Genomic DNA, 115,343 nt, shown 5'->3' with positions numbered 1-115,343 from the left:
TCGAAACCGAAGGCGGCGCGCGTAACGCGATGCTGGTCGACGCCATTCTCGGCCAGCGTCAGGTCGTCATCAAAAGTCTTGAGGCAAACTACCAGCATGTTCCGGGCATCGCCGCCGCGACCATTCTCGGCGATGGCAGGGTCGCGCTGATCCTCGACGTCGACGCGGTCGTCGCCAGTTCGCGAGCGGACGCCGCCGCGCTGGATCATCTTCTCGCAACAGCAGGGTGAAGGCCATGACTGATTCCAAAACGAACGATGGTCGCCGCAGGGCCGACGCGGGGCGTCCGCGCGAACTCATAGCGTTCCGCATCGGCGCGCAGGAGTTTTGCGTCGACATCATGTCGGTGCGCGAGATTCGCGGCTGGACCCCCGCGACGGCCCTGCCGCAGGCGCCGAGTTTTGTGCGCGGCGTTGTAAACCTTCGCGGCGCGGTGCTGCCGATCGTCGATCTTGCGGCGCGGCTTGGCTTTGCTCCCGCCGAACCGACCGCTCGCCATGTCATCATTGTCGCGCAGATCGAACAACAGGTCGTGGGACTTCTGGTCGATGCGGTGTCCGATATTCTGACCGTCACAGACGACCTCTTGCAGCCGACGCCGGATGTCGCGTCCGACATGGCGAAAACATTCGTTCGCGGCGTGCTCGCCATTGATCGGCGCATGATCAGCCTGATTTCCCTCGATCATGTATTGCCGCCGGCGGAGCGGGAGGCCGCATGAGCGGGGCGCAATTTGCTTCCTCTCCGATAAGCAAAGGCGCGGGTCTCGGGCCAGGCGAATTCGTGCTCTCGCGGGAGGACTTCCGTCAGATCGCCGCCATGTTGCACGAGGACGCCGGCATCCACCTGCCGGAGTCAAAATCAGCGCTCGTCTATTCGCGCCTCGCCAAGCGGCTGCGCGCGCTGGGCCTTGCGAGCTTTCGCGAATATTGCGCTCTCGTCGCCGGCGCCGATGGTCTTGACGAGCGTCAGAAAATGCTCGCCGCGCTGACCACCAATGTCACGAAATTCTTTCGCGAGCCGCATCATTTTGCTCATCTCGAACAAGTCGTGCTGCCGCCGCTGCTCGACGCCGCGCGCCGGGGCGGACGCGTGCGTTTGTGGTCGGCCGCCTGCTCCAACGGGCAAGAGCCCTATTCCATGGCGATGGTCATTTTATCCTTGATGCCGGACGCGGCCCGTTACGACGTCAGGGTGCTCGCGAGCGATATCGACGTCAATATGCTCGCCGAAGGCAAACGCGGCGTCTACGCCGAGAGCTTCGCCGACGCCGTGCCGGCGAAGCTGCGCCAGCGCTGGTTGGTCCCCGCCAGCGAGGGCGCCCGCGGCGACAAGGCGCGATGCGTAAGCGTCGCCGACGAGGTGCGGGAACTTGTCGCTTTCCGCGAGCTCAATTTGTTCGGCGCGTGGCCGATGAAGGGGCTGTTCCAGGCGATCTTCTGCCGCAACGTCGCGATCTATTTCGAGGAGGATATGCAGATGCAGCTCTGGAGTCGCTTCACGCCCATGTTGTCGCCGGGCGGCCGGCTTTATATCGGCCATTCCGAACGTCTGATCGGGCCGGCTGCGGCCGCCTTCGAAAGCGAAGGCGTTACCGGCTATCGCCTGAAGCAGGGCGCTCGCGCATGAAGCCCGTCCGCGTTCTTATCGTCGATGATTCAGCAACCGTGCGCGGTCTGATCCGCGTCCTCATCAGCCGGGATCCGAATATCGAGGTTATCGGCGAAGCGGCGGACCCGCATGAGGCAAGATCCGCGATCAAGGAGATGAACCCCGACGTCATCACGCTCGACGTCGAGATGCCGAAAATGAACGGCCTTGAATTTCTAGACAAGCTCATGCGTTTGCGCCCGACGCCCGTCATCATGGTCTCAAGCCTCACCAGCAAGGGCGCCGATGCGGCGATCGCGGCGCTTGAGATGGGCGCCTTCGATTGCGTCGCCAAGCCCGGTTCGGGAGAGCAGGAGCAATTTGGCGAGACCTTGCTCGCCAAGATCAAGGCGGCCGCCGGATGGCGCATGCGCGGCGCGCCAAATCGCATCGGCGATCTGGCCCGCGCGCCGGTCCAGGCTCAGCGGCCCTACCGCAGCGATGGGCGGATCGTGGCGATCGGCGCATCGACCGGCGGCGTTGAAGCCCTCATCGCGGTTCTATCGCATTTCCCGGAGAATGGCCCGCCGACCGTCATCACCCAACACATGCCGGGCGCCTTCACCAAGACTTTTGCGGGGCGTCTCAATCGCCTTTGCAAGCCGGCGGTATCGGAAGCTTTCGACGGGGCGCCGCTGGAAGCCGGGCATGTCTATCTGGCGCCGGGAGGCGCCGCGCATCTGCGGGTCGAAGGCGTCTCTCCGCCGCGCTGCCGCCTCTGGAAAGGCGAGCCCGTCAATGGCCATCGACCCTCGGTCGATGTGCTGTTCCAGTCGGTCGCCAAAGCCGCCGGACCGCGCGCCCTTGGCGTCATTCTGACGGGCATGGGCCGCGACGGGGCCGAAGGCTTGTTGCTGATGCGCCAGGCTGGCGCCTCGACGCTTGGACAGAATGAATCATCCTGCCTCATCTATGGGATGCCAAAGGTCGCCTTTGAGATCGGCGCAACCCAGAAGCAGGCGCCGCTGAATATGATGGCTTCAGAAATTTTGCGCGCCACCTGCGCCGTGTAAGAAGGAGAATTCCTATGCCGTTCGCAGCAGCATTGCGAGTGTTAATCGTTGACGATCAGCTGACCAGCCGTTTGCTGATTCGCGGCGGCCTGCAGGAACTCGGCGTATCAGACATTGAAATGGCCGCCGATGGCGAGCAGGGGTTCAAGAGCATGATGGCGAAGCCAGCCCATCTCGTGATCTCGGATTTCAACATGCCGAAGATGGACGGGATCGCGTTCCTGCGCGCCGTGCGTTCCTATGAACCAACGCGCAGATCCGCCTTCATCCTGCTCACCGGGCGCGGAGACAAGGAGCTGATCGAGCGCGCTCAAAAATGCGGCGTCAACAACGTCATCGCCAAACCCTTCACCATTCCTGTTCTGAAAGCCCAGATCGAAGCCGTCGTGGGAAAGTTGAAATGACGATAAGCGCGGGCGATCGGTTTGGCGGCCAGAATGAAAGCGTCGAGCAGCGCGTTCATATCATTCAGGGGGAATATAACGTCAGCGACGATCCCTGTGTTGTGTTGACGACGCTGCTCGGCTCCTGCGTCGCCGCCTGTCTTCGCGATCCTGTCGCCGGAGTCGGCGGCATGAATCATTTTCTGTTGCCTGGCCAGGAAGCCGATGAGGGCGCACACCGTCGCGACGGGGAAACCTACGGCGTGCATCTGATGGAGCTTTTAGTCAATGGGCTGCTGCGTCGCGGCGCGCGGCGCGATCGTATCGAGGGAAAACTCTTTGGCGGCGCGCGGACGATGGACGGCCTCGCCGATATCGGCGCGCGCAATGCGAGCTTTGCCGAGCGTTTTCTGAAATATGAAGGCATTCGGCTCGCTGGCGGAAGTCTGCGCGGGGATCAGGGGCGGCGCATCCAGTTCTGGCCGGTGTCGGGCCGCGCGCGCCAGGTTTTTCTATCGGCGAGCCAGACCCCGCGGCTACAGACGATCGCCGCGCCAAAACCCGCGAACGCCGGTGGCGTCGAGTTCTTCTGAATACGCTTTTATTGCAAGCGCCGGGAGGCCTCGGCTTGATGGCGGCGGACCACTGATATGACAGCACATAGCAAACCGGACGCCGGATCGTTGCACGCGCCAATGGCAGGCGTGCTCGACAGAGTAGCCTGCGAGCTTTCGCAGCTTTCGGGGAGCCTCGGCCACGTCGAAACTCTCATCGGGCCGCTCATTCTCCAGGCGGCGCGCCGCGACGCCCAGCTTGTCCGTCAGATCCAGGATCTCGACCATATCCGTCAGAAAATGCAGGCTCTTGCCGACTTTCTGGCGGCTTTGGCGCTTGCCGCGCCGGATCACTGCCTCGTCGATGCGATCGCCGCCGCGCGGCTTATCAACCTCGCGGATCTTGCCGCGCGCTTGACTTTCTCCGATGCGGACAAAGCGGCGCGTCAGGGCGAATGGGGCGATTGCGAGCTTTTCTGATCCTCTCTATTATATGAACCACGTCATCCAGTTGCTGCGTTTTGTCGCATGGGTCGCGCTCGCGCCGCTTGAATTGTTCTCGGCACCTCGAGGGACCTTTCCCGCCGCTTCGATTCCGTGCGAAGCGCAACGCGGTTTAGTCCTCACGCGTTCGTGCGTGACTCAAGCCTACACGGCGGTTGCGAGAGCAACGAAGCTGGAGTTAAAGCATGACGCCTCAAAGGCGCATGTTTTTTTGGGCTAAATCCTCAGCCAAAAACATGATGAGCATGATCGATTCCCATGACTTGATCGTCATGGGCTTGACCATCATGTTCCAAAGCCGCCTCATGGGTCGGCGTTCCGCCGGCATTGCGAACAACCTCGACCGAAGAAGGCTATTTTGACACCGCGCCTCACTTTCATTCTGGCGGCGGCATGCGGACTGATCGTCGCGAATCTTTATTATGCGCAACCGGTGGCGGGAGTCATCGGCGCGGAACTCGCAATGACGCCCGCGGCCGTCGGCCTTCTCGTCACATTTTCGCAAGTCGGTTACGGCCTCGGACTGATCCTTGTGGTTCCGCTTGGCGATATTCTGGAAAACCGCCGGCTCATCGCTTCATGTCTTGCGGTTTCGGTCATCGCCTTGCTCGGGATGGTCATCGCGCCATCGGCCGGCGCCGTCCTCGCGGCGGCCCTGCTGATCGGCCTCACTTGCGTCGCGGCGCAAATCATCGTGCCTTTCGCCGCGCATCTTGCGTCGGACGATACGCGCGGCCGCGTCGTTGGCGACATCATGAGTGGCCTGCTGCTCGGCATCATGCTCGCCCGGCCGGCGTCGAGCTTTTTGACTCATTGGCTGGGATGGAGATCTGTATTTCTCGTCTCGGCCTGTCTGATGGCGGCGCTTTCGCTGGCTCTCCTGCGCACCTTGCCGCGCTGGCGCCCAAAAGCCGAATTGAACTACTTTGGCATATTGAGATCGCTTGCAACGCTGGTGCGCAAAACGCCGGTCCTGCGCCGCCGCATCTCGTACCACGCGCCTTTATTCGCGGCGTTCAGCCTGTTCTGGACGGCTGCCCCCTTGCTGCTGGCGGGTCCGAAATTCGGCCTTTCGCAGCAGGGCATCGCCTTGTTCGCACTGTTTGGCGCGGGCGGAGCGATCATTGCGCCGTTCGCCGGCCGCGCGGCCGACCGGGGCGACACTCAAATCATGACCGGCGTCGCCATCGCCTCCGTCGCGATCGCTTTCGGCATTGCCTGGATCGCGGGAGAGATGGCGTCGATCGCGCTTCTCGCGGCCGCCGCGATCGTGCTCGACATGGGCGTGTCCGCCCATCTCGTATTGAGCCAGCGCGCCATTTTTTCTCTTGGCGACGAGGCCCGAAGCCGTCTCAACGGGATTTTCATCGCCGCCTTTTTTATGGGCGGCGCAATCGGCTCGGCGGTCTCGAGCCTCGCCTTCGCCAAAGGCGGCTGGCCTCTGGCGAGTTTGACGGGAATCGCTTTCGCACTCGTGTCCTTCGCCTGTTACCTGACCGAGCCGCATTTGTTCCGGCGCCGCAAGATCAAGCACTAAGGCCGATCCGGCTCCGCTTCACGTCCGCCATTTTTCGGCGGCAAGATCATCTTCCGCCTTTGCTGCGACCCATCCGGCGCCGGCGCCGTCACGGGCCAGTATCTGCTTTTTCCAGAATGGAGCTTTCGCCTTCAGGAAATCCATCAGGAACGAGGCGGCGGCAAAAGCCTCGCCGCGGTGTTTAGCGGCGGTGACGACGAGAACGATCGGCTCGCCCGGCGCAATGCGGCCGTAACGATGCACGATGATCAGCCCTTCGAGCGGCCAGCGCGCGAGAGCTTCACGGGCGACGCGCCCGATCTCCTCCTCGGCCATGCCGGGATAATGTTCGATTTCAAGCGCGGCGAGAACGCCGCCCTCGTCTCGGCAGAGGCCGCTGAAGGTTACGACGGCGCCAATATCGGTTCGCCCCTGCGTCAGCCTTTCGCTTTCGCGCGCCGCGTCGAACGGCGCCGACTCGACCCGAACGATAGGCTGCGGCGGCGTCTTTGGCTCCATTCTAGCCCCCGGTCATGGGCGGGAAGAAAGCGATCTCGCGGGCGTTTCCGATCGGGGCGTCATGGCGCGCATGTGTGCGGTCCAGCGCCGTGCGGATCGCTTTCATATTCTCGAATGCGAGGTCGTAGCCCTCGCCCCGGTCGCGAAGCCAGATCATGAGGTCACTGATCGTCGAGACGCCGGGGGGTGGAGAAAGCTCCTCTTCGGCGACGCCGATGCGTTCGCGCACCCAGGCGAAATAGAGAGCTTTCATCAGAGGTTCCTTCGGCGCCCCGGTCAATCTTCGGTGATCTGCTTGATTCCGGCCCTGAGATAGTCCCATCCGGTATAAAGCGTCAGCAGCGCTGAAGCCCAGAACAAAGCGAGCCCCATTTCGGTCGTCTTTGGCAAAATCTGATCGCCGGCGGGGCCCGCGATCAGAAATCCCAGCGCCACGAGTTGGAGCGTGGTCTTCCATTTGGCGATCCGGCTGACCGGGATCGACACTTTCAGTTCGGCGAGAAACTCGCGCAATCCCGACACGAGGATTTCCCGGCACAAAATAACGATCGCCGCGGCGAGCGAATAGCTGGATATGGTGTGGTCCGCGACGAGCATCATCAGCACGGCGGAGACGAGAAGCTTGTCCGCGATGGGGTCGAGCATCCGGCCGAGCGCCGATTGCTGGGAGAGGATCCTCGCGAGATAGCCGTCGAGAAAATCGGTGATCGCGGCGGCGATGAATAATCCAAGCGCGACCCATCGCATCAACGCGATCTCGGACCAGAACAGACAGCCGACAACCACCGGCACCGCGGCAACCCGGCCGTACGTCAGCAGATTTGGCACACTCCAGGTCCGGCCCGAACCTCTCGAAATTGTCGTCATCGCCATGGTTTGAGGGAACATCCTCTGAAAGATCACGTCAATAGGCTGGTGATGCGCAAGCGGGCGCCGGCCTCCCCGTGAACGCGCTTCTTGCCCGATCTATCCGCCGCCGTCGTGAAAAAAATTATAAACGAGCCTGGCCGTCGCCGCATTAATCCCCGCGACTTTCTCAAGATCCGACAGCCCCGCCCTTGAAATCGCCTTCGCAGTGCCGAAGGCATGCAGCAAAGCGCGCTTTCGCGCGGGGCCAACGCCGGCGATCTCATCAAGAGGGCTTTTGGTGAACTCCTTCTTGCGCCGCGCGCGATGCGTTCCGATCGCAAAACGATGGGCTTCATCGCGCAGGCGCTGCACGAAATAGAGTGCGGGATCCCGCGGGGACAGCCTGAAAGGGGGCTTTCCGGCGACGAAGAAGGTTTCACGGCCGGCGTTGCGATCAACGCCTTTGGCGATCGCCGCTATAGCGACGCGCTCGACCGAGAGTTCAGCGAGGATGTCCCTTGCCGCGTCAAATTGCCCTTGGCCGCCGTCGATCAGAATAAGGTCGGGCTTTTGCGGAAACGTTTCTTCCTCCTCCTCGTCCTCGCCGGAATCCGCTCCGGGCCGCGCTTCATCAGGGACGTTCTCGCTGTGTTCGGCGGCCTGTTCCCTGGCGAGCCTCGTGAAGCGCCGCTTCAGCACCTCGCGCATCATGCCATAGTCATCGCCCGGCGTCAGATCCTCGCCCCGGATGTTGAATGTGCGATAGTGGGCTTTCATGAAACCGCCGGCGCCCGCGACCACCATTGCGCCGACGGCGTTGGTCCCCATGATATGGGAATTATCGTAAATCTCAACACGGCGCAGCTTGCAGGCAAGCCCAAAAGCTTCGGCGAGCGCCGCCAGCAGTTTCTCCTGCGATGTCGTTTCGGCCAGTTTGCGGCTCAGCGCCTCGCGCGCGTTCTGCTCCGCATGGTCGACGAGTTCTCTCTTTTCCCCGCGCTGTGGCCGGGCAATTTCGATGCGATGGCCCGCTTTCGCGGACAGCGCGTCGGCGAGGACGGCGCAGTCCTCGATCTCATGCGATATCAGAATCAGCCGCGGCGCGGGTCTGTCAGCGTAGAATTGCGCGAGGAACGCGTCGAGCACTTCCGCGGACGTCAGGCTCTTGTCTGCGCGTGGGAAATAGGCGCGATTGCCCCAATTCTGAAAGGTGCGGAAAAAAAAGGCCTCGATGCAGAATTGCCCAGCCTGCTCGACAATAGCGAAGACGTCCGCCTCCTCTACGGTCTTGGGGTTGACGCCCTGGGCGCCCTGAATTGTAGAGAGGGCGGCGATGCGATCGCGCAAGCGCGCGGCGCGCTCGAATTCCATCACGTCCGAAGCGTCCGCCATTTCCTTGGCGAGCAGATCACGCACGGCGCGACTTTTGCCGGAGAGAAAATCGCGCGCCTCCGAGACGAGGGCGCAATAGTCCTGATGGCTGATTTCGCCGGTGCAAGGGGCGGAGCAGCGCTTGATTTGATACAGAAGGCAAGGGCGCGTGCGATTTTCGTAGAAGCTGTCGGAGCAGGAGCGTAGCAAAAAGGCGCGCTCGAGCGCGTTCATCGTGCGGTTCACCGCCCATACGCTGGCGAACGGCCCGAAATAGTCGCCTTTCTGAAGGCGCGCGCCGCGATGCTTCGTAATCTGCGGCGCCGGATGATCGCCGGTCAGAAGAATGTAGGGGAATGATTTGTCGTCGCGCATCAGGACGTTGAAGCGCGGCTTCATCTGTTTGATATAATTGGTTTCGAGCAGCAGCGCTTCAGTCTCGGTTTCGGTCGAGACGAACACCATCGACGCGGTCAGCGCGATCATTCTGGCGATGCGGTTGTTGTGGCCGAAGGGCCGCACATAGCTTGCGATGCGCCTGCGCACGCTTTTTGCTTTGCCGACATAGAGAACTTCGCCATCGGCGGCGATCATGCGATAGACGCCAGGGCCGAGCGGCGCATGGCGCCAAAAACTGCGGATCACTGAAGCGCCTTGCCGCACAGAGGCGGGCGCCGCATCTGCGTCGGCGAGATCAAGATCGGGAAAATCCCCCATGATCGACGCGTCTTCAGCTTCCGGAAAATCAACGGGCTCGGCCGAAGCCGGGAGGTCGGCGCGCGTCGAAGAGGAAGCGGCGTGGAACTTCTTCTCAGTGGGAGTCATGACCGCAGATTTAAGCGATCGGCGCCGGCATGAAAAGGCTTGCCCGGCCAAGCAGGACGCGTTCCAGCGGGGCCTTTGCCGATTCTGCCTTTCGCTGCGTCGTGGTCAATTACAGTAATTGCAGTTGCTCTCCCTGTCTTGCCGGCCGCAAGAACAGATCGCTGCGCAGCGGCATGCGGCTTTTTGCGAGGCCGAGCCTTGCCGCCGCGGCCTCGAAGCGGCGCCCGACCATCCAGGCGTAGGGGCCGGCGCCGCTCATGCGTTTGCCGAATGTCGCATCGTATAATTTGCCGCCCCGAACCGAACGCACGAGAGACAGCACATGCCTCAGCTTGTCAGGATAATGCGCCATCAGCCATTCAGCGAAGAGATCGCGCACCTCAAGCGGCAAGCGAAGCATCACATAACCGGCCTCGCGCGCGCCCATCGCATGCGCCCTCGTAAGAATTGCTTCAATCTCGGCGTCGTTGATGGCCGGGATGATCGGCGCGACCATAACCACAGTTGGGACGCCGGCCTCCGACAATCGTCTCATGGCGTCGAGCCGGCGTTCGGGCGAACTGGCGCGCGGCTCCATCTTGCGGGCGAGACCCGGATCGAGAGTCGTAATGGATAGCGCGACTTTGACGAGACCCTTCGCCGCCATCGGGACGAGGAGATCAAGGTCTCGCAGCACCAGGGCGGATTTGGTTACGATGCCAACAGGATGATTCGCCCTGGACAGGACGCCAAGCACGTCGCGCATGATTTTCTCGGTGCGCTCGATCGGCTGATAGGGGTCCGTGTTGGACCCGATGGCGATCGTTTTTGGCTGATATCCCGGAGCAGACAACTCGCGTTCCAGAAGCGCCGCCGCGTTAACTTTTGAAACCAGCCTTGTCTCGAAATCCAGCCCCGGCGAAAGTCCGAGATAGGCGTGGGTCGGCCGCGCGAAACAATAGACACAGCCGTGTTCGCAGCCGCGATAGGGATTAATTGAACGGTCGAACGAAATATCAGGCGACTCATTACGTGTAATGATCGTCTTTGCGCGCTCGGGCGTCACTACCGTTCTTAACGGATTGACGTCTTCAGGCAGGTCCCAACCGTCATTTTCCGCGACCCGGACCTCGCTCTCAAATCGTCCGCTGGCATTGGTCAAAGAGCCGCGGCCCCGCCGCGCCGGATGGACCGGCATCGCCTCAGCGGCGGTGTCGAGGCTTTGCGAGGCCCTCGGCTTGGCGAGGGCGCCTCGGATGCGGTGCGTTGTCACTAAGGTCCCGGCTGGTGTCATCAAACTGGCGCCTTGCAACGGAAAAAGAACTTGTGTAGAACATAATAAGAACATTGCCGCGCGAGTCAATGGTTCCTGTGGATAAGTTCCGGCAACGGACCAATGGCGGGTGTGGCGGCTTTACTTGCTGCAGCGATTTGATGAAATGTTTAATGATAAAAGAGAATGATTATCAGCCATAAAATTTAAGCATAATGGGGAATCACGTCGGACTTGACTTGAATTTGACGCGAATTCGAATATGTTTCGAGTATGTATTGAGCATTAAGGCAGTGGAATGTTTGGCTGATAGAAAGCGAGACTTGTGCTGGTAATCCACCAGCAAATCGCGAGTGCAAGTTGTGGTTGTGTTTCTTATTCTCAGAGATGAGAAATATCCGTTTTAGACGTCGTATTGCGTGGAATAGTTGAGAAGGTAAATTGTTTTATTCCGGGGGGCGCAAAACGCGATCTAAGTCCGGCCGGGGTCAGCGCCATTTTGTGCTTTGACCGCCGGACTGTGGGCGCATCTAAACGATTTTTTCGGAAACTGGATGATTGCATAAATGAATTTTAATCAAATTCGAGAAAAGTTGCGCGGCCGGTTACTTGGATTCGCGCCAATTGAGTGAAGTCGCTCGGAGCAAGGTCCGCATCAGCGGCTTGTCTGCGCGCGCCTGATGATTTTTGGGACCTTTGAGTCTACGCGAATGCTTGGGCCAAGGTTTTGATCGTAGGCTGTCTGTTGAACTTGAGCCAATAAAACGTGAAGAAGAGATAAAGAGATGAATAAATTTAGAGCTTCGGTCCTGTGCGCCTTTGTCGGCTTCGCCTTACCTGCGGTTGCAGGCAACATTTCGTCTGACGCCGCGTCGCAAAACGATGTGACCGGCGCGATCGGGAACGACGCGCGCGCTTCGGGTGGCGCGCCGTCAATCGATTCGAGCCGTCCGAGCGAGACTTTCTCTTATACCAAGCCTTCGATGTCCTATGACGAGGCGTATCGGAACTGGCGCAATTGCGCCGCCGCGCATCAAGGCGTCGGAAATCCGCCGCCTCAATGTGAAGAACTGCGTGAGGCCCTGCGTCAGGCTATCGGCGCCCGGCCGCGAAGCGAAGCGAGAAGATAACGCTGAAGCGAGCGAAAACGGGACTGCGGCGCGAAGCGATGGCGCGCTGCAGCCGTTTGCGGCCTATTTGCCATTGTCGAGGATTTCCGCCGATTATTGGCGACGGCGTTCTGGCGACCAACCCATGCGAACAAGTTCAGCTTGGGGCGTCTGCAGCTTGAGGAGCGAGCTTTGCAGCATCCTCTTGAAGCCGGCGAATGGAAACGTCAATGACGCCTTGATCCGGCTGGCTGACGCCGATCCCGCGAAGTCGGGTTGGGCGTAAGAGGGCCACGTTCATGCGCCGCGCCCTATTGCTGCGGTGGATGTTGGGCCGAAACCTGTGGCCGAGCTGAACAAGCCCCGGGAGTTCATCGCGATTGCGACGGCGGAGAGTTGGGCCGCTTCCCACATTTTCACTGAGACGACGCTTGCGGCCGGTCCGCTTCGTCCAGGAGAGCTTCGAGATCCCGCCGCGATTGTTCGGCTAAGGTTGCGATGCCGCTAGCTGGCGAACACCACAAGTCTTTGGCTTGCCGTTGCGGTTCAGTCTTCGAGGTCGGCCTCCATTTTTGTTGAAGCGGCCAGCAACCCGTCGATATCGCCAGGCGATGAGCGATATCGCTCTTGGCGTGTCGGTCCACCCTGCCCTCATAAGTCGCTCTCGCAACTATGTCCGGCCCTCACCGCTGGCCGCGCACGAATGCGAAACGGCCGAGCGACGCTCCGCGCATTTGTTCCGAGCGAGCTGCGGCGGGACCGTTGAGCCTTGCCCCTTGCTCAGACTGTCCGGCGCTCCTCGGGGCGCCGGAGGCTGGCGTCTTTGACAGTCCATCGAGCCGGGCGGAGAGATTGCTGACGAGATTTCGTAACCGCATATTTTCGAGCTGGAGCTCTTTCATTTCATGGACCGCCGGCAGCGTCAGCCCGCCGTAGCGTTTGCGCCATCTGTAAAACGTGCGTCGCGTAATTCGCGCGGCGCTGCAAATTTCGGCAATCGACAGTCCGGCTCCGGCCTCCCGGAGGAGGTGCAGAATTTCACCTTCGGTATGCTGCGATTGCCGCATTGTCATAGTCCCCGGCGTCGGTTGGACCCTTTGTCAGCGGCCGTGATGGTAGCGCTGCTGGGCTTTCGCCGAAACTGAATTTTGACGCGCAAAGAGCGTCAAGAGCGCGCGCGACGGCTCTGAAATAGCTCCGGCGCACGGCGCGCCGAAATGTCAAAAGTGACATAATATATTGAAAAATCGAGCATTTGCTGCCCTTTTGAGCAGCGTTGAACACTATTTGAAGTTGCGTCGCTGTGACGCTCTGACGAAAACTACGCCCGCTTCTGCAATAAAGGGTGTGGTCCATGAGCGGGTTTTCACGGCGTTCGTTCCTTCAGGCGACCGGTCTTGCCACTGCGGCCCTCGCCACGCCGATAGGTATGCCCGCGATCATCCGCTCCGCGCGCGCGGCAAGCGGCCCCGTCAAACTCGGCTGTTTGTTCTCCTCCTCCGGCACCATGGCCAATATTGAGGGGCGGCTGAACTATGTCGTCCGCATGGCCGCCGACGAGATCAACGCCAAAGGCGGCGTGAACGGCCGAACGATCGAGGTCGCAGTATCCGATCCGGCTTCCGACTGGCCCCTCTACGCCCAGATCGGCAAGCAGATGCTGGAGCAGGAGAAGGTCGCGGCGCTCTTTGGTTGTTGGACGTCGGTGTCGCGCAAATCGGTGTTGCCGGTCGTCGAGCAGGCGGACGGCTTGCTGTTCTATCCGCTTCATTTCGAAGGCGAGGAGAATTCCAAGAACGTCGTCTACGTGAATTCGCCGCCGGCGAGTTCCGTCCTGCCTGCCGTCGATTATTTGATGGGCGACGACGGCGTGAGCGCCAAGCGCTTCTTCATGCTGGGTTCCGATTACGTTTGGCCCCGCACCATCAACAAGCTGCTCAAAGGTTACTGGAAGTCCAAGGGCATTCCAGAAATCGCCTTGAAGGAAGAGTATGTCCCGCTCGGATTTTCCAACTTCCAGACTCTTGTCAATCAAATCCGGGCCTTCGCGGACCAGGGCGGCGGCAAGCCGATTGTCGTCCTGACGGTGGTTGGCTCGTCCATCCCGGATTTTCTGCGTGAGTTCGCCAACCAGGGCATCAGGGCGACCGACATTCCGGTGCTGGGGCTCGATATGGTGGAAGCCGACCTCGAAGGACTCAACACGGAGCCGCTCGTCGGCCATCTCAACTGCTGGGCCTACCTTCAGAACGCCAAAGGCGCCGCCAACAAGGCCTTTCTCAAGCAATGGGCCGATTATGTGAAAGCCAAAGGCGTGCCCTTCAAAGGCAATGTGGCGATTGACCCGATGGTGTCCGCTTATGATTCCGTGCATTTGTGGGCGATGGCCGCCGCCAAGGCCGGCTCCTTCGACGTGCCTGAAGTGCGCAAGGCCTTCGCGGGGCTCAGCTTTGATTGTCCGTCCGGATATAAGATCGCGATGACGGCTGAGAATAATTACGTGTCGCGCGGCGTCTTCATCGGCTCAGTGAACGAGCAACAGGGGTTTGACGTGCTCTGGCAGTCTAAAAACACCCCCAAGCCTGTCCCGTTCGGCCTCCAGGGATAGCGATGCCGCGTTTGTTGGTTGTCTTATGCCTTGCTGCGACGATGGCGACGTCCCTGTCCCTTCACGCGGCGGATGCGGCGCGGCCCGCCCTGATCGCGGGACTTTGCGGGGAGGCCGCTACGCTTGGCGAGGCCGGGAACGCCCTCGTTCGGTTGGCGGCGGATGGCTCGGACGACGATCGGAACTGGGCGGCGCCGATAGCCCGCTCCGTCCTCGACCATAAATTCGCCTGCGACGCCACCGGAGCCATTGTGACCGTCGGCGGCGCATCGCTTGACGCCCTGACCCGCGCGCCGCGGGAGCCGGGCGAGGATGCGCATGCGCCCGTGCTCAACCTGAAGAACAGGGCCGTATTCGAGACTGCCGAGGCGGCCCTCGCCCTGCGCGTCACGCCCGACGCAACACGGCGGAGCGCGGCGCTGCAAAGGCTGGAGCGCAAGGCTGCGAGCTTGCCCGAAAGCCTTTTCGATGGAGCCGCGAAGGCCGAGACCGATCCTGCGCTGAAACAGCAGATTGTTGCGGTCGCGCAAGCGGCGGCTCTGAATTCGGTTGATCCGGCAAAGCGGATCGCGGCTCTCGCTCAGATCGCCGGAAACGCGAACGGCCGCGCCCTGACGCAGGTAGTGGCGCTGAAAAGCGATCCGGCCTACGCGGCGAATCCGGAGTTCAAACGCGCCGTCGACGCCGCGACCGCGAAAATCTCACGCGGCGTGGCGATCGGCAATGTGCTTGCAACCCTTTATAATGGCTTGAGCTTTGCCAGCATTCTGTTCATGGCGGCGATCGGCCTCGCCGTGATCTTCGGCCTGATGGGCGTGATCAATCTGGCTCAGGGCGAATTTATCATGATCGGCGCCTATGTGACCTGGCTGGTGCAGGAGGCATTACAGCGCCTCGCGCCCGGCCTCGTCGACTACTATCTCATCCTGGCCATTCCGGTTGCTTTTCTGGCGACCGCGGCAATTGGCGTTGCGATTGAGGCCGCGCTGCTTCGCCACCTCTACCGGCGCCCGCTCATGAGTCTTCTCGCCACCTGGGCCGTCAGCCTCTTCCTCGTCAATCTGGTCCGGGTCACCTTCGGCACGCAAAACCTGCAATTCGTGACCCCCTTCTATGTCACGGGCGGCGTCCCGGTTATCGGAGATTTCATCTTCACGTGGAACCGCATGTTCGCCATCGTCTTCGCGATTTTGACGCTGGCCTTGACCCTGGGGATCGTGCGCCTGACGCCGCTCGGGCTCAACATTCGCGCGGTCACGCAGAACCGGACCATGGCCGGTTGCATCGGCATTCCGGTGCGGCGGGTGGATATGCTGGCCTTTGGCCTCGGCTCGGGCCTGGCCGGCCTTGCGGGCCTCGCGCTGGCGCCGGTCTATAGCGTCAATCCTCTGATGGGACAGAATTTCATCATCGACAGCTTCATGGTGGTCGTGCTTGGCGGCGTCGGCGCCATCGCCGGCACGGTCGTGGCCGCGCTCGGGATCGGGCAGATCAATGTGCTGATCGAGCCGCTTTGGGGCGCCGTCGCCGCCAAGGTCATCGTGTTGTTGATGATCATCGGCTTCCTGCAATGGCGCCCTGAAGGTCTCTTCGCCATCAAGGGGCGCCGCAAATGAAACCCTGGACGTCGGATCGGCCGCTTCTCTTGCTGCTTGCGTTCATCGTGGCGGTTGCGATCCTGCTCGTCATCTCGGCTGTGAGCTCTGTCGGCGTTTCCGCCTACATGGCGAATGCGATCGGCCAGCTCGCATCCTTCGCGGTGCTTGCCCTCTCGCTTGACCTCATCTGGGGCTATCTCGGCATATTGTCGCTCGGGCAAGGCCTGTTCTTTGGCGTCGGCGGCTACGCGGTCGCTATGTATCTTCTGAAACATTCGTTCGAGGTCACCGGCAAGACGCCCGACTTTATGCAGTTCATGGGTTGGAAGGAATTGCCGTTCTACTGGGCGGGCTTCGGGTTCTTCCCTTACGCGCTGCTTGCGGCGGCGGTCGTGACGCTGCTGATCGCCGGCGCGTTCGGCTATATGTCCTTCCGGTCTCGCGTCGGCGGCGTCTATTTCGCCATCATTACGCAGGCGCTCGTCTATGTCGCGATGCTGCTGATGTTCCGCAACGATACGGGCTTTGGCGGCAACAATGGAATGACTGGCTTTTCGGTCATTTTCGGCTGGCCGATTGGCGCAAATGGCGTCGTTATCGCAATGTCGATCGTCTCCGTTCTGGCGCTCGGAATGACGCTGCTCGGCTGCCGCATGTTGCTTGGCAGCCGTTTCGGCGCGCTCATGCTGGCGGCGCGCGACGATGAAGTCCGGCTGCGCACCCTTGGCTACGACACGCTTCGTCTGAAGCTGGCGGTGTGGTGTCTCGCTGCGCTCATCGCCGCCCTGGCCGGCATTCTATACGTGCCGCAGGTCGGCATCATCAATCCGCGCCTCCTCGCGCCGGACCTCTCTCTTGAAATCGCCGTCTGGGTCGCGATAGGCGGGCGCGGGCATCTGATCGGCGCGGTGATCGGCGCGCTCCTCGTCAATGCCTTGAAATTCTGGCTTTCGACCGCGGCGCCGGAACTGTGGCCCTTCATCCTGTCGGCGCTCATCGTTCTGGTGGTGCTGGTCTTTCCGAACGGTCTCGTCGATCTTGCCAAGATGAGGCTCGTGCGCCCGATGGGACCGAAGCGGATGGCGGCCGGCGCGCGGGAACTGTTCTGATGTCCGGCGCCGCGCTTCTCATTGACGCCGTCACCGTGGAGTTCGGCAGCTTCCGCGCCATCGACGCGCTGTCGCTCGCCATCGATTACGGCGAGGTTCGCGCGATCATCGGACCGAACGGCGCCGGCAAGACGACCCTGCTCGACGTCATCTCCGGCATCACGCGGCCGAAGCAAGGCGCGGTGCTGTTCGACGATTCAACCGACATCACGCGCGCGAGCGAGTCGGAGATTGCGCGAGCCGGCGTCCGGCGAAAATTCCAGAAGCCAAGCGTCTTCGAGGGGCTTAGCGTTCGCCAGCATATCGCCATCGGCGCGGAGGCCGGCTATCGCCGCACGCTCTCCGAAAGCCTCCTCAACGAACGCATAACGGAGATTCTCGAAGCCATCGGCCTTGCAAATGTGGCCCAGCGTTCCGCGTCCGAGCTCGCGCATGGGCAAAAGCAATGGCTCGAAATCGGCATGGTGCTGGCCTCAAATCCGAAAGTGCTGATGCTCGACGAACCGGTGGCCGGCCTCACCGATGAGGAAACCGAGCGCACGGCCACTCTCGTGCGCAGCTTGCGGCGTCCGGACCGCGCCATCGTGGTGGTCGAGCACGACATGGATTTCGTCGAGCGCATCGCCGATCGCGTCACCGTTCTGCATGAGGGGAAAACTCTGTTCGAAGGCTCCATGGCTAATGTGCGGGCGGATGAGCGCGTCGTCGAAGTCTATCTGGGGCGTTGAGCGTGCGATTTCGCGTTGAAAACCTCGATCAGCACTATGGCAGCGCACAGGTTCTGCGGCGCGTCGGGTTCGAGATCGAGCCGGGCGAGTGCCTTGCGGTGCTTGGCCGCAACGGGGCCGGCAAGACGACGCTGCTCAAATGTCTGACGGGCGTGCTGCCGACGACCCAGGGCCGAATTCTGGTCGACGACGCCGATATCACGCATTGGTCCACCCATCGGCGTTCGGCTTGCGGGATCGCCTATGTGCCGCAGGGACGCGAAATCTTTTCCGAACTGACCGTCGGGGAAAATGTCGAGGCGGCCGCCCGCGCGCATGGGACGTTCGGGACAGGTCTTATGGATGAAACCCTCGCCCTGTTCCCCGCGCTGAGGCAGATGTGGCGGCGGCCTGGCGGCGCGCTCTCCGGCGGACAACAGCAACAGCTTGCGATCGCCCGCGCGCTCATGACCAGGCCGTCGCTGCTGATCCTGGACGAGCCGACCGAGGGCATTCAGCCCAACATTGTGACGGCGATCAAGGATGTGCTCGGCGCCCTCAAAGGCAGGATCTCCCTGTTGCTCGTGGAGCAATACCTCGATTTTGCGATCAGCCTTGCTGACAGCATCGTGGTCCTGTCCCGCGGGACCGTGATCGAGGCCGGCCGCGCGGAGGCGATCAGCCGCGAACAACTCACGCGGCACATTGCCGTCTGACATCGAAAAACCTGAGAGTAACGGAGCCTTTTATGTCTCGACGCCACGAAATTCCCGCAACGCCCGAAAACATGGTGTGGGGCTATTTGGACAGCGCCACGAAGCCGGTGTTGGAAATCGCCTCGGGCGATGTGGTGACGCTTCATTCCTTCCCGGCCGGCGGCAAGGAATGCCTGCCGGAGGATCGGAGCCTTGTGCCGCCCGAGTACCTCGATGCGCTCGATACGCTTGTGCAGGGGCCGGGTCCCCATTTCATCACCGGGCCGGTCTACGTCAAGGGCGCCGAGCACGGAGACGTGCTTCAGGTCGACATTCTCGACGTCAAAGTGCGCCAGGACTGGGGCTTCGTATCGATCCTGCCTCTGCTCGGAACTTTGCCCGACGAATTCACTGATTATGAGACGATCCACCCGGTCGTCGATCATGCTCGCAACCTATGCGTCATGCCGTGGGGCGCGGAAATCCCGCTTGAGCCGTTCTTCGGCATCATCGCCACGGCGCCGCCGGCGGCCTGGGGCCGCTGCGGCTCGCCTGTGCCGCGCAGTTTTGGCGGCAACATGGACAACAAGGAGCTGCGGCCTGGGACCACACTCTATCTTCCTGTCTTCAACGAGGGCGCGTTGTTTTTTGCTGGCGACGGGCATGGCGTGCAGGGCGACGGCGAGGTTTGCATCACCGCGCTCGAGACCGGCGTCACCGGCAGTTTTCGCCTCACCGTCCGCAAGGACATGAAGCTCGCATGGCCTTTCGCGGAAAGCGCCACCCATCTGATGTCGATCGGCCTTGACGAGGATCTGGACGACGCCGCCAAACAGGCGGTGCGCGAGATGGTCAGCCATATTTGCGCCCGCACGAATCTGACCCGCAATCAAGCTTATATGCTTTGCTCGCTGGCGGGCAATCTGCGCGTGACGCAGCTTGTTGATGGCAACAAGGGCATCCACATGATGTTCCCGAAAGCCTATCTCTGAAACGCGGACGACGAAGTTCCAGCAGAGCGTCCGTGCAGGCATAACGCCCGCTGGCGCTCGACCGCACAGAGCTTCGTTACTGCGCGGCGAGACGCCTTGACGCGTTCGCTCGGGACCAGAACATACGCATCCTTGCAGGAGATGATCTAATGAGCACCAGCGGATTGGGCGGTCTGAACAAGTCGCCTCACGGCATCGTCATTGGTCTCGTTCAGTTGCAGAATCCGAATGTGGCGACGACGAGCGAACTCGCTGCGCAGACGGCGAGGATCGTCGAGATGGTCGGCAAGGCGCGGCGCAATAACCCGGCGATGGATCTCGTCGTGTTCCCCGAATATTCGCTGCACGGCCTCTCAATGAGCATTGACGACGCCATCATGTGTGAGCTCGAAGGCCCCGAGGTCGCCGCTTTCAAATCGGCATGCGTCGAGCACCGGATCTGGGGCTGCTTCTCGATCATGGAGCGCAATCCGCGCGGCAATCCGTACAACAGCGGCCTCATCATCGACGACCATGGCGAGATCAAGCTCTACTATCGCAAACTTCACCCCTGGGTGCCGGTCGAGCCCTGGGAGCCTGGCGACATCGGCGTGCCGGTCTGCGTCGGTCCCAAGGGCGCCATGCTGTCGCTGATCATTTGTCACGACGGCATGTTTCCGGAAATGGCTCGCGAAGCGGCATACAAAGGCGCCGAAGTCATTATCCGTACGGCGGGCTACACCGCGCCGATCCGGCACGCGTGGAAAATCACCAATCAATCGAACGCGTTTCAAAATCTTGCGCAAACCGCGAGCGTCTGTCTGTGCGGCTCCGACGGCGCCTTCGACTCGATGGGCGAAGGCATGTTCTGCGACTTCGATGGCACAGTGATGGTCGAAGGCAGTCATCGCCCCGACGAGATCATCACCTGCGAAATGCGGCCAGACCTCGTTCGCGAGGCGCGCGTCAACTGGGGCGTCGAGAACAATATCTATCAATTGGGGCATCGCGGCTACGTCGCGGTGAAGGGCGGTGCGCAGGACTGCCCATACACATTCATGCATGATATGGTGCGCGGCGAATATCGCTTGCCATGGGAAAAAGAGGTGCGCGTGACCGACGGCGCCTCCTGCGGATTTCCCGCGCCTGAACGCGAATATGGGGCATAGGCGTCGCATCCGCCAGGAGCCGCTTCGGGCGCGCATTATCGTCCTCAAGCCTCTTCACAGCCGCTTGGCCGCGGCGGCGTCCATGACGCTGTGCTTGCGGCACAGATCGGCCACCGGAACACCGGCCTCGTGCTCCTTGCAATATGATGACGATCTGCTCTTCGCTGGATGCTTGCGCTTCACGCGTCAATGCCGCCCGAACGGTTATCGACGAAGGCCCGCGTCGAGTTTGGCGATGGTCGTCACTTAAAACACTCAGAGGTAATGGAGCCAGGCACGGAATGTGCTTGTGTTTCGAACGACGTCAAGCGCCCGCGATCGTTCTCGCGGCCCACGTAACCATATATGTCGAGGTCTATCTTGTCTGAGAAAAAGTCCGGGGCAAACAATGACCCGAAGTTCGCCCAGCGCCGTCAGATCCTGAAGGGCATGGCGGCTCTTCCAATGTTTGGCCTGATTGCGCCGAAAGCCTTTGGCGCCGCGGAAACCAGCGCCGTCAACACCACCGGTCTGGCGGTCACTGACGATAGCGTCACGATCGGCATTCTGCATTCCTTGACCGGGACGATGGCGATTTCGGAAACCGGCGCGGTCGAGGCTGAGAAGCTCGCCGTCGCCGAGATCAACGCCAAAGGCGGCGTTCTTGGACGCCAGATCAAGCTCATCGTGGAAGATGGAGCGAGCGACTGGCCGACCTTCGCCGAGAAGGGAAGGAAGCTGCTCCAAAACGACAAATGCGCGATGGTCTGCGGCTGCTTTACCTCGGCGTCGCGCAAGGCGGTGCTGCCGGTCTTCGAGCAATATGACGGCCTGCTCTATTATCCGACGTTTTATGAAGGGCTCGAGCAATCGAAGAACGTCATCTACACGGGGCAGGAGGCGACGCAGCAGGTTCTTTCCAGCTTGAACTGGCTGGACAAAACCAAGGGCGCGAAGAGCTATTATTTTATTGGCTCGGACTACATCTGGCCGCGCACCGTCAACAAGATCGCGCGTAAGCACATTGAGAACGTGCTGAAAAAGGAAATCGTCGGCGAGGATTATTTTCCACTCGGAAACACGCAGTTCAATTCGGTCATCAACAAAATCAAGCTGAAGAAGCCGGATGTGATCTATGTGACCGTGGTCGGCGGATCCAACGTCGCGCTGTTCAAGCAATTGAAGGCGGCCGGCGTCGACTTCAGCAAACAGACGCTGATGACGATCGCCGTGACGGAGGACGAAATCAAGGGCATCGGCGCCGAAAATATCACCGGCGCTTATTCGTGCATGAAATATTTCCAGTCGATCGATACGCCCGCCAACAAGGCATTCGTCGCGGCCTACAAGAAAATGTGGGGACCGGACGCCGTGATCGGCGATCCGCAGCAGGCCGCCTACCTGATGCCATATCTGTGGAAACTGGCCGTCGAAAAAGCCAACAGCTTCGACGTGGATAAGGTGGTGGCGGCCTCGCCAGGGCTCGAATTCCCGGACGCCCCCGAGGGGCTGGTCCGCATTCACCCGAACCATCATCTGTGGTCGAAGGCCCGCGTCGCCAGGGCGCTGCCGGATGGACAGTTCGAGATCATTTACACCACGGATTTGATCGAGCCGAACCCGTTCCCCAAGGGCTATCAATAGCAGCTTTCGCGCGGCGGCCGGGGCTCGAGTCCTGGCCGTCGCCGTCCGCTGCGCGCCGAGGTGAAATCATCCTTGTGAGGTAGGATCTGGGGCCGTCCCAAAGAGCGGCGGCGCCAGCGCGGAACGATCGCCCTGGTCGTCGGGAGGCGCAATGCCGCCCTGATCTCACCATGCCTCGACGAGCTAGCGATGCTGGCTGTCATTTAGCGCCGAAATTTGGACGTCTTTCTCACATTCATCAACTGATTGGAGTCGCCGTGACATCAGATGCCTCAGCCCTTAAGAATGAATCCGCGATCGATCCCGTAGAAATGACCGTCGCCGATGTTCAGGCGGCTTTTTCGGACGGCAGCCTCACCTCGGAGGCTTTGACGCAGGCCTATCTCGACCGCATCGCGCTCTACAATCCGCGCTACGTCGCATTGATCACGATGAACCCTGACGCATTGAGCGATGCGCGCGCCATCGACAGGCGCCGCGCGGCGGGCGAAAAGCTCGGGCCTCTCGCCGGCGTCCCCGTTGTGGTCAAGGATACGATGGACATGGCCGGCCTCCCGAGCACTGGCGGCTGGCGGCTGCTGAGCGAGCGGGCCGGTGGGATCGACCTCATCCCAGCGACGGACTCGCCGGTTGTGGCCCGGATGCGGGCGGCGGGCGCCATCATTCTTGGCAAGACCAACGTTCCGGTGTTGAGCGCGACCGGAAGCCACGCCAGCGACAGTTGGGCTGGCGTAACTCTCAACGCGGTTGATCCAGGCCGCCTGCCGGGCGGCAGCAGCGCCGGGACGGCGACCGCGGTGGCTGGCAGTCTCGCCGTCCTGGGCCTCGCCGAGGAAACAGGCGGCTCGATCCAAAATCCAGCCTCGGCTCAGGATCTCGTGGGGATCAAACCCACCTTCGCCCTCGTTCCGAATGCGGGCGTCATGCCGCTCGCCGGCAGCACGCGCGACGTCGTGGGGCCAATCGCCCGTTGCGTGCGCGACGCCGCCCTGACGCTCGACATTTTGGCTGGGTTCACCGCCGAAGACCCGAAGACGGTTGCCGGAATCGGGCAAAGGCCGAAGGGCGGCTATGCCGCTGGTCTCGATGCGAATTCATTGCAAGGCAAGCGCCTTGGGCTTTACGGCCCCGGCTGGCGCGATCGCCCGCTCTCGGCGGAAGCTGCTGCGCTCTATCAGCGGGCGATCGGCGAACTCGAACGTCGCGGCGCGACGCTGGTCTCGGACCCCTTCAAGGGAACCGGCTTCGCCGACATCGGCCGCCCCGCCAAAGGCACCGATCATTTCGATCCGACCGGCATGGAATCCATACCCTACGATATGGACCGGTACCTCAAACGCATGGGACCAGATGTGGCGATCCCATCGTTCGAGGCCTTCGTCAAGGCCGTCGCGAGCGAAGATCCATTCGCGCCAACAGGCGTGCTGTTCTATATGAAGGATCAGCGGCAGCTCGCCGCGGGCCTTGCCGATCCTCTGGCGCCGCCGGACCTTTCCGATTTCATCACAGCCAAGGAAGCGTATCTCTCCATCTTCAATGACGTCATGGCCCGTGAAAAGCTTGATGGCCTCGTGTTTCCGCAAATGCGCGACGAACTGCCGCCTCTCATTGGCCCTGAGACGCTGCACGAAACCTCGGTCTGCGAGATCAACATCGCCGGTCTGCCCGGCGTTACCGTTCCCGCCGGCTATTACGCCTCCGGGGCGCCCTTTGGTCTGATCTTTATCGGACCGATGTGGAGCGAGGCGAGGCTGTTGTCCTTCGCCTACGACTATGAAAGCGCCACGATGCATCGCAGGACGCCAACTCTCAGCCAATAGGGCAGGGGCGCGGCCTCTGGCCTAGAGGGGCCGCGGATCCGGCGCTCACGTTCTTCGGCGGGTCCAGGCGCTCCGCCTTGCTCCCGCGCAGGAGGATTTCAGTGCGTGGCCAATTGGCGCGGATCGCCTGCAGGAGGCGGCGCAGGAAAAAGCCCGCTACGGTCTCCAGGGCAGCGAACCCTCGACCGTTAGGAGGATAACGCGGCATGCCATTGCCACAAGCGGACGGACTCCGGTGGGCTGCAGTTCCGGTTGCGGCCTTCGCCGCCGGGTTCTATGTCGGCCGCTGGAGGCCGCCGGCCGCGACGAACAGGCCGGGAAGCGCCGACGCCGCGACTCTCACCCCGTAGAGATCGAAGATCGATTTTGGCGTCAGCGTTTCCGCCGGCCGGCCCTGCCGCAGAACGACGCCGTCCTTCAACAGGACGACGCGCGTCGCGGAGGCGAGCGCGTGGTCTGGGTGATGCGTCGTCATTAACACGCCATAGCCATCGGCGGCGAGCTGCTGCAGCTGCCGTAGCAGCTCGATCTGACGGCCAAAGTCGAGCGCTGCGGCCGGCTCGTCGAGCACGAGCATGGGCGCGCCCTGCGCAAGCGCGCGGGCGATCAGCACCATCTGCCGCTCGCCGCCTGAAAGCTCGGTGTAGCGCCGCCGCGCCAGATGGCCGACGCCGAGTCTCTCAAACGCCGCGGCGACGCAGGCGTGATCAGACGCGCCCGGCGCCCGGAACAGGCCGTTTTCGGCGAGGCGTCCGAGCATCACGACGTCGCGCGCCTCATAGGGAAATGGCGCAACGTGAGCCTGTGGCACATAGGCGAGACGGCGCGCGATCTCCCGCCGCGTCAGTCCAGAGATCGCGCGGCCGTCGAGAAAAATCTCGCCGCTAGCGGGCGAGAGCAGGCCGAGCGCCAGCCGCAGCAAAGTGCTCTTGCCGGCGCCGTTGCCGCCGAGCAATGCGACGATCTCCGAGCGGCCGACGTCCAGGCTGAGGCCCTTGAGGATAGCGTGCCCGCGATAGGAAAAGGCGACGCCGCGCAATTGCAGAAACGGCGGCGTCATTGCCTCGACGCTCAAAGCCAGCTCTTGCGGGCGCGCGAAAGCAAGAGCAGGAAGGCCGGAATGCCAAGAAGCTCGGTCAGGATGCCGATCGGAATCTCGATGCGTCCGACCGAGCGCGAAACAGCGTCGGCGGCGAGCAGGAAGATCGCGCCCAAAGCAGCGCTCGCCGGCATCAGGCGACCATTCGCCGGGCCGACGACGAGACGCGCCAGATGGGGGACGAGCAGGCCGATCCAGCCGATCATTCCAGCGGTCGAGACGGCGAGCGCGCAGATGAGCGTCGCCGCGGCGATGACGCCGTAGCGCAACAGACCGACTGGAACGCCCAGCGTCCTGGCTTCGTCATCCCCCATTGAGAGCGCGTCGAGACCTCGCCCGCAGGCGGTCAGCACGGCGAGGCCAAGCGCCATCGGCGGCGCGACGAGGGCGAGCTGCGCCAGATCGGCCGAGGCGAGGCTCCCCATCAGCCAGTAGATGATTACCGGCAGCTGATTATACGGGTCGGCCACAAATTTGACGATCGTCAGCAGCGCCGTGAACAGGGCGCCGCTGATCAATCCGCCGAGAACCAACATGATCGTTGACGCCGGGCCGGCCAGATTGGCGATGCCGACGCCGAGCGCGGCCGCCGCGAGGCCGCCGGCGAATCCGGCGATCTGGAGGGTCAGCCAGTCGCCGCCAAGCAACAGACCCGCCACCGCCCCGAACGCCGCCCCGCTCAAAACGCCCAGAATGTCGGGGGAGACGAGAGGGTTGCGAAACGCCGCCTGATAGGCGCCCCCGGATGCGGCGAGGGCCGCGCCGATCAGACAGGCGGCCAGGATGCGCGGCAGCCGGATCTGAACGATCACATTGTAGAGAAAATCATAGTCAGCCGCAGGCAGGTGAATGAGGCCCGCGGAGGCGAGAACAAGGCGGCCGACGTCCATCAGGCCGACAGGGGCGCGGCCGATGGCGAGGGCGCCCGAGGCCGCCAGCGCGACTGCGCCGATGAGAGTGGCGGCAAACAGGCTCCCCGACGCGAGCGACCACGCTTTTGCGAGCCTTATGCCTGCGGAAATGTCTGACACCTCGCTCCTTCCCGCGCCATGCGCATGGCAGGCTAATTCAACAACCGGTCGAGATCGGCGTCGTCAAGATCGACATTGAAAAAAAGCCTGTAGAATTTCTTCGTTTCATCACGGACGTCGAGCGGGAAGGCGTCGGGGTAAAAGCGGTGCGCCAGAAATTGCGCGCCGAGCGCCTGCATATAGCCCGGAGGCCGGTCGATCCAGTTGAACGGCAGGCGGGGAATGCGCACGATCCCGCCATCACCCGCCGCTTTCACGGCGCGCCAGCGCGGGTCGGCCGCCGCGCGTCCGGCGAACGCCTCTTCCGCCGTGACGATGACGTCCGGCGCCCAGGAGATGATCTCCTCCAGGCTGACATGTTCAAGCCCGACCAGTTCGGCCTGTTTGCAGTGGTAGACATTGTCGCCACCGGCACGCCTGATCGCCTCGGCATGGATCGACAAGTCGCAATCGGTCGCAAGACCGTCCGGCGATTCGGCGTAATAGACCTTGACCCGCGGCGGCTTCAGCGCTGCGACATGGGCGTCGAGCCGGGCGAGCGCCGCGCTCACATAACCCGCGAGCGCGCCGGCGCGCGTCGGCGCGCTCAGGATCTCGCCCATCAGGGCGAAGGCCTTCGGATAGTCGGCGAGTGTATCGATCTTCATGAGGACGAGCGGCACGCCCGCCTCGGCGAAGCGCTTTTCGAGCGGCGCGCCTTCAAGGAACGTGTTGGCCCAGGCGACGACGACGTCGGGCTTTAGCGCGAGCAGCGCCTCAAGGCCGGTCTGCTGGCCATGTCCCATCATATTGCCGAGCACTGGAAGGTCGCGCGCGTCCGGCGCTATGAATCGCGCTCTATCGCCCGGGCGCGGCAGATAGGGCGGAAAATTCCAGCCGAGCAGCGTCTTGGGATCGACCGCATAGACGACGAGCGCAACCGGCGGGGCGGTTGCATAGACGCGCTCGACCCGTTCCGGCAGGACGACGCGCCGGCCGGTCATGTCGACGATTTCGCGCGCCGTAGCCGGCGCTGCAAAAAACGCCGCCAGAAGCGCCGCTTCGAGCGCGAACCAGGCTTTGCGGGAGCCTCTGAAGATGGCCATCGTCTTATCGTTCCTTCGAGCCTGAAGCCGGCTTTAAGCCTGCAAAAGCAATGGGCCGCTTCAAGAGGAGCAGATCAAAAACTGCGACTATAATGCAACACTTACGCTTGAAGGGCGCGGGAGCGGTCAAATCGTTTTGCTCTCAGCGCGAGCCGTGCTGTATATTAATATATATAGCAATCCACGACGGGCAAGCTGAATCGCGGACGCATCGGAGCGGACCGCATGACGCTCGCCTTTTGTCCCGACGTCGAAGGTCGAAAAGATGGGCAGTTCGCAAAAATCTCGTAAAGCGCTTCTTATCCTCTCCTCTGCGGTTTCTTGCCTCGCGCTCGAGGCCCACGCGCAATCGGCCAATCCCGATCAGGCTGTCGTTTTATCGACCGTCAATGTCGAGGCCTTGAGCGCGCAAACGCCGGACACGGTGGCGGCGAAGAACACGCCGGCGACGGTTTATGAAGTCGGTCCGACCATCATCGACATCCTCAATCCGGGCGGGGCGGCCAACCCCTATCGCGCGGTTTCGATCCTGCCCTCGGTCGACGCGCCGGCTCTCGACCCTTATGGCCTTTCCAATATTCCGGGCGGCAACAAGGGGTTTCGGGTGCGCGGCGAACTGCCGCAACATGGCTCGAGCAACATCACTTTCGATGGCGTTCCGCTCGCCGGCGTCAACCCCGGGGCGGGAGCGCAATGGCTGTTCGCGACCGAAAACATCAAGGCGATCGAACTCTATCAGGGACCGGTCGCATCCGACGTCAATTCCTTCTTCACTAACGCCGGCGTCGTCAATTCGCTGCTGCGCTGGCCCGAAACAAAGCCCGGCGCGGAATTCTCGCAAGGCTTTGGCTCCTATAATTTCCTGCGCAGCTTCTCCCGCGTCGATACGGGTCTGTTGTTCAACGGCACGACCAACGCCTTTGTTTCAGGATCCTGGACGGACGCCGACAACTGGCGTAGCCCCGGCAAGGCGGCCGACAATAATTTCAATGTCGCGGCGGGCCTCCATACACAAATCGAGGCCTTCGACGCCAAGCTTTTCTTCTCCTACAACAGCATGCGTCAGAATACGCTGCCGGCGCTGACCTATGCTCAGGTCAAAAATCTCGGGGCCAACAATTATTTCGGCTATTCGACGAGCCCTTTTGCGCTCGCCAATTACTACAAGAACGTCCGCCAGAATTTCAACGACTGGGCGCTTCTCGGCGAATTCACCTATGCGCTCTCGGATTCCGCAAAGATTGTGCTGAAGCCGTTTTACACAAATGAACAGGGCAATTACTGGGACCCTCTCGCCAATGGCCGCATACGCAACTGGATCATCGATCACGACTGGTATGGGCTCACGGCCGAAATTCAGGGCCGCGTCGCAGATACCGAAATGAAGCTCGGATATTGGTGGACGTCGCTCGGCTTGCCGGGGCCGCCGACGGCGTGGCGGACCTATGCGCCGACGACGAGCGGCTCCCTTGTCGGCCCGATGTGGATGTTGCTTGCGCAGGAGACGAGCCGCAACCAGTTCCAGAGCGTCTACGCGACGATGGAGAAACGGCTCGGCGATCTGCGCCTTGAATTCGGCAGCCGCTATGTCTGGAACGACATGCCCGGCGTCAACGCCTACTCTGGCGCCGGAGTTGGCGGACTCTCCTATGACGCGGCGCTTGCGGCTTCGCCAGGAGTTATTGCCGCGAACAGCGTAACAAGCCACACCACAGGCGCTTTCCTGCCCTTCATGGCGGCGAGCTACGATCTGACCAGCGAGCTGCAATTGCGGGCGAGCGCCGGCGCCAATTATGGCGGACCCTCTTACGACGCTTTTCCCGTCTATCAGACGAACGCCGCCGCCTTTGCGGCGAAGGGGATCACCGCCAATCAGCTGTGGCAGCAGATCAAGCTCGAAACGTCGGCGGCGCTCGACGCAGGCCTGCGCTGGACCCATGAAGTTTCCGGCCTCGGCGTCTTCTCGATCGAGCCGACGGGCTATGTTTCGCGCAACTACAACAAAGGCGTCACCTACGATCCGGGCATCGGCATCCAATATGCCCAGAATGTCGGCCAGTCGCTCGCCTATGGCGCGCAATTGCTCGGTCGCTGGAAGCCGATCGAGACGCTCGATATTTTCGCCTCCATGTCCTATGACCGGAACGTCTTCGTCTCCAATCTGCCGGTGCTGGCCGGCGCATCGGCGGCGACTTACGCTGGCGCCAATGTCACGGGGACGCAGCTCCCGGACGTGCCGGAATGGACCGCGGCGCTTGGCGGCACATGGCGCTACGGGAATTTTGCCTTCGCGCCCGTCGCCAATTTCACGGGCTCGCGCTGGGGCGATACGACTCGCACGCAATATCTTTCGGGCTATGCGACGGTTGACCTCAACTTCGCCTATCAGTTCCAGCTTCCGGCCGCCACGCTCGAGGCGAGCCTCACAATCAGCAATCTCCTCAACGCGCAATACATCGGATTTATCAATAATTCCTACTTTCAGCAGTCGTCTCTGACCAACGCCTTCTACTATCCGGGGGCGCCGCGCGCGGCCCTAGGCAAGATCGCCATGAAGTTCTGACAGGCTCTGGCGCAAATGTTCCGAAGGCGCGGCGCCAGCTGTGCAGACTCGAATCAAATCAAGCAGGGGAATGGCATTCAAGATTTGGGGCGCGTCGACCTTGGCCCCTGAAATGCTCTCGGTTTGAATTGGACTCCGTCGAAAGGAGATGGAGATGAAGAACCAGTCCAGCGGGAACAGATCAACACGGCGCCGACAAAGCCAGTCGGGAATTGCGGTAGTGGAGGGCGCCGCAAGCATGGAATCCACGATAGGATGTTACGCAGATGGCCGTCCCGCTATGGCGGGATGGAAGCGTCGGACGTCCGCCCACTGAAAAGTCTCGAGGATGAAAACGCCCAGCTGAAAAAACTGCGCGCGGAACCAATGCCTTACGCGGCCGGAGGCTTTGGCCAGAAACTTCGGACGCCTCGACGGCGGAGAGCGTTCGTGACGAAGATTCGGCGACCGTCGAGTTCGCCGAGTCTTCGCCAAGAACGCGAACCGCCCCGATCGCCCAGTCATCGGCGTTCGGGTTTTTGGCTTGGTCGAGGATGGATTGAACTAGCCGAGGGCGGCGCGAAGCTCAGTTTTGCCGACGATAGGACGAAGGGCGAGCGGGACGACTGTTCGCGCCCAAAAGTTTCCGTTCCGCTCGACCAGATTTCTTGTTTTATCAGTCATTTCCGCGCCAACTTTGTAACATCAGAATGGACGGAAACGACTGATTTGCAAGATGTTTTAGAGATATCAAGGAGATAGAATGGTGCTGCGAGAGAGGATTGAACTCTCGACCTCTCCCTTACCAAGGGAGTGCTCTACCACTGAGCTACCGCAGCCGACGCCTCTCAGGGCGGGATGGGAGGCGTATGTGCCATAGGCGCGGCAGATAGGCAAGCCAGATCGGGCTATGCCAGCAGGAAGCTTGTCTCACCCGCCGCGCCGCTCTAAAAGCACTGGATGACGGCGGCTTGAGCCGGGCCGGGCCTTGAAACAAGGATGAGAAGATGGGAAGTTCCCGCTTCGACGCTTCCGCTTCACACGAGGGGCGAGATGCGCTTGCCGACCGCAAACAGGCCGAGCAGGAGCGCCTCGCGGCGGCGCTGCGGGCCAATTTGAGCCGGCGCAAGGCGCAGAGCCGGGATCGCCGAAAGAATCAAGCCGTGGGAGAAACGCTGGAAGGCGCGCCCGCCGGTGGAGCGCGAGACGTCGCTCAAGGCGGCAATCCAGCTGAAAAAGACTGATTCAGCGCGCGCAATGTTCCAACGGGGTTGGAAAATGGGGGATTGATGGATCGCATTCGCATCGTCGGCGGCCAAACGCTGAACGGCGTCATTCAAATTTCGGGCGCCAAGAACGCGGCCTTGCCGCTGATGATCGCTTCTCTGCTCACCGCGGAGACTTTGACTCTCGACAACGTTCCAAACCTCGCCGACGTCAGCATGCTGCTGCGCATTCTCGGCCATCACGGCGTCGATCATTCCATCGACGGCCGGCGATTCGGCGCCGCGCCAAATGCCAGCCGCCCGATTCATCTGACCGCCCGCGACATCGTGGATACGATGGCCCCTTACGAACTCGTCTCGAAAATGCGGGCGAGCTTCTGGGTCATCGCGCCATTGCTCGCCCGTATGGGAGAGGCCAAGGTTTCGCTGCCCGGCGGCTGCGCCATCGGCACGCGGCCGGTTGATCTCCTCATCATGGCGTTGGAAAAGCTTGGCGCGAGCTTAGAGATCGAAGCCGGCTACGTTCACGCCAAGGCGCCTAAGGGCCTCAAGGGCGCGACGATCGATTTTCCTAAAGTGACGGTCGGGGGCACGCATACGGCGCTGATGGCGGCCTCGCTCGCGCATGGCCACACTCTGCTCGTCAACGCGGCGCGCGAACCGGAGATCGTCGATCTGGCTGATTGTCTCATCAAGATGGGCGCGAAGATCAAAGGCGCCGGACAGTCGCTCGTCGAGATCGAGGGCGTCGGCAGCCTTAACGGCGCGAGCCATCGCGTCCTGCCCGATCGGATCGAAGCCGGAACCTACGCCATTGCCGCGGCCATGGCCGGCGGCGACGTCATGCTGGAAGGCGCCGAGGCCGGCCTTCTCCAGAGCGCGCTCGACGCCATCGAGCAGGCGGGCGCCAATGTCGCCGTGACGAATGAAGGAATAAGGGTCCGGCGCAATGGCGCGGGGATCATGCCGGTCGACATCACCACCGCGCCCTTTCCGGGTTTTCCGACCGATCTGCAGGCGCAGTTCATGGCCTTGATGACAAAGGCTAAGGGCAGCTCCAAAATCACCGAGACAATTTTTGAAAATCGCTTCATGCATGTGCAGGAGCTGGCGCGCCTTGGCGCCCATATCAAGCTCGACGGCGACGTCGCCCTGGTCGAGGGCGTCGAGCACCTTCAGGGCGCCCCTGTCATGGCGACCGATCTGCGCGCTTCAGTGTCGCTGGTCATAGCCGCGCTGGCGGCGGAAGGCGAGACCATGGTGAATCGCGTCTACCATCTTGATCGTGGCTTCGAGCATCTCGAGAACAAGCTCGGCGGCTGCGGCGCGATGATCGAGCGTCTGTCGAATCCGGCTTGACGCCGGACCGTTCGCAACCCAGATGCTTAGATAATACATCCACGGGATATTTCGATGAGCGAGACCGCGGCGCTTCAGCAGCTTCGCCTGGTCGCATTCGACCAGGAAGATCTCGAAGTCATATCGGCCAATCTGCAGGATGCTCTCGTGCAGGTCGGCGACATGGCGTTTCTCGCCGACTCTAAGCAGTTCGCTTTTCTTGCGGCGCGTTTCGATTGGGTGAAGGCTGCGACGGGCTGCTTGGAGCGTTGCCGCACAGGGCTCCATTTCGAGCGCGTTCTGAAGGTGTCGTGCGCGGGCTTCGCGCAGCGCGACAAAACGCGTATCCTGAACCTGCTCAGCATCGGCTTCAGGGAGACCGCCGCGCCGGGCGGCGAGATTGATCTCATCTTTTCAGGCGGCTGCGCGCTCCGGCTCCAGGTGGAATGCCTCGAAGCGCGTCTGCGCGACCGCGATGAGCGTTGGAAGGCGAAGGCGCTGCCTGGCCATCCCTGCAATCAGGAACCCCGTTCTGAGTGAACATTGCCGCCGGGGTTTCGAGCGCCAGCGGGTTGCGGCGCGGCGGACTTGCCCCTACTCTGGCCGCCATGTTCGAAAGTCTTTTTCAATCCTTTGAGGATCAGGCCGACGCCTCACAAACGTTGGCTCGGGTGGCGGCGCTGCGCGCCCAATTGCGGCGCCTCGGCCTCGACGGGTTTATCGTTCCGCGGGCTGATCGGCATCAGAACGAATATGTCGATTCATCAGAAGAGCGGCTCGCATGGCTGTCCGGCTTCACCGGCTCGGCGGGACTTGCCGTCGTTCTGCGCGATCGGGCCGCGGTTTTCGTCGATGGCCGCTATACGCTTGCGGTGATGGATCAGGTCGATCTCTCCGTTTTCGAGCCGGTCGCGTTGGCCAAGGCGACGCCGTCGGCATGGCTCGAAGAGAATCTGCGTCGCGGCTCCCGGATAGGCTACGACCCCTGGCTCCATACGCCGGGCCAGGTCGAGCGTTTCGCCAAGGCGGTTGAGGCGGCGGGCGGCGCCTTGATCCCAGTCGAACGCAATCCCATTGACGTCATCTGGGCGGACCGGCCCGCGCCGCCGCTCGGCAAGATCACTCTACATGCGCGCAAGCATGCCGGCGAGACGGCGGCGCGAAAACTTGCCCGCGTAGCGGCGGTTCTCGCAGGTAATGATCTCCTCGTCGTAAGCGATCCGCACTCCGTCGCCTGGGTTTTCAATATTCGCGGCCAGGACGTTTCGCACACGCCTTTGCCGCTTGCCCACGCGCTGATTTTCAAGACTGGCAAGCCGCGCCTCTACGTGGATGCGCGCAAGCTTGGCGAGAAGCTGCGCGGAACGCTCTCCCAACTCGCCGATCTGAAAGAGCCGCGGCATCTCGAACATGATCTCGAGGAGCTTGGCCGCAAAGGCAAGAAGGTGTTGTTCGACGCGGCGACGGCGTCGTCCAGGCTGGTCGGAATCGTCAAGGCCGCGGGTGGGGTCTGCGACATCGGCTCCGATCCCATCGCGCTGATGAAAGCCCGCAAGAACGCCGCCGAGATTGCCGGCGCGCGCGCGGCGCACATAAGGGATGGCGTAGCCTTTGTGCGCTTTCTGCATTGGTTTGCGCAAAATGCGCCCGCGGGGAAGCTTACGGAGATTGATGCGGCGCAAGCGCTTGAAACGTTCCGGCGCGAAACCGGCAAGCTGAAGGATGTGTCCTTTCCCTCCATCGCCGCCGCGGGCGCGAACGCCGCCATTCCGCATTATCGCGTTACGATCAAAACCAATGCGCGCATCCGTAATGGCATTTTCCTGATCGATTCAGGCGGCCAGTACGAAGACGGCACGACGGACATCACGCGCACGCTCGCGGTCGGGCGTCCCACCGCCAAGATGCGCGACCGCTTTACGCGCGTCCTCAAGGGTCATATCGCGATCGCGCGCGCGGTCTTCCCCAAAGGCACGTCGGGCGCGCAGATCGACGCTTTGGCGCGGCTGCCCCTGTGGCGCGCGGGCCTCGATTTTGACCATGGCACAGGGCATGGCGTCGGCTCCTATCTGTCCGTGCATGAGGGGCCGCAGCGCATCTCAAAGCTCGGTTCGACGCCCCTTGAGCCTGGGATGATTTTGTCGGACGAGCCCGGCTATTATTGCGCCGGGCATTGGGGCATCCGCATCGAGAATCTCGTCGTCGTCGAGCCGAGAAGCATCAATGGCGCCGAACTCGAAATGAACGGATTTGAAACCCTGACGCTGGCCCCGATCGACCTCGAGCTGATCGAACCGAACCTTCTCGACGCGGACGAGATTGCTTGGCTCAACGCCTATCATGCGCGCGTGCGGCATGAGCTTTCGCCGCTGCTCGAGCCGGGCGCGCGGCGCTGGCTGGCCAAAGCGACAAAGCGGATATGACGCCTTTCATTTCAAATTGACAGCAACGGCTTTTTCTTCATCTGTTCCAGATCCAAATGCGCCGCGCCCTTTCCGCTTGACGCTCCAGATATCCTTTTCATCGAGACGCTCCACATCATGTCCGACCTGAACGAACTCCAGACGACGATCCTTGCTGAAATCGCGGCCGCCCCTGACGAGGCGGCGCTTGATGCTGTGAGGGTGTCGGCTCTCGGCAAGAAGGGCTCGATTTCGGCGCTGCTTTCGGGACTTGGGAAGATGACGCCGGAGGCGCGCAAGAGCGAAGGGGCGGCGATCAACAGCCTCAAGGACAGCGTCAATGCGGCGCTGGCGGAGCGGCGCGCGGTGCTGAAAGAGGCGGCGCTCGAGGCGCGGCTCAAGACCGAGACGATCGACGTCACTTTGCCGGCGCCGGCGCAAGGCGTCGCGCTCGGCCGCATCCATCCGGTGACGCAGGTGATGGATGAGCTCGCCGAGATCTTCGCCGACATGGGATTTGCGATTGCCGAAGGGCCGGATATCGAGAGCGACGATTATAATTTCACAAAGTTGAACTTTCCGCCGGACCACCCCGCGCGGGACATGCACGACACGTTCTTCTTCAATCCCGACAAGGACGGCAATCGCAGGGTTTTGCGCACCCATACGAGCCCGGTCCAGGTGCGCACCATGCTGACGCAAAAGCCGCCGATCCGCGTCATTTGCCCCGGGCGCACATACCGCTGTGATTCCGACCAGACCCACACGCCGATGTTTCATCAGGTCGAGGGTCTCGTCATCGACCGCTCCGCCAATCTTGGCCATCTGAAATGGATTCTCGAAGAATTCCTCAAGGCGTTCTTTGAAGTGCCCGAGGTGAAGATGCGCTTCCGGCCGAGCTATTTCCCTTTCACCGAGCCTTCGATGGAGGCCGACGTCCAATGTTCGCGCAAGGGCGGAGAAGTGCGCTTTGGAGAGGGCGAGGATTGGCTCGAAATCCTCGGCTGCGGCATGGTGCACCCCAATGTCCTGCGCAATTGCGGCCTTGATCCCGACGTTTATCAGGGCTTTGCATGGGGCATCGGCATCGACCGCCTCGCCATGCTGAAATATGGCATGCCGGACCTGCGCGCCTTCTTTGAGGCGGACGTGCGATGGCTGAAGCATTACGGCTTCCGGCCGCTCGATCTTCCGACATTGGCTGGCGGTTTGAGCGGTTGAGGCGCCGTATTTCGCGCCAAGGTTTCAATAACGCCGGAGCGATCGCCTGAGACGCGGAGCCAAGCGCCATCGAAACGCACGCCTAAAAATCGCTCGCGATGCCCTTCACCTCCCAATCGCCGTAGCGGACCGGCTCGGGGCCGTCGCGGCCATTGATTTCCCTGGGCCGCTCCGCGCTTTCCCGCGCTTTGGCGCGGCGGCGTTCCTCCGCCTCGGCAAGGGCGCGGCGGGCGGCGGCGGGCAGATCGATCGCGGAAGCCGCTGCGCCGCCGTCGGTCTTCTCTTCAGTGCTCATCCATTTTTCCCCAGATTTTTGCATCAAAGGCGTGTTTACGCTTTTAGAAGCTTTTGGATTGGGACAAAAGCCCGCGCGAAATCTTGCCGGCCATGATATAAGAGCAGCGATTCAAGGCACATCTGGCAAAACCCTGATCCCAGTCATCAAAAAGCCCCCTGGCGGAGCATGAGTTTGAACGCACCTCCGCGCCGGCCCGATCGACAACGCAACCGCAAAGGCGCGCTCAATCGGCCGGGTCAAAGTGGGTACGCCGACGCTTCGAGACTCGAAGCCGAGCAGCATCCGGGCTTGCCGGCGCGCATCGCCGCGGCCGCCATTCTCAATGATATCGTCGGCAAATCCCATTCACTCGAAGAATGTTTTTCGCCGGGCGCGATTCCCGCTCGGCTCGGCGGCCTCGACGCGCGCGATGTGGCGCTTGCGCGTTCGATCGTCACCGTTGCGCTGCGCCGGCTCGGCACCATCCGGGCGGCGCTGGGCGAACTTTTGGACAAGGCCCTGCCGCGTCAGGTCTCCTATCTCGAGTGGACGCTGATCGCCGCTGCGGCGCAGATTCTCTTCCTCGATGTGCCCGATCACGCGGCGGTCGATCTCGCGGTGCGCGCGACGCGCCTTGAGACGAAAAGCGCCCCCTTCGCGGGGGTCGTCAATGGCGTCCTGCGTAATCTCGCGCGGGGCCGGGACCAGATTTTGGCGAAGAGCGATCCGCTCGAGGATGACACGCCGCCCTGGCTCGCCGCGCGCTGGCGCAAGATCTATGGCGAGGAGCTGGCGCGCGCCATCGCGAGCGCCAATCGCGACGAGCCGACCCTCGATGTCACCGTGAAATCCGATCCCGCGCTTTGGGCGGAACGGCTCGGCGGCGTGGTTCTGCCCACGGGCTCCGTTCGACTGACCACGCATGCCGCCATTACGGAACTACCCGGATATGCGGATGGCGAATGGTGGGTGCAGGATGCGGCCGCGGCATTGCCGGCGCGCCTGCTCGGCGCCAGCCCCGGCATGCGGATCGCCGATTTTTGCGCGGCGCCCGGCGGCAAAGCCGCGCAGCTCGCGGCGGCGGGCGCGACGGTCACGGCGATCGACCGCTCGGCGGAACGGCTGAAGCGTCTTGCCGCCAATTTTGCGCGGCTCAATCTCCATGCCGACATCATGGTCGCCGACATCGCCGGCCTCAAGGCGCCGCCCTTCGATGCGGTCCTGCTCGATGCGCCATGCCTTGCGACCGGAACGATCCGGCGTCATCCTGACATCGCCTGGATCAAGAAGGCGACCGACGTCGCGACGCTCGCCGCGGTGCAATCGCGTATGCTCGACAAGGCGGTGGAGCTCGTGAAACCGGGCGGCGTGATCGTCTATTGCACCTGTTCCCTCGAGCCCGAGGAAGGCGAGCTGCAGATCTCCGCGCTGCTTCGACGTAATCCCGATGTCCTCCGGTCGCCGATTTTGCCGGGCGAGGTCGGCGAGGTCGCCGGGGTCATCAACCAAAATGGTGAATTGCGGACCTTGCCCTCGCATCTTCCCGCCGATGATCCGAGACTGTCCGGCCTTGACGGGTTTTTCGCGGCCCGATTGATGCGGCGTGGTTAATAAAGCCGAGAGGATTTTCACGGATAAGTTAACCTTGTGAGGAGTTTTCCGGTTTCAGCGAATCGGCAAATTTCTCTAACTGTCTGTTTTATCGCATTTTCCTGGCGCAAGCGGCACCTGCTTCGCGTGAAAATGCTTCTGGCGCCGATCGTCGTCGTGAAAGCGAGCGCCGCGTGCGGGATCGTTACGGCTCGGGTAGCCAGGAAGTCGAGGAGTTAAGACCTGTGGCCGGCGCGATTTTAAAGGATCGGCTGCATGTCGCGGGTCTTCTTGCCGCGCGCGGCGCGAGCGCCCTCTGGCGTTTGTCGATGGCGCCCTGGCGTCTCATGACCGGATTGCGTCAGCGCCCGCCCGAACGTTTGCTGATCGCGCCGCAGGACATCCGAACCAGCGACCCGACCCTCGCGGCTGATATTTATGCGGGCTATTTCGCTTTTGGCGGCAAGATCGTCAACGCGCATGGGCGCTCCCCCTTCGAGCTCGAACCGCGATCGGAAGCCTGGGCGCGGGCGCTTTCGAGTTTTAGCTGGTTGCGCCATTTGCGCGCCGCCGATACGGCGATCGCCAAGGCCAATGCGCGCGCCCTCGTCGAGGATTTTCTCACCGCCTCAGGCAAGCCGGGTCACGGGCCGGCGTGGGAGCCGCGCACCGCCGCGCGCCGCCTCCTGTCGTGGCTATCGCAATCGCCGATCATTCTGCACGGCGCCGACCGCGTCTTCTACCGCCGCTTCATGAAAAACATCGGGCGCACCGAGCAGTTTCTCGAGCGCAAACTGGCCGAGGGCCTTGCCGGAGAGGATCGCCTCATCGTCGCCGTCGCCCTTGTCGAATTGGGCCTTTGCGCCGAAGGCGCCGGCAAGCTGCTGCAGCGGAGCACGAGGCTGCTTGCCGAAGAGTTGCAGCGCCAGATTCTTCCCGATGGTGGGCATGTCAGCCGCAATCCGCAGATTCTCATCGACCTTCTGCTCGATCTGTTGCCGTTGCGGCAGACCTATGCCGCACGCGGCGTGCAGCCGCCATCGCAGCTCCTCAACGCCATCGACCGCATGATGCCCATGCTAAGGCTTTTCCGGCATGGCGACGGCACGCTCGCCCTGTTCAACGGCATGGGCGTTACGCCGCCGGAACAGCTTGCGACGGTGCTTGCCTATGACGACGTCCGCGCCCGCGCTCTCACCAACGCGCCGCACTCGGGCTATCAGCGCCTTGAGATGCAGGACGCCATCGTCATCGTGGACGCCGGCCGGCCGCCGCCGCCGATTTTTTCGACGCGCGCTCATGCGGGCTGCGCGTCCTTCGAGTTTTCCGTCGGCGCGCAGCGTCTCGTCCTGAATTGCGGTTCGCCGGACGCCAACCGCGCCGCGGCGCAGGAAGCCGCGCGCATGACGGCCGCGCATTCGACCCTCGTCGTCGATGACACCTCCTCGTGCCGTTTCGCCTTTCACGTCGGCCTGCGCAAATGGCTCGGCGACGAGATCGTCTCAGGGCCGGATCCGGTGGACGTCGAGCGCCGCGACGAGGTGTCTGGCTCAACGCTCGTCATCCAGCATAATGGCTATGAGCCGCGCTTTGGGCTCGTCCATCAGCGCCGCCTCGCCTTGCACAGGGACGGCAAATGGCTCGACGGCGCGGATCGCATGCGCGCCGCTGGCCCGGCCGGCTCGATGGAGCGGCGTCCCTTCGCCTTGCGCTTTCATATCCATCCCAATGTACGGTTGAAACGCGTGCGCGAAGGTCACGCCGTCCTTTGCGTGCTGCCAAACGGCAGGCGCTGGCTGTTCGAGACCTTATGGATGGCCGAAATCGAGGAGAGCATTTTCTTCGCGGCGCCCGATGGTCCTCGCGCCTGCGCCCAGATCGTCATCGAGGGCGAGACGGAAGACGATCTTGAGATCGCCTGGAGCTTTCGCCAGCTCGAGAAGAAAAAGCGCGATGCGGCGCCGGAAGGCTGATGCGCCGCCGTTCGCGATCCTTTAATGCGCAAAGCGCCGCGTCGCCTTCACCCAATCCTTCGCTCGCTGCTCCGGATCGGTGTTGAGGGTGATGTCGGTCACCACCGCCGCGCTGTCGGCTCCTGCTTCTAGAACTCCGGCCGCGCGCTCGAGCGTCACGCCGCCAATGCCGACGAGGGGGATTGCGCCGATGCGCTTCTTCCATTCGCCAAGCCGGGCGAGGCCCTGCGGCGCGAAAGGCATCTTCTTCAAAATCGTCGGATAGACCGGCCCCAGCGCAATATAATCCGGCTCTGTTTCAAGCGCGCGAAAAAGCTCGGCCTCGTCATGCGTCGAAACGCCGATCCTTATCCCGGCGCGTCGAATGGCCGGCAGGTCGGCCGTGTCGAGGTCGCTTTGGCCGAGATGAATAAAGTCGCAGCCAGCGTCGATGGCATGACGCCAATAATCATTGACGACGAGCTGCGCGCCCGCTGTTTCGCACAGCGCCCTGGCTTTACGGATTTCCGCGCTCAAAATATCGTCGGGCGCGTCCTTGACGCGCAGTTGCACGAGCCGTACGCCGCAGGGCAGAAGCCTTGCGATCCAGTCCGAGCTGTCGACGATCATATAAAAGGGATCAAGCACGCGCGAGATCCGTGAAGGCGCGCCCGATCACAGGGGTCGAGGGCGCCGCCATATCGCGAGGCTGCATCGGATCGGCGCGATAGGCCATGCGTCCGGCCTCGACCGCGAGAGCGAAGGCCCGCGCAATAGTGGCGGGATCGCCGGCCTTGGCGATGGCGGTATTGAGCAAAATCGCGTCATAGCCAAGCTCCATCGCCGCCGCCGCATGGGATGGCGCGCCAATGCCGGCGTCGACGATCAGCGGAACTTGCGGAAAATGCGCCCTCAAGGCGCGCAGGCCATAAGGATTGTTGAGGCCGCGCCCGGTTCCGATCGGCGCGCCCCACGGCATCAGCACCTCGCAGCCGGCGCGGAGCAGCTTTTCGGCGACGACAAGATCCTCGGTCGTATAAGGAAACACCTGAAAGCCGTCGCGGCTCAAAATGGCCGCCGCCTCGACGAGGCCGAAAACATCAGGCTGCAGCGTGTCTTCTTCGCCGATGACCTCCAGTTTGATCCAGGGCGTGTTGAACACTTCGCGCGCCATCTCTGCCGTCGTCACAGCCTCTTTCACAGTGCGGCAGCCGGCGGTATTCGGCAGCACGCGCACGCCGAGCTGGCGGATCAGCGCCCAGAAATTTTCGCCCGCGCGGCTTGATCCCGATTCACGCCGCAGCGAGACGGTGACGATCTCGGTCTTCGCCTGCGCGATCGCGTCGCTGAGAATCGCGGGGGAAGGATATTGCGCTGTCCCGACGATGAGCCGAGAGGCAAACGAAACGCCGTAAAGGCTGAGCGCGTCGGCGTCCATATCAGCCTCCCTGCCGTGGGCTGACGATTTCGATTTTGTCGCCCTCTTTCAATCTGGTCTGCGAGCGGTCGGTCCTGCGCACAAAATTCTGGTTGAGCGCCGTTGCAACATGATGATCGTCATAATCAAGTTCGCGCAGCAGGGCGGCGAGCGTGTCGGCGGCGGCCTCAAGCCTCTTGCCGTTGACTTCTATTTGCATCCAACTCCTCCGCGAGGCTGGCGCCGTGGAGAGCGACATCAACGACCCGTCGCGCCAGCGCGGGCGCCAGCAAGAACCCGTGCCGATAGAGGCCATTGAGGGTGATCATATTGTCGTTGACGCCGATGCGCGGCAGATTGTCGGCGAAAGCGGGACGGACGCCGGCGCCGGTCTCGATGATTTCCGCTTCCGCGAAGGCCGGATGCACGGCATAGGCGGCGCCCAGAAGCTCCAGCATCGCGCGCGCGGTGATTCGGCCAGCCTCGTCGTTCTCGATCATCGTCGCGCCGATCATGAAGCGCCCGTCGCCGCGTGGCACGATATAGACGGGATTGCGCGGATGGATCAGCCGGATCGGCCGCGTGAGTTCAACCTCACGCGTGTAAAGGACCAGCATTTCGCCCTTGACGCCGCGCAGGGCAGGCAGCGTTTTCCGCGCGTCAAACCCCCGGCAATCGACGATCCAATCGGCGTCCTTTTCGCGCAGGTCAGCCTCGACGCCATATCGCAAAGTCACATTGTCCATTGCGTCAAGACGCGCGGCGAGCGCCGCCGTCGCCGCGCGTGGATCGAGATGAGCCTCACGCGGAAAATACAGCGCCTCGTCGAAACGGCCTTCAAGGTCCGGCTCGAGCGCCGCGATCGCCGCCGCGCCGATCCGCTCATATTCGCGCGTCCGGCGCGCAAAGCGCGTCAGCTCCGGCCGGTCGCGGCTGGGAGCGATGACAAGGGAGCCATGCGTCTCTGCGACCGGCACGGTCCCGGTCCAGTAGCGCAGCGATTCGACGCCGAGATCGACGACGAGCGGCTCGGCGCTTTCCGCCTCGCACCAGGGCGCGATCATGCCGCCCGCAAGATAGGAACAGCCGAGCCCTGGCCCCTCGCGCCGCTCAATAAGCTCGACGCGGCAGCCGGCGCGGGCAAATTCATAGGCGGCCGTCAGCCCGGCGACGCCCGCGCCAATGATTTTTACGCGCAAGCTCATGCGCGCCTCCAGAAGAGGAGGGCGGCCGAGCGGAGGACTCTATTGGGAGAGAATTTCAAAGGTTCACCATCCCTACGCCAGTGCGAGCTGGATCAGGTTCGAAGGGTCGCCGGGCCGCTCATTCAAGCGTTGCCAGCCTCTCAGCCCCCTGACGGGGATCCCCTAGGTTTGCGCGACCATAGGTAAGCGCGCGCGAGCCAGGCGTCAAGCGCTTGGGCTCGATCACGGCAGTTGCTCGGCGTGTGAGTTCCTGATATGTTCTCAACATCGCGTTGGGGATATTATACTTGCCGTAGTAACAGCGGGGCGCTAGCATGAGCGCCGCCGCCGGAGAGACTAGGGGACGCGACTGCAATTCAACCCGGCAGGCTTTGGAGCCTGTCGGAGATGCTAAAGCTAAATGGGCGACCCTTTATAGTAGCCGTGATGAGTTTAAAGGAATTGTCGTCGGCGCTTACGATGTATGTCGCCACTAGCCGCGACCCCATCAATGGCAAACACGAGATAATTTCGGAGCAAGAAAACAATGACGCCTTGAAACACTGTCGCGCTTTGCGAGAGTCATGCATCATTTTAGGGGCAAATATAACGCGAATAGCTGTAGATCGGATGATCGTTAGATTAGAGCCCGGACCCGTATCGATTCGCGATTTGAATAAGCTCATTGATGATATAACCGGACGTTTAGAAGACGAGTTTTTTTCAATAAATTTGTTGGTTCTAGAGCAAACCACCCAAACTTATTTCGGCTCGGACGGCGGCCTGTTTGGACCTGATGTAAGCGCCAACTTTCCTGCGCTGACTGAGGATATTGCAGAAGCTGGAAATTGTTTAGCTCTATCGCGTCACACTGCAGCTGTTTTCCACCTTATGAGAGTTATGGAGGTGGGCGTGCAACGATTGGGCGACCTATTACACATTAGCCTGCCGTCTACAAAAAATTGGCAAAATATACTGGATGAGGTGAACAAGGCGATAAAGGCTCTTCCTCCGAAAGAGAGGTTGACTAAGCAATACGCTGAAAGCGCTGCTCACCTCTATAACGTCAAGCTTGGATGGAGAAACGAGGTCATGCACCCAAAACAAACGTATACGGAGGAGGAGGCCGTCAACGTATTTAATGCGTGTCGCGCATTTATGCGCGACTTGGCGGGGCTGGTCTCCGAGACGGCCTCTTAGCGGGCACGATTTTTTCGAACGCGCGTTCGAATGTCTCGCCCGTATTCTCAACGTCAAGCTTCCGGGCGGTTTCTATAAACCGCTCGGATTGCTCTTGGTCGGCCAACTTAGGCTTTGGTTTCGCCTTTGGTTTTTCGACTTTTGCCATAGGGTCTTTCAGTCATGAGCCGTTTGATAAGCGAGCCTCTTTCCGACGATGCCCTTCAAGGCGTGGTCAGCAAGTGCAACATCATTGATACCAAGCTTAATACGGTTCAAATAACGAAAATCAAATTCGGCCAGATAGCGGTGCAAATGCCGCGCGCCGCAATGCTGATAGACGCCTTTCATGCGGCGTTTGAAGATGCTGTAGAAGCCTTCCACCGTGTTTGTGGTGACAACGCCGCGCCCGTATTCGCCAAGACGATGGTTGACGGTGTCGTGGCTGGCAAACGCCTTGCCAATCGACTTATAGCGGGTCGCCTCATCGGTCATGATCGCAGTTGCGCAAGCGATGTTAGCCTTCACGATCGGCTCTATGTCGGCGTCGACCACGCTGATTCCATCAACATGGAAGCTGCGCGAAGAACCACCACGCTCCACAAGGGGGAGCACAACATTGCGGAAGTTATAGCCTTTGAAAGAAGCGTCTTTCAGAGCGCGTTCCTGCTTGCCGATAACGGTTTCGTCGATCTCAACGGTCGCGCCTTCGCCGCCCATCGGCGCAAGGCCTCTGCCCTGCATCGCGAGACGAATGCGGTGCGACATAAACCAAGCGGTTTTCAGGGTCACGCCAAGGGTGCGGTGAAGCTGGTTAGAGCTAATCCCCTTTTTGCTCGCTGTCATGAGATGTATTGCTTGCAACCACAGGCGCAACGGAACGTGGCTAGACTCAAAAATGGTCCCAACCTTCACGGTAAACGGCTTGCGACATTCGTTGCATTGGCGGACGCCGATGCGAGTAGATTTGCCAGCCATCAATTTCATCCGCGACGCATCGGCGTTGCCGCAGTGAGCGCAAACCGGACCAGTCGGCCAAACGCGCGACTCAACGTAGGCGTAGGCGGCGCGCTCATCGTGGAAGTGTTTGTCAGAGAGAGAGGACGACATGACGGCTAACTCCTCAATGGAATCAACCTGCTCCGATCAATATACTACGTCAAGTATAATATCGCCCATCGCGTCGTACGGACAGAAGCTTTCTGCCGCTCTTGCGGCTGCGTTTAAGGCGGGATCCTGTGCAATCTGTGGATAGACCGGCCGATGCCATAGGCCGCCGATTCTGCACGCCTATGATAGCCGCCGCCCGCGCTACCATTCACGAAAGGCCCGCGTGAAAAAGAACGTCTTCACCATCGCGCCGAGCGCGCCCTTTCTGAAGACCTTCGCCAAGGCCTTCCTTGATGGCGAGGTCGTCGAAGGGTTTTCCAGAAAACTTGGGCCGTTGGCGCTCGCGGAAGCGACCATTTATGTGCCGACGCGCCGCGCCGCGCGCGCGCTGACGGACGAGTTTTCCCGCGCGGTCGGCGCCAGCGCGACCTTGCTGCCGAATATCCTGCCGCTCGGCGCGCTGGAGGAGACCGAGACGAGCCTCATCTTCGAGGAGGGCGCCGGCGACGAACTCGGCCAGCCGCTCGATCTGCCTCTGGCGATGGGCGACATCGCGCGGCGCATGCAGCTTTCAGAGCTGATCCTGTCCTGGGCGCGGGCCCTGCGCCACGCCATCGTGCGCGTCGATGCGCAAGGCGGTTATGTGGTCGACGCGCGGGAGTCTTTTCTCGTCGCGACCACCGCCGCCGACGCCTGGCATCTGTCCGGCGAACTGGCGGGGCTCATTGATGAACTGATCATTGAGGACATCAACTGGGAAAGGCTCGATCCCCTGGTGCTGCCGGAGTTCGATCCCTATTGGCGCATCACGCTCGATTTCCTGAATATCGCGATCAAGGGATGGCCGAAAATTCTGGATGAGCGCGGGCTCGTCGACAAGGCGAGGCGCCAGGTCGCGCTGATCGAAAAGCAAAGCATAAAATTGCGCGAGGGACGGTGGCAGGGACCGGTCGTTGCGATCGGCTCGACGGGATCCAATCGGGCGACGGCGCGTCTCCTCAAAGCCATCGCTGAATCGCCCAAAGGCGCGGTCGTGCTGCCGGGCCTTGATCTCGACCTCGATGACGCCGCCTTCGCGCTGATTGGCGGAGAGGGCGAGCATGAGGCCGCCTTCACCCATCCGCAGGCGGCGATGAGCCGGCTTTTGCGCACGCTGCAGCTCTCCCGCGCGGAGGTCGCGCCGCTTGGCGAGACATCGGTCGGTCAGCGCCTCAGGGAGCAATTCCTGTCGCAGGCTCTGCGCCCCGCCGAGGCCACGGATGAATGGATTGCCTATCGCGGCCGGATCGACCGCGTCATGCTCGACGAGGCGCTAGCGGGCGTCAGCCTGATCGAAGCCGCCGACGAACGCGAGGAGGCGCTGGGCCTCGCCATCGCCATGCGCGAGGTTTTGGAGGCGCCCGGGCAAACGGCGGCGCTGGTGACGCCGGACCGCGAATTGGCGCGCCGCGTCACGGCCGAATTGCTGCGCTGGGGCGTTGCGGTCGATGATTCCGGTGGCGATCCTTTGAGCGCGAGCCCTGCGGGCGTTCTGGCGCGGCTCGCCATCGCCTGCGCCGCCGAGGACATGAGCGCGGCGAGCCTTGCGGCGCTGCTGGCCCATCCCGGAGTGCGTCTTGGATTCTTGCGCGATGACATCGGGCGTCTGTCTTCCCTCTTCGAAATCGGCGTCTTGCGCTCCAGCGCGGCGGGCGAGCGAGACGCTCGCGTCGTCGCTGATCCGGCGCGCGCGATTGCTATGGCGCGGGCGGAGGCGAGGGATCGTTTCGCTCATCCGGCCAAACGGCGCATTTCCGCGCCCGAATGGGAGATTCTTGAGGATCTGCTGCGCCGCCTCGCCGCGGCCTTCGCACCGGCGCTCGCCCTTGAAGGTGAGCACGATCTCAAAAGCTGGATCAGCGCGCATCGGGCGGCGATCGCAGCGATCACGGCCGGGGAGGACGCGCGAACGAGCGGCGAGGATGTCGGAGCGCTCGACGCCCTCTTCGATGAACTGTCAGCAAACGCGACGGCCGGCATGCGCTTCGACGCCGAATCTTACGGCTTCTTCTTCGCGGCTGTGGCGCGCGACGTCAGGCTGCGCGGACCGCAAAAGGCGCATCCGCGATTGAAGATTCTCGGCCTTCTCGAAGCGCGCCTGATGGACGCTGATCTGATGCTGCTCGGCGGCCTCGACGAGACAGTCTGGCCGCCGCAGGCGCGCGCCGACGCCTTTCTCAACCGGCCGATGCGCGCGGCGCTGGGCCTGACGCCGCCCGAGCGCAAGCTCGGCCAGACGGCGCATGATTTTACGCAAGGTTTTGCGCGGGCAAGGGTGATCCTAAGCCGCGCGCAAAAGCGCGGCGGCGCGCCGACCGTCGCGTCGCGTTTCCTGCAGCGGCTTGCGGCGCTGGGCGATGAGAGCTGGCGCGGCTGCGTCTTGCGGGGACAGGTCTATGTCGATCTTGCGCGCGCGATCGACCGCCCCCTCGCGCCCGCGCCGCCGATCAGGCGGCCGGCGCCAAGACCGCCCCTCGAGCTGCGTCCTTCGAGCCTCAGCGTCACCAAGATCGAGACCTTGCGGCGCGACCCTTATGCGCTCTATGCCGAAAGAATCCTCGAACTTGCCGAATTGGCGCCGATCGGGCGCGCCGCCGGGCCGGCCGAGACCGGCAGCGCCATTCACGCCGCATTGGAGCTTTTTGTCAAAGCCCATGCCAGCGGAAAACTGCCCACGGGGGCGCGCGACGAGCTTCGCCAGCTCTTGCGCGACGGACTGAAGGATCAACTGGATGATCCAGATTTTCGTGGCTTCGCCTGGCCGCGTCTTGAAAAGATGATCGACTTTTATCTTCGCTTTGAGGCGGGGCGGCGGGACAGCGTTCAGCAAATCAGAAGCGAAATCCCGGGCAAGCTCGAACTGACGCTCGGCGATGGGTCGCCTTTCATCCTGACCGCGCGGGCGGATCGCATCGAGTTGGCCGAGGACGGCTCGATAACGCTCATTGATTATAAAACAGGGACGCCGCCGGGGACCAAAGAGATTCTGGTCGGCTTTGCGCCGCAGCTCACGCTGGAGGCGGCGATGGCCCGCCGCGGCGCATTTGATCTTCCGCCCGATCGAGACGCGATTTTTGGCCTCTACCTGAAACTCGGCGGCGCGGATGGCGGCGAGATCAAGCCGGTCGATTTCGCGCGGGAAAAGACAACCTTCATGGACGTGGCGGACGATCACTTTGCCGCGCTCATCGCTTTGCTGACCCAGTTCCGCGATCCGGCGACGCCCTATCCGGCGCGCCCGTTCCCCAAATTCGCCAAGAGCTATAACGCCTATGATCATCTGGCGCGGGTCAAGGAATGGTCGCTGAGCGGCGAGACGGAGAGCGGCGCATAATGGCTCTCGCCAACATCCCTCTGCACACGCTGGAAAAGCAGCGTCAGGCCTCAGATCCCGGCGCTTCCGTGTGGGTCTCCGCCAACGCCGGCTCCGGCAAGACGCATGTGCTCGCCCAGCGCGTCGTGCGGCTGCTGTTGCAAGGCGCGCCGCCCTCGAAAATACTCTGCCTGACCTTCACCAAGGCGGCGGCGGCGAATATGGCGACGCGCGTCTTCGATACTCTGGCGCTGTGGACGCGGCTCGACGACGCGGACCTGCGCAAATCAATCATCGCGACCGGCGCGCCAGACCCCGGCGCGCGGGAAAGAGTCGCGGCGCGAAAACTCTTTGCGCGTACGGTCGAGACGCCGGGCGGCCTGAAAATCCAGACCATTCACGCCTTCTGCGAAAGGCTGCTTCATCTCTTTCCGTTCGAGGCGAACGCGCCCGCGCGTTTCGAGGTCGCCGATGAGATGGGGCAGGCCGAACTGTTGCAGCGCGCCCGGCGCGAGGTGTTGGATCACGCATCCCGCGATGACGCGGCGCTCGCGGTCATGCTTTCGCGCGTGACGGAGGATTGCTCGGGGCAGGGATTCGAAACCCTCGTCAAGGAGGCGATGCGCCATCGCGCCATGTCCCGCGCGTCCTGGCCGCAGAATCATGAGTCCAGTCTTCGCAAGGCTTTGGGGCTGGCCGCGGGGCGGGACGTCGCCGCGATCAGGCGGCAGATGATCGAGGACGGCATCACTCCGGCGCGATGGCGCGAGATCGCCACATTTCTCGAAGCAGGCGGCGCAACAGACCGCAAGAGGGCGGCGTTGTTCCGGCAAGCGGCCGCGCATCGGGCGGATGGAGACGCCGAATCTTGCCTTGGCTCTTATCTTTCGATTTTCTTCAAGGACGATGACGAGCGATATGTCAGCCTCCTCACCAAGGCTTTGGCGAAACAGCGGCCGGACATCGAGGCCGGGTTTTATGCCGAGCAGGAGCGGCTCGAGGTTCTGCGCGCCGAACAGAAAGCCGCCGCCACCGTGGAGCGCTCAGTCGCGCTGGCTCTCCTCGTTGATGCGATCTTCCAGCGCTATGAGGCGATGAAGGCCGCGCGCGGCATCCTCGACTTCGATGATCTCGTGTCGAAGACGCTGGCGCTGCTCGAACGGTCCGAGGCGGCATGGGTGCTTTATAAGCTCGACGCCGGAATCGACCATATTCTCGTCGATGAGGCGCAGGACACGAGCGCCGCGCAGTGGCGGATTCTCGAGCGGCTGACGGGCGACTTCGCGGTCGGCGCGGGCAGCGCGACAAGCGCCCGGACTTTCTTCGCCGTCGGGGACGAAAAGCAGTCGATCTTTTCATTCCAGGGCGCGGCGCCGCATATGTTCGGCGAGATGCGGCAGAAATTCGAGCGTAAATTCACCGCCGGAGCGGAGACCTTCGCGCATGTGCGGTTGACGCAATCTTTTCGCTCGGCGCCCGGCGTGCTGGCGGCCGTCGACAAAGTGTTTGCTCCGCCCGCCCATCAAAATGGGCTTGTCGCTGATCTCGACGTCTGGATGCCGCATGAAGCCTTGAAGGAAAAGCTTCCGGGCCTCGTCGAGATCTGGCCGCCGGTTGGCGTCGAGGCGCGCGAGAGCGCGCGCGACTGGAGGCTGCCGCTCGACATTCTGGACGAGGTGGACCCGGCAAGCCTTATTGCGCAGCGCGTCGCGCAAAAGATCGCCGGTCTTATTGCCGAGGGGTCGGGAGAGTGTGTTTACGACAGCGCGGGCGGCGGCGCGCGTCCTGTCCGCGCGGGCGATATTCTCATTTTGGTGCGAACGCGCGGCGCCTTTTTCGACGCGGTGATTCGAGCGCTTAAGCAGAATGGCGTGCCTGTCGCCGGCGCCGACCGGCTTGAGCTTGCCGAACATATCGCTGTGCTTGACCTTGTCGCGGCGGGGCGCGCGGCGCTTCTGCCCGAGGACGACCTGAACCTTGCCGCGGTTTTGAAATCGCCGCTGATCGGCTTTGACGATGACGATCTTTTAGCGCTCGCCCCGCGCCGCCCGGCGAGTCTTTTCGAGGCGCTCAAAGCCTCGCGCAAGGAAAAATGCGAGGCGGCGGGGCAAAAGCTTGACCTTTGGCGCAGCCGCGCCGCGCAGAATCCTTTCGCCTTCTATTCCAGTCTGCTCTGCGAGGATGGCGGGCGGCGCGCGATGGAGGCGCGGCTTGGCCCGGAGGCGGCCGACGCCATTGACGAATTTTTGCGCCTCGCTCTCGCCCATGAGGCGGAGGCGGCGCCTTCGCTTTCAGGCTTTCTGTCCGACTTCGAGGCGGTGGAGCGTTCGATCAAGCGCGATATGGAGAGCGGGGCCGACGTCGTGCGCGTCATGACCGTTCACGCGGCGAAAGGGCTTGAGGCCAAAATCGTCTTTTTGCCGGATACTTGCGGCGCGCCGTCGCCGCGCCATGATCCGAACATTTTTGTGGTTGGGGCCGGACCCTCCGCCGCAATCGCCTGGTCGCCGCGCAAGGCGGCCGATTGCCAGGCTGTGGCGCTCGCGCGGGAAAATATGCGCGGCGCAGGACAGGATGAATATCGGCGCCTTCTTTACGTCGCCCTGACGCGGGCCGAGGAGCGGCTCTATATCGCGGGGTTTCATGGCTCGAGAGGGCGCGCTCAAGGCTGCTGGGGCGAGATGATCGACGCGGCGCTTGCGAATGATCCGGATATCGAAAGCGCCCCGGCGTTCTGGAACGCGGATGAGAGCATCCTTCGTCTCGTCTCGAAAGGCGGTTATCCCGCCTCCCTTGTTTCGCGGGCGCCCCCCGCCGCCGCGGCGTCCCCGCCGGACTGGCTCTGGCGGCGCGTCGATCCGGTGATGGAGCCGGCGCCGCCAATTCGGCCGTCGAGCGCGCTCGCATCGGCCGATCGCTGGGTTGACTCTTCTCTGACGCCGGCTCGGCGGGAGGCTTTGCGTCTCGGCTCCTTGACGCATGTGCTGCTGCAATATCTGCCCGATCTTCCGCCTGAGAGTCGCTCAAGGGCGGGGCTGGCGTTTCTCGGGGCGAGAGCCGGCGATCTCGATGCGCCGACGCGAGAAGATCTTCTCAAGGCGGCGCTCGCGGTGATCGGCGCGCCGGAGCTTGCGCCCCTGTTTGGCCCCCAATCAAGGGCCGAGGTCGCGGTTTCGGGCAAGATCGCCCTTCCGCGCGAAAAATCGATCGAGATCATAGGGCGGATCGACCGCCTGGGGATTGCGGGGGATGACGTGCTTGTGGCGGATTTCAAGACCGGCGCGCCTTGCGCCACCGCCGACATCCCGGCGCGCTATCTGACGCAAATGGCGCTGTATCGCGCCGTGCTGGCGCCGCTCTGGCCGGCCAAACGCCTGCGCATGCTGCTGATCTGGACCGATGGGCCTCTTGTCGCGACCCTCGACGACGCTTTGCTCGACGGGGCTCTCGCGGCGGTGGCGTAAGGCGCGTTTGTGATCATCATATCTATTTGTTCTGACAAAAGAGTCAGCTAAAGCGCCAGGGAATCGGCGCGGCAAAAAGCGCGCACCGACGAGGGCGCCTTGACGCAAGAGCCGAGCCTTCTTACTTTCGAAATGAAACGCAGGTGGAATTTCTCCGCGCAGAATGATGAGAGCAGCCCATGTCGACCGTCAAAGTCACCGATGCGAATTTTAAAAGCGATGTGGTTGGCGCCGGCGGCCCGGTCGTAGTGGATTTCTGGGCCGAATGGTGCGGCCCCTGTAAAATGATCGGCCCGGCTCTGGAAGAAATCGCCGACGAATTAGAGGGCAAGGTGACGATCGCCAAGCTCAATGTCGACGAGAATCCGGGCACCGCGGGCGCTTATGGCATTCGCAGCATTCCGACTTTGTTGCTGTTCAAGGAAGGAAAGCTCGCCTCGACCAAGGTCGGCGCGGCGCCGAAGGGCGAACTCAAGAGATGGATATCCGAGGCTATCTGAGCTTTCCAATTCGCGCCATTTTGTGCGCCGGTTTATAATGAAAGGACCCCGCAGGGGTCCTTTTTGCTTGGGACAAGAATGGCTTACGCAGTCAAAGAGCTGTTCTTGACGCTCCAGGGCGAGGGCGCTCAGGCCGGGCGCGCCGCCGTATTCTGCCGCTTTGTCGGCTGCAATCTGTGGTCTGGCCGCGAAAAGGACCGCGTCGAGGCGACCTGCAGCTTTTGCGACACCGATTTTGTCGGAACCGATGGGGAGGGCGGCGGCTCTTTCGCGCGCCCCGAGGCGCTTGCGGCCGCGATCGAGGCGGCCTGGCGCGGCGGAACCGGCGATCGTTTCGTCGTCTTTACTGGCGGCGAGCCTTTGCTGCAACTCGACGAGGCGCTGATCGAGGCGGCCCATGCGCGCGGTTTTGAGGTCGCGGTCGAGACCAACGGGACGCTGGAGCCGCCGCGCGGCGTCGACTGGCTATGCGTCAGTCCCAAGGCGGGCGCGGCGCTGACGGTAACGCGCGGATCTGAACTGAAGCTGGTGTTTCCTCAAGCGGATTTGCCGCCCGATGCGCTGAGCGGGCTTGATTTCGCGCATTTCTGGCTGCAACCCATGGATGGCGCTGATGTCGCGGCGAATACGGCCGCGGCGATCGCCTATTGTCTTTCGCATCCGCATTGGCGCCTCAGTGTCCAGACTCACAAGCTGATCGGCATTCCATGAAGATTTCGGCATGAAAATCACGCAGGCGTTTCATTTCGAGGCGGCGCACAGGCTGCCGCATGTCGGCGAAAAACATCGTTGCTACCGGCTGCATGGCCATTCCTACCGCGTTGAGGTGAACCTTGAGGGCGCCGTCGACCAAAAAAGCGGGTTTGTCGTCGATTTCTTCGATATAGAGGCGGCGTTCGGGCCGCTGCTGGAACGGCTCGACCATCATTACCTCAATGAGATCGAGGGGCTTGAGAATCCGACGGCGGAATTGATCGCGGTCTGGATTTTCGATCGCATCAAACCGAAGCTACCGCAGCTCGCCGGCGTCAAAGTGTTCGAGACGCCGGATTGCTGGGCTGACTATGATGGGGCTTGACGGCCCCATCAGCTCGCGCGCGTCGCTTAATTGGATTTTTGCCGGCGCATCGCGCTCGGGTTCTGCCGAGGCGTCGGTCGAAGCCTATTGCGGCGGCGTTCCGTTCAGCGCCAGCACCTCGCCTGCCAGATAAAGGCTGCCGGCGATGAGGATGCGCGGCGGCAAGCGCCATTCGCGCGCCGAGAGGAAGCGAAGCGCCAGTTCGATGCTTTCGCAGGCCGCGGCGGGGATGCCGACTTCATTGGCGGCGAGGGCGACGTCCCGCGCGGGTTTGCCGTAGAGTTCCGCCTCGACGGGAACAGCCAGCGCTTCCTGCGCAATGCCCTTGAAGGAGCGCAGGAACGCGGCGGTGTCCTTGGTCGTCAGCGTGCCGCAAATAATGATCAGCGGCCGTTCTGTCCGGTCCTCGAAATCGGCCATGGCTTCGGCTAGCGCGCGACCGCCGTCTTCATTATGGCCGCCGTCGAGCCAGATCTCGGCGCCGAAGGGCGCAATTTCACAGACGCGTCCTTTCACCATATTTTGCAGGCGCGCCGGCCACTCGACCTGGGTCAGGCCGCGCTCAAAAGCTTGCGGATCGAGGTCCGGTTCGACGCAGCGCAGGGCAGCGATGGCGGTTGCGGCATTCTGCTGCTGGTGGCGGCCGAGAAGCCGCGGCAGCGGCAGGTCGAGCAGGCCGCGCTCGTCTTCGAAAATAAAGCGGCCTTGTTCTTCCCGAGCCGAAAAATCGCGCGCCGCAATGAATGCCGGCGCGCCGACGCGCGCCGCCTCAAGCTGAAGCGCCTTGAGCGCCTCATCCTGTTGCGCGCTCAAAATTGCCGGAACGCCCGGCTTGAAGATGCCCGCCTTTTCGAAAGCGATCTTCGCGAGCGTATCGCCAAGATATTCCGTGTGATCGATCGAAATTGACGTGACCACGGTCGCTTTCGGGGGCGGGATGACATTGGTGGCGTCGCCTCTGCCGCCAAGGCCGACCTCGAGAAGCAGATAGTCAGCCGGCGCTTCACTGAAAATCTTGAAGGCGGCCGCGGTCGTAAACTCGAAAAAGGTGATCGGCGCGCCCGCGTTGACCTCTTCGCAATAGCTCAGCGCCGCGAACAGCGTGGCGTCGCTGACCAGTCTGCCGCCGCCCTTCGCCCCGAGCCGGATGCGCTCATGAAACCGCACGAGATGCGGCGAGGTGTAGACGTGAACGCGCTTGCCCGCGGCCTCGAGGATCGCCCGCATGAAGGCGATCGTCGAGCCTTTGCCATTGGTGCCGGCGACATGAATGACGGTAGGAAGCTTCTGCTCCGGCGACCCGATGGCGGCGAGCAGCCGCTCCATGCGCCCGAGCGTCAGCTCGATGTCTTTGCGATGCAACAGGAACAGGCGAGCCAGAAGGGCGTCGAGGGGGGTCATGGTTCGCGTGTTCCGGCTTGCGTCAGGCGGCTCGCTCAACGAGCGGGGTGCGCGTCAAAAGGGAGCAAACGCGGGCGAGGGTCGCGCGCATATCCTGACGCTGCACGACCATGTCGATCATGCCATGCGCTTCAAGATATTCCGCGCGCTGAAAACCTTCCGGCAGCCGTTCGCGAATGGTCTGCTCGATGACGCGCGGCCCGGCGAAACCGATGACGGCGCCGGGTTCGGCGATGTGGACGTCGCCTAGCATGGCGTAGGACGCGGTGACGCCGCCCGTCGTCGGATTGGTCAGCACCACGATATAGGGCAGGTTGGCCTTGCGCAGCCGCTGCACGGCGATGGTCGTGCGCGGCATCTGCATCAGGGAAAAGATGCCCTCCTGCATCCGCGCGCCGCCGGAGGCGGTGAATATGATGAAGGGCGCGCGCCGCTCGAGCGCCGTCATCATGCCCGTGATGATAGCCTCGCCGGCCGCCATGCCGAGCGATCCGGCGAGAAAATCGAAGTCCTGAATGGCGACGACGACCTCCATCCCTTCGAGACGCCCGCTCGCGAGCTTCACGGCGTCCTGCGCCTCGGTCTTGGCGCGATATTCCTTGAGCCGGTCGGTATAGCGTTTGACGTCGCGGAATTTCAGCGGATCGAGCGGCACGTCCGGCGTCGCGAGCTCTTCATAGACGCCGCCGTCGAACAGATTGTTGAGGCGGGCCTTCGGCCTGAGGCGCATGTGATAGCCAGATCCCGGCACAACGAAAAGATTGGCCTCGAGATCTTTATGGAACACCAGTTCGCCGCTTTCCGGGCATTTGACCCAGAGATTTTCGGGCGTTTCCCGGCGCAGGAAGGATCTGACCTTCGGCGGGACGACGTTTGAAATCCAGTTCATGCAAGTTCCTGATGCAGCGGGCTCTTGGCGTTCCCGGCCTGTCGATCCGGCCAAGGCTGGCGCCTATTTACGGGCTTCGGGGCCTGTTTGCGACAGAAATATGCAAACGTGACGCTGACCGGCTTTGACCGGGCCGGCCTATGCTCTCGCCGGCGCGGCCTGACGGACGCCTTTTGCGATGTCGGCGATAAGCTCCGCGACCGCCGGGACGGTCCGGGGCGTCGCTTTGCCCGCGGCGTCGAGCGAGGCGCGCAGCGCCTCGACGATGGCCGAGCCGACAACCACGCCATCGGCATGGGCGGCGATCGCCGCGGCGGTTTGCGCCGACTTGACGCCGAAGCCGACCGCGACCGGCAGGCTCGTATGGCGCTTGATTCGCTCGACCGCCGCCGCCGTCTGACTGAAATCGGGGGTCGCGGCCCCTGTCGTGCCGGTGATCGAGACATAATAGACAAAGCCGGACGTATTTGCGAGAACCGCCGGCAGCCGCGCCGCGTCGGTCGTCGGCGTTGCGAGGCGGATGAAATTCAGCCCGGCTTTGAGCGCCGGCAGGCACAGCTCGGCGTCCTCCTCCGGCGGCAGGTCGACGACGATGAGGCCGTCGACGCCGGCTATCTTCGCGTCATGCAGGAATGCTTCGACGCCGTGGACATAGATCGGATTGTAATAGCCCATGAGGACGATCGGCGTTGTTTGATCGCCGGCGCGGAAATCCGCGACGAGGCGCAGGGTTTTGATCAGCGTCGTTCCCGCCGCCAAAGCGCGCAGCCCCGCGGCCTGGATCGCGGGACCGTCGGCCATCGGGTCCGTGAATGGCATGCCGACCTCGATCACATCCGCGCCCGCCTTGGGAAGGGCCTTCAGAATCTCGAGACTGGTCGCAATATCCGGGTCGCCCGCCATGACGAATGCGGCGAGCGCGGCTCGGCCCTCTTTGGCGAGGTCCGCGAAACGGCGGTCAATGCGTGTTGGCGAAGAGTCTGACATCGGCTGTTGGACCATGAGCGGAAAGCGCCGCGCGGCGCGAACGCTGGCCAATAGAGGATTTTTCGGGCGGGGGGAAGGGTTTTGGGGCCGGGAGCAAAAAGCGGGCAAGCGGGCAGACCGCCTTATCCCTCGACCGCGCTCATCCGTTGGATCTCGTTTTCCCTTGCGGCGCGGCAGAGCCGTGACGCCTTGGACCCGCATCTGCTAAGCTCGCGTAAGCTAACGCCCGCGCGCCTAGAGAGAGAGCATGACGCCAGAGAACGCGCCACACCCATCCCGAAACCGCTAACCCATGCTCCGGCGCGCGCTCTCCCGCGTCAGTGGCGCTTTGGCGACCTTGTTCATCGTCATCGCGCTGGCGTTCTTTCTGATGCGGCTCGCGCCGGGCGGTCCATTCGATTCCGCGCGGCCTCTTGATCCGGCGATCGCGCAAAATCTCCGCCATATCTACAGGCTCGATCTGCCTCTTGCGCAACAGTTCCTCGTTTATCTCCAAAGCCTTGCGCGCGGCGATTTCGGGCCGAGCTTTCACTGGCGCGATTTTTCGGTCAATGAGCTGTTTGCGCACGCGTTGCCGATTTCGATGCGGCTCGGCGCGGAGGCCGTGATCGCCGCGCTTTTGATCGGCGGCGCGCTCGGGATCGCAGGCGCATCGAGCGGCGGCTGGCGCGCAAAGCTTGGCGCGCGGGCGGTCGACGTCGCCGCCCTCATCGGCGTCGTGCTGCCGCCCTTCGTCGTCGCGCCGCTTCTGCAACTTTTCTTCGGTCTCACGCTGCATGCGCTGCCGGTCGGCGGCTGGAACGATGGGGCGTGGCAAAATCAGCTGCTTCCCGTCGCGACTCTCGCCTTGCCGCAAATCGCGGTCATCGCGCGGCTGATGCAGACCGCGCTGCGCGACGCCCTTGCCGAGCCGCATATCCGCACGCTTCGCGCCTTTGGCCTGCCCGCGCGCCATATTTACGCCCACGCGCTCCGCGCCGCGATTTTGCCGACGCTCTCCTATCTCGGCCTCGCCGCCGCCAATATCCTGACCGGCTCGGTGATCGTCGAGACCATTTTCGGCATTCCCGGCATGGGACGCTACTTCGTCGATGGCGCGCTCGGCCGCGATTACACCCTTGTCATGGGAACGGTCGTCGTCGTCGCCGCGCTCGTCATCTTTTTCAATCTGATCGTCGACCTGATCTACAGCTGGCTCGATCCAAGAGTCGCGGACGCGCGCGCGCCATGAACGAGGCTTTGCCATCTTTGCGTTCCGACGCCGCGACGGCGAAGAGCATCCCGCGGAGCCTCGCACTGTTGGCGCTGATCGCGTTTTGCTGCGTCTTTGGCCCGCTCGTTTCGCCACATCCTTTCGATCGCGTCTATCCTGATTATGTTCTCGCCGCGCCGTCGCTCTCGGCGCATCCGACTGCCGAGGAGGCGCGCCTTGGGGTCGAGGACCTCGCTCAGCGCATGGGAGCCCATATCGCGTCCATGCAACAGAACGGCGGTCAGCTCGACGTCCTGCTGGAGGCCGGGCGGCGGGTTGATCCGCAAACTCTCGATGTCTTTGCAAGTTCGGACCTTTTCGGCCGGCCCAAAGTCGCCGAGAGCAAGGACGATGGCCGAAAGCTGCGCCTCGAGATCCCGTTGCGGCATAGTCTCTTCCTGTTCGGGACCGACGCCAATGGCCGCGATCTTCTGACGCGAACGCTGATCGCTGGCCGCGTCTCGCTCGCCGTCGGCCTGCTCGCCTCCTTTGTCGCTCTCGTCATCGGGGTCGCCTATGGCGCCATCGCCGGCTACGCGGGCGGGCGCATCGACGCCGTGATGATGCGCGTCGTTGAAATCATCTACGCGCTGCCTTTCATCTTTTTCGTCATCGTTCTCGTGATGCTCTTTGGTCGCCATTTCGTGCTCATCTTTGTCGCGATCGGCGCGGTCGAATGGCTCGACATGGCGCGCATCGCGCGCGGCCAGACGCTGTCCCTCAAGCGCCGCGAATATGTGATCGCGGCGCAAGCTCTGGGCGCGAGCGCGCCGGCCATCATCTGGCGCCATATTCTGCCCAACGCCGCCGGACCCATCACCGCTTATCTGACGCTGCTCGTGCCGCGCGTCATTCTGCTCGAAAGCTTCATCTCTTTTCTGGGGCTCGGCATGCAGGAGCCTATGGCGAGCTGGGGCGTGCTGATTGCCGACGGCGCCCGCAATATCCAGGGCGCGATCCATCTCCTGATAGTTCCGGCGGCGTTTCTCGGCGCGACGCTCGGCGCCCTGCAGAGCCTCGGCCAGTCGCTGGAAGAAAGGTTTGCCGGCAATTTCAGGGCGGGAGACGCGCCGGAATGAGCCCTCAGCCGCCGATCCTCGCATTTCGCGATCTTTGCGTCGCCTATGGCGCGAGGCGGGTCGTCGATCATGTCAGTTTTTCGCTTCGCCGGGGCGAGGTCGCGGCTATCGTCGGCCAATCCGGCTCCGGCAAGAGCCAGAGCGTCCTTGCCGCGCTAAAGCTTCTTCCGCCTGGCGCGGTCGCTGCCGGCTCGGTCATGTTCGACGGGGTCAATCTGCTCGCCCTTTCCGAAAGGCGGTTGAACGCCATTCGCGGCCGCCGCATCGCGATGATTTTTCAGGAACCCATGTCTTCGCTCGATCCGCTCTTTTCGGTCGGCTCGCAGATTGTCGCGATTCTGCGCTTTCAGGCCGAACTGTCCGCCAGGGCGGCGAATTTGCGCGCGGAGGAGTTGCTGGCGCTCGTCGGCATTGAAGAGCCAAAGCTGCGGCTTCGCGCCTATCCGCATCAATTATCCGGCGGCCAGCGCCAGCGCGTCGCCATAGCGATGGCGATTGCCTGCGACCCGGAGGTGCTGATCGCCGATGAGCCGACGACGGCGCTCGACGTGACCGTCGCCGCGCGCATCCTCGATCTTCTCGCTGAATTGCAGCAAAGGCTTGGGCTCGCGATGATTTTCATCAGCCATGACCTTGGCCTTGTGCGCCGCTTCGCCAGCAGCGTTCACGTCATGGCCGCGGGCTCGATCGTCGAGAGCGGCCCCGCGCGGGAGGTTTTCGCGCGCCCGCGCCACCGCGTCACGCAGGAGCTTCTGTCCGCGGCGCCGGTCTTGCGCCTTGGACCGCAAGGAGCGGCGCCCGAAATTCTGCATGCGGAAAACATCAAAGTCGTCTACCGCCTGCGCGGCGGCTGGCTGGCCAAATCCAGAGAGATCAAGGCAGTGGATGGCGTCAGCCTCAGCCTCGGCCGAGGCCGCACCCTTGGAATCGTCGGCGAATCGGGTTCAGGCAAATCGACGCTTGCGAGGGCTCTGCTCAAGCTCGTCCCCGCGAGCGGAACCATTCGTTTCGAGGGCCGCGATCTTGGCGCGCTCGACGCCGCCGGAGTGCGTTCGCTGCGGCGCTCCATGCAGATGGTGTTTCAGGATCCTTACGGGGCGCTGTCGCCGCGGATGAGAGTCGCCGACATCGTCACTGAGGGATTGCGCGTGCATGAGCCAAATCTCACCTGCCGCGAGCGCGACGAGAGGGCGGCGGCCGCGCTTGAGGAAGTGCGGCTCGATCCGAACGCCAGGCGCCTGCCGCCGCGCGCCTTCTCCGGCGGCCAGAGGCAGCGCATCGCCATCGCGCGCGCGATCATTTTGCGGCCCCGTCTTCTCGTGCTCGACGAGCCGACATCGGCGCTGGATCGGACCGTCCAATATGAGATATTGAGGCTCCTGCAGGATTTGCAGGCGGCGCACGGCCTCGCCTTTGTGCTGATCAGCCATGATCTTGCCGCGGTCCGCGCCATGGCCGACGAAATCGCCGTCATGAAGGACGGGCGCATTGTTGAGCAGGGTCCGGCGCGCGCGATTCTGGAGCATCCGCGTCATAGTTATACGCAATCGCTGATCGCGGCGGCCTTGCATTATGACGCCAGTTGATGGCGAGAATATTGCGTCGATTCCGTAGAGTTGCAGTCCTGGCTAATGTGCTATGCGAGTGTCGGAAGGATGCGCCGGCCAGCCGGCTGCCATTGCCCGGCCGTCAACATGAACTTGCAAGGTGAGACATGCTTTTTGATGGTGAGACGATCCAGGTTGAAGAGCTTGGCGAGGGCCTTGTCGAACTCCGCTTCGCGCGCAAGGGGGAGGCGGTCAACAAGCTCGATCGCCTGGCTTTTGGCGAGCTGGCGCGCGCGATCGGCGCCGTCTCGCACGCGCCCGGGCTCAAAGGCGTGCTCATTTCAAGCGGTAAGGACGCCTTCATCGTCGGCGCCGACATTTTCGAATTTGTCGAGATCTTCCGCCGCGAGGAGAAAGAGATCGCGGATTTCGTCGCCGCCAACGCCAAAATCATAACGGCGCTGAGCGATCTGCCGGCGCCGAGCGTCGCCGCCATCAACGGCCTTGCCCTTGGCGGCGGGTTCGAGGTCGCCCTTGCCGCAGACTATCGGGTGATGTCCTCCGCGGCGAAAATCGGCCAGCCGGAAGTCCATCTCGGCATTTTTCCCGGCTATGGCGGCACCGTTCGGCTGCCCCGCCTGATCGGCCTCGCGGAAAGCGCGCAATGGATCATTTCCGGCGCCCAGCAGACACCGGAAGCGGCGCTCGCGCGAGGCGCCGTCGACGCGGTGGCCAGCCCTGAGGATCTGCGCGAGGCGGCGCTGACCCAGCTCAGGAACGCTGTCGCGAATCCCGCCGAATGGCGCCGGCGGCGCGTCGACGCGGCGAAGGCGCTCTCCTTCGAGGGGCAGAACGTCCATGACTTCCTCGCCGGAGCCGAAGTGAACGCGGCGAGAGCCCTGCCGCATTACCCGGCGGCGCATGACGCCGTCGAATTGCTGGAGCTTGCAGCCGGACTCGATCGCGACGCCGCCCTTGCCCTCGAGGCGGAGCAATTCGCGAGAACGGCGCGCTCGCAGGCTGCGGCATCGCTCATCAATATTTTCATCAACGAGCAGGCGCTCAAGAAAATCATCAAGCAATACGCGAAGTCCGCGGCGCCGGTGCGTCGGGCGGCCGTTATCGGAGCCGGCGTCATGGGCGCCGGCATCGCCTATCAGAGCGCATTGCGCGGCGTGCCGACGATCTTGAAGGATGTTTCGGACAAGGCGCTCGACGCCGGCATGGCGGAAGCGCAAAAACTGCTCGCCAAGCAGGTCGAACAGGGAAGGCTTTCTCTCGATCGGGCGGATGCGATCGCCGCCGCGATCACGCCGAGCCTGACCTTCGACGGCTTTGGCTCCGTCGATGTCGTGATCGAGGCAATCGTCGAAAACATCGACATCAAGGCGGCGGTCTTCCGGCAGATTGAGGGGATCGCCTCCGCCGAAACGATCCTTGCCTCCAACACATCATCCTTGCGCATCGCCGATCTGGCGGACGGCCTGCGGCATCCCGAAAATTTCATCGGCATGCATTTCTTCAACCCGGTTCCGAAGATGGCGCTCGTCGAAGTCGTGCGCGGGCCGAAAACCTCGGAAGCCGCCGTCGCGACCATCGTTGGCTATGCCAACGCCCTCGGCAAGACGCCGATCGTCGTCGGGGACTGCCCCGGCTTCGTCGTCAATCGCGTGCTGACGCCCTATCTCATCGCGTTCCTGCACCTCGTCCGCGACGGCGTCGATTTCCACCATATCGATCGCGTCATGGAAGGATTTGGCTGGCCGATGGGGCCGGCCTATCTGATCGACGTCATCGGCCTCGATATTTCCCATCATGTCGTCGAGATCGTATCGGCCGGCTTCCCGGAGCGTATGGCGGCCTCGCATCCGTCAGCCATCGACATTCTGAAGGCCGATGGACGCCTCGGCCAAAAGAACGGCCGCGGCTTCTATCTCTACACCAGAGATCCGAAGGGCCGGCCGCGCAAGGACTCCGATCCCGCCGCGCCGGAGCTTTTGGCCGCCGGGCAGCCGCGCGGCAAAACGACGATCACGGATGCGGAAATCATCGAACGCATGATGCTGCCGCTGATCCTTGAGACCGCCCGCTGCTTTGAGGATGGCGTCGTCGGCTCCCCGGGCGAGGCGGATATGTGCCTGCTTCTCGGCCTGGGCCTGCCGCGCTATCTCGGCGGCGCGCTTAAATACGCCGATTACCTCGGCCTTCAAAATATCGTCGAACGCTCAGTGAAGTGGCGCAGCCTCGGCGAGATTTATCGGCCGAGCGAGAAATTTTCCGCGCGCGCCGCGGCGGGGAAGGGGTTTTATGAGGGGTGAGCCAGTTTCGCCCCGCTGATCTGGGTGGGAACAGGGCGGCTTTACGCTATGATTGTCGCGAACATGTCCTTACTGTTTCGCGATGGATCGCGAATTTGCGGGCGCTGAATGAGGCGGCGCGGCGCAATAAGCCTCTTCCGGTGCGCTTCGCCCTGTTTGTCATGATGTCGGCAAGGCCGATTCGCCGCCCGAACATCTGCCGGTTCACTATCGGCACATCGACCGCGGCGACCCGCGCATCAAGGCCATTTGCGATCGTTTCAAGGCGCCGCGCGACTGCCGCGACCTCGCCCTTCAGGCGCCTGCGGAATGCGAGCGCGTGCATCGGACCTCGGAAGCGCGCGCCGGACCCGTCGCCCTGATGCTGGAGCGCCTCGGCGCCTTCGACGCGCCGGACTCTTCCGCGCTTCTGATGGAAGTTTGCGCCTGCGATTATTGCGTTTACGGCGAGCGCGCGGGCGCGGCCTATCCCAAGGCGAAGCTGTTAGAGGCTGCGTTCAAGGCCTGCCGGGGCGTCGAAGCGCCGACGGGCGCCGCGGAGGCTGCGGAGGCGGCCAGAACCGCGCGCGCCGCCGCGATCGCGAAGGCGTTCGGCTCGCAACGGTGGCCGGGGGCGGGAAGTAGCAATATACCGCGACTAAGAACTATCACTGTTGGTCTTTTTCAGCTCAAATAGGCGCTCTGGCTCCTTGAACGGCTGGAGCCAACCCCACAATTCAGGGAACGTCGCGTTCTTGGGGACGGGATTGTCCGGAAGGAATTTGCATTCCAGATATTGATTCCACCACGCCTCGCCGGTTCTTCGCGGGTGTCGTGCGATCCAGGAATCATAGAAGTTGGAGTTGATTTCGTAGTGGTGAGTATGAACAAACTTGTCGAAATTCGCCAACACCTCATCTTCGTTCTGGATCGTGATGAAGCAGGTCTGTTCCATTTCCCGGTCCTTTGCCGGACCCCAGGCACCGCCCATCGCAGAAAGTGCTTCTTGATCGGATTTCGGACCACTGTAACCAAAGATTGTCACCATGAAGGTATGTTTTAATATCTCTTTGAAGGTATGCCACTCCGCCGCTATAAAATCGTTTGCGGCGTAGTTCTTCCTGCTAATGGGATAAAGCAGTGGCGCGCGCGTGAAAGGCTCTCCACAACGACTGCACCTGGAATTTGCGTTGCCGACAACTTGGTCTTTCAGGCAGTAACCAGACGCGACGTTGCCGTGAAGAAAAATCAAGCGCGGCAGGCTCAATCCGTACCCGCTCCGCTGGTAAGCTTGCAAAAGCAGCGGGTCCCAGTTGAACGTCGCAATGAAGTCCTTCTGCCGCAGCGATAAAAGAAGATGGTCGTATATGGTCGGCTCGTCCCCGATTTCGAGACCACTGAAATATTCTTCAACATGACTTTGCAGCACGTCGATCCGGTCTCGATCTCCTACATCATAGATCTCGCTGAAAATGTCCTCGAAATTCTTGTCGGGATCAATGCCCCAACCGGTCAGCAATTGGCGAAGCCCCAGCGTATCGACAAAATCTGCCATCAACGGCAGCTTTTTGCCGATCCTATCGCCATTGGGAAAAGCCGCCCTGCTAGCGCCAGCTCCTAGAACTACGAGATGGGAACGGCCTACAAAGACGTTGTCCCGCTCTTCCTTAACGGATGGAGATCGGTCATCAGTCATCCGTCACCCCTTAAATCTAAAAGGATTGAGCCGGTCCGCTCTGAGCAGAACTTGACCTGTGCAATCAATGCGCTTCGTCCCAGTTCTGCGCGGCCTTGGCGTCGACTTGCAGAGGGACCGAGAGTTGAAGCACCGGATGCGGCGCCTCGACCATGATTTTCCGCACCACCTCGATCGTCGCGTCGATCTCGTCGTCCGGCGCCTCGAACACCAGTTCGTCATGCACCTGCAGCAGCATTTGCGCGGAGAGCTTCGCGCGCTCCAGCGCCGCGTCCATGCGCGCCATGGCGCGGCGGATGATGTCGGCGGCGGACCCTTGAATCGGCGCGTTGATCGCGGCGCGCTCATTGAAGGCGCGCTCCGACGGATTTGTGGCTGTTATGCGCGGATAATGGCATTTGCGGCCGAAAATCGTCGTCACATAACCGTTTTCGCGCGCAAATTTCTTCGTCGCGTCCATATAGGCCCTGATGCCGGGGAAGCGTTCGAAATAGCGCTTGATATAAGCGCCCGCCTCCTCGCGCGGGATCGCCAGCTGATTGGCGAGGCCGAAAGCGGAGATGCCATAAATGATGCCGAAATTGATCGCCTTGGCGCGCCGGCGCACTTCGGGCGGCATGCCCTCGATCGGCACGCCGAACATTTCGGAGGCGGTCATCGCGTGAATGTCATGGCCTTCGGCGAAGGCGGCCTTCAGCTGCGGTATCTCGGCGATATGCGCGAGGAGGCGCAATTCAATCTGGGAATAATCGGCCGAAATGAGCTTATGCCCCGGCGCTGCGATAAAAGCCTTGCGGATTTTCCGTCCCGCTTCGTTGCGCACGGGAATATTTTGCAAATTCGGCTCGGAGGATGAGAGCCGCCCGGTCGTCGTCGCCGCCAGCGCGTAGGAGGTATGCACGCGGCCCGTCGAAGGATTGACGAAGCTCGGCAAAGCGTCGGTGTAGGTTGATTTCAGCTTGGAGAGCTGACGCCAGTCGAGAATGCGGGCGGCAAGCGCATTCCCTTGTTCCGCGAGGTCTTCGAGCACGCCCGCCGCTGTCGACCATGCCCCGGTCGCGGTTTTCCGCGCGCCCGGCAGGCCCATCTTGCCGAATAGAATGTCGCCGAGCTGCTTTGGCGAGCCGAGGTTGAAGCTCTCGCCGGCGAGCTCGAAAATCAGGGCCTCGAGCCGCGCCATATCCTGCGCGAATTCGCCTGAAAGCCTTGAGAGAATTGCGCGGTCGATCGAAATGCCGCGTCTTTCCATGCGCGCCAAAACCTCGATCATCGGACGCTCCAGCGTCTCGTAGACGGCGCTCATGCGCTCGGCCGCGAGGCGCGGTTTCAACACGCGCCACAGCCGCAGCGTCACATCGGCGTCCTCGGCCGAATATTCGCTCGCCCTGTCGATCGCGACCCTTGCAAAGCCGATGAAGGTGCGCCCCGAGCCCGCGACCTCGCCGAACTGGATCGGCTTATGGCCAAAGTATTTTTCGCTGAGCACATCCATGCCGTGATCGGTGCGGCCCGCGTCGAGCACATAGGAGAGCAGCATGGTGTCTTCGACCGGGCCAACGTCGATGCCGCGCTGGAAAAACACCAGCCGGTCGAACTTCATGTTTTGTGCGATTTTCAGAATGTCCGGCGCTTCCAGGAGCGGCTTCAGCCGCGCCAGAACCTCGTCCATCGGCAATTGGCCGGGCACAAGATCGCCGCCGCCAAAAAGATCGCCGGCGCCCTCGCCCCTATGGCGCAGCGGGATGTAGCAGGCGCGACCCGGCGCGGCGCAAAGGGAGATGCCGACGAGTTCGGCCTGCATCGGATCGAGCGACGAGGTTTCCGTATCGACCGCGACGACGCCGCCCTCCAGTGCTTCGGCGATGACGGCGTCGAGCCGCTCAAGGCTCATAATGGTTTCATAGCTTTTGACGTCGAATTTTTCCGCAAGCGCGCTGGACGCGCGCGCCGCCGCCAGCTCGCCCGGCCCAGTCGCGATGGCTTTTTGCGGCGCCTGTTCTCCATAGCGGGCGTTACGCTTAGGCGCCTGTTGCGCGGGGTCGGCCGCCTCGGCGCCGGGCTGGGCTGGAGCGGGGAGGGGCGCGCCGTCGCGGCCGCGCCAGCCGGCGGCGCCAGTGACTGAGGGGTCCGGCTCGATGAGCGCGGCCTCGACGCCATAGGCTTCGGCGGCGCGCTTGGTGATGGTGGTAAATTCCAGCGCTTTGAAGAAGGCGATCAGCGTCTTGCCGTCGGGCGGCTCGAGGCCGAGGTCGTCGAGAGGAACCGCGAGCGGCGCGTCGCAAACAAGAGAAACGAGCTGCTTCGACACCTTGATCAGCGCGACACTGTCGGGATCGGTCAGAATTTCGCGCCGCTTCGGCTGCTTGATCTTATCCGCGGCGGCCAGCAGAGAGTCGAGGTCGCCATATTCATTGATGAGCTGCGCCGCGGTTTTAAGGCCGATGCCGCGCGCGCCCGGCACATTGTCGGTCGAATCGCCGGCGAGCGCCTGAACGTCGATCACTTTTTCAGGCGGCACGCCGAAATAGGCGCAGACTTCCTCGAAGCCGATGCGGCGCTCCTCGCGCGAGCCTTTGGCGCCGGCCTCGCCCGAGGCCGGATCATACATTGAGACGCCGGGCCCGACGAGCTGCATCAGATCCTTGTCGGCGGAAATGATGAGAACATCCGCGCCGCGCTCCTTCGCCTGCCGGGCATAGGTCGCGATGAGATCGTCAGCCTCGAAACGGTCCTGTTCGATCGGCGGCAGGCCGAAGGCGCGCACGGCGGCGCGCATCAGCGGGAACTGGGGGATGAGATCTTCGGGCGGCTCGGAGCGGTTGCCTTTATAGGGCGGATAAATCTCCTTGCGGAAGGAGTTCTCCGACTTATCGAAAATGATCGCGAGATGAGTCGGCTTGATGCCCGCCGCGCCATCCCGCACGAACTGAAACAATTTCGTGCAGAACAGGCGAAGGGCGCCCGTAGGCAATCCATCGGAGCGGTAATTATATTTCGCATCCTGGCGAATCGACTGGAAATAGGCGCGGAAAACGAAGGATGATCCATCAACCAGGAAAACATGATCTCCGGCCTGGACGGGTCTTTGCATGGGCGACATGGGTTGCGACATCTGGGAATGAGATAAAATACAGCATAGGCGGGCGCACCGGACGGCGCTACCTCGCAGAAGGCCCGCCTCGCAATGGGCCGCGTTCAGCCCGGGATTTGGTCAAAAGGCGGCGATGCTTCTTGTGCAACCAAACAAGGCCTCGATCGTTATGGCTCCGCCGCACGATTGCCTTTCGTACGCGCAAGACGTGGTTTAAGCGAGTGACGCCCGCAGTGTAACTAAACCCTTATGAAGTATATTTCTAGGCTTGGTTGCATGTGGCCTGGCCTGGTTCTTGTCTCTGAGAGCGGACTATCGTAATCGCAAGCAAGCAAGAGCGTTCGCTCGGTCATCCCTCCTCAGGCTTCACGCCTCGTCGCGGCTCGAGCCCCTCTTGCGGCGCAAGCCCGGCTCGCGGCGCGTATCAGGGGAGCGGGGCAAGTCTCATTAGCGGCGATGATCCGCCGGCTCAAGGTTGTTGGTGAAGTTGGTCAAGCGCATGGATTTCGAGGCTGTCTTCAATTGCCTTCCCACGCCGACGATGGTCATGGACGCGAATTTCAATATCGTCGCCATGAATCAGGCCTATCTCGACGTCACAGGCCGGGACAGGGAGAGCCTCGTTGGCCTGAATGTCTTTACAGCCTTTCCCGCCGGAGGGGAAAGCCGCCGGCGGCTGCAGGAATCCTTTGAGCGCGTCCGCAATCAGGGGGTCGCCGACGCGCTCCCCGTACTTAATTATCCAATTCCGGGGAAAAATGGCCTTGAGCAGCGGTCCTGGAGCTGCACCCATGTGCCTCTGTTTGGCGCGGACGGCAAAGTCGCTTTCCTTGTGCAGAATACACAGGACATCACGGGACTTCCGCAGAAGGCGCAAGCGAGGCAGGGCGTTCCTCCGGCAAGCGAAAACTTTGCAGGGTCGCCCCATCGGCGCCTGCAAATGGTTCAGGTGCTGAACCAAACCCTTCTCGCCACCGCCCACCAGCTGGACCGCCTATTCATGCAGGCCAGCAATTTCATGTGCGTTCTGCGCGGGCCGGACCATGTTTATGAGATGGCCAACGTCGCCTTCCGGCAACTGGTCGGCGGCCGCGATATTCTCGGCAAGACCGCCCGCGAGGCGGTGCCGGAGGGGGCGAGCCAGGGCTATATCGACATCTTGGACAGGGTGTTCGCCACCGGCGAAGCTTTCGCCAACCGTAAGATGCGCGTCGTTCTGCAGAACGATAAGGGCAAGCTTCAGGAATATTTTCTCGACTTGATGTGTCAGGCGATTATCGGCGGGACCGGAGAGATCACCGGGCTGTTCGTCGAGGGCTCCGACGTCACTGAGAATGTGCGGTCCGAACAGCGTCAGTCGCTTTTGATCCGGGAGCTGCATCATCGCGTCAGAAATACGCTCGCCACCGTGCAGGGCGTGATGAACACGACTGCGAAAAGCTCCGTGACGATCGAAGAATTTCAGGCGGCTTTCGCGGGGCGCATCGGTTCGCTGGCGAAGACCCATGCCGTCATGACGGAAGAATTCGATCAGTCCGTCTCCTTCGAACATCTGCTCAACCAGGAGCTTGGCTGCTACGCGGAGGATCTTGGCGATCGCATCCGGCTACGCGGGCCGGCGGTCGATCTGCCGTCCCAGATCGCCGTTCCGCTCGGCATGGCGGTTCACGAACTGACCACCAACGCCGCCAAATATGGAGCTCTTGCCTCCGAGAATGGCCGTATCGCGGTCGACTGGAGTCTGGCCGACGGCGCCGCCGGCGCGGCGTTGCGCTGGGAATGGAGCGAGACCGATGGTCCGATCGTCAAGCCGCCGCACCGGGAGGGGTTTGGCTCGATGCTGCTGAAACGCGTGCTGTCGCAGCAGATCGGCGCTGAGGTCAATGTTGCTTTCGAGCCCGAGGGATTCCGGCTTCGAATGCTCGTTCCCCTGCGGTCGGAGCGCTAGCTTTTTTCCGCTCAAGCTTCTTCGAAGCTGGGCGACGGGGCCATGAAACAGCCGCCGCCTTCAGTCTCACGCTGGACCTGGGCTTGAACCCGGACCAGGACGGGAGGCGAAAAACATGCAGAGCATGATCGCCCTCGTGCGGGCTCGTCATGCTCCGGCGTTTTTGCTCTTTCAGCGTCGCGCCAAAAGATAGGGGGATCGGCTGCGCGTCCAGTCGATCCTGATTGCTGTTTCGGCCTGCCGCGTCCTAATGGGGCTGGGGCTGGGCCTCGTGATCCTCGTCGTGATCCTCGTTATCTTCGTGGTCGGCATGCCCGGCGAACGGGCCAAACGCGTGCGGCCTCACGCCACGCATGAGGAAGGGCAGCCGGCGCTTTTGATCATCCGTCAGGCTTTGATAGAGCGGAGCGGCGGCGTCCGCCAGCGCTTTCAAAGTCTCGCCCTTGGCGATGTCAAATTCGCTGAGCTTGCGCAGCCAGGCGATGGCGTCCGTGGGGCGAGGTTCGTCATGGGCCTTCTCGAACCGGTCGGCGGCGTTCTTTGCGCCGGCGCGCAATGCGGCTTCGACCGGCGGCCACAGCTTTTCCTGTTCCGGGGTCAGCTGCAGGCCGGCATGGAGCGCGGCGATATGGGCGTCAAAGAAAGCGGCGCGATCGGCGGGCGAAAAGCGCGCATGCGGCGGTCCTCCGCGCATGCCCATGCCCATGCCGCCGCCCATGCCCATGCCGCCGCCCATACCCATGCCCATGCCATTGCCCATTCCGGGATGAGAAGGCGGGCCTCCTGGCGGCGACTCTTGCGCGCGGACGTTCCACGCGGCGAGAGACAGACCTGAGCCGAGCAGCGCTATCATCAAAAGAGGCAGGCGCGTTTTCATTGTTTTCTCCAGTGGCTGCACAGAAATGCATTAGAGAACACTGACCGGGCGTTTCAAATGAAGCTTTCGTCATTGCGAAACGTCCATTGGCGGAAGGGATCCCGCCGTCAGCGGCGCCATCCTGCCACGACCATGTCGACGAATTATTGACGTTTGCGGCGTTTCGCCCGGCATTCAACCGGATGTTACTCCGGGCACCATATATCGGATCAAGATGGCGCGCTTGATTTAACTCAAATTCAACGGCGCCCTGCCAAACTCTTCCCTAAATTTATCGACCTGCCCATTGGGAGCGGATCACCACTATGGTCCAACCGAAGAAAACGACGTCCGCGGCCTTCGGCGACATTCTGGCCGGGCTCGACGGCCCTCAACGCGGTCCGGCGGCTCGCGTCTCCTCGGCTCCTTCGTCGGCGTCGGGCGGCCGCATGGATGTGTCCTGGATAAAGTCCGCACAGGCGCGCGCAAGGGCCGCCCAAATGGCGCAGCAGGCCGCGGAGTTAGAGAAGGAGCCCGAAAGGGCGTCTCTGAAGGAGCGCGAAAAGGGTTTTGATCCAGCTCATCGGCTGCGGCGCAATCTCGGCGGCCTTTCATGGGGCTGGCGCGGCGGATCCGACCCGCATTCTAGCTCCTATGGACCGGATTCAGTGGAGGAAGAAGCCAGCGCCAGCTCGCCTGACGCCGCCGATGCGACGCGCGCGAGCGAGGTCGCCGAAGCCACGACGGACGCCGCCATCAGCCAGCACCCGGTGCATGCGTTGCGGCGGCTGCTGAGCCAGATCCCCTGGGTTTGGCGGCGCGCCGAGCGCGCCCGCGCGACCTCGCCGGGTGCGACAGGCGCGGAAGCCGCGCCGCGGATCGAGCTGGCGCCGCCAAAAAGCGAAGACGAAGCGATCGCGGAGGAACTCGGGCTTAGCGCCGATCTCGCAATTGCCGATCTGCGACGCATCAGGCGCGAATTCGCCAAGAAGAATCACCCGGATCGATTTGAGCCGGCCTTGAGGGTTGGAGCCGCCCGCCGCATGACGATCGCCAATATGTTGATCGACGCCCATTTGAAGCAGAGGCCGCATTGAATTAGCCGGCTCCGGGCGGCAAAGGGAAAAAGGCTCGCGCAGAGGAGAAGGGCCAGACCTCGGAACGAAAGCCTTTTCAAGCGGGGCGACGCCCGCATAAGATCGCGCCGGGCTTGCCGCGGACAGAAAGCCTTACAATCCGCAGGAGAGAGTGGTGACGCAAAATCCGACGCGCGCCAATGCGCCGATGAGGCGCGCCCGATGAATGCGGCGGGAGAGCAGCGGGCGCTCTCGATTGATCTCAATTGCGACTGCGGCGAGGGGTTCGGCGCCTACGCCATGGGCGATGACGCCGCCATGCTCGATATTGTCACGAGCGCGAGCGTCGCCTGCGGCTTCCACGCCGGCGATCCGGACATTATGGCGTCGACGTTCAGGGCGGCCAAGGCCAAAGGCGTCGCCATCGGCGCACATCCGGGCTACCCCGATATTTCAGGATTTGGCCGCAGGCCCCAATCGTTCGGCCTCGATCAGATCGAGAGGCTGATCGCCTATCAGCTCGGCGCCGCGCAAGGCGTTGCGAGCTATGCGGGCCACAACCTTTCTTATGTGAAGATCCACGGCGCGTTGAGCAATCTCGCAATGACCGACCGCGACGTCGCCCGAGCGATCGTCCGCGCCATCAAATCCGTCGATCCGCGCCTTTCTTTTCTCGCCGTCGCGGGCACGCAGCTGGAGGCCGCGGGCCTCGCCGAAGGGCTTGCCGTCGCCCGCGAAATCTATGCCGATCGCGCCTATACGGACGCGGGTTTTCTGGCGCCGCGATCCTCGCCCGGCGCGGTGCTGCATGACGCTGAGGAAATCGCCGAGCGCGTTCTTTCCATGGTCATCGAGGGCGCGATCATCGCGCAATCGGGGAAACGCATCGCGGTCGGCATCGACTCCGTTTGCGTTCACGGCGATCATCGGGACGCCGTCGCGACCGCGAAAGCCGTCCGCCGGCGCCTCGAGGCGTCGGGCTTTACCCTTGCGCCTTTTGCAGCCACGTAAGAAAGCCCATGTTGAAAGAAACGCCGGCCGCCGCCGCGCCGCGCTATCTCGTCGCCGGCGAATCCGCGCTCGTCGTGGAATTTGGACAGTGTATCGACGCGTCCATCCACGAATGCGTGCTGGCGCTTGACGAGGCGATCGCGGCCGCGCGACTCGACGGCGTCCTGGAGACAGTGCCGACCTACCGCTCACTGATGATTCACTTCGATCCCAAGCGCACGTCGACGAGGGCGCTGGCGGAAGCCATCGCCCGCCTCGACGCCGTGAGCGCCCCTCGAAAGCGCAAAAGGCGTTGGCGCGTGCCGGTCTGCTATGATCCGCCCTTCGCGGAAGATCTCGGCGAGGTCAGCCAGACCCTCGCCCTGACTGCCGACGAGATCATCGCTCTACACTCCAGCGCGCTCTACCGCGTCTATATGTATGGCTTCGCGCCGGGCTTCACCTTCCTCGGCGGCCTGCCGGACGCGCTGGCGATCTCGCGCCGCGCCGCGCCAAGGCCGCCGGCGCCGCCGGGATCATTGCTCATCGCCGGAGGGCAGGCGCTGGTCGCCAGCATCGCCATGCCGACCGGCTGGTATCAGATCGGCCGGACTCCGCTTAAAATCTTTGATCCGCGCCGCGAGCCGATGTTCCTCATTGATATCGGCGATGACATCCGTTTCGAGCGGATCGACGGAATGCGCTTCGCCGAGCTGAGCCTTGCAGCGGACGATGGATCGCCCATCGCTCATTGCGACGAAGATGAAGAAGACCCGCAAGCCCCGACGGATCGCTGACATGGCTGGGCGGCTGCGCATTCTGTCGGCCGGCCCCGGCGTGACGATCCAGGATGCAGGACGGCGCGGCTTTCTGCGCTTTGGCGTCACGCCCGCTGGTCCGATGGACTGGAGCGCCTTTGAAACGGTCCTTCTTGCGCTCGGCAACGAAGATAGAGCGGCGTCGATCGAGATTTCCGTCGGGGGCCTTAGCGTGGCGGTCGAGGAGGGCGCGTTCCTGGTCGCCTTCGCAGGGGGCGCCTTCAACTGGCGCCGCGACGGCAGGCCGCTGCCCCCCGCGGCGCGGATTGTCCTGAAACCTGGCGAGATCCTTTCGGCGCAGGCCGGAAGCGAGGGGGCCTGGGCTTACCTTGGCGTCGCGGGCGGCTTCGATACTCCGGTTGAATTGGGCAGCCGTGCGACCCATGTGCGCTCCGGCGTCGGCGGTCTCGAAGGCCGGATGCTGCGCCGGGGCGATGTTCTGCCGATTGGGGCTGCCGCTGCGCCTTCGCCGGCCGAAGAAGCCGAGATTGATGCGCCCTGGCTCAACGGGTCGAAAGGGCGCTTTCGCGTTCTGGCTGGGCCGCAGGATGATTATTTCTCGAGCGAGGCGCTGGCCGCTTTCTTCAGGGAGAAATTCACCCTGACGCCTGCCGCCGACCGCATGGCCTATCGCTTCCACGGCGCGCCGGTCTCCCATGCGCGCGGCTACAATATCGTCTCGGATGGGGTTGCTCTCGGCGCCATTCAGATCGCCGGAGACGAGGCGCCGTTGATCCTGATGGCCGACCGGCAGCCGACGGGCGGTTATCCGAAGCTCGGGCATGTCATTCGAGCGGATATCGGCCGCCTCGCCCAGATGCGTCCGGGCGAAAGCTGCCGGTTCAGCATCGCGAGCCTCGATGAGGCTCTGGCGGCCCTGAGCGCGATCGAGCAGGAGATCGCAACGACCATCGCGCGCCTGCGGCCGCTGCGGAGGGAGTTGACGACAGCCCTATTGCTGGACGCCAATCTGATCGACGGCGTTGTCGACGCCCTGGACGGGCAGGGGTGACGGGCCAGACGATTTCATCGCCGGCGCCGTTGTGGGCGCGGTTCGGAACAAGTCGCGATTGAAGGGAACCGTTTCACTCGCGGCTAAGATAACGCCTTATGGCGATTTGCACAGAAAATGACGGGGAAGGCGATATTTTGTTGAAGTCGATGACGCCTGCGTCAAACCGGCGGCTTGACGTCTTAAAAGGTAGACCCTATCCCTATAGACGGGACACCCCTCCCCAACGAGGGGCGCCCATCTGTAAGGATGGCAAAAATGATAGCGTCGACTCCCGCCGTGAAACCGGCGAGGCCTTATTTTTCGTGCGGTCCTGCGTCCAAGCGTCCGGGCTGGAAGCTTGAAAACCTTGAGAACGCCCCATCGGGCCGTTCGCACCGCTCCTCCATTGGCAAATCCAAGCTGAAGCTTGCAATCGATCTCACTCGCGAGATCTTGCAGGTTCCGGCCGATTATCGCATCGGCATCATGCCGGGCTCCGACACCGGCGCCGTCGAGGCCGCCTTGTGGTCTCTTCTGGGGCAGCGCGGCGTCGACGTCGTCGCCTGGGAAGCTTTTAGCGAACATTGGGTCATTGATATCGTCGAGCATCTGCGGCTGGAAAACGCCCGCGCGATGGTCGCCGATTATGGCGAGATCGTCGATCTTTCAAGCCTCAACTTCGATCATGACGTCGTTTTCGCCTGGAACGGCACGACGTCGGGCGTTTGCGTGCAGAACGGCGATTTCATTCCCGCCGACCGCAAGGGCCTCACCATTTGCGACGCGACATCGGCCGCCTTCGGCCAGAAGCTCGACTGGGACAAGCTCGATGTCGTCACTTATTCCTGGCAGAAAGTGCTCGGCGGCGAGGCGGCTCATGGCATGCTGATCCTGAGCCCGCGCGCGGTTGAAAGGCTCGAGACCTATACGCCGCCGTGGCCCGTGCCAAAGCTGTTCCGTCTCGCCGAGAAGGGCCAGCTGATCGAAGCTATTTTCGAGGGCGAGACGATCAACACCCCGTCGATGCTCTGCGTCGAGGATTATCTCGATGCGCTGAACTGGGCGAAATCCATCGGCGGCCTCGATGCGCTGATCGCGCGCGTCAACGCCAACGCGAAGGTGATGGCTGATTGGGTTGAAAGAACGCCCTGGGTCGCCTTTCTCGCCGCTGATCCTGCGATCCGCTCGACAACCGCCGCCTGCCTCAAAATCGTCGATCCGGCGGTTGTCGCCGGCGGACCCGAGGCGGAGGCAGCGTTCTCCAGGGAGCTCGTGAGCTTCCTCGAAGCGCAGGACATCGCTTATGACATCAACTCTTACCGCGACGCGCCTCCCGGCCTGCGAATCTGGTGCGGCGCGACAGTCGACACAACCGATCTGATCGCGCTGACGCAATGGCTCGACTATGCCTACGCCAAGGCGAAGCGCGAGTTTTTCGCGAAAGCGGCCTGAACCTCGCGATCATCCGATTGCATTTGGCTCAAGGGGCGTTCTCTCTTCACGGGAGGGCGCCCATTATTTTTGCTTCTGCGCCAACGCAGGAAACGCCGCCCTTGCACCGCGGCGGCGCTCACTTCATAGAGGGCCGCCTTCACAAGCCTGCCGCCAAATCGCGCAACCCTTGCTGCCTGGCTTGAAAATGGCTTGGGAGTAGGTCCATTTGATAAATGCGCTTGGTTGAGGCGCATTGGAGAAGCCCCTTGCCGCCGCGCGTCCTGATTTCGGATTCCCTTTCGTCCGCCGCCGTCGCCATCTTCAAAGCGCGCGGCGTCGAGGTCGCGTTTGAGCCGGAGCTAGGCCGGGACAAGCACGCTCTCGCCGAGGCGATCGGCGACTTCGACGGCCTCGCGATTCGATCGACGACGAAAGTGACGTCGAAGCTGCTCGAACGCGCGACGCGCCTCAAGGTCATCGGCCGCGCCGGCATCAGCATCGACAATATCGACCTCGCGGCGGCGACCGCCAAGGGCGTCATCGTGATGAATACGCCGTTTGGCAATTCGATCACGACGGCTGAACATGCGATCGCGCTGATGTTCGCGGTGGCGCGCCATATCCCCGCCGCCGACGCCTCGACGCGCGCCGGACGATGGGAGCAGAACAAGTTTCTCGGGGTCGAAATCACCGGCAAGGTGTTGGGCCTTATCGGCTGCGGCAATGTCGGATCGATCGTCGCCGACCGCGCGATCGGGCTGCGCATGCGCGTCATCGCCTTCGACCCTTTCCTGTCGCCGGAACGCGCTTTCGATCTTGGCGTGGAGAAGGTTGAGCTTGACGATCTCCTGACGCGCGCCGATTTCGTCTCCCTGCACACTCCGGTGACGCCGCACACGAAGAACATTCTCTCGGCCGAAAATCTTGCCAGGACCAAGCCGGGCGTGATGATCATCAACAGCTGCCGCGCCGCCCTGCTCGATGAGAATGCGCTGCTCGCCCTCCTCGAGTCGGGTCATGTCGCCGGCGCGGCGCTCGACGTTCTCGAAAAGGAGCCGGCGCCGCTTCTTGGCCACCCGAATGTGGTGTGCACGCCGCATCTTGGCGCCTCGACCAAGGAGGCGCAGGAGAATGTCGCGCTGCAGATCGCCGAGCAAATGTCCGATTATCTGATGCGGGACGCTATTTCGAACGCGGTTAATTTCCCCTCGATCACCGCGGAGGAAGCGCCGAAGCTGAAGCCCTTCATCGCCCTCGCCGACCGCCTCGGCTCCTTCGCCGGGCAGCTGATCGACAGCAATATCAAGAAAGTGTCGATCACCTACGAGGGCGAAGTCGGCGAGCTCAAGATCAAGGCGCTGACGGCTTCTATGATCGCCGCGCTGCTGCGCCCACTGCTCGCCGACGTTAATGTCGTTTCCGCGCCGACGGTGGCGAAGGAGCTCGGCGTCGTGATCGATGAAGTGACAAGGGCGGCCGAGGCCGATTTCGAATCGGTCGTGACGCTTTGCGTCGAAGCTGGAGGCCGCGAGCGCTGCGTGTCCGGCACCGTCTTTAACGATGGCAAGCCACGAATCATTTCGATCAATGAAATCAAGGTCGACGCCGCGGTCGGGCCGTCGATGATCTATGTCACCAATGAAGATAAGCCGGGGTTCATCGGCCGCTTCGCCAGCATTCTTGGCAATGCCGCGATCAATATAGGGACCTTTGCGCTTGGCCGGGACCGCGAGGGCGGATCGTCGCTCGCCCTCGTCGAAGTGGACGGGCTGGTGCCGGATAAGGTGCTCGCCGAGGTCAAGCAACTGCCTGGCGTCAAAGAGGTCAAGGCGCTGCGGTTTTAAGAACGTGAGGGCCTCCGCGCCCGGTCATCCAGCTTAAAATATGATGCCGAAAGTTGCAGACTTATCGGGCCGGCGTCATGCGGTAAAACAAAGGCTTAAAGGGCGGAATGCGGCTCCGCCCGAACGCCTCGCGCTTAAGCGCCGCGCTGTGGCGGGAAAACATCGCCCAGTCGCGATTTCGCGCCGGCCGCGTTGGGCCAATTGAATTGGCTGCTCCGCTGTGCGCCATAAAGTGCATGGTCCTGTCGTCGAAAACGCGGCTTTTGCTCGGCTGCTCCGTTGGGCTTCTCGTCAGCCTGCTTGGCGCGCAACCGGCGCGCGCCGATGATTCGGCGCCTGCGCCCGACAAGAGCGCCTACAGCCTGTTCAACCCGACGCCGACGGACGCCATGCGGGCCTTCGAGCCCGAGCGCCCGGCCAAAATCCTCAATCCCTTTACCGTCGACGCAGGTCATTTCCAGATCGAAAGCGATTTTCTCTCCTACACCCACGCCAATGTCGCGGGCGCGGGCACGACGCAGTTCGAGACCACTGATCCGACGATCAAGCTCGGCCTCACGAGCTCCATTGATTTGGAACTCGATTTCTACGGCTATCTGACGTCCGCGACGCATAGCAACCAGACCGGCGGCCTTATCGCCAACGGCCATGGTTTCGGCGACACAATCATCAAGACCAAGATCAATCTTGTCGGCAATGACGGCGGAGACTTTGCGATGGCGCTCGTCCCTTTCGTTAAAGCCCCCTCCGCCGCGCCGGGTCTTGGCAATGGCGTGGTCGAAGGCGGTGTGGCGCTCCCGATGCAGATCAACCTGCCGAGCGACTTCGTTCTCGCTTTGCAGACTGAGTATGACGTCTTGAAAAACGCCAACGACAGCCAGCGCTACGCAAATCTCGTCAATATCGCCAATCTCAGCCATAGCCTGTCTTTCATCAGCAAGGATCTGAGCGCCTCCGTCGAATTCTTCTCAGCCGTCGGCACGGATCCCTTTACGCCCGCCGAGTACACCCTGGATCTTGGCCTCGCCTATTTGATCCGGCCGAACGTGCAGCTCGACGCGGGAGCCAATTTCGGCCTGACCAGGGCATCTCCGGGTCTCAATCTTTATACGGGTGTCACGACGCGTTTTTGAGTCGGCGCCGAAGGTTCGAGGACGCCTGGCGGCGCGCCGATCTTCAAATCTTGCTCGTGAGCGGCGCGTCTCACAAGCAAAAGAGCCCCGAAGTGGCTCGGCACTGATCAAATCTGGTGAAAACTTAAGCAACTTTGATCATTTGCAATGCAACGTGTCGAGCGAAAGGCCTAACTGTGGCGCTGATGTATCGCTTGACCGAGAAACGATTTCAGGATGCGATCATTCATTGAATGCTTTGCCATGATGTGCGCTTCTTAACCTTAGTCAGAGGCTTGGACTAAAGGGGAGCCGCATCCATGTCACGCCGGACGAACACTCTATCAACTCTTTGCGTGGGGGCCCTTTTGTCGGCTTCCGCGCAATTGGCCTACGCCGCCGATGTAGCGCCGGCTAAACCGCCGGCAGGATGGTGGGACACCTTTACCGTCGGCGCAGTCGTCGAGGCCGGCATAACCGTCAACCCTGATTCTCCGTCGAACGGCCTGAACTTCGGCTCTCTTTACACCGACAAAGCCAATTCACTGCTGCTCAATCAGTTTCTTTTGACGGCGGCGCGGCCGATTGATCCGACGTCGAAAGACTATGATTTCGGCTTCAAGTTCCAGGGCATGTATGGCTCGGACGCTCGCTACACTCACTTCCTGGGCGAACTCGACTACGCGATCAACAGCCGCTACCAGCTTGACGTCGTCGAAGCCAATCTTCAGGCGCATTTGCCCTGGCTGACCTCGGTATTTGCGGGTGGCATTGACGCGAAAGTCGGCCAGTTCATTTCGCTTCAGGGCGAAGAAACCATCGACCCCACCAACAACTTCTTCTATTCGCATTCCTATATCTACAACTTCGGCATCGCAGCCAAGCTGACCGGCGCCGCGTTCGTCGCGCATGTCATTCCCGAGCTCGACATTTACGCCGGCTTCAATACCGGCAATAACACAGGCTTCGGATGGCCCGGCGACAACAACGCCGGCGTTGGCTTCGAGGGCGGCATCGGCCTCAACCTGCTCGGCGGCAACCTGACTGCTCTGGCGACCACAAACATCGCCCCTCAGAATCCGGCGACGCCTCTCGGCGACGCGGCCTGCGCCTGCTACCCGAGCAACACCTTGCGCTATCTCAATGACCTCGTCGTCACCTGGAAAGCGACAGATAAACTCACCTTCGTGTTCGAAGGCAACTACGCCCATGATGACACGAACATACCAGCTGGCGGCGCCAGCGCTTATGGGGCTGCCGGATACGCCTCCTATGCCATCACCGACTGGCTGAAGCTCAACGGCCGCGCCGAGGTCTGGCGCGATAACAATAACTTTTTTGTTTCGTCGCTTGGAGCTCCCGGCAACTTCAATTTCGTCAACAGCGAGCACGGCTTCTTGAACTTCGGCGGATACCCGCCCGCTGGCGCCTTCGCTCCGGCGCCGACGACTTATCTGGAGCTGACGGCAGGCCTCAATATCAGCGCGCCGCCGATCCCAAACCTGTTTAACGTCCCGAGCGCGGCCTGGATCAAGAGCGTCATGGTGCGGCCTGAAATCCGCTACGACTCGTCCTTGAATGGCACGACGCCCTTCAATGTCGCGACGAAATCCTCCCAGTGGACCTTCGGCGGCGACATCCTCGTCAAGTTCTGAGCTCTCGGCCGGTCGCCGGCCGCGCTTCCGAAAAATCCTATAGGGCGCTCCCGCGGATATGCGGGGGCGCCCTTCTTATTGAGACAGCCGCCGCAGAATTGGCTGCGAGAGACCCTTCGTGGAGACTTGGCGGCCGTTCTCAGTGCGAAAATCAATGCAAAGCCTCAGCTCTTGGCCCATGCCGCGCCGGGGCCGGCCGCGCCTCGACGCCTTCCCGCGAACTGGCGCATGCCTTTTTGCGCGGCGGCACGGCCAATAGGGGCCCTGAGTGTGGCAGCTATGCATCTCTGGGGACGCAAATTATTTTCCTGACGCGATAAGCCATTGAATGAATCTCGCTCCTGTGCCCTTTTTGCGTTCACGCAAAGCTTGGACCGAGGGGAGCCACATTGATGTCAGGCCGGACGAATACGCTACTATCCCTTTTGGCCGGAATTCTTCTTTCGGCTTCAGCGCCAATCGCCTATGCCGCCGATCTGGCGGCGACGCCGGCGCCAGCGCCCGCGACTCCTCCGATTGACTTCGCGTTCGGAATGAAGCTCGCGAATGATTACGTGTTCCGTGGCGTCGATCAATCGAACGGCCATTTTGCGGCCCAAGGGTATGTAGAGGCCCGGCTTCTCGATTTCGCCTATCTCGGCGCATGGACGTCAAACGTCAGTTTCCCCACCGCGTATGGACTCACCAATCCCGCGGCCGAAGTCGATTTGTATGGCGGCCTGCGTCATACCTGGGGCGCCCTGACGCTGGATGTGGGCGCGCTCTATTATGAATATCCGAATCAGTCGTACCCGTTGCCCGGCCAAGTTTCGATCAATTATTACGAAGTTTATTTTAAGCCGACCTACGTCATCAATGACACCTTTACCGTTGGCGGCAATCTCTTCGTCACGAACAATTACGTCAACACGGGAGCGGGTGGGACCTATCTCAGCGGTACGCTGAAGGCAAACCTCCCGCCGCTGTTGCCCTACAAGGATATCGCGACCTACATTTCCGGCGAAGTCGGAGAAGAGTTCCTCGGAACAGCCCGGACGGGACTCGATTTACCGTCTTACACCACTTGGAATGTCGGCATCGGCGCGACGTGGAACGTGATGACGCTCGACTTGCGCTACTCGGGCAGCTCGCTGAGCCGCGGGGAGTGCACGATTGTCAGCGGCGTGCCGAACTGGTGCGGCAATCGCTTCATCGCCAGTCTTGCTATCGACACCACGCTGCTTACGCTCGGCAAATAGGCTGATGGAGCAGAGCCTCCGGTCATCGGCCTGAGGTCCTGAAGACAAAGGCCTTGATCGAGTCGAGGCGCGCATCCACACCCATGATGCTGCGGCTGACGCCGCGGCATTTGTTGTTTCGCCGGTAAGAATCGCGCCGGCTTCTTGCTGGGTCCGGGACGGCAAAGGGCCGCCACGAAGTCGTGGCGGCCCCTTTAACTATCGACCAGGCAGTGCTTTAAGCCTGCCTCAGGCGGCGACGGCGGCCGGCTGCGCCTCGATGACTTCGGCGTCGACATGGGACGCGAATTTCTCGAAATTGGCGCGGAACATATCGACCAGTTTCATCGCCTGAGCGGCGAACTCTTCTCTCGAGGCCCAGGTCTCGACCGGATTAAGTATGGACGATTCGATCCCGGCGACGGCGAGAGGCGTCGCCAGGCCAAAATAGGTGTCCCTGCGATAAGCCGCCTTCGCCAGCGAGCCGTCGAGCGCCGCGGCGAGAAGGCCGCGCGTGACCTTGATCGGCATGCGGCGGCCGACGCCATATTTACCGCCCGTCCAGCCCGTATTGACGAGCCAGCAATTCACATCGTGCCTCGCGATGAGATCGCGCAGCAGATTGCCGTAGACGCTCGGATGACGCGACATGAAGGGCGCGCCAAAGCAGGTCGAGAAGGTCGCCTGCGGCTCGCTCACGCCCTTTTCCGTTCCGGCGACCTTGGCGGTATAGCCCGACAGGAAATGATACATCGCCTGCGCCGATTCGAGTTTTGCGATCGGCGGCAGGACGCCGAAGGCGTCGCAGGTCAGCATGACGATGTTGGTCGGATGGCCGGCGCGCCCCGTCGCCGACGCATTGGCGATGAAATGGAGCGGATAGGCAATCCGCGTGTTTTCGGTCTTCGACGCATCGTCGAAGTCGGGCGCGCGCGTCTGCGGATGAAGGACGACGTTTTCCATGATCGCGCCGAAACGCTCGGTCGTGGCGAAGATTTCGGGCTCCGCCTCCCGGGACAGCTTGATCGCCTTGGCGTAGCAGCCGCCCTCGAAATTGAAGATCCCCTCGGGGCTCCAGCCATGCTCGTCGTCGCCGACGAGCGTGCGCGCGGCGTCGGCCGAAAGCGTGGTCTTGCCGGTGCCGGACAGGCCGAAGAACAAGGTCGAGGCGCCGTCCCCGCTTACATTGGCGGAGCAATGCATCGGCATGACCTCTTTGGCCGGCAGCACGAAGTTCAAATAGCTGAACACCGATTTCTTGATTTCGCCGGCATAGCTGGTGCCGCCGATCAGCACGATTTTGCGGCTGAAATCGATCGCGACGATCGTTTGCGAGCGGCATCCGTGCCGCGTCGGATCGGCCTCGAAGGAGGGAAGATCGAGGATCGTCAGATCAGCGACGAAGGACTGGATCTCCTCCCTTGATGGCCGGATCAGAAGGTTACGGATGAATAGTGAATGCCACGCATATTCGGTGATCACGCGGACATTGACCCGGTTGGCGGGCTCTGCGCCGCCGAAAAGATCCTGCGCGAAGAGATCGCGGCCAGCGGCATGCGCGAGCATATCCGCGTAAAGAACGTCGAAATGGGCTGGCGTGATGGCGCTGCTGTTGTCCCACCAGATCGTCTCTTCGGTCAGCGCGTCCCGGACGATGAATTTGTCTTTTGGCGAACGGCCGGTGTGAACGCCCGTTTCGGCGACGAGCGGGCCGTCCCTTGCGACCTTCGCCTCGCCGCGGCGAATGGATTCCTCATAAAGCTGTGGCGCCTCGAGGTTATAGGAAATGCTCTTCAAATCTTTGAGGCCGAACTTTTCGACTCCGAATGAAGGGTTAAAGAAACCGGCTTGGTTAGTCATTGTCTCTCCGCCAATTGGTCGGTGGCTCCGGGGCAAAGACGAAGAACAATCTCCGCAGCTCCCGGTGCATGAGCGAGTTGTCGAGGCAGACTAGACCAGTCTGCCCGTGGGTAACATCATACGTTTAGGCTATGACCCGGCCACTATCAAAACGCCATTTAGTGGCCCGCTCCTCAGCGCGGCCCTGGAAAGCCATGGTACAGGCCGGACGAGGACCTCTGAAGCAATCCGCGCGCCATCCCGGTGAGCTATTATAATTACAGATCGCGCGAGCGGCTTCTGCGTTTCAATGCCGGGGGTTCGTCAGAACCGTAAGCCCATTGCCGCTACCGGTTCCTCGATTTCGCCTTTGACTCCCCTCAGAGAAACGCGAGCACGGCCTCCAGCGTCGCCTCGGGGTTTTCCTCGGGCAAGAAATGGCCCCCCTGGAGCGGTTGGCCCTGCACGTTCCCGGCCCATTGGCGCCAGATATCGAGGGGCGAGCCGCCGCCGCCCAGTCCGCGCCCGCCCCAGAGAACCAGGAGCGGCGCCGTGATTTTTCTGCCGGCGGCTTCGTCGGCTTCGTCGTCGTTGCGGTCGATCGTCGCGCCGGCGCGATAATCCTCGCAGGTCGCATGAATGCGCGAGGGCTCGTTCAGCGCGGCGCGATAATGGGCGAGGGCGCGGGGATCGAAGGCGGACAGATCCTTGGCGGCGGTCCAGTTCGCGAGCGTGTAATCGACGTAAAAATTCGCGGCGGCGCCGATCAGCGTTTCCGGCAAGGGCTCCGGCTGCGCCAGAAACATCCAGTGATAGGCTTTCAACGCTTCCGCCGCATTGAGGCTCCGCCAGCGCGAGGCGGTTGGAATGATGTCGATGAGGGCGAGTTTTTCGAGGCGCTCCGGATGATCGAGCGCGAGCCTATAGCCGACGCGCGCGCCGCGATCATGCCCGAGGAGGCTGAAGCGGATATGGCCGAGTTTTTCCATCACCGCTATGGCATCCTGCGCCATCAGGCGCTTGGTATAAAGGGCGCCCTTGTCGCTGCGGGGCGCGCTGGACCAGCCGTAACCGCGCATGTCCATCAAAACGACCGAAAAGCGCTCGGCGAGCTTTGGCGCGATCCTGTGCCATTCGACATGGGTTTGCGGATAGCCATGCAGCAGCAGAAGCGGAGGGCCTTCGCCGTGCGCGCGCACGAAAAACCGCCCGGCCTCCGTAGCGACCCAATGCGTAGAAAAGCCGGGAAAAAGATCGGCGAGATCTGTCATAAGAGCGCTCCTTGCCTCTGCGCGCCGGGTCGGGGCCGCGACGCCTGCGGCCCCGCCGCACTTGACATCAGAACCGCCGGACTCCTAAACGTGTTGCATCTCAGGCCGAGCGCTGCATGTCCGTCAAGCCAAAGCTAAATGTCCTTCTTTGCGCGCCGCGCGGTTTTTGCGCTGGCGTCGTCCGTGCGATCGACGCTGTCGAAGAGGCGCTTCGCATCTATGGCGCCCCGGTCTACGTGCGCCATGAGATCGTGCACAATAAATATGTGGTTGAGACGCTGAAAGCCAAAGGCGCCATCTTCGTCGAAGAACTCGACGAAGTGCCCGACACGTCGCAGCCGGTGATTTTTTCCGCCCATGGCGTTCCAAAATCGATTCCGGTCGAGGCTTCATCGCGCAACATATTCGCCATCGACGCGACCTGTCCTTTGGTGACAAAGGTGCATCGCGAAGCCGAACTGCACCACAGGCAGGGCCGCCAGGTGCTCCTCGTCGGCCATGCGGGGCACCCGGAGGTCGTTGGCACCCTCGGCCAATTGCCGGGCGGCTCGATCGTTCTGGTGCAGACGGTCGAAGACATCGCGACATTGCAGGTCGCGGATGAAAATAATCTCGCCTATGTGACGCAGACGACGCTGTCGGTCGACGACACGCGCAACATGGTCGACGCCTTGACGCGACGGTTTCCAAATATCGTCGGGCCGCATCGCGAGGATATTTGCTATGCGACCACCAATCGCCAGGAGGCGGTGAAGCGCATCGCCCCGATCGTCGATGCGCTGATCGTCGTCGGTTCTTCGAACTCCTCGAACTCGCAGCGACTGAAGGAGGTCGCCGAGCGCTCGGGCTGCAAGCTGGCGCGTCTCGTGCTGCGGGCCGACGACGTGGAATGGGAATTATTTTCCAATATTTCTTCGCTTGGCATCACGGCGGGGGCCTCCGCGCCGGAAATCCTCGTCGAAGAAATCATGGACGCCTTCGCGCAGCGGTTTGATTTGCATGTCGAGGAAATCTCGACCGCGAATGAGGGCGTATTCTTCCCGCTGCCGCGTGAGCTGCGCCGCGCCACGGTCTAAAGCATAACGCCGAAAAGGCGCACACTTTTCGGACCCACATCATGCATCACAACTAAGGTTCAAGCTTGATGCGTTTCCGTTTGAACGCATTCTGCTCAAACGCATGATGATTCCGGTTGGAGTCCATCAAGTCGCCCGCACATCGCAGTGACAACGCTCGCAAGACATCCCTCCGCAATTCTCATCGCCGGACCGACCGCCAGCGGCAAGTCGGCGCTGGCGCTACGGCTGGCGCGCGCCATGGGCGGCGTTCTCATCAATGCCGATTCAATGCAGGTCTACCGCGATCTGCGGATTTTGACGGCGCGTCCCAGCGTCGAGGAAGAGGCTCAAGCGCCGCATCGCCTGTTCGGCGAGATCGACGCGGCGGTCAATTATTCGGTCGCTCTTTGGCTCGAGGCCGCGCGCGAGGCGCTGGGCGAAGCGCAGGCCGAAGGGCGCCTGCCGATTTTCGTCGGCGGCACGGGGCTTTATTTCAAAGCGCTGACGCAAGGGCTTTCCGCCATTCCCCCTGTGCCGGAAGAGATTAGGGCTCGTGTGCGGGCTGAGGGCGCCGCCGCCACTCCCGCCGAGCTGCACCGGCGGCTTGCCGCCTGCGACCCCGTGATGGCGGCGCGTTTACGCCCGACCGATCCGCAACGCATTTTGCGCGCGCTCGAAGTTTTTGAGGCGACGGGGCAAAGCCTTGCCGCGTTCCAGGGCCTGCGCTCGCCGCCGCTGATGGACATCACTCAGACCCGCGCCATGTTCCTCGATCCCGGCCGCGACGAGCTTAAGCGGCGGATCGGCGCGCGTTTCGACCTGATGCTTGACGCCGGCGCGCTGGAGGAGGCCGAAATCCAGCGCGGGCGCAATCTCGATTCCGCGCTGCCGCTGATGCGCGCGCATGGGCTTCGCCATCTGATCGCCTGTCTCAACGGCGAAATCGCCCTCGGCGAGGCGAGCCTTTTGGCCAAACGCGACACCTGGACCTATGCGCGGCGCCAATTCACCTTCGCACGCCATCAACTACCTGGATTTGAATGGGCGAATGAAGCCGGCGCCGAGGCTTTGGCGCTGGCGTAGCCGTGCACTCAACGCGGGTCGGCGAGACTTTCCTCATCCATGCCGGCGATGGCTCTGGCGAAATCGCGCGCCTCGAAGGCTGCTATGTCGCCGGGACCTTCGCCGATGCCGATGTAGTGGACCGGCAGCTTGAATTTCTCGGCGATGGCGACGAGGATGCCGCCGCGCGCGGTGCCGTCGAGCTTGGTCATCACGAGGCCGGTGACGCCCGCCACTTTACCGAAAATCTCGACCTGGTTCATGGCGTTCTGGCCGACGGTCGCGTCCAGCACCAAAAGCACGGCATGCGGCGCGGAGGGATCGACCTTTTTCATGACGCGGATGATTTTTTCGAGTTCGGCCATCAACTCGGCGCGATTTTGCAGGCGCCCGGCGGTATCCATTAAAAGCACGTCCGCCTCGGTCTCGCGCGCCCTGCGGATGGCGTCGAACGCCAGCGCCGAGGCTTCTGACCCCTGCTCGCGGGCGACGACCTCGCAGCCGACCCGCGCGCCCCAGATGCGCAATTGCTCGATCGCCGCGGCCCGAAAAGTGTCTCCCGCGGCGAGAATCACGCGCCGGCCTTCGCCGGTCAATTGCGTCGCCAGCTTGCCGATCGTCGTCGTCTTTCCTGATCCGTTCACCCCGACGACGAGAATCACGTAAGGTTTGACGCCTGCGTCGATCTCGATCGGCCGGGCGTAGGGCGCAAGCACGCGCTCGACCTCCGCCGCCAGAATTTCTTTGACCTCATCGACCTCGATCGTCTTGTCATATCGGCCTTTGCCGACGATTTCGGCGATGCGCGCGGCGGTGGCGACGCCAAGATCCGCCCGGATCAGCACGTCTTCGAGGTCGTCGAGCATTCCCGCGTCGAGGCGTCGCTTGGTGAAGATCGCGACAAGGCCAGTGCCGATCGAATTGGACGAGCGCGCAAGGCTGTGGCGCAACCGCTCCCACCAGCCTTTCGGCGCGGGCTCAGCCGGAGTTGGAACGGGCGTCGCCGCTTCTTTCTGTTCTGGCGGCGGCTCGGCCGCGGCCGCCAGCTCCCCCCGCCGGTCGAACATCCGGCCAAGGAGACCGAGTTTCGGCTTGGCGGCGCCATTGCCCGCGTCATTGTCTTTTGCCATGCAAAGTCCGGTTTTGCCATCGAGGATGGCGCTATCAAAGGCTGGAGCCGCAACGCTCGCTCAGGGGCGGTCGCGGCAGTTCGCCTCACTGCTATATAAGCCCTCTGCGCTCAATTGAAGGCGCTGATCCTGCCCGGCGTGACTTTCAGCATTTGCGCCTTGCCTTCGAGACCGGCAAAAGCGGAAGGATCGGCGCCTGTCAGCCAGACCTGCGCGCCAAGGATCGCCAGCAAATCATAAAGCGCGGCGCGTCGCGTCGGGTCGAAATGCGCGGCGATCTCATCGAGCAGGACCAGCGGCGCCATGCCGCTCATCGCTTTGACGAGACGGGCCTGCGCGAGGATGAGGCCGACGAGCAGGGCCTTCTGCTCGCCGGTCGACGTTTGCGCCGCCTCCGCCTGCTTGACGCCGTGGCGGACGCGCAGATCGCTCGACTGCGGTCCGATCAATGTGCGCCCGGCGCTGGCGTCGCGCCCGCGATTGTCGCGCAGGATGCGGCGATAGATGTCTTCGGCCTCGAGCGCGGGACGGGTTTCGATGAGACTGTCGATTTCTCCCTGAAGCTTCAGTTCCGCGAAGGGAAACCGCGAATCGGCTTCGCCCCGCGCATCGGAAATCAGAGCGGAGAGTTTTGAGACCGTCTCGAAGCGGGCGGCGGCGACGGCGATGGCGAGTTCGGCGACTTCCCGCTCGATCGCGTCGAGCCAGATGCGCTCGCTCGACCCAAGACGGTCTTCGAGCAGGCGATTGCGGCCGCGCAGAGCGCGTTCGAGCGCATTGACCCTTGCGCCGTGATCGGCGTCGATCGAAAGCACGAGACGGTCGAGGAAGCGCCGGCGGTCTCCGGCGGGCCCGGTGAAGAGTCCGTCCATGGCGGGCGTGAGCCAGACGACGCGGACATGATCGCAAAAAGCGCGAATGGACGGCGCCGATTCCCGGTCGATGCGATATTTGCGCGAGGGCGCCGCCGCGCCATTCTGCTCGATCCCGGTGCCGAGCTGGACGCCGCCGAGGGACGTTTGGATCTCGACCGAAACGGCAAAGCCGCCTGCGCCGTCATTGCGGGCGCAATCGCCGAGCTCCGCCCGGCGCAGGCCGCGCCCCGGCGTCAGCAGCGAAAGAGCTTCGAGCACATTGGTCTTGCCCGCGCCATTGTCTCCCGTCAGCACGATCGTCCGCGCGTCCAATGCAAGGTCAAGCGTGGCGTAGGAGCGAAAATCAGAGAGCGTCAGGCGTTTGACGCCAGCCTGCGCCGGATCTTCGCGCTTATGCGTCAAGGTTTCGGTCGGCGGAGCGGCGGCGTGCATGGATTCCCGGGATTTTGCTTGCGTCGCGCCGGCGCGCGGGATTGGCTAGAGAACTGCGGCGCTTCTTTGCCCCTGAAGCTCGAAGTGCTCTGGGGGATCGGTCAGCGGAGAAAATAATGGTTCGCGAGGCGAAATGCAGCAAAGCAGCAACTCGGAGGCATTTTCGTTTTCTTCAGCGCGGCAACCTCTTTCAGCAAAAATGCGCCGGATTTGATAGCGAACGCGCCTTCGGCGTCCAGAATCGCGCTGATGAACATGGCCGATGAGCTTCTCTCCTCCCTGCGCCGGAGGACCGACGCGGATCTTGAGCCCCTTGCCGATCTTTGGGTCGCGAGCTGGCGGGAAGCAATGCCAGATATTGATTTTTCCGCGCGAAGGGAATGGTTTTGCGGCCATCTGCCGGCGTTGGAGGCAGCTGGAGCGATGACGATCTGCGGCCGCGACGATGGTGGGCGCCTCCTTGGTTTCGTCACCTTCGATCCCGCGACGGGCTATCTTGACCAGATCGCGGTCGCGAGAGAGGCGAAGGGCTCTGGCGCGGCCGCAGCCCTTTTGCGCGAAGCCCGGCGGATCTCGTCCAAGCCTCTGTTTCTCGACGTCAATCAGGACAATCCAAGGGCGCTCCGCTTCTACGCACGAGAGGGATTTGAGATGGTCGCGACCGGCGTCAACCCGCATTCGGGGCTGAAAATCTGGCGGCTGCGCGCAGCGCCGCCCGGCTAAAATATCTTTTTAGAGCCCCTCGACTCCAAAAATTTTCCGGGAGGCCCTTGAGAAATTTTCTCAATCGCGTCATGAAGGCCGCGCATAACGTCGCAGCCGTCTCATGACCGCCGCGCGCAAACGCGCATGGAGATTTCACGAATGCTTCAACAGTTTGTCACGGTTCAGGATTTTGGCGGAAAGCCGCTCAAACGCGTTCTGATGACGACCTCCGAGCAAGGCGTCCATGTTGCCGATCCGGGAATGCTCAGCGCCATCAAGTTCGGCATTTCCGCGCCGATCGCCGTCAATCCCCGGCATGTCTTCAACTTTGACGAGCCCATCTTCGACGATCTGATGTCGCAATGGCAAGCAAAAAAAGAAACATGCGCCACGACCTGGGCGAAGCTCGGACAGTTCCAGGCCAGCGATCACGACGACGATTGCGACGACTAGTCGCGGTTGAAGCGAACTCGTTTTCGCACTGAATTCTGGTTTCGCGCCCTCTTGGCTGAGAGGGCGCTTTTTTATTCCGCCGCCGCCTGATCGCTTTTCAGAGCCGCCGCGCCGGTCTCGAATTGCAGCTTGGCCAAGCGGGCATAAAGGCCGTTCTTGCCGACGAGGCTCGCATGGGCGCCTTCCTCGACGACGCGGCCTTTGTCCAGAACCAGAATCCGGTTGGCGTTGAGCACCGTCGCGAGACGGTGGGCGATGACCAGCGTCGTGCGCTCGGACATGACTTTTTCGAGCGCGGTCTGGACCAGCACTTCGTTTTCCGAATCGAGCGCCGACGTCGCCTCGTCGAGCAGCAGGACGGGCGCATCCTGCAAGATCGCCCGCGCAATGGCGATGCGCTGGCGCTGGCCGCCCGAAAGCGTGACGCCGCGTTCGCCAGCCCGCGTGGCGTAACCTTCCGGCAAGGCGCTGATGAAATCATCCGCCGCCGCGCGCCGCGCAGCATCTCGCACCTCTTCGTCGCTCGCGTCCGGCTTGCCATAGCGGATATTGTCGGCGATCGAGATGCCGAAGATCACCGGATCTTGCGGCACGCCTTTGATCCGTTTGCGCAATTCCGCCGGATCGGCGTTCTTGATGTCGACGCCGTCGAGCAGGATGCGTCCGGCGGACGGGTCGTAGAAGCGCTGCAGGAGCTGGAAGATCGTCGTCTTGCCGGCGCCGGACGGGCCGACGATCGCAACGGTTTCGCCGGGCGCGATGTGGAAGGAAAGATCGCTCAGCGCATCCTCCTCGGGCCGCGTCGGATAAGCGAAGGCGACGTCCTCAAAGCGAATTTCGCCGCGCCCCGGGGAGGGCAGGGGAACGGCCGGAACCGGCGCGACGATGCTTGGCTTCAGGGCGAGAAGCTCGCCAAGGCGCCCGGCGGCTCCGGCGGAGGAGGCGATTTCGCCCCACACCTGGCTCAGTTCGCTCAGCGAGCTCGCCGCCAGAACGGCGTAAATAAGGAACTGCGACAGCATGCCGCCGGTGATTCGTCCCGCGAGCACGTCATGGGCGCCAAACCAGAGCACGCCGACGATGCTGGAGAAGACCAGAAAGATCACCACGATGGTGAGGCGCGCTCGCGCCGCCGCGGCTTTCTGCGCGGCCTCATAAGCGCCTTCGGCGGCGGCGTTGAAGCGCTCCGCCGTGGCGTGCTCCGCGCCATAGGACTGCATCACCCGCACGGCCGAAAGATTTTCGGAGGCGTAAGCGGTCGCCTCCGCCAGCGTGTCCTGCGCCTTGCGCGAGCGCTTGCGCACGAGACGGCCCGAGGCGACCAGCGGCAGCACGATGATCGGAATGGCGATGAGGACAGAGGCCGAGAGTTTCGGGCTCGTATAGACCATCAGCGCGATCGCGCCGGCGAACAGGAAAAAGTTGCGCAAGGCGAGAGCCGCCGTCGCGCTGAAGGCCGACTTCAGCTGTATCGTATCGGCGGTGAGCCGCGACATCAGTTCGCCGATGCGGGCCGAATCGAAGAAGGCCGCGTCGAGCCCGCAGAGATGCTCGAAAACCTTCGATCGCAAGTCCGCGACGACCCGCTCGCCCAAAGTGGTGACAAAATAAAAGCGCGCGCCTGACGCGATCGCCAGGATCGCGGCGACGCCGATGAGCGCGAAGAAATACTGGTTGATGAGGCCGGCGCTCTCCTGCGTGAAGCCGAAATCGATCACGCGCCGCAGCGCCATCGGCACGGCGAGCGTCGCCCCGGCCGCCGCCGTCACGGCGAGCAGCGCGCCGGCGATCCGCCCTCGATAGCGCGCCACATAAGGCAGCAGCGGCAAAAGCGCGCGCGGCGACGGCTTCTTCGGCTTTTCGACCGGTACGGCGACCGGTTCTAAAGAGACGGCGGTTTCGGTCATAAATCTCTACCAGCTAGCTTCGATGTGCGGGCGGGACTCGCCCGCGCCCGCGCCCGTTTATGAAGGCGTCGGCGCCTTCACGGCAATTCACGGTTTGGACATCAGGTCGGTCGCATGATGCGATCGCTGACGCTTTACTCCAGATTAAGGGCGGCGTCTTCTGTTCGCCCCGCTAGAGCATATTCCGATCAGATCGGTTCGATCTGATCGACAAGAATATGCTCAAGCTTTTGAATATCGAGCGATTTCTGGTCGATCGAATGACTCCATTCGATCGGAAAGCGCTAGGCGGCGGATTCGGCGCGATGGACAGCGCGCGCTTCGATCGCCGCGAGGAGAATGCAGAGCGCTATTCCCTCCGACGCGGCGCGCACCTCCGCGAGGGTCGGGAAGGTCGGCGCGAGGCGCAGGTTGCTGTCATGCGGGTCTTTGCCATACGGCCAGGTGGCGCCGGCGGGGGTGAGCGCGACGCCGGCGGCCTTGGCCAGCTCCACGACGCGCTGCGCCGTTCCGGCGGTGGCTTCGACGCTGATGAAATAGCCGCCCTCCGGCGCGGTCCAGCGTGCGGCGCCGGTCCCCGCGAGATGACGCTCCAGCGCCTCGGCGACGGCGGCGAATTTCGGCGCGATCAGAGCGCGATGGGCGTCCATGTGGCGCTCGATGCCGGCGACGTCGCGCAGAAAGCGGACGTGGCGCAGCTGGTTCAGCTTGTCCGGGCCGATCGAGCGCTTCGACGCGCTGGAAAGATACCAGCGCACATTGGCGGCGGAGGAGGCGAAAAAGGCGACGCCGGCCCCGGCAAGCGTGACTTTCGACGTCGAGGCGAAGATGAAGGCCCGGTCGGGATGGCCGGCGCGTTCGCATTCTTCAAGGATGTTGGGGATTTCGTTGCGGCGTTCCGTCAAATGATGGACGCAATAGGCGTTATCCCAGAACAGCCGGAAATCGGGCGCGGCCGCGCGCATCGCGGCCAACCGTGCGATCGTCTCGTCGGAATAGATCTCTCCGGTCGGATTGGAATATTTCGGCACGCACCACATGCCTTTGACGGAAGGATCAGCGGCGAGCTTTTCAACAGCGTCCATATCCGGTCCGTGGCCCGTCATGGCGACGGGCAGCATGCGGATGCCGAATTCCTCAAGGATCGCGAAATGACGGTCATAGCCGGGCGCGGGGCAGATGAAAGCGGGGCTTCCCTCTTTCGACCACGGCCGCGCCGAGCCGGGAACGCCCTTGAGCAGAGCATAGACGATGCAGTCATGCATCAAGGCGAGGCTCGAATTGTCGCCGACGACGACACCGTCCACGGGCGCGCCGAGAATGGGCGAGAACAGCGCCCGCGTTTCGGCGAGACCCTGCAAATTGCCGTAATTGCGCCCGTCCTCGCCAGCCGCGCTGAAATAATCGCCATTGCCGGGAAGGGCGAGCATGGCGTTGGCGAGATCGAGCTGATCCGGCGCGGGCTTGCCGCGCGTCATATCGAGCTTCAGACCCTGGCCGCGGAAGGCGTCATATTGGGCTTGAACGCTGCTTCGCAGCGCCGCGAGCTCAGGCGTGGAAAGATCGGCGATGAGGGTCATGGGCGCTCTTCTTTTTCAAACGTCAGGCAATAAAATTTGGCGTGTTCATAACGCTCCGCGCGCATCCGCGCCAGCGCGCGATCGCCGCAGTTTGGAAACCAGCCATTGACGGCGGTTGCTGAAATGATGCCATAGGTGATATTGCCGCGGCAGTGGGGCAAGAAACGATTTGCGCGTACACGGGAACTGGATGGCGTGACGGGTGACAAGGTTCTGGTCACGGGAGCCTCGGGCTTCGTCGGATCCGCCGTGGCGCATGCCTTGGCGAAAACCGGCTATCGGGTCAGGGTGCTGCTGCGCCCGACCGCGAGCCGGCTGAATCTCGCCAATCTCGACGCTGAAATTGTCGAAGGCGATATGTGCGATCCCGCGTCCGTCGCCAAGGCGATGGCCGACGCGCGGTTCCTGTTCCATGTCGCCGCCGATTATCGCCTTTGGGCGCGCCGCCCGCAGGACATCCTTCGCACCAACAGCGAGGGCACGCGCGTCCTGATGGAGGCGGCGCTCGCCGCCGGCGTCGAGCGCGTCGTCTATACGAGCAGCGTCGCCACCATCGCATGTCCCTTGAGCGGCGCTCCCGCCGATGAAACAGCGAAGCTGCCTGCGTCCAGCGCCATCGGAGCCTATAAGCGCAGTAAGATCGTCGCCGAGAACATTGTGCAGGAGATGATCGCGCGCAAACAACTGCCGGCCGTCATCGTGCATCCCTCGACCCCGGTCGGTCCGCGCGACGTGAAGCCGACGCCGACGGGCCGCATCATTGTCGAGGCGGCGATGGGCCGCATCCCGGGCTATGTCGACACCGGCCTCAATCTCGTCCATGTCGACGATGTTGCCGAGGGTCATCTCGCCGCGCTTCGTCAAGGCAAAATCGGCGAACACTATATTCTCGGCGGGCAGGATGTGCCGCTCGCCCGCATGCTGGGCGATATTGCCGAATTGTGCGGGCGCAGGCCGCCGCGGTTTCGCTTCCCGCGTCCGCTGCTCTATCCCCTGGCCCTTGCCGCCGAAGCCGCCGCGCATTTCACTCAAAAAGAGCCTTTCGTGACGATCGACGGCCTGCGCATGTCGAAGCACCGGATGTTTTTCAGTTCGGCCAAGGCCGAGCGTTGCCTCGGCTATGCTGCGCGGCCCTATCGCGAAGCGTTGAGCGACGCGTTGGCGTGGTTCACCCAGAATGGGCATTTGAAATGAGCGCTGTCGCGATCGAACCTTCAAAAACGCATAAGGGCGAGAATTTCCCGGTCGCCTCGAAGCTGATCGCGCCGCAGCACCGAGCCGCGATCCTCGCCTATTATCAGTTCGCGCGCGGCGCCGACGACGTTGTAGACAATGGGCTTTTGTCACCACAGCAAAAGCTCGACGGGCTCGACGCTTTCGAGGCGACGCTGCTGGGTAAAAGCGAAGCGGTTGCGGCGGCAAAGCCTCTGCGGGCGATTCTCGCCGCGCAGAAAAAATTGTCGCCGCGCCACGCGCTCGCTCTCCTGCGCGCATTCCGCATGGACGCGGTCAAGCACCGCTACGCCAATTGGGATGAATTGATGGACTATTGCGCCCATTCGGCGGCGCCGGTCGGCCGATTCGTGCTCGACGTCCATGGCGAGAGCGAAGCGACATGGCCTGCCTCCGACGCGCTTTGCAGCGCATTGCAGGTCATCAATCATTTGCAGGACTGCGCCGCCGACTATCGCAATCTCGATCGCGTCTATATCCCCGGCGACGCGCTTGCCGGGACCGGCGCATGCATCGGAGCCCTTGCCGCCGACAAGGCGTCGCCGCAACTCAGAGCCTCTCTTGACGGCCTCATCGCCAAAACCGCGACGCTGATCGAGACCGGCGCCGCTTTGCCGCCACAGGTCCGCGATCTGCGCCTCAGTCTCGAGACTGCGGTGATCGCAAAGCTGGCTCAGCGGCTCAACCAGATCTTACGCGAACGCGACCCTTTGAGGGATGAAGTTCATCTCGGCAAGGCGGCCGCGTTAGGCTGGGCCTGCGTCGGCGTTGCGTCCAGCCTTCCCAATATCCTGCGGCGTTTGGCGCGGCCGGCCTGGAAGGCGGCGCAATGATCGCCAACGCTCAAGCCGGGGCGGCGAAAGCCTGCCCCGAGCCGCAGAACACGGGGGCGGACGCCGCTGCGCATTCGCGCGGCAGCTCCTTTTATGCGGCGATGCGCATTCTGCCGCCGGCGCAGCGCGAGGCGATGTTCGAAATCTATTCCTTCTGCCGCGCCGTCGACGACATCGCAGATGACGGCGGGCCGGCCCCGGCGCGAAAAGCGGCGCTGGCGCAGTGGCGGAGCGACATCGACGCGCTTTACGCCGGAACGCCGCCGCAGGCCTTCGCCGCAAGCCTTGCGCCAAACGTTACTCCGGGGCTTGCGGCCGCGATCGGTTCCTTCGATCTGCGCCGGGAGGACTTCCTGGCGGTCATCGACGGCATGGAGATGGATGTCGACGCCGACATCAGGGCGCCGGACTTTGCGACCCTCGATCTCTATTGCGACCGCGTCGCGAGCGCGGTCGGGCGCCTCAGCGTGCGGGTTTTCGGCGTTCCGGCGCAGGAGGGCGGCCCGCTCGCGCATCATCTCGGCCGTGCGCTGCAACTCACAAATATCCTGCGCGACCTTGATGAGGACGCAGGGATCGGCCGGCTTTATCTGCCGCGCGAGGCCTTGACCGCCGCCGGCATCGACGAGACGACGCCGCAGACGGTTCTCGCGCATCCGGCGCTCGCCGACGCCTGCGCTCCTCTCATTTTGCGCGCGGAAAATCATTTCCGCGAGGCGCTGGCCATCATGGCGCGCTGCCCGCGCAAATCCGTGCGCGCGCCGATGATCATGGCGATGGCCTATCGGCCCATTCTGGCGCGCCTTCGCGAGAGCGGTTTCACGCCGCCGCGCGCGCGCGTCCGGGCGTCGAAATTTCGCATTGTGCTTGCGCTGCTGCGCTATGGGCTCGTCTGATGAGACCGGCCTGATGGCAAAAGCTGTCGTCCACGTGATAGGCGCGGGCCTCGCCGGGCTCGCCGCCGCGGTGCGCCTTGCGGGAGGCTCTCGCAACATCATCGTCTATGAGGCCGCCCGCCAGGCTGGCGGGCGCTGCCGGTCTTATTTCGATACGACACTCGGCATGGTGATCGACAATGGCAACCATTTGCTGCTGTCGGGGAATGCCGAGGCGCTGGATTTTCTGCGCCGGGTCGGCGGCCTCAAAGGCGTGTCGCAACCGGCCGAGGCTGATTTCGCTTTCGTCGATCTCGCCACCAAGGAGCGCTGGCGCCTGCGCCCCAACGCCGGCCCGCTGCCCTGGTGGATTTTCGCGAAGGGCCGCCGCGTTCCTGATACGGGCTGGCGCGACTATCTCGGCTTGGCAAAGCTTCTCATTCCGGGGCGCGACAAGCGCATCGACGAGGTGCTGACTTGCCGGGGCGCGCTCTATGACAGGCTATGGCGGCCGTTTCTCCTCGCCGCTCTCAACACCGAGCCGGCCGAGGGCTCCTCGAAGCTCGCGGGGGCGGTCGTCGCGGAGACGCTTGCACGCGGAGGCGCCGCCTGCCGCCCCATCGTCGCGCATGGCCTTTCGGCCGCCTTCATCGAGCCGGCCGTGATGCATCTCGTCAAGCGCGGCGCCGACGTCCGGCTCGACCATCGGTTGCGGAAAATCATATTTGCCGGCGACCGCGCGGCGGCGCTGGATTTCGGCGACGCGCGCGTCGATCTGAACGTGGAGGATGAAGTCATTCTCGCCACGCCCCCGGGGGTTGCGCAGGATCTGATGCCGGGCCTCGTCGCCCCGCAGGATTTCCGGGCGATCGTCAACGCCCATTTCAAGATCGCGCCGCCGGCGGGTCTGCCGCCCATTCTTGGCGTCGTCAATGGCGAGGTCGAATGGATTTTCGCCTTCAAGGATCGGCTGTCCGTGACCATCAGCGGCGCGGATCGCCTGCTCGACGCTGGGCGCGAGGAGCTTGCCGCGCGGCTTTGGGCGGAAGTAGCTGAAGCGGCGCATATTGATCAGCCGCTGCCGCCGTGGCAAATCATCAAGGAAAAGCGCGCGACTTTCGCCGCGACACCGCAGGAGAATGCGCGCCGCCCCGACGCCGTGACCAGCGTCGCCAATCTGACGCTGGCCGGGGACTGGACGGCGACAGGCTTACCCGCGACGATCGAAGGCGCCATCCGGTCAGGACATCGCGCGGCGGATGTGATCGCTGGCCGCAAGGCGTGACCGCGACGGCCTTCGGCGGGCAATGGATAAAGGAACCTGGAGTGGAAGGTAAATTTGGCTCGGCCGTAGCCGATGAGGGCGAAGCGCCCGGATTGGCCCTCGGTCAGATCGAGGCGGCGATTTCTAGCGCCCACAAAGCGCTTCTTGGCCAGCAGCGTCCCGACGGACATTTTGTCTTCGAACTCGAAGCTGACGTGTCCATTCCGGCCGAGTATATTCTGTTCCTGCATTTCCTTGGCGATCCCGCCGGCGCTGAGCTTGAAGAAAAGATCGCCGTTTATCTGCGTCGGCATCAAACTGCCGATGACGGCTGGCCGCTGTTCGCCGAGGGCGCTTTCAACACCAGCTCTTCGGTCAAAGCTTATTTTGCGCTGAAGATGATTGGCGATTCGCCCGACGCTCCGCACATGAAGCGCGCGCGGGCCGCCATTTTGAAGCATGGCGGCGCAGCCAACACCAATGTCTTCACCCGGTCGCTGCTCTCGCTCTATGGCGCGACGCCGTGGCGCAGCGTCCCGGTGATGCCTGTCGAACTGATGCATCTGCCGCGCTGGTTTCCGTTCCATTTGAGCAAGATCTCCTATTGGGCGCGCACGGTGCTGGCGCCTCTGGTGGTCGTGCACGCTCTGAAGCCAAAAGCGCGCAATCCGCGCAATGTTGGCATCGAGGAGCTTTTCATTGAGCCGGCAGACCAGGTGCGGCGCTGGCCGGGCGCTCCGCATCAGACATTTCCCTGGACGATGGTCTTCGGCGGCATCGACCATGTGTTGCGCTGGCTCGAGCCTTACTTTCCAAAACGCTCGCAGAAGAGGGCGATCGACAAAGCCGTGGCTTTCGTGACCGAACGGCTGAACGGAGAGGACGGACTCGGCGCGATCTACCCGGCCATGGCTTATTCCGCCATGATGTTTCATGCGCTCGGCGTTCCGGCTTCGGACCCGAGGATGATCCAGGTCAGGAAGGCGATCGACGGGCTCCTCATTATCAGGGCGGACGAGGCCTATTGCCAGCCTTGCGTCTCTCCGGTTTGGGACACGGCGCTCGCCAGCCATGCGCTGATGGAAAGCGCGGGGGCGGGCGCCAAAACGCCCGGTGAGCAGACCGGCGCGTCCGTACGGGAGGCGCTCAGTTGGCTCGCGCCGCGCCAGGTTCTCGATGTCGCCGGCGACTGGGCGACGCAAAAGCCGCATGTGCGTCCGGGCGGATGGGCGTTCCAATACGCCAATCCACATTATCCCGATCTCGACGACACCGCGGTCGTCGTTCTGGCGATGGATCGCGCCGCGAAGACCTTGCCGGGAGGCGGCGAGGACGCCTCTTACGACGAGGCGATTTCCCGCGCGAAGGAATGGATCCTTGGGCTACAGAGCGCCAATGGCGGCTTCGGCGCCTTCGACGCCGATAATGATCGGGAATATCTCAACGCTATTCCTTTCGCGGACCATGGCGCGCTGCTCGATCCGCCGACGGCCGACGTCACGGCGCGCTGCGTCTCCATGTTGGCGCAGCTTGGCGAGACGGCGCGCACGAACCCCGCCCTCGCGCGCGCGGTCGATTATCTGATCGAGGAGCAGGAAGAGGACGGCAGCTGGTTCGGCCGCTGGGGCATGAATTATATCTACGGGACCTGGTCAGTTCTTAGCGCCTTCAACGCGATCGACGCTGATCGCGGTCTTGAGGCGGTGCAAAAGGCCGCCGCCTGGCTGAAACGCATACAAAATGCGGATGGCGGCTGGGGAGAGGATGGCGAAAGTTATGCGCTGGAGTATAAAGGCTATCAGGCTGCGCCGAGCACGTCGTCACAGACGGCATGGGCTTTGCTGGGACTGATGGCGGCAGGGGAAGTCGATTCGCCGGAAGTCGCCTTGGGTCTGCGCTATCTGACGAAGACGCAAGCGGGGGATGGGTTTTGGACAGAGAATCGCTTCACGGCGACCGGCTTTCCGCGCGTCTTTTACCTGCGCTATCACGGCTATTCAAAATTCTTCCCGCTCTGGGCGCTGGCCCGTTATCGCAATCTGAAAAGCGGCAATCGCCTCACGACGCAGTTTGGGATGTAGACGCGCATCCGGCGAGGGGGCGCATCGTCGCCGTTACCGGGCTCAAGGCGGAGGCCAGGCTCGCAGCGGGGCCGCAGGTTCATGTCATATCGGGCGGGGGCGAGGGCGCGCGTCTGAAGCGCGAGGTGGAAGAAGCCGCCGCATCGAAAGCTTGCGCCATCATCAGCTTCGGCGTCGCCGGAGGCCTCGCGCCCGGCCTCGCGCCCGGCGCTATTCTGGTCGCGCGCTCGATCATCAGCGCTGATGGCGGGAGGGTTTACGCCGATCCCGCCTGGTCGCGGGCTTTGTCCGAAACGCTCAGTGCGCCGCTCGTTGATTTCGTAGGGGTTGACGCGCCGGTCGCCGGGAGTGCCGGCAAGCGTGATCTCCATCTTCAGACCGGCGCCCATGCGGTGGACATGGAATCGCATATCGCCGCGAAGATCGCCGCCGATCGCGGGATTCCTTTCGCGGCGCTGCGCGTCGTCGCCGACCCGGCCGAGCGGCAGCTGCCCCATGCGGCGCTGGTCGCCATGCGCCCGGACGGCGCCATCGCGTTTAAGGCTTTGATTGTCTCGCTGCTGCGGGATCCGGGTCAGATCCCACAATTGGTCCGCACGGCCCGCGATGCGCGGGCCGCCTTCGCGGCTCTACTCCGCGGCAGACAGATGCTCGCCGTCGGATTTGGCTTCTCTAATCTCGGCGAGCTTGTGCTCGACGTGCCGGCTGAAGACGAACTCGGCGGGCCTTTGCCGGTCTAGCGGAATATCCGGCGACATTGGCCCTGTCGTGCGAATGCCGCCGATCGCGACTTTCAACGCCTGCAAGGGATTGCTGAAGGCCTCATCGACAGCGGTCGCCTCGAAGCCGCAATGCACCATGCAATCGGCGCATTTTTCATAATTGCCGGTGCCGTAGCGATCCCACTCAGTCTCCTCCATCAGCTCCTTGAAGGTTTTCGCATAGCCTTCGCCGAGCAGATAGCAGGGCCGCTGCCAGCCGAACACCGTGCGCGCCGGATTCGCCCAGGGGGTGCAGTGATAGGTGCGGTTGCCGGCAAGAAAATCGAGGAACAGAGTGGACTGGAAGAACGGCCACGCCTTACCGCCCTTGCCGCGTGAGAATATGTCACGGAACAGCGTCTTGGTTTTTTCGCGATTGAGGAAGTGCTGCTGATCCGGCGCGCGCTCATAGGCGTAACCGGGGGAAACAGTGATGCCCTCGATGCCGAGCGCCGCGATCGAATCGAAGAATGAGGCCACGCGCGCCGGATCGGCATTGTTGAACAGCGTGCAATTGATGGTGACGCGGAAGCCCTTTTCCTGCGCGAGCTTCAACGCCTTCAACGCGCGGTCGTAGACGCCCGGCTGGCATACCGACTGATCGTGCATCTCCTCATCGCCATCAAGATGGATCGACCAGTTGAAGTAGCGGTTCGGCTTATAGCGATGAATGTTCTTTTCGAGCAGCAGCGCATTGGTGCAGACCGTGACATATTTGCGCCGGGCGATGGCGCCCTCGACGATCTGCGGCAACTCCTTGTGCAGCAGGGGCTCGCCGCCGGCGATGACGACGACCGGCGCGCCGCATTCATCGATGGCGTTGAGGCACTCTGCGAGAGGCAGGCGCTGGTTCAGGATCTCATCTGGATAATCGATCTTGCCGCAGCCGGCGCAGGCGAGATTGCAGCGGAACAGGGGCTCGAGCATGAGCACCAGCGGAAAACGCTTGCGCCCGGAAAGACGCTGGCGAAGCACGTACCCGCCGATCTGGGCCATTTGGAGAAAGGAAATTCCCAATGCCTGCTCCTCGCATAAATTGTGCGCCGACGGCGATCGGCGTTGCAAATGATGTGTTCCGTCCGGATCGCTGAACTGCCCCTTTCATAAACCGGGACGCCCGATTTACCAAGGCTTGACGGCGTCCGCCTTCGCGCGCGCCAGCTCAAACGGTGCGGATCAGTCTTTTATCGTCTTGTTTTCAAGAATAATTTCAACCTAAAAGTCAGCCGCTTCCCCTGATCGTGATGGAGACTCGGCGAGGAGTTCCGGCGGCAGCTTGAATTCGATATTTTCTTCGACCCCTGGCAGCGTCGAAACTTCGACAGGCCCTAATTCCCGCAGCGCGTCAATGACCTCGCTCACGAGGATTTCGGGCGCCGACGCCCCCGCCGTCAGCCCTACGACCGCGACGTCGCGCAAAACCGCAAGATCGAGTTCACTGCGATCGGCGATGAGGAAGGTCGGGATTTTGGCTTCGCTCCCGATCTCGCGCAGACGATTCGAATTGGAGCTGTTCTTGGCGCCGACGACGAGAAGCACGTCGACCAATGCGCTGAGGTCGCGCACCGCGCTCTGCCGATTCTGCGTCGCATAGCAGATATCCTTGGTTTCCGGCCCAACGATATTGGTGAACTTTCGCTTCAGAGCCGCGATGATGGTTTTTGTGTCGTCGACGCTCAGCGTCGTTTGCGACACATAGGCGAGAGGGGCGTTGACGTCGATGTCGAGCCGCTCGACGTCGGCTTCGCTCTGCACGAGGCGCACAGGGCCGGGGATGCGCCCGACCGTCCCTTCGACCTCCGGGTGGCCCGCGTGACCGATCAGCAGCACGGCGCGCTTCTGCTGAACGTAACGCTGGCCCTGGGCATGAACCTTGGCGACAAGCGGACAGGTGGCGTCGATGACGGGCAGTCCGAGTTCGAACGCTTCCTCTTCGACGCTGCGGGCGACCCCGTGGGCGGAAAAGATGGTCCGCGCCCCTCGCGGCACTTCGGCGAGGCTCTCGACGAACACCGCGCCCTTGGCTTTCAGCCGTTCGACGACATAGCCATTATGGACAATCTCGTGGCGGACGTAGATGGGCGCGCCATATTTTTGCAGCGCCTGCTCCACGATGTCGATGGCGCGGACGACACCGGCGCAGAACCCGCGGGGCTGGGCCAAGATTACCTTCATAAATTTACCTAGCGTCGAACCGGATGTGGCCTTACAAGCAGGCGACGCCTACTTTTAAACTTTGCGATCAGCTTGTAACAATGACAATCCTCTTGTCAAACGCCCGCCGTTTTCAAATGCTGAACGTTACAGGGGATAAAGGGTTATCCTGATCTTCCCGACTTTGGCGAAGTACATCATCTAGCCCCGCGTCCGTCTCACCAAGGCCGGATCCAGGCTCTTTCGATTGGCGATAGCACCCGCATGATCACACTCCCAGACAATACCGACGCGACGGCGCCATCCGAATCAAAAGCTCCCGAGCCTATTTCCCGGGCGATCACGGCCATCGTTGATTCTTGCAGACGACTGAAATGGCTCGTTATCGCGCTCGCGGCGCTGGTCACGATCGCCTCCGGCTACTATGCGGCGACGCATTTCAACATCAATACGAACACCAATGATTTCATCTCGGCGAAACTGCCCTGGCGGCAGAATCTGATCGCGATGGACAAGGCGTTTCCGCAGCGGGCGGATCAAATCGTCGTGGTCATCGACGCGAAGACCCCGGAGCTGGCCGAGGAAGCGACGGAGCGCCTGACGGAACGCTTGAAGACGCGCCCGGACCTCTACTCCTCGGTGCTGCGTCCCGATGGCGGCCCGTTCTTCAACAAGAACGGTCTTATGTACCTGCCTGTTTCGGAAGTGCAGAACACCATCGACGGATTGTTCAAGGCGCAGCCGTTCCTCTCTGTGCTGGCGTCGGACCAGAGCCTTCGCGGCGTGAGCGATGCGTTCTCCTTCATCAACAAGGGCGTCCGCACCAAGGCCGGAACTTATGATGATTTCGACCGGCCCCTCGTCGCGCTCAACGGCGCCTTCGAGTCATTGCTGGCTGGCAAACCGACGTTCTTTTCCTGGCGCGGCCTGCTCACCGGCGAGCCGCCGGACCCGCGCGAATTGCGGCGCTTCATCCAGGTCAAGCCCATCCTTGATTATGCCGCGCTGAAACCCGGCGAGGCGCCGAGCAATTTCATCCGTTCGAGCTGGCAGGAGCTTGGCTATGCATCGACGCCGGGCGCAAGGCTGCGCCTGACCGGCCCGGTGCCGCTCGCCGACGAAGAATTCGCTACCGTGGAAGAAGGCGCGGGAGTGAATGGCGCAGTCACCGCCCTGATTGTTCTGTTCATCATCTGGAGGGCGCTCAAATCCCCGAGCATCGTCCTCGCGGTTGCGCTCAGCGTCGTCGTCGGCCTCAGCGTGACGGCCGCGGTCGGGCTTTTGATGGTTGGCGCGCTCAATCTGATCTCTGTCGCTTTCGCGGTTCTCTTTGTCGGCATTGGCGTCGATTTCGGCATTCAGTTCAGCGTGCGCTACCGATCCGAGCGTCACAAGGTGGCGGATTTCGACAAGGCGCTGTCGCAGGCGGCGGCCAAGGTCGGACGCCCTCTCGCCCTCGCGGCGGCGGCGACGGCGGCAGGCTTCTATTCGTTTCTGCCGACCGACTATCGCGGCGTGTCCGAACTTGGACTGATCGCGGGAACAGGCATGTTTATCGCTTTCTTCTCGTCGATCACGGTGCTGCCGGCGCTGCTCGCCATCTTCAAGCCGCCGGCGGAAGCCGAGCCCGTCGGCTATCTCTTCCTCGCGCCTGTCGACGAATTCATGGCGCGGCACAGATATGCGATCGTGATCGGAACATTGGGCGTCGCTCTCGCGGGAACGCCTTTGCTCGCCCATCTGCATTTTGACTTCAATCCGATCAACCTGCGCAGCCCGAAGGTCGAGTCGGTCGCAACCCTTCTGGATCTCATGAAGGATCCGGCAACCGACACCAATACGATCGACGTTATGGCCCCTTCGGTCGCAGCCTCCCGCGAACTTCAGGCAAGACTCGCCGCTCTGCCGGAAGTCGCTCAGGTCGTGACGATCGAGAGCTTCGTGCCGATGGATCAGGACCAGAAGCTGGCGATCATCCAGCGCGCGGCGGCGGCGTTCGGCCCGATCCTTGATCCGGGCCGCGCGTTGGAGCCGCCGACCGACGCCGAGGATGTCGCCGCGCTGAACAAGGCGGCCGACGCTTTCGCGACCACCGCCGACGATCTGAAAGGCAAGGGCGCCGACGACGCTCGGCGTCTGGCGGATTCGTTGCGCAAAATGGCGGAGGCGCCGCCTGAGGTTCGCGAAGCGGCCCGCAAGGCGCTGCTGCCCGGATTGGGGACGATGCTCAGCCTGTTGCGTGATTCGCTCTCGGCGCAGAAAACGACAATCGCCTCGATCCCGCCGGATCTCGCGCGCGACTGGGTGGCTCCGGACGGCCGAGCCCGCATCGCGGTTTCGCCAAAGGGCGACGCCAATGACAATGCGACGCTCGCCCGCTTCACCAAGGCGGTGCAGCAGATCGACCCGAATGCGACCGGCGAGCCGATCGCCATTCAGGAATCCGGCGACACCGTCGTCCGCGCCTTTATCGAGGCCGGGATCTGGGCGCTGCTGTCGATCAGCGTTTTGCTTTGGGTCGTCTTGCGCCGCTTCTCGGACGTGCTGCTGACGCTCGTCCCGCTGCTGCTCGCCGGCGCCGTCACGCTTGAGATCACCGTCCTCATCGGTTTGCCGCTAAATTTTGCGAATATCATCGCCCTGCCGCTGCTGCTTGGGCTAGGGGTCGCCTTCAAGATCTATTTCGTGATGGCCTGGCGGGCTGGGACGACCAACCTCCTGCAGTCGAGCTTGACGCGCGCCGTCTTTTTCAGCGCGATGACGACGGCGACGGCCTTCGGCAGCCTGTGGCTCTCGAAGCATCCCGGCACCTCAAGCATGGGCAAGCTTTTGGCGTTGTCTCTGGTCTGCACCCTGGCGGCGGCGATCTTGTTCCAGCCGGCGCTGATGGGGCCGCCGCGCAAGGTCGCTGCGACGGGCGAAGATGCGTGAACGCGTCAGTGAGGGGAGCCGCGCGCGTCATCGAGCGCCGCGGCTCCCCTCAATAAGTCAAAGTATGACGCCGCCGAAAACGGATTGTCGCTTTTTGGCGTCATGCTCTCTTGGTCATGCTCTATTGAATGACGCGATATCTCGGCGCGTTATTGCCTTCGCTGGTGCCGCCGGTGCCAGCGCCAAGGGTATTCAGATCGCGGATGCCGCCGGTGCCAGATCCAATCGCGCTGCCAATAACGCCGCCGGTGTTGATGCCCTGATTGCTGGCGTCTTTGATGCCGCCGGTCGGAGCGTTGAATCCCGCGCCAAAGCCGTTGACGCCGCCCGTAGCGGAGCCAAGGCTCGTCTGATCGAAGATGCCGCCGATCCCCGCGCCGGTCGCATTGTCTTTGATGCCGCCGACAGCATTACCCATGCCAAGCCCCGTGCCGCCCGTTCCCGCGCCGATGTGCGCGGTGCCCGATATCATCGCTGGCGAACGCGCGCGATTGACCTGCGTCGCCGACGTCACGATGCCGGACGTTGTGGTGGTCGTTGTCGCGGTGGTCGACGTCGATGATGTCGTCACTGAAAAGCTGGAGGTCGTCGTGGTCGTGCTGCCAGCTCCGGCGTTGGCGGCGCCAAAGCCGGTGCCCGCGAAGCCGCCGCCTCGTGTAATGACGGGGTTGGTTGGCGCCGCGGTCGCTTGTTGCGCCAGAGCGAGACCCGGCATACCTATCAGGGCCGCGGCGGCGAGAGACAGCGTGGATGCGCGCATTGATAAATCCCGAAATTTAGGCTCAAGCAAAAACCGCTTTCGCGTCGAATCGATCCTATTCCCGGTCCCGCGGCCTCGCGGCCACCAATCCTATCACGCCGCTCCGTGTCTTTCCTAACGCCAACATCCTTAAGCGTTTCCAGGGCATATTCCGGTCGGTTTGAATCGATCTGATCGGAATATGCTCAAGCTTTTGAATCTGGCGCGGTTTCTATCGACCGAATGATTCCATCCGGTCGGAAAGCGCTCTGGAGCATGACGCCGAAAAAGCTGGAGGTTTTTCGGGCGCGCATCATACGGTAAAGGCAAAGGCTAGCTGTCCTGCTTGTTTTTTTCTTCCAAAGTGGCTTTCAGCGCGAGGAGCTTCGCGAAAGGAGAGTTCGGATCGGGCGGCCGATCATAGGATTTCTTTTCGGTCGATGCGAAGGGCCCGCGGCTGTGACGCCGGTCCGCGTCGTTCGGCCGGCTATGGGCGCGATTCGCGCCGCCATTCGGCCCGCTCTCGCGCCGGTCGCGTTGACCCTCGAAGCGGGGCCGCCCCGCGCCGGCGCGCGCGGGCTGGCCCGATCCTGGCTGGCGGCCTCCCTTGTCATTGCGGCCGCGCTCCTCGCCCGCCGCGTGTCCGGCGGCGCCCTCGGAATTCTCAACGCGAATCTCGATGCCGGGTCGTTCGGGGTGGCGATTCGGCCGCCGTCTCTCGGGGCGGGCTTCCGGCGTCTCACCAGCGCCAGTCTTCGCTTCTTCCGGCGCCGCATTCCGCCGCTCCGGCCTTTTGCCGCCGCGCGGTTCGGCCCGGCGCGCATGGTGATGCTGACGATGCGGCCGCCATACCTCGATCAGAACGGGCGGGGCGGCCTCCGCGGGATCGGTCACTGTTTCCGCGGGCGCCTCGGACGTTGGCGTTTCGGCTTCGCTTAGTGACGCGTCGGCAGAGGGCGCCGGCTCCGCTTCGGCTTCCATCACGAGGCTCGGCGTTTCGATCGGCGTCGCGTTCAAAATCTCGGCCTCGTCGATCGGCGCGGCCTCCGCGATGACTTCGTCGAGCGCCGCGGCTTCATCGACGGTGGCCGGATCGTTCGGCTGGTCGCCGGAGGAGGCAAGGCTCGGCGCGGTTTCCCCGGCGTCCGCCGCCGAGGGCGAGGGCTCCCCCTGCGGCTGAAAATCCGCGTTTTCCTCCGATGGCCGATCTTCCGATGGCCGATCTTCGCCGGACGCTTCATGCGGCTGCGGCGTGAGCGGCTGCGGCGCGAGCGGTTCCGTCGCGGCCTTGGGAACCAGGGACGCCGTGATGGGCGGGCCCGCCCGGCGATCCAGCACATAGCCGAGCGAGCGCAGAATGGACGCAAAGCTCTCGCCGGAGCAGCCGGCAAGCGACGTCATTGCGACTGTGACGACGAAACCGTCGCCGTCGGCGGCGCCAGGCGGCGGATCGCCGGGGGTCACGCCCGGCCGATAAGCGACGGCTGGCCGGATGAGATCTGCGAGCCGTTCCAGAATATCGACGCGCACGGCGCGGTCGCCGCAAACCCGAAAGCCAGCGGCCCTATAAAATCCCTTCTGAACGTCTTTGTCGGCGATGAAGGACGTGCGGCCGGAGGCGGCCAGATGCGGCACGTCGTCGAGGCCCTTGACCTCCTCGACGCCGCCATTCTTCAACGCCCAAAGCTGGGCTGCGAGCGCGCGCGGAGCGGGTTTGACCAGATTGGGCAGATAAAGATGGTAGGCGCCGAAGCGAATGCCGAATTTCCTCAGCGCCGCCCGCGCTTCCTGCGGCAAGGATTTGACGTCGTCGGCGACTTTTGCGCGGTCGAGCACGCCGAGCGATTCGGCGATCTGGAACGCGATTCCGCGCGCGATCCCTTCGACACCTTCCGCCTTTTCGAGGTCGGCGAGGGGGCCGAGCAGCTTCTTGACGTGTTGGGCCAGCCACAGGTCGAGCCGGCGCTGAACGGTTTCGAGCGCGGGACCTGTCAGCTGATCGTCCGCCAGAATGCGCACGGTCGGCTCCAGCACATGCGCGCCGGCGGCGATCTTGGCCACCGGCTCGCCGAGCCAGCGGATGACGCCGTCATTGGCGAGGACGAAGGCCTCGTCGACAGCCTCATGAACGCGCGCCGCGCGGCCTTCGATTTCGCTCGCGAGGGCCTTTTGCGCCGCGGCGTTCAAGGCCTTCGCGGCTTCGCCAACCGCATGGGGGTCAGCCGTGAAGCGAAATCCATTGAGTTGGCCGACGTGCTGGCCTTCGACCATCACGTCTCCGCTTGTGGTGACTTCCGCTTCCAACATGGCGTTCTCTCTCAAGCGGCGCATCAGCACGCTTGCCCTTCGGTCGACGAACCTCTGGGCGAGACGCGCATGCAAAGCGTCCGACAACGTGTCCTCTACCTGACGCGCGATCCCCTGCCAATGCTCAGGATCACGCAACCAGTCGGATCGATTGGCGATGAAGGTCCAGGTCCGCACCTGCGCGATCCGCGCGGACAGGGCGTCGAGGTCGCCGTCGACCCGATCGAGAGACCCGATGTGGCGCGCGAACCAATCATCCGGAATATGGCCGGCGCGCACAACAAACCCGTAGATCGAAAGGACGAGCTCGGCGTGCGCCGCCGGAGACAATTTACGATAATCGGGAATTTGGCAACAGTCCCAGAGCCGCGCGATGTCGGCGCGCGTCTTCGCCTCGCGAATGACCTTCTCGTCGCGAGCCGCGATGTCGAGCACAAGTTGGTCTTCGGCTAGAGGGGCGCGCGTCAGTCCGGGCTCTTTGGGCAGCACGTCGAGCGATGCGACGAGCTCGCGGATCGAGGAAAAATCAAGCGAAGCGTTGCGCCATTGCAACAGCCTGACGCTGTCGAAACGATGATCTTCAAGCGCTTCGACGAGTTCTTCGTCAAAGGGAAGGCAGCGGCCGGTGGTGCCGAATGTGCCGTCCCGCAAATGGCGCCCGGCGCGGCCGGCGATCTGCCCGAATTCGGCGGGCGTCAGGCGGCGATACTGCCAGCCGTCGAATTTGCGGTCGGCGGCGAAGGCGATGTGCTCGACGTCGAGGTTGAGGCCCATGCCGATCGCGTCGGTGGCGATGATATAGTCGACGTCGCCGTTCTGAAACATTTCGACCTGCGCGTTGCGAGTGCGCGGCGATAGAGCCCCAAGCACGACCGCGGCGCCGCCGCGCTGACGGCGAATCCATTCGGCGATGGCGTAAACATCTTCAGCCGAGAACGCGACGATGGCGCTGCGGCGGGGCAGGCGCGTCATTTTCCTTTCGCCGGCGAAGCTCAACTGGGAAAGGCGCTGCCGCGACAGGATTTTGACGCCGGGCAAAAGCTCCTGCACCGCCCTTTGCATGGTGGCCGCGCCGATCAGAAGGGTCTCCGACCGGCCGCGCTGGTTGAGCAGCCGATCGGTGAAGACGTGCCCGCGATCGAGGTCGGCCGCGAGCTGGATCTCATCCACGGCGACAAAATCGAGATCGAGGTCGCGCGGCATGGCTTCGACCGTGGAGACGAAATAGCGCGCGCCTTTCGGCTTGATTTTCTCCTCGCCCGTGATGAGGGCGACGGCGGCCGGCCCAACCTTCTCGACGACGCGATTATAAACTTCGCGGGCGAGGAGCCTCAGCGGCAGGCCGATCATCCCGCTCTTATGCGCCAGCATCCGTTCGATGGCGTAATGCGTCTTGCCGGTGTTCGTTGGGCCGAGCACGGCCGTGACGCCCCGCGCGCGATTCAGCTGAGGCGGCCTGGGTCCGGGAAAAGTGACGTTCATGGTTAATCGCCGGGTTGCGCGACGCCAGGGCATTTTCAGCAAAAGTGGACGCCGGTTTTGCTGAAAATGCCCTGGCCTCTTGATGAGAGCGATTTCGAAACGGTTGAGTGATTCGACTCAACCTGAAACCGTTCCAGGAAAAGATCGACGAATGAAATCAAGGAACCGGGAATCCTGATGAGGGGGCTCCGCCTCGAACGGCGGCGAAAGCTGACGGTTCCTTCCGCTCCTTGAGACCAGGCGTCCCATCCTCCTCGATCCGGCCTCGCAGTCGAAACGCAGTCTTGCGCCGGCCTCGCCGCGTAGCCTCGCAGGCCTTGCGAAAGAGCCGTGGCGCAACGGCGCACTTTCGCCCTTCGTGTATCATAATGGCGCTCGCTTGCGCAGCATTCTTTACGCTTCGAACGAGAGTGGAACGAATCGCGCCCGAATCGGCGCCTGGAGCCGAATCAGGGTTTGTTCCCTGCGAGATATTGAAGACGGAAGCCAGTCTTCCACTATGTGTAGTGATTTTGCGGTGTTTTGGACCGAAGGCGCGGCGTCGTTCATAGGCGTGGCTCCTTGGCCTCGCAAGGACTCCGAAGAACGGTTCTGTCAAGCGCCCTGAGCGAGGACGGCGCCGCGGAGAAAGCGGATCGGCGAGAGTCCGGCGCCGTCCGGCGAGACGTTCGGCCGATCCGCAAAACGATGTTAGTTCGCGACCGTCTGCATGGTCACATTGGCAACACCGGCGTGACGGAATCCGAGCGCGTCCGCAGCGCCGGTCGACACGTCGATGATGCGCCCTGCGATGTACGGCCCTCGATCGTTGACGACCAGCACAACGGAACGGTGGTTCGCGAGGTTGGTGACGCGAACATGGGTGCCAAAAGCCAGGGAACGGTGAGCGCAAGTCATATGGCCCCGCGCGCCATAGTAAGAGGCTTTGCCTGTCCAGCTCTGCGCTTCGGCGCCGACTGAAGAGATGAGCAACGCGGCCACCACCATGATATATTTATTCAATATTAAAACTCCATACACGTTTCAATGTCCGCTCATATACGAGCAGAGTGCGTCTATGGATGGATTATGTGATTAAAAAGTGGCAATGTATCATAGTATATTATATCTGTATTGTACAAATATACGCTAACTATTGTGTCATTATGTGACTTTGCCACATATGTGGTGAAGTATAATAGACTTATGTTTGTCTATATCATTCGTATGAAAACTGCTTATCCGAATGTCATTTACAAAAATTGGCTCCGAGCGGATGTCGTGCCGAAGATGACTGAGCCGGAGCCATTGGCGCTCATGCAATAAAGCGCAAGCAGTGGCGGGCGCAGAGCGGCGGATTCCCAGAAGAGGGTTCTGGAGGATATTTCGATCAGATCGGTTGGATCTGATCGACAAGAATATGCTCAAGCTTTTGAATCTGGAGCGATTTCTGATCGATCGAATGGCTCCGTTCGATCGGAAAGCGCCCTAGGCGCGGAACAGGATCACGACCCCGGTGACGATCATGGCGATGCCGAGCGCGTCACGAGGCGATGCGCCCTGCTTGAAAAGTCGCCGCGAGACCATCTGCGCGAAGATCACTTCGACGAGGCCCAAGGTGCGTACGCGGGCCGCGCTATCGATGGCGAAGGCGAGAAACCAGAATTGGGAGGCGAAAGCCCCAAGAAAGCCGGCGAGCAGCGACGGCCTCCATTCGGCCGCGATCGCTCGCAGCAAAGGGCGGTTGGTGAGGCCAAGATGCAAGAGGATCGCCAGCGTCTGGACGAGCAGCCCGATGACGAGCGCCGTCGACGCGGCGACGAGGAACGTTGGACCGTCGAGAGCGAGGATTGCGCCGCGAAAGCCGACCGCCGAGATTGCAAAGCAAGCTCCGGCGCAAAGGCCAAGAATGGCCGGGCTCCTGTACGCTGGAACCGCCTCGGCCGATGTTTTCGGCGAAGGGATCCGCCCGGATCCGGGCCACGATAGGACGAGGACGCCGATCGTCGCCACAAAGATTGAAAGCGCGGTCGGGCCAGTCAGGCGGTCGCCGAGAAACACCAAGCCGAACAAGGCAACCTGCAAGGGCTCCGTCTTGGTATAGGCGATCGTTACCACGAAGGAGCGCTCGCGCATGGCTGCGAGCATCAATCCGGTTGCGAGCACCTGGGCCAAAGCGCCGACAAAAATCCAGCTAAGCGCGTGACTTCCTATGGGAGTGGGATGGCGGCCAGTGAGGCCCACCACGACCCCCAGAAACAGAAGAGCGAATGGGAGTCCGTACAGAAACCGCACATAAGCGGCGCCGGCGGCGCCAACGTCATCGAGAAGGTCACGCTGCGCGGCGTTCCGTAACGTTTGCGCCGCTGCCGCCGTGATGGTGAAGACGATCCAAAGCCAGGGAGGCAGAAAGGGCACGCAATTTCCAGTGTAGCTTGCTCAGGCGAAAAGCGAGAATGGAGCTCATTCCCTTCTAGCCGGAAGGCCGAGAAAAATGTGATCGCCCTCGGCGCTTCAATGATCTTTTTGAACAAGCTCAGATTGGAGAAGAAAGTCTTTCGATTCCATGTAGATAGAATCTATTGCGCAGCGTGCTCCAATGGCGTGACGCAACTGACGCGATAAAAAGATGGTCGATTTGTCGCAGGGCGTCTTTTCATTCACGAAGAAATGCACTACCGTAACATTTGTAAGCGCTGCCGTAGCCGGAGAAATCCAGTTGCTCGCGCGGCGCTTATCATCAGCGAACGCAAAATCCGGATGCCGCAAAAAGCCGGAGCGCGAGCCAAGAACGTAAAGAGGCCGACTGGCTTTGCCAGTAGCGGTTCAAGTCTAGGGAGGGGCCTAAAGAGAGCGTCGCGACGATCCAGTTGCCGCGGGGTGATCTAACTAAAGTGCGGCGCACTAAAAAGCTCAAAGCCAAGAAGCGCCAAACGCAATTCCAGGGAAAATCCTTAAAACAGCAAAGCGAAGAGGTCTATCAGGGCCGCTCATCATTTTATCGGAATGGTGATGGTTTGGCTATGCCGTGGCTCGGATTTTTCGGGCGACTTGACGACGAGGCCGCGCAAAATGCGGTCTCGTAACTTTATTTGCGAACGCTGGCGCGCAAGGCATTCCGGTTTTTCGTCGCATATTCCGGGGTCGACGATAGCAGGAAAAGCTTTTGCGCTCCGGCCAAAAATAAAGAGGCCGCTTGCGTTACCACAAGCGGCCCAAGTCTAGGGAGGAAACGCCCAAGGAGGGCATCGGCGGCAACAACGTTGCCGCACCGCAATAATATGCACGTGCAGCGCACAAAAAGCAAGCCCTGTTGACCTATTTTTTGACGCCTGCGTCAAGAAGGCTCAATCGCTTGATTTATATTGAATTTTTGACCTTCGTCGCGCGCGGGGGCGTGTTTGTTTGAATAAATTCGGAAAAAAGCCGCCCCAGTTTACAGACCGCCAGATTCACTTGCGGCGGGCGGCCCGCCGTGTCAACGAGCGTTAGCTCCAACCATCCCCGCAGGGGCTCAGGAAAAGCACGCTCATGACAGCTGTGGACTTCGCCGCGTTCGTCGAGAATCTTGCCGATATCGCCAGCGATACGATTCTGCCCTTCTTTCGAACCGCTCTCGGCGCTGAAGACAAAAATGTCGGCGGCGCTTTCGATCCTGTGACTGAGGCGGATCACGCGGCCGAATCGGCCATGCGACGGCTTATTATCGAAACCTTTCCTGACCACGGCATCATTGGCGAGGAGTTCGGCTCGGTGCGGAGCGATGCGGACTATGTCTGGGTGCTGGATCCAATCGACGGGACCAAGAGCTTCATCGCCGGCATGCCGACCTGGGGCAGCCTCATCGGTCTGCTGCGCGAGGGTTCCCCAACCTATGGGATGATCGTTCAGCCTTTCACCCGCGAGCGCTTCGTCGGGGATGGCGTCGGCGCCCTCTGGCGCGGGCCCGGAGCCAATCGAGAGGTGATCGAGCGCAAACTCAAGACACGCGCCTGCGGCGATCTGTCGAAAGCGACTTTGCTGACCACGTCGCCGCTTCTCTACGCTGAATCGAAGCTTCCCGCCTTTCGCCGCGTCGAGGAGCGGGTCCGCCTCTCCCGCTACGGCGGCGATTGCTACGCTTTCGCCATGCTGGCCGCGGGTCACGTCGATTGCGTGATCGAATCGGGGCTCAAAATCTATGATATCGCGCCGCTCATCCCAATCATCGAAGGCGCGGGCGGGATTGTGACGAACTGGGATGGCGGCAGCGCGACGCAGGGCGGGGATATCGTCTCGAGCGGCAGCGCCGAACTGCACGACACGGTCCTCAAGCTGCTTCAGGGGTGAATCTCCCCGCGCGGCGGACGACGGCATGATCGGTTCGGCCCGGATCGACCATGCCCTGGAAACGCTCATGGGAAGCGGCGCCGCTTCCCATGAGGAGACATGCTATTCCATGGCGCGCAAAATCGACTCGACGACCTTTTTGGCGTCGCCGAACAGCATCGTCGTATTGGGCCGGAAAAACAGCTCATTTTCGACGCCGGCATAACCCGATCCCATGCCGCGCTTGACGAAAAGCACGTTCTTGGCGTTCTCGACGTCAAGGACGGGCATGCCGTAGATCGGCGACTTCGGGTCGGTTTTCGCCGCGGGGTTCGTGACGTCGTTCGCGCCGATGACAAAAGCCACGTCTGCGTGACTGAAGTCCTCATTGATTTCTTCGAGTTCAAAAACTTCGTCGTAAGGCACATTGGCCTCGGCCAGCAGAACGTTCATGTGGCCCGGCATGCGCCCGGCGACGGGATGGATCGCATATTTCACGTCCGCGCCATGCTTCTTCAGGACGTCGGCCATCTCCCGCAACGCATGTTGCGCCTGCGCCACCGCCATGCCGTAGCCCGGCACGACGATAACCTTTTTCGCCGCTTTCAGCAGTTTCGCCGCTTCTTCGGGCGTACCCTGCTTGACCGGGCGCGTTTCGGCGACCGCTCCGGCGGCGCCTGCGGCGGGAGCCGCCGTTTCTCCGCCAAAACCGCCCGCGATCACCGAGATGAAAGAGCGGTTCATCCCCTTGCACATGACGTAGGACAGAATGGCGCCCGATGAGCCGACGAGCGCGCCGGTGATGATTAGTGCGAGATTGCTCAAGGTGAAGCCGATGCCGACGGCGGCCCAGCCCGAATAGGAGTTGAGCATGGAAATGACGACCGGCATGTCGGCGCCGCCGATCGGCACGATCAAAAGCACGCCAAGCGCGAAGGCGACTATGGCGATAGCCCAGAAAACGACATGATCGCCGGTCGACGAAAACGCGATGATGAAAAGAAAGAGC

96 protein-coding genes, 1 tRNA gene, 1 pseudogene and 1 riboswitch (2 of these 99 cut by a window edge) are annotated in these 115,343 nt (G+C 62.5%); of the genes and pseudogenes, 59 read left to right on the top strand and 39 right to left on the bottom strand.

Translation table 11 applies throughout. The annotated features are described in order from the left end of the window. The 9 genes from SIN04_RS11575 to SIN04_RS11535 form a co-directional block, all read left to right on the top strand. A protein-coding gene (locus SIN04_RS11575) for a chemotaxis protein CheA (RefSeq protein ID WP_341263924.1) crosses the window boundary here: on the top strand, window positions 1–230 show its final stretch. It extends 1,990 nt beyond the left edge of the window; only the last 230 of its 2,220 coding nucleotides appear in the window; the start codon falls outside the window, past its left edge; it ends in the stop codon at window positions 228–230. Between the two features lie 5 nt (window positions 231–235). Then, window positions 236–721, top strand: coding sequence for a chemotaxis protein CheW (locus SIN04_RS11570; RefSeq protein WP_134489316.1), 486 nt, complete (start codon window positions 236–238; stop codon window positions 719–721). Continuing rightward, window positions 718–1,629 carry a CheR family methyltransferase gene (locus tag SIN04_RS11565; protein WP_134489314.1) on the top strand — a complete coding sequence of 304 codons (912 nt, stop codon included), beginning with the start codon at window positions 718–720 and terminating at the stop codon, window positions 1,627–1,629. The genes SIN04_RS11570 and SIN04_RS11565 overlap by 4 nt, the downstream gene beginning before the upstream one ends. Further along, window positions 1,626–2,663, top strand: a complete 1,038-nt coding sequence (locus SIN04_RS11560) for a chemotaxis response regulator protein-glutamate methylesterase (protein ID WP_341263923.1) — start codon at window positions 1,626–1,628, stop codon at window positions 2,661–2,663. Before SIN04_RS11565 ends, SIN04_RS11560 begins: the two co-directional genes overlap by 4 nt. 14 nt (window positions 2,664–2,677) lie before the next feature. Continuing rightward, window positions 2,678–3,067, top strand: coding sequence for a response regulator (locus SIN04_RS11555; RefSeq protein ID WP_134489310.1), 390 nt, complete (start codon window positions 2,678–2,680; stop codon window positions 3,065–3,067). Beyond that, complete coding sequence (locus SIN04_RS11550; RefSeq protein WP_134489308.1) at window positions 3,064–3,639, top strand: chemotaxis protein CheD; 576 nt, start codon at window positions 3,064–3,066, stop codon at window positions 3,637–3,639. The genes SIN04_RS11555 and SIN04_RS11550 overlap by 4 nt, the downstream gene beginning before the upstream one ends. A 57-nt stretch (window positions 3,640–3,696) precedes the next feature. Beyond that, window positions 3,697–4,080, top strand: a complete 384-nt coding sequence (locus tag SIN04_RS11545; protein ID WP_134489306.1) for a hypothetical protein — start codon at window positions 3,697–3,699, stop codon at window positions 4,078–4,080. 209 nt (window positions 4,081–4,289) lie between these two features. Next, window positions 4,290–4,466, top strand: a complete 177-nt coding sequence (locus SIN04_RS11540) for a hypothetical protein (protein ID WP_166795919.1) — start codon at window positions 4,290–4,292, stop codon at window positions 4,464–4,466. Continuing rightward, window positions 4,463–5,641 (top strand): MFS transporter, encoded by a 1,179-nt coding sequence (locus tag SIN04_RS11535; RefSeq protein WP_244605778.1) that lies wholly within the window; start codon window positions 4,463–4,465, stop codon window positions 5,639–5,641. Before SIN04_RS11540 ends, SIN04_RS11535 begins: the two co-directional genes overlap by 4 nt. Before the next feature lie 18 nt (window positions 5,642–5,659). On the opposite strand, the gene SIN04_RS11530 is transcribed toward SIN04_RS11535, so the two are convergent. The 6 genes from SIN04_RS11530 to SIN04_RS11505 form a co-directional block, all read right to left on the bottom strand. After that, window positions 5,660–6,139 (bottom strand): molybdenum cofactor biosynthesis protein MoaE, encoded by a 480-nt coding sequence (locus SIN04_RS11530; RefSeq protein WP_134489302.1) that lies wholly within the window; start codon window positions 6,137–6,139, stop codon window positions 5,660–5,662. A 1-nt stretch (window position 6,140) separates the two neighbouring features. After that, window positions 6,141–6,392: a molybdopterin converting factor subunit 1 gene (moaD, locus tag SIN04_RS11525; protein ID WP_134489300.1), complete on the bottom strand. Its 252-nt coding sequence runs from the start codon at window positions 6,390–6,392 to the stop codon at window positions 6,141–6,143. Between the two features lie 23 nt (window positions 6,393–6,415). Further along, window positions 6,416–7,012: a CDP-diacylglycerol--glycerol-3-phosphate 3-phosphatidyltransferase gene (gene pgsA / locus SIN04_RS11520; protein WP_341263922.1), complete on the bottom strand. Its 597-nt coding sequence runs from the start codon at window positions 7,010–7,012 to the stop codon at window positions 6,416–6,418. Between the two features lie 93 nt (window positions 7,013–7,105). Next, window positions 7,106–9,184 (bottom strand): excinuclease ABC subunit UvrC, encoded by a 2,079-nt coding sequence (gene uvrC / locus SIN04_RS11515; protein ID WP_423135976.1) that lies wholly within the window; start codon window positions 9,182–9,184, stop codon window positions 7,106–7,108. 109 nt (window positions 9,185–9,293) lie between these two features. Continuing rightward, complete coding sequence (locus SIN04_RS11510) at window positions 9,294–10,457, bottom strand: PA0069 family radical SAM protein (RefSeq protein WP_134489296.1); 1,164 nt, start codon at window positions 10,455–10,457, stop codon at window positions 9,294–9,296. A gap of 1,771 nt (window positions 10,458–12,228) precedes the next feature. After that, window positions 12,229–12,612 carry a transposase gene (locus tag SIN04_RS11505; protein WP_166795918.1) on the bottom strand — a complete coding sequence of 128 codons (384 nt, stop codon included), beginning with the start codon at window positions 12,610–12,612 and terminating at the stop codon, window positions 12,229–12,231. 287 nt (window positions 12,613–12,899) lie between these two features. Here SIN04_RS11505 and SIN04_RS11500 point away from each other — a divergent pair, with 287 nt between their 5' ends. From SIN04_RS11500 to SIN04_RS11470, 7 genes are all read left to right on the top strand, one after another. After that, on the top strand, window positions 12,900–14,153 hold the full coding sequence (locus SIN04_RS11500; RefSeq protein ID WP_341263921.1) for an urea ABC transporter substrate-binding protein: 1,254 nt from the start codon (window positions 12,900–12,902) through the stop codon (window positions 14,151–14,153). A gap of 2 nt (window positions 14,154–14,155) precedes the next feature. Beyond that, on the top strand, window positions 14,156–15,769 hold the full coding sequence (gene urtB, locus SIN04_RS11495; protein WP_134489290.1) for an urea ABC transporter permease subunit UrtB: 1,614 nt from the start codon (window positions 14,156–14,158) through the stop codon (window positions 15,767–15,769). After that, window positions 15,766–16,860, top strand: a complete 1,095-nt coding sequence (urtC, locus tag SIN04_RS11490) for an urea ABC transporter permease subunit UrtC (RefSeq protein WP_134489288.1) — start codon at window positions 15,766–15,768, stop codon at window positions 16,858–16,860. The genes urtB and urtC overlap by 4 nt, the downstream gene beginning before the upstream one ends. After that, complete coding sequence (urtD, locus tag SIN04_RS11485) at window positions 16,860–17,588, top strand: urea ABC transporter ATP-binding protein UrtD (RefSeq protein ID WP_134489286.1); 729 nt, start codon at window positions 16,860–16,862, stop codon at window positions 17,586–17,588. The genes urtC and urtD overlap by 1 nt, the downstream gene beginning before the upstream one ends. A 2-nt stretch (window positions 17,589–17,590) precedes the next feature. Next, a complete protein-coding gene (urtE, locus tag SIN04_RS11480; RefSeq protein WP_423135975.1) occupies window positions 17,591–18,283 on the top strand; it encodes an urea ABC transporter ATP-binding subunit UrtE in 693 nt (230 codons plus the stop codon). A 32-nt stretch (window positions 18,284–18,315) separates the two neighbouring features. Continuing rightward, on the top strand, window positions 18,316–19,254 hold the full coding sequence (locus SIN04_RS11475; RefSeq protein ID WP_174512521.1) for an acetamidase/formamidase family protein: 939 nt from the start codon (window positions 18,316–18,318) through the stop codon (window positions 19,252–19,254). A 149-nt stretch (window positions 19,255–19,403) separates the two neighbouring features. Further along, window positions 19,404–20,402, top strand: a complete 999-nt coding sequence (locus SIN04_RS11470; RefSeq protein ID WP_134489279.1) for a formamidase — start codon at window positions 19,404–19,406, stop codon at window positions 20,400–20,402. Window positions 20,403–20,406: 4 nt separating this feature from the next. On the opposite strand, the pseudogene SIN04_RS11465 reads toward SIN04_RS11470, so the two are convergent. Next, window positions 20,407–20,592 (bottom strand): annotated as a pseudogene (locus SIN04_RS11465) (IS3 family transposase); the annotation flags it as partial. Between the two features lie 239 nt (window positions 20,593–20,831). On the opposite strand from SIN04_RS11465, the gene urtA reads away from it, so the two are divergent. Together urtA and SIN04_RS11455 are read left to right on the top strand one after the other, a co-directional pair. Further along, window positions 20,832–22,025 (top strand): urea ABC transporter substrate-binding protein, encoded by a 1,194-nt coding sequence (gene urtA / locus SIN04_RS11460; protein WP_244605963.1) that lies wholly within the window; start codon window positions 20,832–20,834, stop codon window positions 22,023–22,025. 311 nt (window positions 22,026–22,336) lie between these two features. Continuing rightward, the gene (locus tag SIN04_RS11455) at window positions 22,337–23,845 is read left to right on the top strand and encodes an amidase (protein ID WP_244605962.1); all 1,509 of its coding nucleotides are present in this window, start codon (window positions 22,337–22,339) and stop codon (window positions 23,843–23,845) included. Window positions 23,846–24,119: 274 nt separating this feature from the next. On the opposite strand, the gene SIN04_RS11450 is transcribed toward SIN04_RS11455, so the two are convergent. From SIN04_RS11450 to SIN04_RS11440, 3 genes are read right to left on the bottom strand one after another with little or no spacing between them, the layout of a single operon-like run. After that, on the bottom strand, window positions 24,120–24,920 hold the full coding sequence (locus SIN04_RS11450; RefSeq protein WP_134489273.1) for an ABC transporter ATP-binding protein: 801 nt from the start codon (window positions 24,918–24,920) through the stop codon (window positions 24,120–24,122). Then, a complete protein-coding gene (locus tag SIN04_RS11445; protein WP_341263919.1) occupies window positions 24,917–25,975 on the bottom strand; it encodes an iron ABC transporter permease in 1,059 nt (352 codons plus the stop codon). The genes SIN04_RS11450 and SIN04_RS11445 overlap by 4 nt, the downstream gene beginning before the upstream one ends. Window positions 25,976–26,007: 32 nt before the next feature. Further along, window positions 26,008–27,060, bottom strand: a complete 1,053-nt coding sequence (locus tag SIN04_RS11440) for an ABC transporter substrate-binding protein (RefSeq protein WP_341263918.1) — start codon at window positions 27,058–27,060, stop codon at window positions 26,008–26,010. A 265-nt stretch (window positions 27,061–27,325) separates the two neighbouring features. Between SIN04_RS11440 and SIN04_RS11435 the strand changes: the two genes are divergently transcribed. Then, window positions 27,326–29,623, top strand: coding sequence for a TonB-dependent receptor (locus SIN04_RS11435; RefSeq protein ID WP_341263917.1), 2,298 nt, complete (start codon window positions 27,326–27,328; stop codon window positions 29,621–29,623). Between the two features lie 543 nt (window positions 29,624–30,166). On the opposite strand, the gene SIN04_RS20265 is transcribed toward SIN04_RS11435, so the two are convergent. The 3 genes from SIN04_RS20265 to SIN04_RS11420 form a co-directional block, all read right to left on the bottom strand. Then, window positions 30,167–30,286, bottom strand: coding sequence for a DUF6538 domain-containing protein (locus SIN04_RS20265; protein WP_423135974.1), 120 nt, complete (start codon window positions 30,284–30,286; stop codon window positions 30,167–30,169). Between the two features lie 80 nt (window positions 30,287–30,366). Beyond that, window positions 30,367–30,441 (bottom strand) — tRNA-Thr (locus SIN04_RS11425). A 198-nt stretch (window positions 30,442–30,639) separates the two neighbouring features. Then, entirely contained in the window at window positions 30,640–30,819 is a 180-nt protein-coding gene (locus tag SIN04_RS11420; protein ID WP_166795916.1) for a hypothetical protein, read from the bottom strand. Between the two features lie 72 nt (window positions 30,820–30,891). On the opposite strand from SIN04_RS11420, the gene murA reads away from it, so the two are divergent. The 4 genes from murA to pheS all read left to right on the top strand — a co-directional run bounded on the left by murA (window position 30,892) and on the right by pheS (window position 35,789). Continuing rightward, window positions 30,892–32,187 (top strand): UDP-N-acetylglucosamine 1-carboxyvinyltransferase, encoded by a 1,296-nt coding sequence (gene murA / locus SIN04_RS11415; protein WP_134489265.1) that lies wholly within the window; start codon window positions 30,892–30,894, stop codon window positions 32,185–32,187. Between the two features lie 54 nt (window positions 32,188–32,241). Further along, entirely contained in the window at window positions 32,242–32,706 is a 465-nt protein-coding gene (locus SIN04_RS11410; RefSeq protein ID WP_134489263.1) for a DUF2948 family protein, read from the top strand. Window positions 32,707–32,774: 68 nt separating this feature from the next. Continuing rightward, a complete protein-coding gene (locus SIN04_RS11405) occupies window positions 32,775–34,589 on the top strand; it encodes an aminopeptidase P family protein (protein WP_134492463.1) in 1,815 nt (604 codons plus the stop codon). Between the two features lie 117 nt (window positions 34,590–34,706). Then, window positions 34,707–35,789: a phenylalanine--tRNA ligase subunit alpha gene (pheS, locus tag SIN04_RS11400; protein ID WP_134489260.1), complete on the top strand. Its 1,083-nt coding sequence runs from the start codon at window positions 34,707–34,709 to the stop codon at window positions 35,787–35,789. A gap of 82 nt (window positions 35,790–35,871) precedes the next feature. Here pheS and SIN04_RS11395 read toward each other — a convergent pair whose 3' ends face one another. Next, window positions 35,872–36,084 carry a DUF1674 domain-containing protein gene (locus SIN04_RS11395; RefSeq protein ID WP_134489258.1) on the bottom strand — a complete coding sequence of 71 codons (213 nt, stop codon included), beginning with the start codon at window positions 36,082–36,084 and terminating at the stop codon, window positions 35,872–35,874. Between the two features lie 174 nt (window positions 36,085–36,258). On the opposite strand from SIN04_RS11395, the gene SIN04_RS11390 reads away from it, so the two are divergent. Then, a complete protein-coding gene (locus SIN04_RS11390) occupies window positions 36,259–37,677 on the top strand; it encodes an RsmB/NOP family class I SAM-dependent RNA methyltransferase (protein ID WP_423135973.1) in 1,419 nt (472 codons plus the stop codon). A 173-nt stretch (window positions 37,678–37,850) separates the two neighbouring features. Continuing rightward, window positions 37,851–39,629 (top strand): heparinase II/III family protein, encoded by a 1,779-nt coding sequence (locus tag SIN04_RS11385; RefSeq protein ID WP_341264450.1) that lies wholly within the window; start codon window positions 37,851–37,853, stop codon window positions 39,627–39,629. 21 nt (window positions 39,630–39,650) lie between these two features. Here the strand turns inward: SIN04_RS11385 and SIN04_RS11380 are convergent, their stop codons facing one another. From SIN04_RS11380 to thiO, 4 genes are read right to left on the bottom strand one after another with little or no spacing between them, the layout of a single operon-like run. Then, window positions 39,651–40,238, bottom strand: coding sequence for a thiamine phosphate synthase (locus SIN04_RS11380; protein ID WP_134492459.1), 588 nt, complete (start codon window positions 40,236–40,238; stop codon window positions 39,651–39,653). Window positions 40,239–40,248: 10 nt separating this feature from the next. Continuing rightward, window positions 40,249–41,046, bottom strand: coding sequence for a thiazole synthase (locus tag SIN04_RS11375; protein ID WP_134489254.1), 798 nt, complete (start codon window positions 41,044–41,046; stop codon window positions 40,249–40,251). Between the two features lies 1 nt (window position 41,047). Then, window positions 41,048–41,245, bottom strand: coding sequence for a sulfur carrier protein ThiS (gene thiS / locus SIN04_RS11370; RefSeq protein ID WP_134489252.1), 198 nt, complete (start codon window positions 41,243–41,245; stop codon window positions 41,048–41,050). Continuing rightward, entirely contained in the window at window positions 41,214–42,224 is a 1,011-nt protein-coding gene (gene thiO, locus SIN04_RS11365) for a glycine oxidase ThiO (RefSeq protein ID WP_134492457.1), read from the bottom strand. Before thiO ends, thiS begins: the two co-directional genes overlap by 32 nt. Window positions 42,225–42,282: 58 nt before the next feature. Further along, window positions 42,283–42,404: riboswitch (TPP riboswitch) on the bottom strand. A 252-nt stretch (window positions 42,405–42,656) separates the two neighbouring features. Between thiO and SIN04_RS11360 the strand changes: the two genes are divergently transcribed. After that, a complete protein-coding gene (locus SIN04_RS11360) occupies window positions 42,657–43,409 on the top strand; it encodes a hypothetical protein (RefSeq protein ID WP_341264449.1) in 753 nt (250 codons plus the stop codon). Between the two features lie 156 nt (window positions 43,410–43,565). On the opposite strand, the gene SIN04_RS11355 is transcribed toward SIN04_RS11360, so the two are convergent. Beyond that, window positions 43,566–44,498, bottom strand: coding sequence for an IS1595 family transposase (locus SIN04_RS11355; RefSeq protein ID WP_134489248.1), 933 nt, complete (start codon window positions 44,496–44,498; stop codon window positions 43,566–43,568). Window positions 44,499–44,721: 223 nt separating this feature from the next. On the opposite strand from SIN04_RS11355, the gene addB reads away from it, so the two are divergent. The 5 genes from addB to queD all read left to right on the top strand — a co-directional run bounded on the left by addB (window position 44,722) and on the right by queD (window position 52,892). Next, entirely contained in the window at window positions 44,722–47,871 is a 3,150-nt protein-coding gene (gene addB / locus SIN04_RS11350) for a double-strand break repair protein AddB (RefSeq protein WP_341264448.1), read from the top strand. Further along, on the top strand, window positions 47,871–51,314 hold the full coding sequence (gene addA, locus SIN04_RS11345; RefSeq protein WP_134489244.1) for a double-strand break repair helicase AddA: 3,444 nt from the start codon (window positions 47,871–47,873) through the stop codon (window positions 51,312–51,314). Before addB ends, addA begins: the two co-directional genes overlap by 1 nt. A gap of 179 nt (window positions 51,315–51,493) precedes the next feature. Further along, window positions 51,494–51,814: a thioredoxin TrxA gene (trxA, locus tag SIN04_RS11340; protein WP_134489242.1), complete on the top strand. Its 321-nt coding sequence runs from the start codon at window positions 51,494–51,496 to the stop codon at window positions 51,812–51,814. Window positions 51,815–51,892: 78 nt separating this feature from the next. Further along, the gene (queE, locus tag SIN04_RS11335) at window positions 51,893–52,525 is read left to right on the top strand and encodes a 7-carboxy-7-deazaguanine synthase (protein ID WP_134489233.1); all 633 of its coding nucleotides are present in this window, start codon (window positions 51,893–51,895) and stop codon (window positions 52,523–52,525) included. Window positions 52,526–52,535: 10 nt separating this feature from the next. Beyond that, entirely contained in the window at window positions 52,536–52,892 is a 357-nt protein-coding gene (gene queD / locus SIN04_RS11330; RefSeq protein ID WP_134489231.1) for a 6-carboxytetrahydropterin synthase QueD, read from the top strand. A gap of 84 nt (window positions 52,893–52,976) precedes the next feature. Here queD and SIN04_RS11325 read toward each other — a convergent pair whose 3' ends face one another. The 3 genes from SIN04_RS11325 to trpA all read right to left on the bottom strand — a co-directional run bounded on the left by SIN04_RS11325 (window position 52,977) and on the right by trpA (window position 56,169). Further along, on the bottom strand, window positions 52,977–54,293 hold the full coding sequence (locus tag SIN04_RS11325) for a bifunctional folylpolyglutamate synthase/dihydrofolate synthase (protein ID WP_134489229.1): 1,317 nt from the start codon (window positions 54,291–54,293) through the stop codon (window positions 52,977–52,979). Between the two features lie 22 nt (window positions 54,294–54,315). After that, the gene (gene accD, locus SIN04_RS11320; RefSeq protein ID WP_134489227.1) at window positions 54,316–55,182 is read right to left on the bottom strand and encodes an acetyl-CoA carboxylase, carboxyltransferase subunit beta; all 867 of its coding nucleotides are present in this window, start codon (window positions 55,180–55,182) and stop codon (window positions 54,316–54,318) included. Window positions 55,183–55,320: 138 nt separating this feature from the next. Continuing rightward, window positions 55,321–56,169, bottom strand: a complete 849-nt coding sequence (gene trpA / locus SIN04_RS11315) for a tryptophan synthase subunit alpha (RefSeq protein WP_134489225.1) — start codon at window positions 56,167–56,169, stop codon at window positions 55,321–55,323. Window positions 56,170–56,461: 292 nt separating this feature from the next. Here trpA and SIN04_RS11310 point away from each other — a divergent pair, with 292 nt between their 5' ends. From SIN04_RS11310 to SIN04_RS11290, 5 genes are all read left to right on the top strand, one after another. Beyond that, window positions 56,462–57,400, top strand: coding sequence for an ABC transporter permease subunit (locus SIN04_RS11310; RefSeq protein WP_134489223.1), 939 nt, complete (start codon window positions 56,462–56,464; stop codon window positions 57,398–57,400). Then, window positions 57,397–58,500: an ABC transporter permease gene (locus SIN04_RS11305; protein ID WP_134489221.1), complete on the top strand. Its 1,104-nt coding sequence runs from the start codon at window positions 57,397–57,399 to the stop codon at window positions 58,498–58,500. The genes SIN04_RS11310 and SIN04_RS11305 overlap by 4 nt, the downstream gene beginning before the upstream one ends. Further along, window positions 58,497–60,086 carry an ABC transporter ATP-binding protein gene (locus SIN04_RS11300; protein ID WP_134489219.1) on the top strand — a complete coding sequence of 530 codons (1,590 nt, stop codon included), beginning with the start codon at window positions 58,497–58,499 and terminating at the stop codon, window positions 60,084–60,086. The genes SIN04_RS11305 and SIN04_RS11300 overlap by 4 nt, the downstream gene beginning before the upstream one ends. Before the next feature lie 128 nt (window positions 60,087–60,214). Continuing rightward, the gene (gene fadB, locus SIN04_RS11295; protein ID WP_134489217.1) at window positions 60,215–62,365 is read left to right on the top strand and encodes a fatty acid oxidation complex subunit alpha FadB; all 2,151 of its coding nucleotides are present in this window, start codon (window positions 60,215–60,217) and stop codon (window positions 62,363–62,365) included. Window positions 62,366–62,684: 319 nt separating this feature from the next. Continuing rightward, the gene (locus SIN04_RS11290; RefSeq protein WP_134489215.1) at window positions 62,685–63,041 is read left to right on the top strand and encodes a hypothetical protein; all 357 of its coding nucleotides are present in this window, start codon (window positions 62,685–62,687) and stop codon (window positions 63,039–63,041) included. On the opposite strand, the gene SIN04_RS11285 is transcribed toward SIN04_RS11290, so the two are convergent. Together SIN04_RS11285 and polA are read right to left on the bottom strand one after the other, a co-directional pair. Next, window positions 63,003–64,040 carry a hypothetical protein gene (locus SIN04_RS11285; RefSeq protein ID WP_341264447.1) on the bottom strand — a complete coding sequence of 346 codons (1,038 nt, stop codon included), beginning with the start codon at window positions 64,038–64,040 and terminating at the stop codon, window positions 63,003–63,005. The two genes, SIN04_RS11290 and SIN04_RS11285, sit on opposite strands and share 39 nt — an antisense overlap. A 64-nt stretch (window positions 64,041–64,104) precedes the next feature. Continuing rightward, window positions 64,105–67,140: a DNA polymerase I gene (polA, locus tag SIN04_RS11280; protein WP_134489211.1), complete on the bottom strand. Its 3,036-nt coding sequence runs from the start codon at window positions 67,138–67,140 to the stop codon at window positions 64,105–64,107. Window positions 67,141–67,612: 472 nt separating this feature from the next. Between polA and SIN04_RS11275 the strand changes: the two genes are divergently transcribed. Then, complete coding sequence (locus SIN04_RS11275; protein WP_341264465.1) at window positions 67,613–69,079, top strand: PAS domain-containing sensor histidine kinase; 1,467 nt, start codon at window positions 67,613–67,615, stop codon at window positions 69,077–69,079. A 247-nt stretch (window positions 69,080–69,326) separates the two neighbouring features. Here the strand turns inward: SIN04_RS11275 and SIN04_RS11270 are convergent, their stop codons facing one another. Then, on the bottom strand, window positions 69,327–69,956 hold the full coding sequence (locus tag SIN04_RS11270; protein ID WP_166795915.1) for a Spy/CpxP family protein refolding chaperone: 630 nt from the start codon (window positions 69,954–69,956) through the stop codon (window positions 69,327–69,329). 305 nt (window positions 69,957–70,261) lie between these two features. Here SIN04_RS11270 and SIN04_RS11265 point away from each other — a divergent pair, with 305 nt between their 5' ends. From SIN04_RS11265 to SIN04_RS11225, 9 genes are all read left to right on the top strand, one after another. Continuing rightward, window positions 70,262–71,032: a hypothetical protein gene (locus SIN04_RS11265; protein ID WP_134489207.1), complete on the top strand. Its 771-nt coding sequence runs from the start codon at window positions 70,262–70,264 to the stop codon at window positions 71,030–71,032. Window positions 71,033–71,233: 201 nt separating this feature from the next. Continuing rightward, complete coding sequence (locus tag SIN04_RS11260) at window positions 71,234–72,022, top strand: LamB/YcsF family protein (RefSeq protein WP_134489205.1); 789 nt, start codon at window positions 71,234–71,236, stop codon at window positions 72,020–72,022. Between the two features lie 8 nt (window positions 72,023–72,030). After that, a complete protein-coding gene (locus tag SIN04_RS11255; protein ID WP_134489203.1) occupies window positions 72,031–72,798 on the top strand; it encodes a 5-oxoprolinase subunit B family protein in 768 nt (255 codons plus the stop codon). Between the two features lies 1 nt (window position 72,799). Beyond that, the gene (locus tag SIN04_RS11250; RefSeq protein WP_134489201.1) at window positions 72,800–73,831 is read left to right on the top strand and encodes a biotin-dependent carboxyltransferase family protein; all 1,032 of its coding nucleotides are present in this window, start codon (window positions 72,800–72,802) and stop codon (window positions 73,829–73,831) included. Between the two features lie 258 nt (window positions 73,832–74,089). Then, the gene (locus SIN04_RS11245) at window positions 74,090–75,265 is read left to right on the top strand and encodes a phosphoserine transaminase (RefSeq protein ID WP_134489199.1); all 1,176 of its coding nucleotides are present in this window, start codon (window positions 74,090–74,092) and stop codon (window positions 75,263–75,265) included. A gap of 215 nt (window positions 75,266–75,480) precedes the next feature. After that, a complete protein-coding gene (gene serA / locus SIN04_RS11240; protein WP_341264446.1) occupies window positions 75,481–77,091 on the top strand; it encodes a phosphoglycerate dehydrogenase in 1,611 nt (536 codons plus the stop codon). A 236-nt stretch (window positions 77,092–77,327) separates the two neighbouring features. Then, on the top strand, window positions 77,328–78,224 hold the full coding sequence (locus SIN04_RS11235) for a transporter (RefSeq protein ID WP_341264445.1): 897 nt from the start codon (window positions 77,328–77,330) through the stop codon (window positions 78,222–78,224). Window positions 78,225–78,523: 299 nt separating this feature from the next. Beyond that, on the top strand, window positions 78,524–79,858 hold the full coding sequence (locus SIN04_RS11230) for an outer membrane beta-barrel protein (RefSeq protein ID WP_134489196.1): 1,335 nt from the start codon (window positions 78,524–78,526) through the stop codon (window positions 79,856–79,858). Between the two features lie 392 nt (window positions 79,859–80,250). Continuing rightward, entirely contained in the window at window positions 80,251–81,096 is an 846-nt protein-coding gene (locus SIN04_RS11225) for a TorF family putative porin (protein ID WP_134489193.1), read from the top strand. 228 nt (window positions 81,097–81,324) lie between these two features. Here SIN04_RS11225 and SIN04_RS11220 read toward each other — a convergent pair whose 3' ends face one another. Then, window positions 81,325–82,935 (bottom strand): phosphoenolpyruvate carboxykinase, encoded by a 1,611-nt coding sequence (locus SIN04_RS11220; RefSeq protein ID WP_134489191.1) that lies wholly within the window; start codon window positions 82,933–82,935, stop codon window positions 81,325–81,327. Window positions 82,936–83,294: 359 nt separating this feature from the next. Continuing rightward, window positions 83,295–84,185, bottom strand: coding sequence for an alpha/beta fold hydrolase (locus tag SIN04_RS11215; protein WP_134489189.1), 891 nt, complete (start codon window positions 84,183–84,185; stop codon window positions 83,295–83,297). Between the two features lie 116 nt (window positions 84,186–84,301). Here SIN04_RS11215 and ispH (SIN04_RS11210) point away from each other — a divergent pair, with 116 nt between their 5' ends. Next, on the top strand, window positions 84,302–85,261 hold the full coding sequence (ispH, locus tag SIN04_RS11210; RefSeq protein WP_134489187.1) for a 4-hydroxy-3-methylbut-2-enyl diphosphate reductase: 960 nt from the start codon (window positions 84,302–84,304) through the stop codon (window positions 85,259–85,261). A 147-nt stretch (window positions 85,262–85,408) separates the two neighbouring features. Continuing rightward, entirely contained in the window at window positions 85,409–86,326 is a 918-nt protein-coding gene (gene miaA / locus SIN04_RS11205; protein ID WP_134489185.1) for a tRNA (adenosine(37)-N6)-dimethylallyltransferase MiaA, read from the top strand. A gap of 8 nt (window positions 86,327–86,334) precedes the next feature. On the opposite strand, the gene ftsY is transcribed toward miaA, so the two are convergent. Next, window positions 86,335–87,435, bottom strand: coding sequence for a signal recognition particle-docking protein FtsY (gene ftsY / locus SIN04_RS11200; protein WP_244605777.1), 1,101 nt, complete (start codon window positions 87,433–87,435; stop codon window positions 86,335–86,337). 110 nt (window positions 87,436–87,545) lie between these two features. Beyond that, window positions 87,546–88,742, bottom strand: coding sequence for a DNA replication/repair protein RecF (gene recF, locus SIN04_RS11195; protein ID WP_134489183.1), 1,197 nt, complete (start codon window positions 88,740–88,742; stop codon window positions 87,546–87,548). A gap of 249 nt (window positions 88,743–88,991) precedes the next feature. Here recF and SIN04_RS11190 point away from each other — a divergent pair, with 249 nt between their 5' ends. Together SIN04_RS11190 and SIN04_RS11185 are read left to right on the top strand one after the other, a co-directional pair. Beyond that, entirely contained in the window at window positions 88,992–89,465 is a 474-nt protein-coding gene (locus SIN04_RS11190) for a GNAT family N-acetyltransferase (protein ID WP_134489181.1), read from the top strand. 141 nt (window positions 89,466–89,606) lie between these two features. Beyond that, complete coding sequence (locus SIN04_RS11185; protein ID WP_134489179.1) at window positions 89,607–89,900, top strand: hypothetical protein; 294 nt, start codon at window positions 89,607–89,609, stop codon at window positions 89,898–89,900. Between the two features lie 71 nt (window positions 89,901–89,971). On the opposite strand, the gene SIN04_RS11180 is transcribed toward SIN04_RS11185, so the two are convergent. The 3 genes from SIN04_RS11180 to SIN04_RS11170 all read right to left on the bottom strand — a co-directional run bounded on the left by SIN04_RS11180 (window position 89,972) and on the right by SIN04_RS11170 (window position 93,596). Continuing rightward, complete coding sequence (locus SIN04_RS11180) at window positions 89,972–91,807, bottom strand: ABC transporter transmembrane domain-containing protein (RefSeq protein WP_134489177.1); 1,836 nt, start codon at window positions 91,805–91,807, stop codon at window positions 89,972–89,974. A 284-nt stretch (window positions 91,808–92,091) separates the two neighbouring features. Continuing rightward, complete coding sequence (locus SIN04_RS11175) at window positions 92,092–93,387, bottom strand: aminotransferase class I/II-fold pyridoxal phosphate-dependent enzyme (protein ID WP_341264444.1); 1,296 nt, start codon at window positions 93,385–93,387, stop codon at window positions 92,092–92,094. Further along, window positions 93,384–93,596, bottom strand: a complete 213-nt coding sequence (locus SIN04_RS11170; protein ID WP_134489175.1) for a hypothetical protein — start codon at window positions 93,594–93,596, stop codon at window positions 93,384–93,386. The genes SIN04_RS11175 and SIN04_RS11170 overlap by 4 nt, the downstream gene beginning before the upstream one ends. On the opposite strand from SIN04_RS11170, the gene hpnA reads away from it, so the two are divergent. The 6 genes from hpnA to SIN04_RS11140 all read left to right on the top strand — a co-directional run bounded on the left by hpnA (window position 93,583) and on the right by SIN04_RS11140 (window position 100,413). Continuing rightward, window positions 93,583–94,581: a hopanoid-associated sugar epimerase gene (hpnA, locus tag SIN04_RS11165; RefSeq protein WP_134489173.1), complete on the top strand. Its 999-nt coding sequence runs from the start codon at window positions 93,583–93,585 to the stop codon at window positions 94,579–94,581. The two genes, SIN04_RS11170 and hpnA, sit on opposite strands and share 14 nt — an antisense overlap. Beyond that, window positions 94,578–95,453: a squalene synthase HpnC gene (gene hpnC / locus SIN04_RS11160; protein WP_134489171.1), complete on the top strand. Its 876-nt coding sequence runs from the start codon at window positions 94,578–94,580 to the stop codon at window positions 95,451–95,453. Before hpnA ends, hpnC begins: the two co-directional genes overlap by 4 nt. After that, window positions 95,450–96,349: a presqualene diphosphate synthase HpnD gene (gene hpnD / locus SIN04_RS11155; protein WP_134489169.1), complete on the top strand. Its 900-nt coding sequence runs from the start codon at window positions 95,450–95,452 to the stop codon at window positions 96,347–96,349. The genes hpnC and hpnD overlap by 4 nt, the downstream gene beginning before the upstream one ends. 13 nt (window positions 96,350–96,362) lie before the next feature. Next, window positions 96,363–97,613 (top strand): hydroxysqualene dehydroxylase HpnE, encoded by a 1,251-nt coding sequence (gene hpnE / locus SIN04_RS11150; protein WP_341264443.1) that lies wholly within the window; start codon window positions 96,363–96,365, stop codon window positions 97,611–97,613. 92 nt (window positions 97,614–97,705) lie between these two features. Continuing rightward, a complete protein-coding gene (gene shc / locus SIN04_RS11145) occupies window positions 97,706–99,673 on the top strand; it encodes a squalene--hopene cyclase (protein ID WP_341264464.1) in 1,968 nt (655 codons plus the stop codon). A gap of 23 nt (window positions 99,674–99,696) precedes the next feature. Then, on the top strand, window positions 99,697–100,413 hold the full coding sequence (locus SIN04_RS11140) for a phosphorylase (RefSeq protein WP_341264463.1): 717 nt from the start codon (window positions 99,697–99,699) through the stop codon (window positions 100,411–100,413). On the opposite strand, the gene hpnH is transcribed toward SIN04_RS11140, so the two are convergent. Together hpnH and ispH (SIN04_RS11130) are read right to left on the bottom strand one after the other, a co-directional pair. Continuing rightward, on the bottom strand, window positions 100,303–101,451 hold the full coding sequence (hpnH, locus tag SIN04_RS11135; RefSeq protein ID WP_134489167.1) for an adenosyl-hopene transferase HpnH: 1,149 nt from the start codon (window positions 101,449–101,451) through the stop codon (window positions 100,303–100,305). The two genes, SIN04_RS11140 and hpnH, sit on opposite strands and share 111 nt — an antisense overlap. A gap of 198 nt (window positions 101,452–101,649) precedes the next feature. Next, entirely contained in the window at window positions 101,650–102,609 is a 960-nt protein-coding gene (gene ispH, locus SIN04_RS11130) for a 4-hydroxy-3-methylbut-2-enyl diphosphate reductase (protein WP_134489165.1), read from the bottom strand. A 243-nt stretch (window positions 102,610–102,852) separates the two neighbouring features. Between ispH (SIN04_RS11130) and SIN04_RS11125 the strand changes: the two genes are divergently transcribed. After that, entirely contained in the window at window positions 102,853–105,519 is a 2,667-nt protein-coding gene (locus SIN04_RS11125) for an MMPL family transporter (RefSeq protein WP_134489163.1), read from the top strand. Window positions 105,520–105,640: 121 nt separating this feature from the next. Here the strand turns inward: SIN04_RS11125 and SIN04_RS11120 are convergent, their stop codons facing one another. The 4 genes from SIN04_RS11120 to SIN04_RS11105 all read right to left on the bottom strand — a co-directional run bounded on the left by SIN04_RS11120 (window position 105,641) and on the right by SIN04_RS11105 (window position 112,444). Beyond that, a complete protein-coding gene (locus tag SIN04_RS11120) occupies window positions 105,641–106,279 on the bottom strand; it encodes a hypothetical protein (RefSeq protein WP_134489161.1) in 639 nt (212 codons plus the stop codon). Between the two features lie 312 nt (window positions 106,280–106,591). Next, complete coding sequence (locus SIN04_RS11115; RefSeq protein WP_134489159.1) at window positions 106,592–110,047, bottom strand: helicase-related protein; 3,456 nt, start codon at window positions 110,045–110,047, stop codon at window positions 106,592–106,594. A 690-nt stretch (window positions 110,048–110,737) separates the two neighbouring features. Continuing rightward, complete coding sequence (locus SIN04_RS11110; RefSeq protein ID WP_244605775.1) at window positions 110,738–111,049, bottom strand: septal ring lytic transglycosylase RlpA family protein; 312 nt, start codon at window positions 111,047–111,049, stop codon at window positions 110,738–110,740. Window positions 111,050–111,514: 465 nt separating this feature from the next. Continuing rightward, window positions 111,515–112,444, bottom strand: coding sequence for a DMT family transporter (locus tag SIN04_RS11105; RefSeq protein WP_134489157.1), 930 nt, complete (start codon window positions 112,442–112,444; stop codon window positions 111,515–111,517). A 476-nt stretch (window positions 112,445–112,920) separates the two neighbouring features. Between SIN04_RS11105 and SIN04_RS11100 the strand changes: the two genes are divergently transcribed. Continuing rightward, a complete protein-coding gene (locus SIN04_RS11100; protein WP_134489155.1) occupies window positions 112,921–113,112 on the top strand; it encodes a hypothetical protein in 192 nt (63 codons plus the stop codon). Window positions 113,113–113,557: 445 nt separating this feature from the next. Continuing rightward, entirely contained in the window at window positions 113,558–114,355 is a 798-nt protein-coding gene (gene hisN, locus SIN04_RS11095) for a histidinol-phosphatase (RefSeq protein ID WP_134489153.1), read from the top strand. Window positions 114,356–114,457: 102 nt separating this feature from the next. Here the strand turns inward: hisN and SIN04_RS11090 are convergent, their stop codons facing one another. Beyond that, on the bottom strand, window positions 114,458–115,343 hold the 3' portion of the coding sequence (locus SIN04_RS11090; protein ID WP_134489151.1) for an NAD(P)(+) transhydrogenase (Re/Si-specific) subunit beta. It continues 521 nt past the right edge of the window; the window shows 886 of its 1,407 coding nt (coding positions 522–1,407); its start codon lies beyond the right edge, outside the window; its stop codon occupies window positions 114,458–114,460.

The organism is Methylocella tundrae, assembly GCF_038024855.1.
GTDB lineage: Bacteria > Pseudomonadota > Alphaproteobacteria > Rhizobiales > Beijerinckiaceae > Methylocapsa > Methylocapsa tundrae.
This window is presented reverse-complemented; position numbering and strand designations above follow the sequence as displayed.

What these genes read in the sequence shown, in the direction of transcription:
- SIN04_RS11175 (WP_341264444.1), bottom strand. Translation starts at nt 93,387, where the DNA reads ATGACCCTCATCGCCGATCTTTCCACGCCTGAGCTCGCGGCGCTGCGA.
- SIN04_RS11375 (WP_134489254.1), bottom strand. Translation starts at nt 41,046, where the DNA reads ATGGACGCCGACGCGCTCAGCCTTTACGGCGTTTCGTTTGCCTCTCGG.
- trxA (WP_134489242.1), top strand. Translation starts at nt 51,494, where the DNA reads ATGTCGACCGTCAAAGTCACCGATGCGAATTTTAAAAGCGATGTGGTT.
- SIN04_RS11440 (WP_341263918.1), bottom strand. Translation starts at nt 27,060, where the DNA reads ATGGCCATCTTCAGAGGCTCCCGCAAAGCCTGGTTCGCGCTCGAAGCG.
- SIN04_RS11380 (WP_134492459.1), bottom strand. Translation starts at nt 40,238, where the DNA reads ATGATCGTCGACAGCTCGGACTGGATCGCAAGGCTTCTGCCCTGCGGC.
- SIN04_RS11255 (WP_134489203.1), top strand. Translation starts at nt 72,031, where the DNA reads ATGTTGAAAGAAACGCCGGCCGCCGCCGCGCCGCGCTATCTCGTCGCC.
- polA (WP_134489211.1), bottom strand. Translation starts at nt 67,140, where the DNA reads ATGTCGCCCATGCAAAGACCCGTCCAGGCCGGAGATCATGTTTTCCTG.
- SIN04_RS11215 (WP_134489189.1), bottom strand. Translation starts at nt 84,185, where the DNA reads ATGACAGATCTCGCCGATCTTTTTCCCGGCTTTTCTACGCATTGGGTC.
- SIN04_RS11190 (WP_134489181.1), top strand. Translation starts at nt 88,992, where the DNA reads ATGAACATGGCCGATGAGCTTCTCTCCTCCCTGCGCCGGAGGACCGAC.
- uvrC (WP_423135976.1), bottom strand. Translation starts at nt 9,184, where the DNA reads ATGACTCCCACTGAGAAGAAGTTCCACGCCGCTTCCTCTTCGACGCGC.
- urtC (WP_134489288.1), top strand. Translation starts at nt 15,766, where the DNA reads ATGAAACCCTGGACGTCGGATCGGCCGCTTCTCTTGCTGCTTGCGTTC.
- hpnE (WP_341264443.1), top strand. Translation starts at nt 96,363, where the DNA reads ATGGCAAAAGCTGTCGTCCACGTGATAGGCGCGGGCCTCGCCGGGCTC.
- SIN04_RS11225 (WP_134489193.1), top strand. Translation starts at nt 80,251, where the DNA reads ATGTCAGGCCGGACGAATACGCTACTATCCCTTTTGGCCGGAATTCTT.
- recF (WP_134489183.1), bottom strand. Translation starts at nt 88,742, where the DNA reads ATGCACGCCGCCGCTCCGCCGACCGAAACCTTGACGCATAAGCGCGAA.
- SIN04_RS11470 (WP_134489279.1), top strand. Translation starts at nt 19,404, where the DNA reads ATGAGCACCAGCGGATTGGGCGGTCTGAACAAGTCGCCTCACGGCATC.
- SIN04_RS11180 (WP_134489177.1), bottom strand. Translation starts at nt 91,807, where the DNA reads ATGACCGAAACCGCCGTCTCTTTAGAACCGGTCGCCGTACCGGTCGAA.
- queD (WP_134489231.1), top strand. Translation starts at nt 52,536, where the DNA reads ATGAAAATCACGCAGGCGTTTCATTTCGAGGCGGCGCACAGGCTGCCG.
- SIN04_RS11540 (WP_166795919.1), top strand. Translation starts at nt 4,290, where the DNA reads ATGACGCCTCAAAGGCGCATGTTTTTTTGGGCTAAATCCTCAGCCAAA.
- trpA (WP_134489225.1), bottom strand. Translation starts at nt 56,169, where the DNA reads ATGTCAGACTCTTCGCCAACACGCATTGACCGCCGTTTCGCGGACCTC.
- SIN04_RS11185 (WP_134489179.1), top strand. Translation starts at nt 89,607, where the DNA reads ATGCTTCAACAGTTTGTCACGGTTCAGGATTTTGGCGGAAAGCCGCTC.
- SIN04_RS11435 (WP_341263917.1), top strand. Translation starts at nt 27,326, where the DNA reads ATGGGCAGTTCGCAAAAATCTCGTAAAGCGCTTCTTATCCTCTCCTCT.
- fadB (WP_134489217.1), top strand. Translation starts at nt 60,215, where the DNA reads ATGCTTTTTGATGGTGAGACGATCCAGGTTGAAGAGCTTGGCGAGGGC.
- SIN04_RS11555 (WP_134489310.1), top strand. Translation starts at nt 2,678, where the DNA reads ATGCCGTTCGCAGCAGCATTGCGAGTGTTAATCGTTGACGATCAGCTG.
- SIN04_RS11570 (WP_134489316.1), top strand. Translation starts at nt 236, where the DNA reads ATGACTGATTCCAAAACGAACGATGGTCGCCGCAGGGCCGACGCGGGG.
- SIN04_RS11565 (WP_134489314.1), top strand. Translation starts at nt 718, where the DNA reads ATGAGCGGGGCGCAATTTGCTTCCTCTCCGATAAGCAAAGGCGCGGGT.
- SIN04_RS11530 (WP_134489302.1), bottom strand. Translation starts at nt 6,139, where the DNA reads ATGGAGCCAAAGACGCCGCCGCAGCCTATCGTTCGGGTCGAGTCGGCG.
- SIN04_RS11550 (WP_134489308.1), top strand. Translation starts at nt 3,064, where the DNA reads ATGACGATAAGCGCGGGCGATCGGTTTGGCGGCCAGAATGAAAGCGTC.
- hisN (WP_134489153.1), top strand. Translation starts at nt 113,558, where the DNA reads ATGACAGCTGTGGACTTCGCCGCGTTCGTCGAGAATCTTGCCGATATC.
- SIN04_RS11120 (WP_134489161.1), bottom strand. Translation starts at nt 106,279, where the DNA reads ATGCGCGCATCCACGCTGTCTCTCGCCGCCGCGGCCCTGATAGGTATG.
- ispH (WP_134489187.1), top strand. Translation starts at nt 84,302, where the DNA reads ATGTCCGTCAAGCCAAAGCTAAATGTCCTTCTTTGCGCGCCGCGCGGT.
- accD (WP_134489227.1), bottom strand. Translation starts at nt 55,182, where the DNA reads ATGAACTGGATTTCAAACGTCGTCCCGCCGAAGGTCAGATCCTTCCTG.
- SIN04_RS11285 (WP_341264447.1), bottom strand. Translation starts at nt 64,040, where the DNA reads ATGACTGATGACCGATCTCCATCCGTTAAGGAAGAGCGGGACAACGTC.
- SIN04_RS11220 (WP_134489191.1), bottom strand. Translation starts at nt 82,935, where the DNA reads ATGACTAACCAAGCCGGTTTCTTTAACCCTTCATTCGGAGTCGAAAAG.
- SIN04_RS11115 (WP_134489159.1), bottom strand. Translation starts at nt 110,047, where the DNA reads ATGAACGTCACTTTTCCCGGACCCAGGCCGCCTCAGCTGAATCGCGCG.
- SIN04_RS11235 (WP_341264445.1), top strand. Translation starts at nt 77,328, where the DNA reads ATGGTCCTGTCGTCGAAAACGCGGCTTTTGCTCGGCTGCTCCGTTGGG.
- SIN04_RS11250 (WP_134489201.1), top strand. Translation starts at nt 72,800, where the DNA reads ATGGCTGGGCGGCTGCGCATTCTGTCGGCCGGCCCCGGCGTGACGATC.
- SIN04_RS11245 (WP_134489199.1), top strand. Translation starts at nt 74,090, where the DNA reads ATGATAGCGTCGACTCCCGCCGTGAAACCGGCGAGGCCTTATTTTTCG.
- SIN04_RS11325 (WP_134489229.1), bottom strand. Translation starts at nt 54,293, where the DNA reads ATGACCCCCCTCGACGCCCTTCTGGCTCGCCTGTTCCTGTTGCATCGC.
- urtA (WP_244605963.1), top strand. Translation starts at nt 20,832, where the DNA reads ATGGCGGCTCTTCCAATGTTTGGCCTGATTGCGCCGAAAGCCTTTGGC.
- SIN04_RS11270 (WP_166795915.1), bottom strand. Translation starts at nt 69,956, where the DNA reads ATGAAAACGCGCCTGCCTCTTTTGATGATAGCGCTGCTCGGCTCAGGT.
- queE (WP_134489233.1), top strand. Translation starts at nt 51,893, where the DNA reads ATGGCTTACGCAGTCAAAGAGCTGTTCTTGACGCTCCAGGGCGAGGGC.
- murA (WP_134489265.1), top strand. Translation starts at nt 30,892, where the DNA reads ATGGATCGCATTCGCATCGTCGGCGGCCAAACGCTGAACGGCGTCATT.
- SIN04_RS11265 (WP_134489207.1), top strand. Translation starts at nt 70,262, where the DNA reads ATGGTCCAACCGAAGAAAACGACGTCCGCGGCCTTCGGCGACATTCTG.
- SIN04_RS11505 (WP_166795918.1), bottom strand. Translation starts at nt 12,612, where the DNA reads ATGCGGCAATCGCAGCATACCGAAGGTGAAATTCTGCACCTCCTCCGG.
- SIN04_RS11300 (WP_134489219.1), top strand. Translation starts at nt 58,497, where the DNA reads ATGAGCCCTCAGCCGCCGATCCTCGCATTTCGCGATCTTTGCGTCGCC.
- SIN04_RS11560 (WP_341263923.1), top strand. Translation starts at nt 1,626, where the DNA reads ATGAAGCCCGTCCGCGTTCTTATCGTCGATGATTCAGCAACCGTGCGC.
- moaD (WP_134489300.1), bottom strand. Translation starts at nt 6,392, where the DNA reads ATGAAAGCTCTCTATTTCGCCTGGGTGCGCGAACGCATCGGCGTCGCC.
- SIN04_RS11455 (WP_244605962.1), top strand. Translation starts at nt 22,337, where the DNA reads ATGACCGTCGCCGATGTTCAGGCGGCTTTTTCGGACGGCAGCCTCACC.
- SIN04_RS11475 (WP_174512521.1), top strand. Translation starts at nt 18,316, where the DNA reads ATGTCTCGACGCCACGAAATTCCCGCAACGCCCGAAAACATGGTGTGG.
- SIN04_RS11545 (WP_134489306.1), top strand. Translation starts at nt 3,697, where the DNA reads ATGACAGCACATAGCAAACCGGACGCCGGATCGTTGCACGCGCCAATG.
- thiS (WP_134489252.1), bottom strand. Translation starts at nt 41,245, where the DNA reads ATGCAAATAGAAGTCAACGGCAAGAGGCTTGAGGCCGCCGCCGACACG.
- hpnD (WP_134489169.1), top strand. Translation starts at nt 95,450, where the DNA reads ATGATCGCCAACGCTCAAGCCGGGGCGGCGAAAGCCTGCCCCGAGCCG.
- SIN04_RS11395 (WP_134489258.1), bottom strand. Translation starts at nt 36,084, where the DNA reads ATGAGCACTGAAGAGAAGACCGACGGCGGCGCAGCGGCTTCCGCGATC.
- SIN04_RS11260 (WP_134489205.1), top strand. Translation starts at nt 71,234, where the DNA reads ATGAATGCGGCGGGAGAGCAGCGGGCGCTCTCGATTGATCTCAATTGC.
- urtD (WP_134489286.1), top strand. Translation starts at nt 16,860, where the DNA reads ATGTCCGGCGCCGCGCTTCTCATTGACGCCGTCACCGTGGAGTTCGGC.
- hpnC (WP_134489171.1), top strand. Translation starts at nt 94,578, where the DNA reads ATGAGCGCTGTCGCGATCGAACCTTCAAAAACGCATAAGGGCGAGAAT.
- SIN04_RS11410 (WP_134489263.1), top strand. Translation starts at nt 32,242, where the DNA reads ATGAGCGAGACCGCGGCGCTTCAGCAGCTTCGCCTGGTCGCATTCGAC.
- urtB (WP_134489290.1), top strand. Translation starts at nt 14,156, where the DNA reads ATGCCGCGTTTGTTGGTTGTCTTATGCCTTGCTGCGACGATGGCGACG.
- SIN04_RS11305 (WP_134489221.1), top strand. Translation starts at nt 57,397, where the DNA reads ATGAACGAGGCTTTGCCATCTTTGCGTTCCGACGCCGCGACGGCGAAG.
- SIN04_RS11125 (WP_134489163.1), top strand. Translation starts at nt 102,853, where the DNA reads ATGATCACACTCCCAGACAATACCGACGCGACGGCGCCATCCGAATCA.
- SIN04_RS11230 (WP_134489196.1), top strand. Translation starts at nt 78,524, where the DNA reads ATGTCACGCCGGACGAACACTCTATCAACTCTTTGCGTGGGGGCCCTT.
- serA (WP_341264446.1), top strand. Translation starts at nt 75,481, where the DNA reads ATGCGCTTGGTTGAGGCGCATTGGAGAAGCCCCTTGCCGCCGCGCGTC.
- ftsY (WP_244605777.1), bottom strand. Translation starts at nt 87,435, where the DNA reads ATGGCAAAAGACAATGACGCGGGCAATGGCGCCGCCAAGCCGAAACTC.
- addA (WP_134489244.1), top strand. Translation starts at nt 47,871, where the DNA reads ATGGCTCTCGCCAACATCCCTCTGCACACGCTGGAAAAGCAGCGTCAG.
- pheS (WP_134489260.1), top strand. Translation starts at nt 34,707, where the DNA reads ATGTCCGACCTGAACGAACTCCAGACGACGATCCTTGCTGAAATCGCG.
- pgsA (WP_341263922.1), bottom strand. Translation starts at nt 7,012, where the DNA reads ATGGCGATGACGACAATTTCGAGAGGTTCGGGCCGGACCTGGAGTGTG.
- SIN04_RS11355 (WP_134489248.1), bottom strand. Translation starts at nt 44,498, where the DNA reads ATGTCGTCCTCTCTCTCTGACAAACACTTCCACGATGAGCGCGCCGCC.
- ispH (WP_134489165.1), bottom strand. Translation starts at nt 102,609, where the DNA reads ATGAAGGTAATCTTGGCCCAGCCCCGCGGGTTCTGCGCCGGTGTCGTC.
- SIN04_RS11310 (WP_134489223.1), top strand. Translation starts at nt 56,462, where the DNA reads ATGCTCCGGCGCGCGCTCTCCCGCGTCAGTGGCGCTTTGGCGACCTTG.
- SIN04_RS20265 (WP_423135974.1), bottom strand. Translation starts at nt 30,286, where the DNA reads ATGACTGATAAAACAAGAAATCTGGTCGAGCGGAACGGAAACTTTTGG.
- SIN04_RS11510 (WP_134489296.1), bottom strand. Translation starts at nt 10,457, where the DNA reads ATGACACCAGCCGGGACCTTAGTGACAACGCACCGCATCCGAGGCGCC.
- SIN04_RS11500 (WP_341263921.1), top strand. Translation starts at nt 12,900, where the DNA reads ATGAGCGGGTTTTCACGGCGTTCGTTCCTTCAGGCGACCGGTCTTGCC.
- SIN04_RS11360 (WP_341264449.1), top strand. Translation starts at nt 42,657, where the DNA reads ATGAGTTTAAAGGAATTGTCGTCGGCGCTTACGATGTATGTCGCCACT.
- SIN04_RS11405 (WP_134492463.1), top strand. Translation starts at nt 32,775, where the DNA reads ATGTTCGAAAGTCTTTTTCAATCCTTTGAGGATCAGGCCGACGCCTCA.